This window comes from Cytobacillus sp. Bac17 (genome assembly GCF_024519925.1).
GTDB lineage: Bacteria > Bacillota > Bacilli > Bacillales > Cytobacillaceae > Cytobacillus > Cytobacillus pseudoceanisediminis.
Genome location: NZ_JALJRC010000018.1, coordinates 1 through 106,128 on the forward strand (window position 1 = coordinate 1; position 106,128 = coordinate 106,128).

Below are 106,128 nucleotides of genomic sequence, written 5' to 3' on the forward strand. Positions count from 1 at the left end.
TTCGCTCTGATTAACTACCAGTTTCCTTGAGCATTCCGCTTTTTCGTCGTTATTCGCTCTGATTAACTACCAGTTTCCTTGAGCATTCCGTTTTTCGTCGTTATTCGCTCTGATTAACTACCAGTTTCGTTGACCATCCGCTTTTTCGTCGTTATTCGCTCTGATTAACTACCAGTTCCCTTGACCATTCCGCTTTTTCGTCGTTATTCACTCTGATTAACTACCATTTTTCCTGATCCCTGGATTTTTCGTCTTTATCGCTGTGTCCATGACTGCCACTCTCCCACCTCTCCACCCCTTTTCGTCGCCTTGTCCCCACCATGGGTACCATTTCCCAGCCCACTCTCCTATTTCTAGTCGCCATCCCCTGCAAACCCCACAACGACACCTCCTCTGTCAGCCCATTTTCACCATGGACACTCACCTGCCTTATCCCATTTTGAATATAGTGTAGGAGTCTGAAGGGGGTGACTAAGATCAACAGTCTATATACTGCGAACTCCTCCGGCATGCATAGTTTAGAAGATTGGCAGCAGATTGCTTTTGATAGATTCCAGACAAAGATGACCGATAAAGAAAGGCCTTTCCCCTGCATACCAGCAACTATAGGGTTTGCCAAAAATCAGCTCCGTTATGGGTTTGCTGACGACCCAATGGATCCGGCCGCCATTCAGCAAACCGCAGTCATGCTGAGGGAATTCTCTCTACATTCAAGAGAGTTCGGAAGCTACACTTCGCTGATCATTTTTTACAAAACAAGGGATGATTTGAGTGTGGAGGAATATGAGCAGCTTTTTTGGGAGCAGCTCACAGAGTTATCTGAGATGGATAATGCTGAGTGGCCAAACGAAATCCCAAAGGACCCGCATGATCCACTTTGGGAGTTTTGCTTTAACGGAGAAAAGTATTTTGTCTATTGTGCCACCCCTGCGCATAAAAATCGGCAGAGCCGGCATTTTGATACGATGATGCTCGCCATCACACCGAGGTGGGTTTTGCAAGAGTTTATGAAAAAAGTACCTTTAGCATCACGAATTAAAAGTCAGGTCCGCAAACGGCTTCAAAAATATGACAGCATAGCGATACACCCTGATTTGAACAGTTATGGAGCCGATGATAACTTCGAATGGAAACAATATTTTCTGCGGGATGATGACACCACGATCTCTAAATGCCCCTTTCATCGTCTGCTGGGAACTTTCAAGAATAAATAAGGAGGACAGAAGCAGCTTCTGTTCTCTATTTGTTTTTTCTATCGATATAAAGAGTGCCATCCTGCTGGACTTGAGCAAAAAATACATCTTCGGCTGAGTGGATCTTCGCTTTTTGCAGTTCCCTGTAAAGCCAGTTGTTGTCTAATTTTAATTTAGAAAGATTTTTTGAATTGACCTTTCCATCTGCAATGACTTCTGTTGGTAAAGGAATGAGATCATTTTTTGGACTCATAATATTTAAATCATTTTTCGTAACAGGCTGTTGACTTTCCTTTTTCAAAACGGACAGATCTCCGTTTGTTTCCAGGATTGCGTAATCGACATCGTTAAGCGAAAATATGTCCTTTTGCCTTAATAATGCCTGCAGCTCATCCAGATCCACCCTCGATATCTTGAGTGCCCTTTCCATTATCCTGCCAGCTTTTATGACTATTAATGGTTCACCAGTTGTGACTGTCCTTCCCTGTTTCGACTTGAGGTCAAGCATGTCCATCAGTATGGTAAAAAGTGTCCAAACAACCAGTGATATAACTCCATCTTTGATGAGGGTACTCTCATTCACAGCAAGGTTACCGGCGATAGACCCGATTCCAATGGCTGAAGCCCAGTTGAAAAAGGTCATTTGTCCAATTTCCTTGCGTCCCATCAGTCTGGCTAATAAGAAAAGTACTAGAAACGAGATAGTTACACGAAGGATCGTCTCGTTTACCGTCATTAAAATTCCCCCTACACATTATGGGCCTGCGCCTTCAGAACAGCTGCCAGCTCCTTAAATCATTTTTCAGCCCGGGGATTATTTCGCTTCCCCCAATACGGATCATCAAAGCCTTTTTGCATATCTAATACCATTAATGCTGGTGCATTAGGAAATTAATTCATCACTCGTCCTCCAAAAAGGATATTTAATTTACTCTGGCGACTCCGTTTGCAAGATGCTCCCAGAGGATTGCCTCAACCTTTTTTCCTTCTTCCTCCTGGCAGTCAATAATAAGAATAACCTCTGACTTTACTCCTTTTAACAGGCGCTTATTTCTGGACCTTAGCTTTAAAAGAGTGAAATCAATCGCAAATCCAAGCAGAAAACCAGCAACAGCTCCAATTAGGCCCCAATAAATTGGACCCCATTTCAATATAAATCCTCTGCTGGCTCCAACAACCGAGAACATTACTGCCAGAATCATCCCTTTATTTATGAGAGATGTTCCATCCGATTGGTGAATGGTGTCAAACAACGCGGGATCCTCCGCCCGGTTATCCAATGGAACTGAGTATATGTCCTTTATTCCATGCTGCTCCAGCTTTTTAATTGCCAGTTCCAGATAGGATGAATGATCAAATGTTGCAAATACCTGCATTTACTTCACCTTAATGCCTTTCTTTACTATAAATGATTTGGATTGATAGAACTTTCTTAATAGCCTTTTCTGCTCTGAATCATATAATTTATTATTTTCAACCACATTCATATAGGAATCATAAATCGTAAAAAAGTAGAAAGAGGGCAAATACATTAACCACTGAGCATTCAATACCTGAGTGGATTTTTTAAGTTCACCCACCAAGAGGTAATGAAAGGCTTCGATAAAGTGAGAAAAGTGAACAAGTATGACAGTCATGACCAAAGTAAATAAAGCTGCAAATATTCGGTGAATGTACAATTGGCCAAGGCTTGGGATAGTCACTGACCACATGATGGCGGATAAAGGATTTCTCTTATCAAGATAATTTATTTCAAAAGGCTTTATCACTAAACGTTCCACAGCAGCAGCGTCCTTTTCATTAAGCAAATATATTTTATTCATATCCACGGTTGTCCGGTAACTATCCCAGATTGCGAATATATAAACAGGGATATACAGGTGCATATACCTGACATCCAATACTTCCTTTGCTTTTTCAATTTCACCAATAAAAGAGTAAACCATGGCCGAATTTAAATGGATCGATTGGTTTATGAACAATTCCCATATAACCAATGAAAACCCTCTTAAATATTTATTTAACAGGAGATGCCCGTAGCCTGGGAACATCACAGACCACATGGCTATAATATATGGATTCCGCAGATGGATTTGTGTTGTGCCAAAGATACTTAAATGGGAAAGCTTTGAAGCCTCTTTCTGTTTCCTGAATACAAGAGCCATAATTCTCCTCCCAAGACAGCGAAAATCATTATGGCTATTTTCTGCAAAAAGATTTTTTTCATACTTTATCCAATATGCTTGTTAATGCTAAATCATCACCTTGTGCCTTCACCATTCAACTGTAAACAAAAGTTGATCTTAAGTTTATTTTCCTTTTGTAAGATAGGCATTGAAATAAGTTAAGGAGGCATTCATGTGAAAAAACTGCTGCATTCGATTACAGATTGGGTTTCCACCAAACGGGGGATGTGGATTACCATTATTGCCTGGCTTGTGCTGATGATTGGCTTAAGTGCAGGTCCAAAGCTTGGCGATTATAAAACAAATAATTTCCAGTCACTTCCTGATGAGGCGAAATCCATTATTGCCGAAAATAAAACCGAGGAATATTTTCCAAACAAACAAGGAACTCCGGGCATCCTGGTTTTCCATAATGAAAATGGCGAGGTTGATATCGAAGAAGCTAAACAGATATTAGAAGGGATCACGCTTGAGGACATCGATGGAATCAAGACGATTATCGATATCAGCAAGCTTCCCCCTCAAGCCTTAGGTTCTTTCATTTCTAAAGATAAGTCCACGATGATTGTGCCGATGGAGCTTGAGAACGGGCTTGGCAATGACCAGTATGCCGAAATTAACGACCTTGCTTCTGAAGCTGGCAATAACATTGCAGAGGATCTCGAGAGTACTGCATTTTATATCACCGGACCAGCGGGTATAGCGGGAGACACGGTTAAACTTTTTGAACAGGCGGACTTTGTTCTCCTAATTGCCACCGTTCTTATCATTCTTGTTTTGCTTATAGCGATTTACCGCTCACCATTGCTTGCAGTCATGCCGCTTCTGGCAACGGCGATTGTCTACCAGGTCGTAAACCAGAGTATAGCTTTGATGGGTGCTGGCGGACTTGAGGTTAATAACCAGACAACCTCGATTATGAGTATTTTGCTGTTTGCTGCTGTCATTGATTATTCATTATTTGTATTCTCCCGTTATCGGGAGGAGCTCAACCATTACGAAAACAAATATATAGCGATGAAGCATGCGATGCGCGCAACAGGCGAGCCTGTGTTCTTTGCGGGCGGAACCGTTCTTGCTGCCATGCTGGTTCTGTTCTTCGCGGATTTCCGGGATTATCAGAACTTTGCTCCTATTTTTGGAACAGCCATGTTTTTTATCATGCTCGCGTCCGTAACGCTGGTTCCTGCTTTATTCACCCTGTTCGGGCGTAAGGCTTTTTGGCCGAAAGTTCCTCAGTACGGAACGGAAACGGAAGTTAAACATAAAGTCTGGGGACCGCTTGCCAGATTCGTAGTGAACAAGCCTGGCCTCTCAGGCGGAATGGTCGGCATTTTTATGCTCATCACAGCGCTTAATATCTTTAACCTTGATTATGAATTCGATATGGTTAAAAAATTTCCGGATGACCTGCCATCCCGTGTCGGCTATGAAATAGTAGAATCCAGATTTGACAAAGGAGAACTGGCTCCTTCGACACTTCTGGTTGTCAGTAATCAAAAATTGGATGAAACAGATGCCAGTGCGATAACTGAGAAGCTGCAGGGATTTGATGAAATTGCTTCTGTCCGCCTGTCAGCACTTTCTGAAGACGGCAAGGCAGCTAAAATGAGTGTCGCTTTATCCATTAATCCCTATTCGACTGAAGCCATAGCCTTTATGGAAAATTTGCGTGACGACACACCGGAGCTGCTGCAAGAAGCCGGTTTGGAAGCTGAATCTTACTACAGCGGGGTCACTGCGAAAATAGTGGACGAACAGGATATCAACAACGGTGATATAATAAAAATTGTTCTGCTTGAGACGGTTCTGATTCTTGCGCTGTTATTTGCGCTTACGAAATCTGTAAAGATGCCGATCTACATGATGGCAACCATTCTGCTCTCATTTGTCTCAGCTTTAGGACTGGGGATATTCCTTGTTGATGTATTATTCGGCTTTGAATCCATCAGTTCCCGTGTTCCTGTCTATTCATTCATTTTCCTTGTAGCATTGGGGATTGACTATAACATCATTCTTGTTTCAAGGTTTATCGAGGAAAGGAAGACACATAGAGTCAAGAACGCTCTTGAAATTGCCATCCGGAATACCGGAGGCGTCATTTCTTCTGCCGGCCTCATTCTGGCTGCTACATTTGCGGCCCTGATGACCATGCCGATAGCGGACTTATTCGTTTTTGGATTCATTGTTGCCATGGGAATATTGATTGATACCTTCCTTGTTAGGGGGATGCTGCTTCCAGCATTAATTCTGTTTTTTGAAAAAGACAAGGAGACTTCCCGGCAAAAAATATCGGAATAGAGAGAGGGTCCCCTCCCTATTCCTCTGTGAGGTGGCCCTGATATGAAGATACTTGTCGTAGACGATGATGTGAATATACAGAAACTCGTCACAATCCATCTAAATCGTGAAGGCTATCAAGTCCTGCGCGCAAACAATGCACAAGAAGCACTAGCACTTTTAGAAGAACAAACCGCAGATTTAGCAGTTGTCGATGTCATGATGCCTGGTATGGACGGTTTCGAACTCACCAGGCTTCTGACTAATGACTTCGGAATCCCTGTTATACTCTTAACGGCGAAGGGGCAGCTGGGTGATAAGGAACAAGGCTTCTTATCCGGATCTGAAGATTATATTGTAAAGCCGTTTGAAGTGAGGGAGCTCCTTTTCCGGGTAGCCGTGGTGTTAAGAAGGGCTGAGCGGGCAATGGAAACAGTCATCAAAGCCGGAAACCTGTTAATGGACAGAAAAAGCTTTGAAGTGGAAATCAATCAGGAGACCATCCTTTTTCCATTAAAGGAATTTGAGCTGCTGAGCTTACTTTCGGCACGAAAAAGTAAAATCACACAGCGGGCTGCATTGATCGAACAGGCTTGGGGATCGGATTACGAGGGCAGCGAACAAACTTTAAATACCCATATCAACCGAATTCGCGATCGTTTGAAAAAATATGGCGCAACCGTTGAAATCCAGACTGTTCGCGGTATCGGTTATAAGCTTGAGGAAATAAAATGAAAACCCTATACCGGAAATTCATTGTAGCCACAATTGTGATTCTAGCCATAAGCATCGTGCTTTCCTTCATTTTAACCAATTGGGTCTATATGACTTCGACAAAGGGGAAAATCGACCGACAAAATGTTGTGATTGCAGAGGAAATTGCTCATGGCCTGGAAAATATGCATTCCTCTGGTCCTGCTTATGAAACTTACTTAAATTCCATGAGCAAGCTCGGCTATCAGCTCTATATCGTGACGGAATCGGGTGAAGGGGAATTCTTCGGGCAGCCGTTTAATAAGACCGAATTGCCTGAGGAAGCTGCCAAAGTGCTGACCGATCAGGAAGTTTATCATGGGATGGATAGTTTTGCAGGCCAATTTCTGCTGATGGGGCATTTTTCAAACGATCTTGAAAATACCGTCGGTGTCCCCTTTACCATGAACGATCAGAATTACGGGCTATTCCTTCGCCCGAATAATAAGCTTCTTTTCTCGGACATTCATATGATTTTCGCATGGTTCTTTGTCGCCATTGCCGTTGTCAGCATCACCGGAGTAATTTGGTTCGCCAAGCATCTCATTAAGCCGATAACAAAACTGACGGAAGCCACCAGGGAAATCACACGGGAGAATTTTAACTTCCCGCTGAATATTGCCCGCAGGGATGAAATCGGACAGCTGGCAGAAAGCTTCAGCCGCATGCAGGAACAGCTGCAGCACAATGACGAGGCCCGCAAGTCATTCATCAACAATGTATCTCATGACTTTCAGTCCCCTCTTATGAATATTCAAGGGTATGCAGAACTTCTGCAGACACAGAAATTGTCTGCAGAAGAACACTTCGAATATGTACAGATTATCGATCAGGAGTCGAAGCGGCTCTCCAATCTGACCAAACAGCTTTTGCTTTTGACTTCTCTTGACCAGAAATCGTATCCGATGAAGCTTTCGGATGTGAAATTGGACGATCAGATCAAGGAAACCATCCGCAGACATCAATGGCGGCTGGAAGAAAAAGAGATTGAGGTTTCCTACAAGCTTGCGCCTGTCATTTTCAAGGGAGATCCGGAGCTCTTGGTGAATATCTGGGACAACCTGCTGACGAATGCGATAAAATATAACTCTCATGGCGGAAGTATTTTAATCAGCCAGTCTCAAACTGAATCATCGATTGAAGTTGTTTTTAAAGACACCGGGACCGGAATATCCGAGGATGCGATCAGCCAGATTTTCGACCGATTTTACCGGGTGGACTCAGCAAGAAAAAAAGATGGCACAGGACTCGGGCTTTCGATTGTGAAACAGATTATTGAACTGCATACTGGGGAAATCAGGGCAGTCAGCCAGGCTGGCAAAGGAACCACCTTTACCATTACATTTTTCAGGGAGAAACATCGGGAGGAATAAAAAACTATGGAACAAAAATGGAGCATCAGATTAATAAGATTTGCAGCCATCTTTGGCATTATCGGGACCTACCTTGGATCGCATATGTCCGGGCAAATGGATTATTCTTTAAGGCCTATTCATGCCCACATCCTGCTCGTAGGATGGCTTTCCGTATTTGCATGGGGAATCTTTTATAAGGTATACCGAGTAAAATATAAAAAGCTCGTTGTCATTCACAGCATACTTGGAATGGCAGGAGCACTCGGATTGACAATCGGAATGTGGATGTACACATTAAATCCTTTTAATTTAGGGGATACCTTTGTTCTGGTCTTCTTCATCGTTGGCGGAACCTTGCTGCTGCTGGCCTTTGCACTGTTTGTGGCGATTACCTTTTTGACTGAAAAAACTTCGGAACGCTGAGTTAAAAGAGCCATGCAGTCCTCTTTGGGGGCTGCATGGCTTTTTTAGTCAGCTATTCAGCTATAAAGCTATATACAGATAGAGGCTTAACTTCTGTTGATTCTGCTACCGTTTTCAGCATCGAAACCTCGGATTGCAGGAGATCTGTTAATTTCTCAGGCAAATTCTTTATCCCCTTTATTTCATCGTTAAAGTCCGTCAGCACCTTATCTATTTCCCAAAGGCCGTCCTGCAAATCAGGGGAATCTATGTTAGAATCTTTAATGATTCGCCATCCTGCTTGTTCCGCAATATCCCTCAAATCGCCAGGAGTCAGCAGGGTTCTCACATTAGAATCACTTTCTTGTTTAAAGGCTTCATATTGTGCCTGAATGAGGATCGATAATAAATGCGGATATTGTTCGATTGTGTTTATTTCGGTGTTCCATTCTGCAAAACAAAGCTGCTTTCCCCATTTTTTTACCTTTTCGAGGATCCTTAAAAGCTCGGCAGAAGATTTCGTGTACCATGAACAGTGGGAGAATACGATATAATCATAGAAGTTTTCCTGAAATTCCACAATCTCAGCTAAAATATCTAAATTAAAATCTATTTTGATCTGCTTGCCGACTTTGGATTGGTTCAGGTATTCAGCCGATTCACCGAGTGAAACCGGACTCCCGTATTCAGGTGAAGCCGAATCAATCCCATGTACAAATCCCTTTTCACCAGCATAGGCAGCCAGCACCGCGGTTGTATCTCCCTGTCCGCATCCAATTTCAAGAATTTGGCTTTCAGCTTTTATACCCCAGAAATCCACAAGCTTTATGCGATGCCTCGTCTGAACCATCTGTACTTCATATGCCATTTTGCCCGCAGCCATGCAGTCAACAATAGCCTTTATTTCATTTTCATTCATGGGTTTATTTGCTCCTTCTTTTACTTCGATGCTATGACTATTCCGCAAGAATGTGCTAAATTCCTCCTGCAGCTTAGGTTTTTGATCCGATTTCACCTATCTCTTAAAGAAAATAATAAAGGACCCTAAAGGTCCTATTTCTAACAGCATCTTCCCGTATTCCCGATCATCGATATCCCGCTTCCGTTTCCGCTTCGCTCTAAAACAAGGTCTTCGGTGTTTGGTTCAATAATAGGGTCAATTGCTACTTTGATTTCATTGATTGTGACAATAATATCATCTGCTGCCGGCTCATCCAGAGCCAGTCCTATTCTTGGCTGTCCTCAGCCATAGCCATCAAAAAAGATGCGAATGCTGCTGGCATTTTGTTCTTCCAGCATTTTTCTTAATTCATCACGCGCATTGTCTGTGATTATCATGTTTGTTCCCTCCCTTGAATGTTTTTTAGTATATTATTTACTTTCCTGTTTCGGCAAATGTTTTTATGCGGCTGCCAATTTCATCACGGACACGCTGGAAAAAAGCCCATTTTTCTGCTTCTGTTCCTTCTGCTTTTGCAGGGTCATCAAATCCCCAGTGCTCCCGCTTCACATGAGGAGGTGTCATCGGGCATTTATCAGCTGCGTCTCCGCAAAGCGTTACAACCAAATCAGCATGATTCAGAATCTCAGGATCTATGATATCAGAAGTCTGATTGGAAATATCAATTCCTGCTTCTTTCATTGCTTTTACAGCGTTAGGATTCAAACCATGTGCTTCGATCCCTGCACTATAAACCTTCCATTCATCACCTAGATGCTGCTTGGCCCATCCTTCTGCCATCTGGCTGCGGCATGAGTTGCCTGTGCATAGGAAGTAAATTGTTTTTTTAGTCATGTTGAATTTCTCCTTTTAGGTAAGTTTTTTAAAGGATCTGCAGCCAAATATATAGACCGGCTAATGTTATAAATAATGTTGGAATGGTTAATACAATCCCTGTTTTAAAATACGTTCCCCATGAGATCTTTACTCCCTTTAGGGACAATACATGAAGCCATAGCAAGGTTGCCAGGGAACCAATCGGCGTGATTTTCGGGCCTAAATCAGATCCAATCACGTTCGCATAAATAAGGGCTTCACGCATGATTCCGCTTGTATTCGTATCAGCAATGGCCAGGGCATCAATCATAACGGTTGGCATATTGTTCATGACAGATGAAAGGATGGCCGCAATGAATCCCATTCCGATCGTGGCTGCAAATAGTCCCTGGTCCGCTGTCATTTGAATTAAGTCTGCCAATACATTTGTAAGACCCGCATTTCTTAATCCGTAAACCACAACATACATGCCAATTGAAAAGAAAACGATCGCCCATGGAGCACCCTTGATGACAGTACGCGTATTCACAGCCGGGCTTCTTCGCGCCATAATCAGGAAGAAAATGGTTATAATGCCTGCAATGAATGAAACGGGGACACCAATCCATTCACTTGCAAAATAACCAATTAATAAGATGCCTAAAACAAGCCAGGACAATCGGAACATTTTGCTGTCCCGAACTGCTTCCGCCGGTTCCTTCAAATGAGATAAATCATAATTTTTTGGTATGCTTTTTCTAAAGTATAGGAATAAGACTAAAATGCTGGCTGCCAGCGAAAAGAAGTTCGGAATAATCATGCGGGACGCATATTCCACAAAGCCGATGCCAAAAAAGTCAGCTGAGACGATATTGACAAGGTTGCTGACAACCAATGGCAGGGACGTTGTATCCGCAATAAATCCGCTCGCAATGATAAACGGAAAAACCAATTTTTCTTCAAATTGAAGGTTCCGGACCATTGCGAGGACGATTGGTGTGAGAATGAGTGCCGCTCCATCATTCGCAAAGAATGCTGCGACAACCGCTCCCAAAACGGACACGTAAATGAACATCTTCACTCCGCTGCCCTTTGCCGCTCTCGCCATATGTAAAGCGGCCCATTCGAAAAACCCGATTTCATCTAAAATAAGAGATATAATGATGATGGCAATAAAAGTTAATGTCGCATTCCAGACAATTGAAGTAACATCTATAACATCATGGAAGTCAACCACACCGGCAATTAAGGCCAGGATGGCTCCACCGCATGCTGACCAGCCGATGGATAGCCCTTTTGGCTGCCAAATGACTAATATGAGGGTGACCAAGAAAATCACCGATGCTAAAATTATTTGAGTCAATGTGTTCTCCCCTCTTACTCACAGGAAATTCGCAAACCCTGTTCTTTCAATTTTTCTAATAAATAATCTTGGCTTGGAAGGTGATCGAGCACAGTCTGAACCAATGGGTAGTATTCACTATCCTGATTCAATGAATAAATAATCCACTGACCTCTTCTGGTTTCCCTTACCACTCCTGCATCTTTTAGTTTCCTGAGATGCTGGCTAATGGCCGGCTGGCTCATTTTAAAAATTTCCACAAACTCACACACACAACATTCATGGTTATTTAAAAGTTTGACCATTGTGAGCCGTGTTTTATCGCCTAATAATTTTAAAATGGATGATGCTTTGTCGATTTCAACTGTGGACACTTCCATGATCTTTTCACCCCCGCTTTGCACATATTAATATATAATGATTTACTTATATAAGTAAATGCTTTTTTTCTTATTTACAAAAACTTTACACATATAGTTTGCTTTTTTTACTTCAGCTGCATTCATTTTGGTTTGCTGGTTTTGACAAATGAGCTTATTGGAACAGAGCCGTTTTTTTGTGCGGTTGCCTTACTTAAGGCTTTTTCGAACAAGGGGATTTTACTATGAAGAAACTGACTATAGATAGCACTCCGTTCCTTCGGACAGGCGAGGAAGAAATCTGAGAGATCATGTCTGAACCTTGTCCCAACTTCGGACTGATTAACAGGAATTCCGGCTGATTTTGTCCGAACCTTATCCAACTTCGGACAGATAAACAGGAAATCCGGGAAACCCTGTCTGAACCTCTTCCCCCTCCGAACTTTTAAGAAAAAGCCAACAAAAAAACGGCTAAACCAATAGCCGCACCTTTAATTAAAGCAGTTTTTCCATAGCCATCACATCGACAAACTCTCCATCCAAAACACCCTGGTTTTGAAATATGCCTACTTCACGATACCCCATTTTCTTGTACAGTCCCTGTCCAAGTCCATTAAATGGAAAAGTAAACAAGACCAGCTTATGAAACTTGTTTTCTCTTGCTTTCATTTCGAGAGCAGAAAGCAGCTTCCCGCCTGCTCCCTTGCCCCTGAATGCTCTGGAGATATAGACTGATAGATCTGCAACTCCATCATAAGCACAGCGGCTGCTATACGGATTCAAGGAAGCCCAGCCAATCACTTGATCCCCTTCTTCAGCGGCAAGCACACTATATCGGCCTTGATGCTGTTCAAACCAGTTTGTCATATAGGAAAGATCTTTTGCCTCTGTTTCCAATGTAGCGATGCGATCTTCTATTCCCTGATTATAAATCTCCAGAATATCCTCTAAATCTGTCATTCTGGCTTCACGAATAACAGTTTCACTTATCATTTCTGGTCCCCCGCTAATAAGATTCATAGATCTCTTTTTTTATACATGTGTTTAACCTCTTTGCTAACAACATCCAAATCGCTGCTAAAATAATCAGTATGATCGAACCGCCCCAATATAAAAATGTAAAACCCGCCTCTAACTGTATTAATATGTAACTAAGCGCCGGGCCTAAAGCTGCCCCCATATCTTGAGAGATTGAGTATATCGTAAGGAAAGATACAATGTTTGCAGTCTTTGCTGTGTCCAGTGCAATCGTGTCCAGAATGGTAGATAAAATTGTAGCACCGGCCATTACTAAAAGAGTAACGGCTATCCACAGCTCTAATGGAAGTCTAATGGATACCATGCCAAAGACAACCCCTGCAAAAATCAGGGACACAATAAAAATCGGCAGCCTCCCACGCGCTCCATCAGACCAATGCCCCACTGTCCTTCCCAGAAAAGGTTCCCATGTCCACCTTACCGCTTGAATGATGCCTGATAATAATGTAACACTGACAACCACATTCCATATTGATATATTCTCTCCGTAAAAATGTTCAATCAAGGAACTAAGTGTGGATGTCACTATTCCTTGATATAACATGGCAATTAGAAAGCCTGAAACAATTATCGATGCTTTATATCCGGCCTTTCCAATGAAAGGCGTCTCTTTAGCCATTCTATCTTTCTTTTCAGGAGTTTTCACATCCTGATTTATTTTAGAAATCAGCATTAAAGGCAGCCCCAATAGGGACAAAAACCCAAATGCAATTGAAACCGTGCTCAAACCTATAACCGGAACGAACAAGCCCCCAATCAGCATTCCAACCAGGCTTCCAGTACGGTAAAGCCCGTTATATAACCCCATGGAACTTCCCCGCTTATTGTTATCCGCATATACGGCAACAGCTGATAATCCGCCTATTCGAAAAAATGACCAGGCAATCCCCCATAATGCACGGAGGATCACCCATGCCGCAAATCCTTCGAAAACACCATAACAAATCGTTGTGAATCCGCCTAACAGAACAGCAACGATCAGGCCAGCCTTTAATGAAATATGTTTATATATCCAGCCTGCAATTGGATTAAAAGGCAATCGTATGAAACGGTTTATGGATAGGAGCACACCCACTTGCCAAATTGAATCAAGGCCTGCAGTTTCCCAATAGACAGGCAAGGCAATATAAAGCATGGAATCTCCTAATAGACTTAAAGCTGTGACGACGGCGACTATTATAATAGGCTTTGAAGATAATTGATCTTTAATAGTCACCATGATTCATCCTCTCCGGAGTTTTCTTAATCATTGGGATGTTTCATTAAATCCCGATAAGCCAAAAGAAATTGTGTATACGTTTCCTGCCCCATTTCACTTTCGCGCAATCGAAACAGCCTTTCAAAGGTTCTATCTTTGGCTTCCTCAACAGAACATCCAAATGCATTCATGAGTAATTTCATATATGAAATAAAATATTCTTTTTTGAGCGATCCAGCATGATTGATGGTCATTGGCATCACCTTTATTAGGGAACTAATTCTCCCCTTTATTTAATTGCAGCAAGTAGAAGCAGGTTCATCACAGGAACTTTTTAGATTAACGCTGCAAACACCCGTTTCCGGCAAATCGAGTTCCACTTTTTCAGCAGCGGCGAAATCACCGCTTAGATAAGCTGCCACTGACCTAACCTGCTCATAGCCTGTCGCCATCAAGAAGGTTGGAGCACGGCCATAGCTTTTTGAACCCACGATATAAAAATTCTTCTCAGGCTGTCTTAACTCCTTTTCTCCATGGGGGCGAACTGTACCGCAGCTATGAATATTAGGATCAATTAATGGTGCCAAAGCTTCTACACTTTCAGTTGCAGAATCTATAGAAGTACGGAGTTCGTTTATCATTGCAAAATCCGGACGGCTTCCTGTATTGACAATCATTTCATCGATTCCTTCCAGGCTGCCCGGCTTGCCGTTTTGGCTGCCTATTAACTCGATTCCCGTTTCTGACTTTTTGACCAGCTGGATGCGAAATGGAGTAATGGCCTCCACTTGGCCGTTATCAACCAATTGGCGGATTCTGCTTCCGAGGCGGCCGCGTGCTTCAAGTGCATCTTTTTCTTCTCCTCCGTAGGAATCCTCAACCTGATTCCTTCTCATAATCCATAGAATCTCTGTTTCAGGATAGGTCTCTTTCAATTCGGCTAAATCCAGCAAGGCATTAATGGCTGAATGGCCACCCCCGACAACTGCTATCCGTTTATTCCTATAGCGCTGCTGCTCACTCCCTAATATATCGGGTATTCCATAATATATTTTCTCCTTCAGCTGCTGTTCTTCTGCCAGCCAAATTCCGCTTGACGAAGCTGGATTAGGATTTCCCCAGGTGCCTGCAGCATCTATTACTGCTTTTGATTCGTATGTTTTGTACTCTCCATTCTCCTCAGCATGGATAACAAAGGGAATATTTTCCCGGTTTGCGGTTTTCATTTTATCGGTGTCTTTTCTGCCAACTGACAAAACTTTCGTATTTAGGTGAATGAAAGGCTTTATTTCAGGTAACCTGGACAGCGGCTTGAGATAGTGTTCAACAAGCTCTTCCCCTGTAGGCAAAGCTTCCAGCTGCGGCTGTACCCAGCCATTGGCGCTTAATAACCTGGCAGCCGCTTTATCAATATTGTACCGCCATGGTGAGAATAACCGAATATGACCCCAGCTTTTAATATTGGCTCCTGCTTGCTTCCCTGACTCCAGCAAAATAAATGATTGCCCCCTGCTTGCCAGATGTGCAGCTGCTGCAAGCCCAACCGGCCCCGCGCCAATTATAGCCACAGGCAACTCTCTTCCATCATCCCTATTTAGCGACGCCTTTTCTGATACATCTTTCTTAGACGTGCAGCACCCTTTGACAACAAAAAGATCATTCTGATTCGTCATGCTCTCTCCTCTTTCTCCAAATTAGGATTGATTGCTTTTACTTGCAATATACAAGTATTATACCCAGGGGATTCACCCCTGTATTGGCTTACAGCATGCACTGGACTTTGCCATTGCATTATTTAACAAATGAATCGAGCGGATGACTGTTTCTTTTTCAAACTCATTCATTTGTGAAAAAACCTCATGTAAAAATGAATTCATCTGCTGATCTATTGAACCTGCAATATATTTGCCTTCTGCAGTCAGCGAAAGAATACTGATTCTCTTATCAGCAGGATCCGGTGTTTTCTTAACTAAGTTCATCTTGACTAAAGATTGAACCTGCCTGCTGAAAGTAGTAATATCCGTCCCTAACGTATCTGCAATCTGCTGCATGGAGGGGTTATGCTGATTGTCAATCTCATAAAGAATATGGCTTTGAATGAGGGAAATATCGCAACCGCCGACATTGCAGCAATTTTTATTGAGTAAGCCAAAACGGCGCGTCATTACTTGAAACAAACTGCGAAGATTTTCCATTATTTTCACCTCTTGGTTACAGTATAGTTCTTTTAGTTGTATTTTGCAACTAATTTCTTTTTCAAAAAAACAGACCATCACTTTTAAGGTCTGCTTCTGATATTAATAGCCTAAGGAGTTCTTAAGATGTCATCCCCAGTCCAATAACACCAACTAAGATGAATGCCAGGGATAAATATTGCTTATAACCAAATTTTTCTTTAAACCAAAACAAACCAGCCAGCGTAATGCCAATGCTCCCCACTCCTGTCCAAATAGCATAGGCCACACCGGCTGGAATCCTTTGCATGGCCATAGATAAACAGAAGAAAGAGAAAATAAAACCAACTGCCATTATAACGATCGGCCATTTCTTTCTCGTTCCATCCATGTATTTCATGGCAATTGTAGCGACCACTTCTTCTATGCCCGCCAGAATCAATAATCCCCAAGCCATTATAATTCACCTCTCACTTCAGTGTTTTCCTGTTTCGTAAAAGTCTTCATGCCAATGATCCCTGCCAATAATATCACCAGAAAAAATACTTGAGTTACCGAAAAAGGCTCCCCCATGATCACACCTAAAATATAAGTGCCTACAGTTCCAATCCCGACAAATACGGTATAAGCTGCCGCAACAGGAATTACTTTATATGAGCGAATCAATAGTATAAAGCTTGCTGCTATCAGTACAGTGGTAATCGTCCATTCCAGAAATGAATCTGCATATTTTAAACCTGAAGCCCACATCACTTCAAGGATGCCGGCTGTAAATACTAACATCCATTTCATTTGCTCTCAACTCCTTATGAATGACAGTCAGTCATTTTTCTTTAAAGAAAAATTATTGGAAGCAGTCCAATAATTTTAGTCCGTGATTAATGATTTCCTGATAAATTTAAAAAGCTCTTCCTTATAAACAGTCAGGGACTCATCCCGCTCGCCGCCAATATAATATCTTTCAGCAGCATTTTCGATAAGGTTAATGATGGTCTTTGAGGTCCACTTCACATTAATGTCTGGTAAAATTTCTTCTTTTTGAACCGCCTTGCTGATTTCAACCTCAAGCCATTCGTAATATGGCCGGTATACCTCTTCCCATTTTTCCAGGGAATGGTTGACAGCAAGCCCTGAGTATACAAGTACGATGATATCTTTATGTTCATCTGTAACCTTAAAGGTCTCATCAATGACGGCATCTAAAGTGCTCCAGAAGCTTTCTGCTCCCTGCACCTTCCTCTTCATCCGATTCAGTATTTTGGTGAGAAGTGAATTGGCGATCGCAGGAACCAAATCACTTTTTGAAGAAAAATATAAATAGAACGTTCCCTGAGCAATGCCTGCTTTCTTAACGATCTCTGATACCGAGGATTTTTCAAGGCCTTTTTCAGAAATAACCTCAATAGAAGCGTTCAGTATTCTACTGTATTTATCATCCGGCCGATCCTGCATGTATATATCCTCCTTGTTAAAGTGACTGACTGTCATTCATTATACCAATCCTTTCCCTTTCTATCAAGAATAATGAAATGTCCCTTAAAACTTGTTATTTTCCCAGAACTAATTACTTTGCGCAAAGTATATTTTCGATTATACTTAATTTGCAAACGCATTTTAAAAAGATACATCAAGGGGGAATTGTAATGGGTAAATTTGATAATAAAATTGTATTGGTTACTGGCGGAGCATCTGGAATGGGAAAATTTGATAATAAAATTGTATTGGTTACTGGCGGAGCATCTGGAATGGGAAAACGAATGACTGAGCTTTTAGTCGAAGAAGGCGCTTATGTTATTGCAGCGGACATTAATAAAGAGCTCTTGAACGCTGTCAGCCAAAATGTTTCAGTGGAAGGCAAATTGCTGAATGTCATGTCAGAGGATGATTGGAAAAAGGCAGTGGAAGAAATCGTTGCCGATCATGGAAGAATCGATGTTCTTATTAATAATGCCGGCATTTCAAGCGAGAAGCATATGGATGATGTGACCATTGAAGATTGGGATCTTATGATGCGCATAAATGGTTTCGGGCCATTTGCAGGAATGAAGCATGTATTGCCGCAGATGGTCAAACAGCAAAGCGGTGCAGTTGTGAATATTTCAAGCTACACAGCCATGGTGGGGATGGGGACAAACACGTACACTGCTTCAAAAGGTGCTGTCAGAGCCATCTCCAGAGCGGCAAGCACACAGTATGGCCGTTTCGGTATCAGGGTTAACGCCGTCTTCCCTGGCGTCATTAAAACGCCAATGACAGAAAACCTGTCAGAATCCAGTGAAGTGCTGCAAAGATTAATTCAGGCCACTCCGCTCCAAAGACTTGGTGAAGCGGATGACGTGGCACGCGCTGTATTGTTCCTTGCTTCAGATGATTCTTCATATATTACAGGAGCAGAATTAGTTATTGACGGCGGCTTTTCTGCACAATAGAAAAGCGGAAGGGTCTTTAAGCCAGACAATTAACTAACTTCAGAGCAGGTAAGCCTATCTCAAACAAAGAAACTGTCCAAGGAGACAGTTTCTTTGTTTATGTTAACTTTTGCGTTCCGCCGTCTACCATTATTGTCTGTCCGGTAATATAAGAGCTGCTTTCGCTGCTTAAGAATACAGCCGCTTCCCCAATATCCTTTTCCGGATCCCCCATGCGGCCAAGCGGAATTCCATTGAGTACCTGCTCATATTGATCAGGGAAGTTCTCGCTCCAATTTTTCACGCCTTCAGTATAAGCGATTGGTGAGATTAAATTCACATTAATCTGATCCTTAGCCCACTCATTTGCAACGGTTCGCGTCAAACCGCGAATCGCTTCTTTTGCAGATCCATAGGAAGCCTGGTTAACCTGGCCCGAAATACCGGCACCTGAAGCAAAGTTAATCACGAATCCTTTATTTTTCTTAAGCTGTTCGTATGAGGCTTGCATTAAATGGACAGTAGGGTAAAATCCTGTATTAAAAGATAATTCAAAGTCTTCCAGTGTTGTATTCACAAATGGCATCTGTCTGGAAACATGCGCGTTGTTGACAAGGATATCCAATTTTCCATACTGTGAGATAGTCTCCTGCACAAGCTCTACGGCATTTTCCTTCCGGGATATGTCTTTTTCAATAAAAAGAATCGATCCAAACTGGCGTAATTGCTTTACAGCCGCTTCTCCGGCTTCCCGGTTGATATCTGCAATCACAACGTTAGCGCCATGTTTCAGCATGGCTGTAGCTATTCCCTTGCCAATTCCGCCGGCACCGCCTGTAATTAATGCAACTTTGTCCTTTAGATTCATATGATCTCCTCCTCACCTTTATTATAAATCATTCACTACTTTGCACAAAGTAATTATTTAAAAGGAGCTGCTATTATGTCCATGCAAATCGTGATTCTCGGTCTTTTAAAAGAGAAAGAATATCATCCATATGAAATGAAAAAAGTTATTTTAGAACACAAATGGGATCAGCTATTCCCCGTTACGGACGGCAATTTATATCATGCCATCCGCAAACTCGAAAAACATAAGTGGATCCAGGCGGAAAAGCGGGAACAGGTGAATAACCGGCCAAACCGCACTGTCTATCAAATTACTGAAGAAGGAAAAAATCAGCTTTCAGAAGAGATCATTGAGGTGTTTAAAAAACGGATGCCTGAACCTCGTTCCCTTTATCCAGCCCTATTATTTATCGAATCACCCGAAGTCCCTGCAGCAGCAGAGCATATTAAATCCTGGATCTCCGATCTGAAGACAGAAAGTGAAGTGAAGCATGATTACCAAGACGTCATTCCGAACCTGATCCAGGAGCATTATAAAGGGTTAAATGAGTTTTATATGAATTGGCTTTCTAAAATTCTTGATGCATTAGAATCAGTATAAAAATAGAAGTAAGGGGTACCTCCCCTTGCTTTTTATATATCCGGCTGTTTCCTCAGATTTATCCCCATCTAATAAACTGTAAAAATATTGCCATTTTGCTTAAAAGCTATGTACTTTTAGCTCAAAAGCAATTATACTATTCTGAATATTGTCTTTTCGTTACGCGAAGGATTTTCGAAATACCTTTAAGGAGTGTCTTTAGTTGAGAAGTTCAGCAAAATTTGATTCAAAAACCTTTTTCCTGATGGCCGGCATTATTTTTGTTGCTTTTAATTTACGCCCTGCGATTACATCAGTTGGGCCATTGATCGGAGCAATCCGGGATGAAACGGGAATTTCCAATGGTGCAGCAGGCCTTCTGACTACCCTTCCGCTCGTTGCCTTCGCCCTGCTCTCTCCTTTTGTTCCGAGGATTGCCCAAAAGCTTGGAAGTGAATGGAGCATTCTATTGGGTTTGACTATTTTGGGATCCGGCATTGCTGCACGTTCTGTAGGGATGCTTCCGCCTCTGTACATAGGAACTATTTTAATAGGTTTAGGCGTAGGTCTTTGCAATGTGCTTCTTCCTGGAATGGTCAAGGAAAAGTTTCCGCAGAAGGTTGGCCTGCTTACAGGCATTTATACATTTTCAATGGGGATTTGTGCAGGGCTTGCGCCAGGATTCAGTATCCCGATTGCAGAAGATCTTGGCCTGGGATGGAGGCTTTCACTTGGTGTATGGACCATCTTAATCCTTATCGCCATTATTGTCTGGCTTCCTCAGATCAGATTGCGAAAGAAAAAAACGGAAGCACCTAAAGGTTCTGCAACAAAGGGTTCTATCTGGTCCTCACCCATCGCCTGGCAGGTCACACTGTTTATGGGATTGCAATCAATGGTCTATTTCAGCACCACCACCTGGCTCCCCGAAATTCTTCATAGCCAGGGGCGGGAAATCGCTGCTGCTGGATGGATGGTAACAGTTTTCCAGTTTTCAGGACTCCCTGTTAATTTTATTATTCCGGTTCTTGCCGATCGGCTGCCTAACCAAAAGGGGATTGCTCTTGGCATCGGCATTTTCACTTTTGCCGGCATAACGGGACTCCTGATGAATATCAATGCCATCATCTCTAACATCAGTATTGTTCTCCTCGGGATTGGTCTTGGGGCTGCAATCAGTCATTCCTTAACCCTGATCGGGCTTCGTGCTGAAAATGCCAAACAGGCAGCCAGTCTTTCAGGAATGGCACAATCGGTCGGCTACCTGCTTGCCGCGGCAGGACCGATACTCATCGGCTCACTGTATGACCTATTTCACTCCTGGACCGTTCCACTTATCTTCCTTATGGCCATTACTGCCATCTTTACTATTTCCGGAATTGGGGCAGGGCGTAATCAATTTGTTTTGCAGGATAAGCACAATAAACAGGATAAAACTGCTTCAACTATTGCATAATGCAAAAAAACAGCAGCCGGTTCACATAAGACCGGCTGCTGTTTCATTAGTATTATTTCCCCTGACTCATCAGCGCACTCAAATCAGGCTAGTCAGATTAGAAAGTTATATACAAATATAGAATTGTTAAATTTATCAATGCCACAATACGCGTTGTTGATTCCGCCCTGTCTTAAGGAATCTTAAAAAATTTTAAATTTGTTTAAAACCGTTTACCCCTCCCCTGCGTTACCTGTATTTGATAAGAAAAAATAACGGAGGGATTAAACATGAAAACAAAAATTTATTTTTGGACAATTCTTTTAGCTTGCATACTTTTTGCAGGATGCAGCTCTCAGGAAAAACCAGAAAGCACAGGTACAAAAGAACAAGCACAAGAAACAACAACAGCGGTTAACAACGAGTCAGAAAAAGATCTTGCAGAATCGGATGCGAAACTTCAACTGATGGAAAACAAAAAAATTGGTAAATATCTTACAGATGCTAAAGGTATGGCACTTTATTTCTTTGCAAAAGATCAGCCAAATACATCAAATTGCAGTGGAGATTGCCTTGAAAACTGGCCTGCTTTCTACTCTGAAGATTTTGCCGTTCCGGAAGGATTTAATAAAGAAGACTTCGGAACGATTACTCGCGCTGACACTGGTGAGAAACAAACGACCTACAAGGGCTATCCGCTTTACTACTTCGTAAAGGACGGAGCATCTGGTGATGTAAAGGGACAAGGCGTCAAAGATGTTTGGTTTATTGTTAACAGCGAAACATCATTTGCACAATAATGGATACTGCCGAAGGAACTGCCTGGTTTATCGGCAGTTCTTTTTTTCCTCCCCCATCAAATTTTCCCGTCAATCTATGTTAACATCTATACTAAATAATTTCGTTTAACAAGGGAGCGATTTCCGTCAATGAAGTCTAAGTCAGATGAAGAACTAATAGAATTAATTGTTCAAAATCATCGGCCAGCACTTGAAGAGCTATATGACCGATATGTAAAGCTTATTTATAGCTTCTCCATAAAAATAACCAAAGGCGATACGGAAAAAACGAAAGAAATTGTTCAGCAGGTGTTCCTTCGGCTTTGGACGACAAAAAGCACCTATAATGCATCCCAAGGACAGTTTGTGAACTGGCTTCTCACCATAACTCGAAACATTTCCATAGATCTCATCCGTAAAGAACAAAAATATAAAGGAACGGTCCAATTGGAGCTTGAGGACTGGCAGCAAATGCAAGGTCTACCAGCTGATGATGTACAGCAGCAAGTTACCAGAAATCAGCTAAAACAGCAGATTCAAGAAGCAAAACGACATCTCTCTGAACCTCAGCAGCGCCTGATCAACTTATTATATTGGGAAGGGTACTCCTTAAGTGAAATTGCAGAACTTGAACAAAAGCCGCTGGGTACGATTAAAAGCCGCCTGCATCAGGCCTTAAAGAAACTGCGGAATAATTTCAGCGGGAAAATAGGAGGTGTTCGGCATGGAGAATAAATGTGATAATTTATCTTTATATATTATAAATGAACTTAATAACCAAGATAAAAAACAGTTCGAAGACCATCTGCTAAAATGCGCAAAATGCCAGCAGGAACTGAAATCTATACAAGAAACATGGCAAATGCTTTCTTATGATGTAGAAGAAACAGAGGTACCGGAATCATTGAAGTCACAAGTGATGGATTTTGTCTTTGAAGAAAATAAATTTCTTAAACACGAAGAAAAAATAGAAGCCGAACCGATTAGCTTTAAAGAACGAATTTTATCAGTTACCAAAAGGCATTTCTCACCCCTATCCACTGCTGTAACAGCTATTTTAATCATTTGTTTAATTGGGTTTTATTGGAACAGCCTTCAATTGAAAGATACTATTAAGTCATTAGAGAATAAAGCTGCTGATCCGACACAAATTGTTACGACTTATTCCTTAACAGGGCAAAGCTTAGCTGCTTCTGCAACCGGCAGCGCATACCTTCTTCAGGAAGGTACGGAAACAAGTCTTGTCATTGCCTTGAATAATATGCCTATTACGAAGGGTAATGAGGTTTACCAAGTATGGCTGTTAAAAAACGGAAACCGGCAAAGTGCTGGCACTTTGATACCTGATCAAAACGGCAGCGGACTTATCACCTACCGCCTGCCTCCAGAATATTCGTTTGAAGATATTGGGATTACATTGGAACCTAATCCGTTTAACACTCAGCCGCAAGGACAAAAAGTGCTGGGGACCTAATATAATGAAATAAACCTGCCCAATAAAATTTAGGGCAGGTTTAAACTCATTATTTTTCAGCTAATTTCTCATTAAATGACTCTAATTTTTCCTTTGTTTCGGTAACCAGATCTTTCATTTTTGCTGAGTCACCCTGATCTTTCTGAGATTCACTAATTAGCGGATATAAGCTCTTTTCAATACTTTCGTAGTCTTCTGGAAAATTCTCCTCCACTTTCTTCTCAATCTCATCCCAGTTTTCCTCAAGGTCTTTGCCCTTTTTTTGTATCAGTTCCGAGTTTTCCGCCTTATTTTCCAAATCAGCTTGTAAATCATCCAGAACCGCCATTACCTCATCACTGCCATTTAAAAGCTCATCAGCCATTTGTCCGTCTGCGTTGTTTGCTTTTTCGCTGTTTGCATTTTCCTGCTTCTCATTCTCTCCATTGGAACTGCAGCCCGCTCCCAATATAATAATCACCAAAATGGATATAAATGAAAGTATTTTTTTCATTTGATCCCTCCTCGCCCATTTCATTCCCTCTTGTATTCATATCAAACTTGATAAGAGGTCACAGCCTGTTGTTTTTCGATAGAAAAATAGGCATGTTTAATAGCAGCTTACTCACTTAGTTCCATCCCCATTTTTGAAAAATCTTATGGGCTGATTCCGTTTGCAGATACTCTATGAATTTTTTAGCCTCTTTTTTATGCTGCGAAGCTTTGGCAATAGCAATAGGTGTTCCTCTGTAAATCTTTTCATCTTCCGGCATTTGGATTAATTCTGTTTCCTCTTTCAAGCGATAATGCCAGGACTCATATGTGATCCATGCATCCAGCTTTGAATTAGTCTTCCAAAGATCAATGGCTTCAGCACTGGTTTTGACTGAAATATCCATGTTTTGATTTAAACCAGCGATCAGGCCCTTTCTTCCTGCCAGGTCTTCCCAAAGACCAAGCTGGCCTGCACCGTTAACATCCACTATTTTAACTCCTGGCTTTGTTAAATCCTCTAGGGATTCTATTTTTTTGGGATTTCCTTTTCTCACCAGAATACCAGCAGCACGAGTATACAGCTCTGTTCGTGATTTTTCGTCTATCATTCTAGGGTGGTTAAAAACAAAGCTTTGCATCATATACTCTGAACCTCCGTAAATCAGGTCAGCATCCTCCTTTGCCTGCTGAATCCAATTGGATTCCGGTCCAGCCGTTACGTTCACCCTGATACCTGTTTCAGCTGAAAACTTTTCTGCAGCCTCCTTTATCGGGCAGAAAGGACCGCCTGGACCATAAACTTGAACAGCTTCAGTCTGTGCGGCTTCAACTGAAGAATTTGCCGGCTCTGCGGAATTCGAAAATGCCGTAAAACCCGCTGCACCTGCCATAACAAATAGACAAACCATCAGGAAAGAAAACTTTTTCATTCAAGAAAACCTCCATCTAATTTTTCAGGCTAAGCCTGTTATAAATGGAAACGTACTGAATGGACAAACAGTTCGCTTTACTTGGTAAAATGAGCATTAATAACTACTTTAAAAATCCTGCAACTGTTCTCCACATTATGGGTTTTGATAATCTACGAATGCTAAATCACCATTTTTCAGGTTTTACAATTCAAACCATGCCCTGGCCAATACCCTTATAGCTTCAAATAACTCTTCTTCAGATAGTAAGGCAAAACCAAGCAATACAGTGTGACCGTCATTTTCTCCAAATTGAGATACAGGATAAATTTTTATTCCTGCCTCTAAGGCTTTCCTGATCAGCTGTTGTTCATTCATTTCATTATTCGGCCGAAGTAATATGTGCAAACCTGAGTCCTGTCCGATTACTTCAGAACCTGGTGGAAAATACTTCGATATGGCAGCAATTAGGATATCTCTTTTCTTTCGATAAACGACCCTCATTTTCTGGATATGCTTATCCCAGTAGTCCTCCTGAAGAAATTTTATTAAAATCTCCTGATCTGTCCGGGAAACAGTTTGCGCATAAAAGAAATAATCTTCCTGATAAATCTTCAGCAAAGGTCTTGGAAGGACCATATAACTAATCCTTAGAGAGGGAAGCAGGGCTTTCGAGAATGTGCCCATATAAATTACTTTTTCATCCTTATCCAATCCCTGCAGGGCAGGAATCGGCTTGCCCGTGTAGCGGAATTCACTGTCATAGTCATCTTCAATGATATAACGTCCAGGTTTTTCCTTTGCCCATTTTAAAAGCTGCATCCTTCTGGCAATAGGCATAATCATTCCGCAAGGGAATTGGTGAGATGGAGTGACAAAGACGATGTTTGCTCCTGACTTTTTCAGCTTTGATAAAACAAGTCCATCTTGATCGAGAGGAATGTCCCTCACATTGTCCATTCCTTTTTCAAAGATGATGAGCTTGCGGTGATATCCCGGATTTTCAACAGCAAAAGTACTTCCATCCAGCAGCTGTAATAACGTTTTCATTAAATATTGTGTTCCAGATCCAAGAATGATTTGGCTTGGGGAACAATTTACACCCCTGGATTTATAGAGATACTTCGCGATCTGGTTCCGCAGCTCCTGCTCGCCTTGAGGATGGCCAAGCATTAGAACCTCGCCATTATCCCTTGTCAGGACTTGATTTGTTAATTTCCGGAACACAGAAAATGGGAACGTCCTGATATCCACCCCGGAATGAGTAAAATGATACATGAACTTACCCTCTATATGCTGCTTTTCTTCAGCGAGAGGCTCTTCATTTTCTGAAGCAAAATGATATTGTTCAACTTCACACACAAAATATCCTTTGCGTGCCTTCGATTCGATGTATCCTTCAGCCATAAGCTGTTCATATGCAGATTCAATTGTATTCTCACTAACCTGAAGATAACGGGCAAATTTCCTTTTGGATGGGAGCTTTGCATTTACCGCCAGATTGCCTGTCTTAATTTCGTTTTTAATATATTTATATAATTGCACATATAGTGGCTCACCGCTTGTAAAGTTTAGATTTGGCGTTAACTCGGACATTAATCTGGCCCCCTTCTATAATAAAAATCTGACCCTTCTAACAACACCAGTTATTATCTATAATACATGATAATTACATATATAGTAAGGAGACATACAACATGAGCAATTCACGCAGGCTGGGACTGGCCATGATTATAAGCGGTGCTTCTTTGTGGGGATTATCTGGTCCAATGCTCCAGTGGTTTTTTCAGGAGACCCACTTATCATCAAGCGATTATTTAGTTATCAGATTGATTGCGGCAGGCATTTTCACGCTCATTTTCTTATCATGCCGAAAAGTAAATGTATTTGCGATATGGAAACATCCCCGCCACTGGATACAGCTACTTCTTTTTGCTGTTTTGGGGATGCTTGGAGGGCAATATGCTTTTATTGAAACCATTCAGGTGAGCAATGCCGTTACAGCCACCCTGTTTCAATTTGCTGGTCCGGTGCTGATCACGATTTATGTGGCAATCGAGTCCAGAAGATGGCCATCCAAGACCCATTTGCTGGCCATTGTCACCGCTTTATCAGGAATTTTTCTGCTTATTACCAATGGATCTCTGGACCAAATTCTCTTGACAGATAAGGCTTTATGGATCGGATTTTTAACTGCGCTGGGATTTGCCTTTTATACATTGCAGCCTGTTTCCCTCATTAAGACCTGGGGAACGATGACAATCATAGGCTGGGGAATGCTGCTTGGCGGAATCGTCCTATATTTACTGATGCCATCATTCAGCTTTGCCAGCATGGCAGTTGCCCTTAATATTGGTACATTATCTATGTTAATTGCCATTATTGTGATCAGCACCCTCTCCTTTTTGTTCTATATAGGAAGTCTGAAGTATCTTTCCCCCACAGAAACCAGTCTTTTATCCAGTATTGAGCCGCTTGTGGCAGCTTTGATATCCTTCCTGTGGCTAAAAGAAACCTTCGGAAGCTATCAACTGCTCGGCGGTGTTTTCATCATTGCTGGAGTACTTTTCCTATCAATGAAAGAAAAAGAAGAGGAAGTCATGATTTTGCAGCAAAAAGGGGCTTAAGCGATACCATTTTGAATCATTAAGAAATCCAATAAGCCTTATTAAACAATCGGTGAAGCGGTTTTCCTTTCCTATGATACGGTTAAGGTATCAAATGAACGAAAGGGGAACTTTCTGTGGAAGCACAAAAAATTCAAGAATATGTAATAGAAGAACCTAAAAAAAAACAAAAGGCTATCGGGTTTGCGAAAGGATTATTGCTGACCCTCATCCTTGCGGTTCTGGCTGGCCAAATTGCCAATCTTCCCTTTTTCTCCATTCTCGGAATCATGATCCTCTCCATTCTGATGGGAGGCATTTGGGGAAATACGCTATCTGTACCTGCGGACGCTCATTCAGGTATTCAGTTTTCAAGCAAGGTACTGCTTCGTGCAGGGATTATTTTACTGGGCTTTAGGCTGAATTTGCAGGAAATTATATCAGCAGGTTTTTCAATCATGATCATCGATGTTGTGGTCATCGTCTTTACCATGAGTTTCATCCTGCTTTTGGGCAAAGCGTTCAGAATCAATAAGAAATTGTCAGCTTTGCTTGCTGCAGGTACTGCTATTTGCGGAGCGGCAGCCATTATTGCGATTGCGCCTATTGTCAAAAGTAAGGAAGAGCAAACCGCAGTTGCAGTTTCATGCATAGCGGTTTTAGGAACCATTGGGGCCATTTTGTATATTGTTTTATTTCCCTTGCTGCCTATTAGCGAGCAGGAATATGGTGTATTAGCCGGCGCAACACTGCACGAACTTGCCCATGTAGTGGCGGCAGGTGTTCCAGGCGGAGATGCCAGCAGTGACTCTGCCATACTGGTTAAACTCGGAAGAGTCTTATTGCTGATACCAGTTGCCCTTATTATCAGTTTTGTTTACAGCAGAAAAAACACCGGCAAAAGCCGGAATATAGGGAAGCTGCCAATCCCATGGTTTATTTTTGGATTTCTGCTTACCAGCCTGATCAATACTCTTTTCTCCATCCCCGGCAGCATCATCAGCATCTTCTTATTGCTTAGCACCTACCTCCTCGCAATGGGAATGGCAGGGCTTGGGCTTAATATTAAATGGAAAGACTTCGTGAAAGTAGGCTTTAAACCAGTGGCTGTTGCCATAGCAGGCTTTCTGGGTCTTCTTGCCATAACCCCTCTGCTGCTCCTGCTATATAAAATTTTTTAAATGTCCCTCTATCGATTACAATAGAGAGGGAAGTTACAGGATTGAAGGAGAATACTTATGAACCTCGACTATTTGAAAGTATTTTATGTCACCGCAAATAATAAAAGCTTTTCCCAGACTGCGAAGGATCTTCACCTCTCTCAATCAAGTGTCAGCCTTCAAATCAAACAACTCGAAGAACAGTGGGATTGTCAGCTCTTTGAACGGACAACCAAAAAAATCTCGCTGACTCCTGCAGGCGAAATCCTTTATCATAAAGTCAAAAAGCTGATAGCTTTAATGAATGAAACTGAAAATGAACTTGAAGAACTAAAGGGAAGTGTACATGGGGACTTAAAGGTCGGAGCCAGCTTAACCATCGGGGAGCATGTCCTCCCCTTTTTATTAGCCGATTTTTCGAGTCTTTATCCAAAAGTCAGCTTGCATTTAAATGTATACAACTCCAGGCATATCGTTGAGAAGCTGTTAAATCATGAAATCAATTTAGGATTCATTGAATCCATGCTCTCCTACCCAGCCTTAAAACAAGTTCCATTTGCCAAAGATGAGTTGATTATCATAGCCTCTCCTGAAAATAAATTCATAAAGACGGACAATTTAACCATCGAGGAGCTGCTCTCAGTTCCTATTATTATCCGTGAAAAAGGATCAGGAACAAGGCAAGTGATGGAGGATTCCTTTAGAAGATGCCATGTAGATGCATCCAAATTGAATGTCATTATGGAACTGAAACACACCGAAGCCATAAAATCCTGTGTAGAAGCAGGATTAGGAATTTCCATCATCTCAAAATCTGCTGTAAAAAAAGAACTTCGGCTCGGTACTTTAAAGCAATTAAATATAGACGGAATTACAATGCAGCGGGACTTTTACATGATCTATCATGAGGAAGCCCTGAAACATACCAGCAGGAAGCTGATGGAATTTATATCATCAAGACAATAAAGACATTGGCAGGATTATAGTAGAGCTGCAGGCTGGGTAGGTAAGTTTTTGTGATTAAACTTTATAAATAACAATTTGCCCCAATCACATAATGATTGGGGCTATACTTATTCCTGTATGAACTTGCCCTTTCTTCGGACACAAACAGATTATTTCTCGTTCTTCCTGTCTGAACTCGCCCCGTCTTCGGACACAAACAGGTTATTTCTCGTTCTCCCTGTCTGAACCTGCCCCGTCTTCGGACACAAACAGGCTATTTCCGGTTCTCCTTGTCTGAACCTGCCTCTTCTTCGGACAAAAGCAGTCTATTTCTCGTTCTTCCTGTCTGAACCTGCCCCGTCTTCGGACACAAACAGGCTATTTCTCGTTCTTCCTGTCTGAACCTGCCCCGTTTTCGGACACAAGCAGTCTATATCCGGTCTCTCCTGTCTTAATCCGCCCGTCTTCGCACTAGAATTGGAAAGCCAGCTCTATTTTTGCCCAAAGCTTCATCCCCCGTTAATTAACAGACTAATTTACGCAGTTTAATAGATTTATCAGCGGCTGACCCCTTAAGCACTTAAGCATCTATTTTGATACTAACCTGGGTATCAGTGTCAGTCTTATCCTCCTTCCCAATTGTCTCTGTACTCCCTAAAATATAATAATCAAGTGTACTTTTAGGTATTTGATTATATTCTTTCCTTTTATATAGATAGAAAGCTAATCCTAATACTGTCCAAACCAGTAAGGCGATCAGTGAAGGTGCTCCAAGTGCTGATGGAGACCCAGGAATGAGCAGCAATCCAAGAAATGAAAGACCGCTTAGTGCACCTATCAGAGCAACCAGTTTTTTGCCGGGTGAGACCATTTTTCCATCGGCTGCTTCTGTCCAGCTGAATAGCTTATAGGCTGTGAAACAAGTATAAAAGTAGGCAATGGTTACTCCTGTTGCTGACATGTCAACAATCCATAATAGGACGGGACGCCCAAACCATGGGGCAAACAGACACACGGCACATGTGAACAGAACTCCTGCATATGGGGTGCCATGCTTCGGATGAAGCCTGGAAAATACTTTAGGAACTACTTTAGCTCTCCCCATCGCAAACAATAAACGGCTGGAAGATACATAGAATCCGTTAAGCCCTGTGAATACACCCATACAAAGGGAGATTGCGAGCAGAAGCACTCCGAAGGCACCTAAAGTATCAGAGATGACATCACCTGTCCCCCAAATCGGCTTTCCGGCAACAAGGTTTTGCCATGGCATTGCCACTGCTGTTGCAATAATCATAAAGGAGTATAAGATACAGGCTACAATTAACGAATATATGATAAGCATGAATGCCTTCTTAGGAGGAAAATTAAACTCTTCAGCCGCCTGCGGAATGTTATCAAAACCAACGTATGCCCATGGAGCAATAGCGATGATTGCGATGATTCCAGTTAGGGCAGGAATCTCGGGCTTAAAAAAAGGCTGAAGATTTGACAGATCTGAAGATTGACTTAATAACATACTTAAGGTAAGCAGAAACACACCGGCAACAAGGATAATACAGAATATATATTGGAGTTTACCAGATATGGAAGCACCCTTTATATTAAAATAGGCAAAGATCAGGAGTGCTGCTGTCGCTATTGCTACTTCACCCAGATAAACCTGCCAGCCGCCTATTTCATATAACAAACCGATATTTGTAAGCGAGGGAAGCATAAACTTTCCGAGCAAGGCCAACGCAGATGCATTCAGGGCAACAATACAAATATAGCCAAGAGTCAGAAACCATCCGCAAATAAAAGCATGATTCCTCCCAAACCCGATATATGCATAAGCAAATTCTCCGCCGGAAACAGGATATTTTTCAATTAAAACCCCATAACTGACAGCAATCACCATCATTAATAAAGCACCAATGGTTAACCCGATTACCGCACCGATCGGCCCTGCTTTCCCCATCCATTCAGTTGGCAGAATAAATGCTCCCCATCCAATGGCAGAACCAAGCGCGATAGCCCACACCCATTGCGGCTTAAACGTTTTTTCCAGCTGTACCCTTTCTTCCATGTTTTCCCCTCCATTATTAAGGCTTCTCTCAAATCTATTAAGGACTGCTTAATCTTGTTGAGCTAATGCCTCATCCTTAAACGGAGCAAAAGCTGACCCCCGGCTTTTGCTTCAGTATTAAGGAGTTTTTCAATAGTGGTTATCTATGAATGAATATAAGCTTTTTCTGTATTCTCCCACACAACCTTACCGGAAATAATCGTCGCCAAGATAGGAATATCTTTTAATTCCATTGCTGGACAAGTTAGAGGATCGGCCTCCAGGACAACAAAATCTCCTCTTTTTCCTTCTTCAATGGTGCCAGCAGAATCTTCTTCAAAGTTCAGAGCTGCCCCGTAAGATGTCATCGCTTTTAAAGCTTCCAGAACATCAATTTTTTGATCATCTCCAAGCACTTCACCTTCTAAAGTGATGCGGTTCACAGCCGCCCATATGGAAAACAGGGGCGAAATTGGGGTAATAGGACAATCAGAATGCAGTGTGAACAGCAAATTGCGGTCAACCGCATCAGCCAAAGGATTAATTCTAGCCGCTCTCTTTTCACCCAGGAATATTCTGCGGTGCCGATCTCCCCAATAGTAAACATGATTGATGAAAAACGAAGCTGCTACACCTAATCTTTGCATGGCATCAAGGTCTTCACTTCCGGCAGTCTGTACATGTTCAATCCGATGCCTGTGGTCTTCCATCGGACTTTTTGACAAAACATAATCGAAAGCCTCAAGGATAGATCCGATTGCCCGATCTCCATTTCCATGAATCGCAATCCTAAATCCTCTCTTATGGAGATCCAGCATTTCTTCTGCAAATTTGTTTTGATCATGCAGCAGCTCACCATATACAGATTCATCACAATGATAGGGTTTGCGGAGTGCACCTGTAAGTCCCTGGATGGATCCATCCTGAAATAATTTGGCACTATCCAGTGAAGCTCTGTTTTTAGTGCGTCTTTTTAATTCAAGATCCAGCTGATCTGCAGTATAACCGGAAAAAGCACTTCCCTCTCTTAAAAGATGATGCAAGATCATTAGCCGCATATTCATCGGATTCTTTCCTGAATTAATGGCCGCTATATGCGCATTTAATTCCTCTATTCCTCTGTCAAGGCCCACACCGGCATCTGTACATGTGGTGATCCCCTGAGACAGGTACACCTTCGCCGCATTCCCAATATTTTTGATTTGTTCATCACTTGACGGAGAAGGCAGGACTGGAAAAATAAATTCCAGGGCAGGTATTTCATGAATGACACCATCCAGCCTTCCATTATCATCCCGTGTAAAGTACCCGCCATGCGGATTCGATGTGCTTTCGTCGATTCCAGCCAATTCAAGAGCTTTGGAATTGGCAGCACCAAAGTGCCCTGAAATATGCCGGATAAAAACGGGATTGTCCGGAGCTGCCTGATCTAAATCAGACCTGTTCGGATGTCTCTTGTCCTCCAAGAGGGTATCATCATAACCCCACCCCATGATCCATGCCCCAGGTTTCGCTTTACCGGCTCTTGCTGCTATTCCTCCCTTTATATCACCAATGTTTTTATTCCGTGGGGATCTGCAATCAACATAATTCAGCATTTGACCGTACATTAATAAATGACTATGAGTGTCTATAAAACCAGGAAGCAGCGCAGCCCCTTTTAAATCCAGGATCTCAATATCAGGACCGTCTGGAACTTCCGTACGCTCGGGCTCGGTTTTATTCCAAATTTTTTCGATGATGCCATTTCTGACAAGCAGTGATTTTGCCTTAGTATTATGTGGATCAAGCGTGATGATATTTGCATTTTTTATGATAAGGATACTCACCCTTATCCCTCCTTATTTAGACAGCTTTGTTTTCTGCTGAATCGATAGCGTCTATCTTTCTATTTGCTGAAGGAAGGTCTTCCCAGTAAACAGCTATTACATTTTCTGATGATGAATGTTTTGTCCAGAGACTAATTATGACAAGCGAACAAAAAGAGATGATAAAGCCAGGTATGGTCTGATCTATTCCTGTATGGAGAAGAGGCCATAGAATGGTCGTGAAACAAGCAAGAAGCATGCTGGAAATGACAGCGGTGTTGGTTGTCCTTTTCCAAAACATAATAGCCAGAAACGGAAACACCAGAGTGGTTGCTGACAGCCTGAGTGCCCATTGATACATACTGACTATATCTGTTAATGCAAAGGCAACTGCCAGTGATAATACCGATATAATCACTACACTCAAGCGGGAAACAAACATCATTTGCTTTTCTGTTGCATTGGGATTTAATAGCCGGTGATACAAATCCTGAGTAATATTAGAGCTTCCCTGTAAAATGAAGGAGTCTGCACCTGTCATAAGTGCTGATAGGAGTCCGATCAGAATAATGCCGCCAATATACGGAGGAAGCATTTCCACGGTTACATAGGAGAAAATTAAATCTGGGTGAATATCGGCTGGCACAAATTGCCTTGCCATAATTCCTATACTATAAGGAAGCACAGAAATACATAAAGTAATGGCATAACCGGTTAAGCCTGCTTTAATGGCGATATCTTCTGTCTTAGAAGCAAAGATACGCTGCCATGTAGATTGCCAGACCAAGTAGAACGGAGCCACAGAAAGAGCAAAAAGCAGTACATCCCCAAGGCCATTCGCACCAAGCGGAGTCAAAAAATCTCTCGGCGTGTTACTGAGAATGTGTTCCATTCCTCCGCCAAATTGCAAGGCGGCATATGCAAGCATAACAATCCCTGCAATCAGAATTACGCTTTGAATGGCATCCGTTACAATTGTCGCTACTAAGCCGCCCAAAATCGTAAAGCCGAGAATCAAAATAAAAGACAGCACAATTCCAGTTTTCACATTCATATTAAAAGCAATGCTGAATACGGTACTCATCCCTACAATCTGCAGGGCAGTAGTGGGTACTGAGTAAATGAAAGCAGATAACACTGATGGAATGATACCGGTTTTTGATCCAAATCTTTCACTAAATAGGTCCGCCAGTGTATATAATCTCTGTCTTCTTAATGGACGGCTAAAGAAGAAGATCAAGAGCATACTGACAAGCATGGCTGGTAAAGCAAATTTAAAAAATCCCGATACGCCCATTGTGAATCCCATTCCAATCCAGCCAATAAAAACAGCAGCGCCGCAATTCGTGCTGATGATTGTGCCGACAATATTCCAAAAACCCATATTCCAGCCTGCAATTAAATAACTGTCTGAGGTTTTTATTTTTGTAAAATAATAGATTCCAATTGCAAACATGAATATGAAATACGCCAAAATGTATCCAAAATACCAGCCCATCGACTGCCCCCTTTATTTTTTCTTAATATTCTGTAAATTATTGACAGTAATATCTTTTATTTGGATTCCACTATATTGGTCACTTCCCTATGATTATAGGTCAGATTTAGGATTTATCGGTCATTTTTTATTTTAATCGGCCATCTTTTCTAATATATCGGTCAGTCCGCGTCATAGGAACTTTCTAACATCAGCATAATAACGATCTCTTCAAACTCGTAAGCTTTCCTTTAAAAAGGAGCTTAATCAAAAATCTATTAAGCTCCTTCCATTTTACCTACCAGTTTTTATGATCCAGGTGAGCATATTTCGGCAGAAGGCGAGTCGGCATCTTTAACGCATCTTTGCGGAATGGAGGTGCCAATTGCGTGCCATCCACCTGAATATCAATGACTGTCGGTTTATTGGATTTTATAGCCTGGAGAATGGCTGGCCCTACATCCTCAGGTTTATCTACACTAATTCCTTGTGCCCCCATGGACCTTGCTACCTCTGCAAAGTCGGGATTCTGGATATCTGCTCCTACAAAGCGATTATTATAGAAATCTACTTGGTTCTTCTTTTCTGCACACCAGGCATTGTTATTAAAAACACATGCCACTACTGGAATGTTTTCCTCTACAGCCGTACTTACTTCATGCAGGCTCATTCCCCATGCGCCATCCCCTACGATGGCCACTACAGGGCTATTCGGATTTGCAAGCTTAGCGCCTAATGCTGAAGGATAGGCAAAGCCTGTATTCCCAAATGTTAAGGCTGCCACATGCTGGCGGCCGGAATTGAATTTTAAATAGGCATTTGCGGTAGAAGATACATTCCCGATATCTGTAGTAACAATCGCGTTTTCCGGAAGGACCTTAGTAAGCTCCAGGAGCGCCCTGCGCGGATTGATTGGATTTCCTTCCACCATGGCCAGATCCACAAGTTCTTTTTCCCATTGCTCTTTTTCATTTGTGACTCTTGCCATTCTTTCAGAATTGAATTGCTTACTTGGTACTTTTTCTTTTAGCCGTTTTGCGATTTCAACAGAAGCTGCTTTTGCATCTCCAATGATCCCAATTTCTACTGGATGGGTCCTGGCGATATTGCGTGGATTGATATCAATTTGGATAATCTTTGCGTTTTTCGGAAAATAATCAATGTCATAGCATGGCAATGTTCCAAATACAGATAATCTAGTACCGATAGCCAGCACCACATCTGCATCCTTTAATGTGTTCATAGCTGCTTTTGACCCCATATATCCAATAGGTCCTACCGCTAAAGGTTCATTTGCCGGGAAAGCATCATTATGCATATATGAAACAGCTACAGGAATCGTTAAGTGATCGGCAATTTCCTTCACTGCCTCTATTCCATCTGAATCCACTACTCCCCTGCCGGAAATGATGACTGGGTTCTTGGCAGAAGCAATCAAATCCACAGCCTGATCAATCTGCTCTAATGATCCGCAGCCCCTATTATCAACACGATATTGATGCGGTTCAAGAATGACATCTTCTACTTCCCCATAAAAATAGTCCCGCGGAATATCAAAGAGCACTGGACCTCTCTCTGCGTAAGCGATTCTAAAGGCAGTCCTCAGGCAATCTGCCACACGCCCCGGATGTGTGACCCGAACGGTTTCCTTTGTAATTGCTTTAAAAACTGAAACCTGATCACACTCCTGGAAACCGTCCCATCCGACTGTAGGTGTTCCCGCTGATGGAGAAATAACGACCATAGGGGTGTGTGCCTGATTCGCAGCGGCAACAGATGTTACCATATTGGTGATTCCTGGCCCATTTTGGCCAATCACTACTCCTGCAATTCCGCTAACTCGAGTATAGGCATCTTCCATGTGGGCAGCGCTTTGCTCATGCCGCACACCGATGAAGCGGATCCCGGCAGTTGGAAGCAAGTCTAATAGATCCATAAATGCCGATCCCAAAATCCCGGAAATATGTGTGACACCTTCCTTGACCAAAGTTTCTACAATAGCCTCACTTGGTGTCATTTTCACCTTTTTTGTTTTGATTTCTGCTAATTCTTTTTCTGCTTTTGCCATTACGAGCACTCCCTTTCCGGTTTTAAAAGTTCCATATATTTAAATGGATAGAAGCCCTGTAAAAAAGAGCTCTCATCCAGATACAACTTTTTGTCTAAATCTCCTTAAATGCACTTTCGACCGTCCTGACAACGAATTTTAAATCTTCTTCTGTAGATGAAAGTGGCGGAGCTATAATAAGGACATTATTGAAACCAGGCACTGTATCCCCATTTCTGCCAATGATCAGGCCTTTTTCTTTACATAGTGCAATGACCTTTGCCATTAATTGATCTGATGCCGGCTGCTTTGTTTCCTTATTTTCAACCATTTCAATTCCATACAAGAAACCGGCGCTTCTGACTTCGCCTACATTTTTATGAGTCTGCAAATCTTTTAAGCTGCCTAAAATGCTTTCACCCAGAATCTCTACCCTGCTGACAATATTCTCTCTTTCGATTATTTCGATATTTTTCAATGCAACCGCACAGCTTGCCGGATGTCCGCCATATGTTGAGACATGGCGGAAATGGTTATCTGTACCTTGCTCTTTAAATTTCTCATAAATTCTGGAATGCACTGCCGTAGCACCAAGCGGGAGATAGCCGCTTGTCAACCCTTTTGCCATCGTTACGATATCAGGCTGAACCCCCGCCGAATGCATAAATCCAAACATTTTACCCGTTCGCCCGAATCCGGATACAACCTCATCCATTATCAGGAGGACATCATGTTTTTTGCAGATTTGTGCCACTCTCTGCAGATATTCAGGAGATGGGATAATAACTCCCCCGCCTGAAATGAATGGCTCCATTATGACCGCAGCAACGGTTTCGGACCCTTCCCATTGGATGACCTGGTCAATCATATCAGCTGCGACTTTATCGCAATCCTTCACATCTTCGCCAAATGGACAGCGATAGCTGTAAGGAGGCGGAACATGCAGGAATCCCGGCATGCCAGGATCGTATTTCACTCTCCTGTTGGCCTGTGCAGTAGCACTTAATGCACCTAAAGTTGAACCATGATAGGCACGGTAGCGCGAAATAAATTTATATTTACCCGGATGGCCATTCTGATTATGGTATTGCCTCGCTATTTTGAATGCGGTTTCATTTGCTTCGGAACCGCTATTTGAGAAAAATGTTTTATAGGAATCCCCCAGCAATTCACTAATTTTGGCAGATAACTTAATGGCTGGCGCATGACTTAATGTGAGAGGGAAATACGACAGCTGCATCATTTGCTCTGCTGCGGCCTCTGCAATTTCTTTCCGTCCGTGTCCCAGATTCAGACACCAAAGACCGGAAACACCATCCAAATATCGATTGCCATCCATATCAGTAAACCATGAGCCTTCACCTGATTTGGCTATCATCGGACTGCTTCCTTCTGTATGCCGGCTCATCGCATGCCATAAGTGTTCCTGATCCTGATCAGTTAACTTTTTGTTATCATTCAGTTCTACTGTAGACATATTGCTTGCCTCCTTCTATTTAGTAAAGATTCAGGTATGCATTGTGTCTCTTCTAATGGGGAATCATGTTGCGGCTGGAATTTTGTTTATTAACTCATGGGTGGATGTATAAGGGTAGTTATGCGCCTCTGCAACTCTCTGATGAGTGACCTTTCCATTCATGGTATTGACCCCTTTTTCAAGAAAAGGATACTTAACAATAGAATTTTCAATCCCTGTATTAGCGAGCATTAAGGCATATGGTGCTGTAGTATTAGCGAGGGCATAAGTGGAAGTTCTTGCTACAGCGCCCGGAATGTTTGGAACCGCATAATGCAAAACACCATGCTTTACATATGTTGGAGAATCGTGTGAGGTAATATGATCGATGGTTTCAATTGAACCGCCCTGATCAATGGCAACATCAATAATGACCGAATTCTTTTCCATTTGCCTAACCATTTCTTCGGTTACTAACTGAGGTGCTTTTGCACCGGGGATGAGAACAGCCCCTATCACTAAATCGGCATGTTTTACTTCCTGGGCGATATTGAACGGATTTGACATGACCGTCCTTACCCTGCCGGAAAAAAGATCGTCCAGCTGGCGGAGTCTTTCAGCACTTATGTCAATGATGCTAACTTCTGCACCGAGGCCAACTGCCATTTTTGCGGCATTCGTCCCAACCACTCCACCGCCGATAATCACCACTTTTCCTGGCTTCACACCGGGAACTCCGCCTAAAAGGACTCCTTTCCCGCCATGAATCTTTTCAAGAAATTGGGCTCCAAGCTGGACAGACATCCTGCCCGCAACTTCGCTCATAGGAGTAAGGAGAGGCAATGATCTGTTATCCAGCTGAATGGTTTCATAAGCAACCGAGGTAACTTCTTTTTCGAGCAAAGCCTTTGTCAATTCAGGTTCGGCAGCCAGATGCAAATAGGTAAAGAGAATCAATCCTTTTCGAAAATATTGGTATTCATCAGGCTGCGGCTCCTTCACCTTCATGACCATATCCGCAGACCAGGCCTCTTCTGCACTTGAAACAACTGCTGCACCTGCTTTTTCATATTCCTGGTCAGAGATCCCGCATCCTGCACCTGCACCTTTCTCAATCAGTACTGTATGGCCGGCATCTGCAAACGCAGAAACACTTGCCGGTACAACAGAAACCCGGTTTTCATTATTCTTTACTTACTTTGGCACACCTATAATCATGTCATCACTCCATCCTGCAATTTAAAAATAGTACCCATCACATCATGACGTCATGTCGTCCGTACCAGTTGTTGTATGACTAGCCTCAGTTGTAATTAAAACACAACCATTATTTCTTTTCAATATTTTCTAAAAAATTTATATTATCGGAATTATCAATAGGTATCATTGGAAAATTGCATAACACTGTATTTAACTAGAATTCTTTGATAGTTTTATTCTAAATGAGTACATATCCGAACGAAAATAAGCAGAATAGTATTCTATTAAGTTTCCATTAATGTCTGATAATAACCGTTCAATGTGAAGCACACTTAAGGAACATGGAACACCAAGCAAATCGGCTTCTTCTTTAGATAAATAAGTGCTTGTAATTATCTGTTCGGCTTCTGCAAACTTTAAGTTCAGACTCTGCTCAAGCAGATCATACAGTGTTCCCTTTTCAATATCATATTGGGCGAGGCTTTTACCAATTTCAATAGGGTAATACTGACTTTCAAGGGCCAATGGCTTATCGTTAGCATAGCGAATTCGCTTTATAAAGTATGCCTCTGTAAGTCCGCTGGCTTCCACAATTTCTTTTGCCGGAACAACGATGCCATTATCCAATAATTTTGCATCCGGCTTCATACCCATTTTTTTTATCACTTCTGTTGTACTGGTAATATTCCCAAGCCACTCCTCAATCGGTTTTTTTGATATAAAAGTGCCTTTTCCGTGGACTTTCTTTAGCACACCTTCGTTTACTAAATGGGAAACCGCTTCTCTCACAGTGCTTCTGCTCACTTTATAGGTATCCATCAACTCTCTTTCACTTGGTATTTTTTCATTGAAAGAACGATTGTCTATTAACTCCTGCAGCTCATTCTTTAGCTGTATGTGAAGCGGAATAGGACTATTGGAATCTAACTCTGTCATAATGTATGCCTCCTTATTATTTTTCTGTAAAATGTATAATTAATTATATAGATTACCTGAATGAATATCCATCCTTTTACAGCAGATGCTGATGCGCGAATTTGAAAATTTTGCTATTGCCAGGCTGTAAAGTCAGCAGATTATTTGGATAACCAACGAAAAAATGATATTAATTTAATTAGAGTCAATTAATTGAAAAAGGATGATTAATAATGGATCACTTCATGAAACGGGCTATAGAACTGGCCATTAATAATGTAAAAGACGGCGGCCAGCCCTTCGGTGCAGTTCTGGTGAAAGAACAGGACATCATTGCTGAAGGAGTGAATGAATTGCATAAAAAGCATGATGTCAGCGGTCATGCGGAACTGCTTGCTATCCGGCGGGCACAGGAGCAGTTTCAAACGAATGATTTAGCCGGCTTTACGATGTATGCAAGCGGGGAACCTTGCCCGTTGTGTTTAACTGCCATGTATTTCGCTGGCATCGATAAGGTATACTATTGCCAATCAGTAGACGACGCTTTTCATGCAGGCTTAGGCAAGTCTAAAATGATTTATGAGGATTTGAAAAACGCAAGAGATGACAGGGAACTCAAATTGGTGCAAATGCCATTGCAGGAGGATCAAGACAATCCAATGAAGCTTTGGAAAGAGAACGTTTAACAACTAGCCTCCCATCTCTAAGCAGATGGGAGGCTAGTTGCTTTTCACCCTTTGATATTATCACTCATTCTTTTTACAAACATCGTTAAAAAATAGGCTGTATAAGCAATAGCGATATCAATCAGAAAAATATAAAATTGATTCATTCCTTTGTTAAAATGGACCATACCAGCCCATTCTTCGACCGTGGCAAAAACAAAGGCAAAAACCGCACTTGCTAAAATGGTGTAAAGAAGAAAGCTTTTATTGCGGTTCGTGCAGTACTGATAGATCAGAAGGAAACCGACCGGCAAAGCAGAGGCTGTCATATTCATGGCATAGGGAAACATGGGCAATATAAAATAGGTGTGGACAAAATAACTGTACCTCTCCAAAAAGCTATCGGCGTACGTCCATAGAATGTGCACGGTATACCCAAAAAAGAAAATCTCAAATATCCTGGTCCGGTCTACTGATAGATATACAATAACAAGAGGCAGCACCATTAGTGCCAAAACCGCCCAAAACTGCCAGGTTCCAAGACCTGAATATTCTCTCCAGTATGAAGAAATGAGGACATTCATCTTTTCGCTTCGTGAATATATTTGCTCCCAATATTCGCTATAACTCATACAATCACCTCCCAAAATGCATCATCAGCCTAAAAGAATTATGCATAATCATAATTTTCTACCCGTGCATCAATCAGCATTTTTCTAAAGGCATCTCCTTTTTGAACCCCTGCTATCTTCTGACCATATTCAAGGAAAGACATAAGCTCGTTTTCGGATAAATGACTCAAATTCAGAGGAAATTGTTCCATCTCTTTTACCTCATCCATAATCTGATCCAATACTTCCTTTCCGCTTTTAGAAGTAGCGACAAATTTATAGCGGAGCTGCTCTTTATTGGCCGTGATTTCGACCAGCCCTTTTTCCTTTAACGGCTTTAAAAGCCTGGTTACAGTCGATGGATGCCAGCATCCCAGAACACTTATTTGGGTCGGGGTTATTTTTTGATTATGAGTGCCAAGCAGAAACAGAATATGCTGCTGTGCAGGCGTCAGTTTAAACTTCTTTTCAAGCTCCGCCCACTTCTTTTCCATGCAGAAGTACAGTGCCCTTATGACAAGCAATGTCTGCTGTTTCAATAGAATGTTCACCCTATTCCCCCTCACTTGCAGATACAATTGTATTTACAAGTATTGTTTGAGAGAGGGTTTATTTTATGCAAAAAAAATAGAGGTTCAATTTCCTGCCTCTATTTTCGTCCTATTCTTTTTTTCACAGAGTTTCTGATTGACTCTATCATCTCCTCAGACAAATTCGCGGGAAGCGATGAGCCATCATTAAATACCCAGGCGTTGATCACCTCAAGATCTGCTTTTTTAAATGTTATGCTAAAAGTATTATTTTCCTGGAGAAATTCTGTTGTGACATATTCTTCTCCATCAAATTCATCATCAATAATCATGCTGGTAATTTCGTATGGATTCACAGGAAATCTCCTTCAGCTTTTTTACGACTTAGGATGCACCTGGCCCATCAAATTATTCGAAAATGTTTAAGTCTTCATTATAATGGTATCTATGGTTTTATAAGCAACAAAAAATGTTGCAAGGGAGTATGCGGCTTCAGTAATGCCGAATAAAAATACAGAACTTCCAAAGATAAAGGTATTCATTATAAGAATGCATTGTCCGATGGTTAAGGGCAAACGTTCGCTGAATAAAATCGCCAAAACTTCTGTTCCATCCAGGCAGGCTCCAAACCGGATAATGAGGCCCACTCCCATTCCGAGCAAGAGGCCTCCCAGAATTATGATCAGCAGCGGATGGTTAGTCACTTCCTCAAATGGGGCCAATATGTATGTCTCCCCTGCCAGCACTGAACTGGCAAACAGGCTTAACACCAAAAATCTTCCCCCTAAAAAGAAAAAGCCTGCCACTAAAAATGGGAGATTCATCAGCAGGATCAAGGCACCCACCTCTACACGAAAGACATGTGAAAGGATGATGCTCAATCCAACAATTCCTCCATCAATAACATAATTTTTCACAAGGAATAATTGCAGGGAAACAGCCACAAGTGTTGCTCCGAGTATGATAATCAGTCCATTTTTAAAGGTGGAAAAATTGCCCTTTCGTCTTTGGCTTAAATAGTATTGAACCCTATTTCTATACACTGGCCATCTCCTTTTGTTCAGACTGGCTTATGTATTGAAATATATTCCGGAAAATCAATAAAATGCAGAAGCCTCCTTTCTATTTTAATAGTTTACCAGTAAAAAAAAGATAGAATTCCTTCATATCAGAGTGTAAAATAAATTCAGCCAGTTGAAAAACTGCTGCAGACATCCATTTATTTAGGAGGAAGGAACGCACAAATAGGAATACTTCAAGCAGCCCCTTAATATATCGAATTTTCAGAAAACTAAATAAAAAGAGGTTGATGTACATGGCAATGGATGCATCTAATAAAGAACTAACGATTTTTGATCATGTTGGAAATAAAATAATTACAGAAGATCGGGAAATTCATATAATTGCCAAATTAGCAGAACCATTGATCGTGATTCTGGGAAATGTGCTGAGCGATGAAGAATGTGACCAGCTGATTCAGCAATCAAAAGATCGCATGAAGCGTTCAAAAGTTGCCAACTCCCTTGAAGTTGATGAACTGCGAACCAGCAGCAGCACTTTTTTCCATGAAGGGGAAAATGAAATTGTCGCCAGAATCGAAAAAAGAATATCTCAAATCATGAACATTCCAGTTGAGCATGGTGAAGGGCTGCAGATCCTTAACTATAAAATAGGCCAGGAATATAAAGCTCATTTTGACTTCTTCTCTTCGACCAGCAGAGCAGCAAGCAATCCTAGAATCAGCACGCTTGTCATGTACCTGAATGATGTGGAACAGGGCGGGGAAACGTATTTTCCCAAGCTTAACTTCTCCGTTTCTCCACAAAAAGGCATGGCTGTTTATTTTGAATACTTTTATAATGATCAGAACTTAAACGACCTGACACTTCATGGAGGAGCACCTGTTGTCATGGGTGATAAATGGGCTGCTACGCAATGGATGAGGAGAAAAAAATTATAGATAGCAAAACACTTGGGAAAAATTTTCTCCAAGTGTTTTTTAACATACAACAATTTGTAATTGTCCAGCTTCAGCACCTGCCCCCCCGAGGTCTCAAAACGGGGGCGGGCAAGGCGCTTTCGCTTTTCTTAGAACCACAGTCTCTTATGATAGTCATAATCAGAGGTATCGTAACTCTCTTCCCCTTCTGGATTAGGGGCACACTTTTCACAAGGTTCTTCCTGCTGGCCATGTTCACATTTTTCCATTAAAAGTTCCATTTGAACGCATCCCCCTTTCCTATCTGTTATTTCAATTATATTGAAAGCGTTTACAGCTGTCTTGTACAATTTGTTGGAAAATCGTTAAAAAGTGCCTATCCAATGGCACATTTTAACGTCAAAAACAGACATTCCTGTCGCATTTTAGCTTTTGCCTCCCCTAATAGCTGCGGGGCAAATCGGTTACTTCACGTGCAACCCTTATTCCTGATTGAATTGCCCCTTCAATCCATCCCGGGGCTAGGGACGTGTGATCCCCGGCGAAATGGACTCTTCCCTCCGGAACAGGAATAAATGGGAATAGCTCAGTTTCCTGGTTCGGTTTGAACATGGAGAAGGCTCCGCCAGAAAACGGATATTGTGACCAGCTATGGGAGGCGCCTGTTAAGAAATACTCGTAAACCTGATTGCCATGAACGACAGCCAAGTTGTCAAGGGCATTCCGAATCCGATCTCCTTCTTTAAGGTTATCCCAGGATAAAGTATCATCTTCCCATGTATAGCTTGCCATAATGATGCCGGAACCTGAAGATCCAATCAGATGGCTCGGATAGGCAGCGAACCGAATGGGCAGATCTGTCATCAGCTTTCCTCCCTGCAAACCTTCGCGTTCCCAAAAACGCTGTTTAAACTGCAGCCCAATTTTCGTGGAGGAAACATAATGCAGTTCCCTGATGGCTTTCCATTTATTAGGGGAAAATGATTGCCGGGGAACGATTTCAACGAAGGACAGCAAGGAGAAAGGTATAGTTAAGATGGCAAGATCACCACTGACCGTCAAAGGTTTTTGACTCAAGGTATGTCTGGCATGGATTGTAACCTGCTGAGGATCCTGTTCTATTTTTGTCATTTGGTAACCGAAATAAAGGTCTTCTTTTAACTGGGGCAAAAATGCATTTGGAAGCTTGTCATTCCCTCCTTCTACTTCATAAAAATGAATGTCCGGGCTAAATAAAGGAAGCAGTTCCCGCAGAATCGCAGGAAACGACAACTCCGGGAAGCCTTCCAGACCAAGCAAAACTTTAATGCTTTCAAGGGCACCAGGTGATAAACTCGGTCCAACCGGGTTGTATCTGAGAAAGAAGCTCATCGGATACCGGTCAAATTCCCTTACTATAATATTCCAATTTTGAGCAGGGTTTTGATTAATAAAATCTGCTACTGGCTTAATGGCCATCGTAAGCAGCTCCTCCGCCGTCTTCCCCTTTTCATGCGGAGCAACAGGATAACGCAGGATATCAGGGTTTTGCTGATATATGGTGCGATTTATTTTAATGCCATTGGCAAAGATAAGATCCTGGGGAGTTGTGTTCCGGAATTCATTTACCTTTAAGCGGAATTTTTTTATATATTCCAAAACTAAAGGGTGGGTATGAGGAATGCGCATGGCTCCCACATCCAGATACATGCCGTCCATAAAAGGCTCTCTCATTGTAAATATTCTGCCGCCAACCCTTTGTGTTGCCTCTAAAACCGTCACATCATGCCCTGCTGCCTTCAGCAGGGAAGCGGCAACAAGACCTGACATACCGGCTCCGACAACGATTATTTTTTTTTGGACCTTAGAAATGCCGAGACCGTTTCTGATGATGGATAGCATTTCTTCTATATTTACCTGTGGATCCCGATAAAAGACCATACCTATTCTCCTCCTGGGGATCTGCCAAAAAGTTATTACTTTATCATACTGCCGGACAACTTCAGATTATGATTCTTTTATGAATTTGGCAGCTATGCATGAATCACGACACGGCCAAAACCAGTTGGCTTATATGATGCAAAAAAAGGCACCAAATCATCATGATTTGATGCCTCACCATTTATAAATATGATTACCCTTTAGAATGCTGCAGTCCACCCGCCATCAGCAACAATCACGGATCCATTAACAAAGCTGGAATCATCAGATGCCAGGAATAATGCGACCTGTGCAATTTCCTCCGGCTTTCCGACTCTTGGCATTACACCCTGAACAGCTTTTGTACGGCCAAATCCAAATTCGTTCAGGTTTTTCATTGAAGCAGCGATGTTTGTTTCCACTCCGCCTGGTGCAATGGCGTTACAGCGGATGCCGCTGTTTGCGTACATATAGGCAGTGTTTTTCGTAAGCCCTATAACTGCATGCTTTGAAGCCCCATAAGCAGCTCCCGCATGGGCACCATTCAATCCGCCTGTAGAAGCAGTATTGATGATTACCCCTTTCCCTTTTTCTAAAAAGAGCGGGATGGCTTTTCGCATGGCGCGCATGACGCCCTTCGTATTGATATCAAATATTAAATCCCATCGTTCGTCCTGGATGTCTCCAACGGGTTCAAATCCGTCCATAATCCCTGCGTTATTCACCAGGATATCCAGCGTTCCAAATTCATGTACTGCTGCATCTATCATTCCTTCAATATCTGCTTGTTTTGAAACATTAACCTGAACAGCTTTGGCTTTTCCGCCATTCTCAGTAATTCCCTTTGCCACAGCCTCTGCCCCTTCCAGGTTCAGGTCAGCTGCAATGACACTTGCACCTTCCCTTGCGTACAACTCCGCAATCGCTTTTCCCATTCCTGATGCTGCACCTGTTACAATCGCTACTTTATCCTGAAGCTTCATAAAGACTTCCTCCGTTCGGTTGAATGTTTTAGTGAACACTTGTTGATTATCTCTTACACCTTTATAATATGGTAATAAAACCTTCCATTCAATCAGCAAATGAACGGCAATTTGTCTACTATTGAACACATTCATTGTATTTTGATCATTTTTTCATCCAATTTCTACAATGGAGGCCATTTATGTCCAATAAGCAAAATCTCCCTATTGACCGAAGAATAACTAAATCTAAACAAGCCTTAATGGATGCCCTATTATCCTTAATGCAGACGAAAGAATTCAAGAAAATAACTGTAACAGATATCGTGAAGACAGCCAATCTCAACAGGGGGACCTTTTATAAGCACTATGAATACAAAGAAGATCTCCTTGATGAAATTGTCGATGATGTTATAGCAGACCTAATCTCTTCCTATCGCGAACCATATAAGGACACAGAAACCTTCGAGTTAAAGACCCTTACCTCTTCTGCCATTAAAATCTTTGAACATGTCAGTCATAAAAAAGAATTCTATTCCCTAATGGTAAAATCCAATGCATTATCTGGATTGCAGAGCAAATTGTGCGATGTACTGAAAGAGGTAACTTTGAGAGACCTTAAAGGTGTACAGTTTAACCCCAAAATTAATCGTGAACTGCAGGCAAGCTTCTATGTACATGCCATGCTGGGAATGATTACGGAATGGATAAATCATGGGTTTGAATATGACTCAAATTATATGTCGGAACAGCTGCTGGAAATCTTACAGAGCAGACAAGGTGATAAGGTGTTCAAATTAACTTAATTGAAACAATTATCACTTACTTACATTAAACCATGGTAAATCGCGTTAAATACCATAAAAAAGCAAACACATTTTTTTATCCCACCCCCAAAATTATAGAACCACAACCTAAATTTTTGTTGATGGTCATTTTTTGTCGAAAAATTGACCCATTGGATGTTTGGAGCATACACTCCAAAAGCTATTAAATTATTATAGATAATTCGACATTACTTTTGGGGGGAATGAATGTGGATCGTTTTTTCAGGTGGATTGTCAGATCTTTGTTTGCACCTGTCTCCGGAAATGCAGGAGCGATTGCAAGCACTCTAGGGTTTTTTCTGGCATTTTTACCTTTGGAAAGTTTTAGTATTCCATTATTGTTTGTTTGTTCACTGCTGCTGCGCCTAAATATTATTGCCTTATTCCTGGGCACTCTGATTACTGTTTTTATACCCTACATACACGAGCTGCCTTTCATGGATTTTGGCCCATTTGAAGAGTACTGGTTCATTTCATCACTTAAAACCAAAATAGTAACCTCGGAATCAATTGCATCAGGAGTCTTCGGAGGCTTGGTTGGACTAGTCTGCTATTTTTTCTTCCACTGGTTTTATAACCTGGGTCTGAAAAAAAACGAGGGAAAGCAGGAATATATATTTCTTGATCCTGCTAAAATGCGATGGTCCCTGATTAAGCGAATGAGCGCTGGCTTCATCCTATTAATTGCTGTTATATCGACATTTTTCATACAGAGTTTAAATACAGCTCCAAAGCTTCCTGAACTGCATCTAGATCAAAGCGTATCAAGTTCCGGGATCAATCCGATAAATAAGCCCTTCAATGAAGAAGAATTGGCATCACAGATTCAAAAGACAACTTCTTCAGCGGCTATTTCAGAAAAGCCAAAGATGGCACAAATTGCACGAAAGCAAGAAGTGTATGGATTCTATGTCAATTGGGACAAGAATAGTAAAACATCCTTCAAGAAAAATAAAGAGTCCATAACCACTCTAGTCCCTGAGTGGATGCAGGTTACTCCAGATCTAAAGCTCAAGTCTTCAATTGACCGGTCCATAGTAAAAGAAGCAAATAAACATGAAATTAAGATTCTGCCATTAGTGAATAATTTTATAGACAACAAATGGGATTCAGATGTTCTTCACCGGTTATTCACTGCCCCAGGTGCTGACGATCTCTTTATTAAAGAAATGCTTTCTTATGTGATAACAAATGGCTTTGATGGTATAAATATAGACTTTGAAGCAATTAAACCAGCCGACAGGGATCATTTTACTCAGTTCATGAGTAAAGTTTATAAAGCCTTCCACAAAGAAGGCTTTATGGTGACATTGGATGTTCCGCCCAATGACGAAAGCTACGATTATACTTCTTTAGCAAAATACGCTGACCGAGTGATTGTCATGCTCTATGACCAGCATTATTCCATGAGCACACCAGGCCCTGTCGCTCAAACCGATTGGGTTAAGGAGAACTTGAATCAAGCTGATATTCCATCCGGAAAATTGGTAGCAGGCTTAGGAACATACGGTTACGACTGGGAAGAAGGTTCGGATAAGCCCGCAGCTGACATGACTTTTGGAGATATCATGAAGCTGGGCAGCGAGGCGAACCTTAATATTAATTGGAGTATGAATGCTGGAAACCCCTACTTACGCTATAAAGAAGATGGAAAAAATCATACTGTCTGGTTTTTGGATGCTGCTACTTTTTATAACCAGATGAACCTTGCGATTAATGGCGGCTCTACCGGAATAGCAATATGGCGGCTCGGTTCTGAGGATCCCTCTATCTGGAGTTTTATTAACAAGCCTAAGGAAATCATTAATCCATCTCAAATGCTAAGTGCCTTTGAAAGTCATTCCTCAGCACTTCATACAGGTAACGGAGAGATATTGAAAATCGCTTCACAAGCTGAAAAAGGAAAAAGAACCTTTGAGATGGATTCCAATGGAATGATAAAAAAGGAAAGCTATGTTAAATATCCAAAGCCTTTTGAAGTAATCCGCCATGGAAACTCCAGCAAAAAAGAAATCGTCCTTACTTTTGATGACGGTCCTGATCCAGCCTACACACCAAAAATATTGGATATATTGAAGAGGTATGAGGTAAAAGGCACCTTTTTTATTGTTGGAGAAAATGCATTGATGCATCCCCAGCTGGTTAACAGAATTTATGATGAGGGACATGAAATCGGAAATCATACCTTTACACACCCTGATATTACATCCATCACACCATCTCGTTTACGAATGGAATTGAATGCAACACAGCGCTTAATTCAAGGCATAACAGGTCATTCTATGACTCTTTTTCGCCCTCCATACATAGCAGATACGGAACTGGGCACAAGAAACGAACAGCTTCCTATTATGGAAGCTCAGAATCTGGGCTATACCATGGTCGGCCAATCCATTGACTCGGGTGATTGGCAAGGATCTTCAGCAGATGACCTTGTAAATCGAACATTGGATCAGCTGGCCGAAGGTAACGTCATTTTGCTTCATGATGCTGGCGGTGACCGCTCCAAAACAGTGGAAGCCCTTCCGGTAATTATTGAAACTCTTAAAAATAGAGGCTACACATTTACGACAACTGCCGGTTTAATTGGGAAAAGAGATACCGAAATCATGCCTTTTGCTGATCAGGAAAACCCTTATTCTGTTTATGATATGGCGGTATTTAAGGTCATTAAAAGCTGGAACACTGGACTTAGCTTTTTGTTTTACTCAGCCATCCTCTTAGGTGTTTTGCGCATTCTATTTCTTGTTTTCCTATCCTGGAAACAGGTCAAAAGGTATAAAGAGACCCGGATTGACCCTGGCTTTACTCCTTATGTCAGTGTTGTAATTGCAGCTTATAATGAAGAAAAAGTAATTTGCAAAACTGTAGATTCTATTTTATCCAGTGACTATCCGGATTTAGAGATACTGATAATCGACGATGGCTCAAAGGATCATACTGCTCGTGCAGTTGAAGAAACTTTTGCGGACACTCCTTGCGTCCGGTTAATTAAAAAACCCAATGGCGGAAAATCCTCGGCTGTAAACCTTGGATTTAAGGAAGCTAAGGGGGAAATAGTAATTGCATTAGATGCCGATACACTCATTGCTGAAAACGCCATCTCTTTACTTGTTAGCCATTTTAAAGATAATCAAGTGGCTGCTGTTTCAGGTAATGTAAAGGTTGGGAATAAGGGGAATCTCCTGACGAATTGGCAGCATATTGAATATGTGACAGGCTTTAATTTGGAAAGAAGAGCCTTTGCGGCTCTTAATTGCATTACCGTAGTACCAGGTGCCATCGGTGCATGGAAAAAGTCTGCGGTTGAAGAGGCTGGTTACTTTAGAGAGGATACCCTTGCAGAAGATACGGATATCACACTTGCACTATTGCGCAAAGGTAAGAAAATTGAGTTCGAAGAAAAGGCTTATGCTTATACAGAGGTGCCTGAAGATATTAAAAGCCTGGCAAAGCAGCGCTACCGATGGGTATATGGCACTCTCCAATGCCTTTGGAAACATCGCGCGGCATTATTTAACAAAAAACATCATTCATTAGGATATGTAGCCTTGCCTAACATGTGGCTTTTTCAATATGTTTATCAAACCATTTCTCCTATTGCAGATATATTGTTCATCTTTGCCCTTTTCAGCCCAAACCCTGAAAAAGCAGCCATTGGATTTGTCCTATTCTACTTGATGGATTTCTTCGCCTCCCTTTATGCGTTCAGGCTGGAGAAAGAAAGCCCTAAACCACTAGTCTCATTGTTTCTGCAGCGAATTTTATATAAACAGCTGATGACTTATGTTGTGGTAAAATCGATCTTCTCCGCTATAAAAGGAGTAGCCGTTGGCTGGAATAAACTTAAACGAAAAGGCAATGTAACTCAGGATAATTCCATTATGAATATTAAATGAATTCAAGAGCCTTTCCCATTTGGGGAAGGCCTTTTTGCTGTATAATCTAATACCTATAAAGGAAAAAGGACCACCGTCTCCTGATGATCCTTCCTGAGGTTTAATGATTTTTCCCATTGTTTTCTTTGTCTTCTTTTCCTTTGCTAACCCGATTACTCTCAGCTTTTTCTTTTGCGGCTTGGGAAACCTGCTGGCCATGGTTAAGTGTTTTTGCAGCAGGATTTATTATGCTTCCTCCTCCCGTGCCAGAGGCAGGTGTGTTTGGATCTTGTGTGCTGGTCTCAGGTTTTGATGCTTCAGTTGTTGTCTTGCTTCCCGCAGGTGCAGAGGCAGGCTCCGGTGCCGAAGGTTTTTCGTTTGAGACAGATACAGCTTTTGAAACAGGATTTACAGCAGGTTTCCGATTGGATTTTTCGGTATTCGTATGAACAGCAACAATCATCTTATCGCTATTCTTTTCCTTTTTTAATGATTCTTCAAAATCAGGAGCATCTTCTGTAACCGTTTTTTGTTTCGCATTCTCTTGCACAGCCAGTATGTTTGCTTCTGACTTTTCATCAATTTGTCTGTTTACTTCAGATTTTTGTTGAATACCTGATAAAACAGAAGAGTGTTCCTCTGAAAAAAGTTTAGTAGCTTTCAGCATGCCATTGGCAACAGAAAACGTTATAGCCCCTGCAAATACCATGGCAAGGGCCCCCTTAGCTGGTGATTTCATATTTTTCCCCTCGAGACTTTTGATTGATTATATTCAAAGAATACGAAGGAGATTCTTTATATTATGGGGGTTTAATAATACTTTTTATTATTTGCTTACTCCTGCAAAACTAACATTCCATAAGTTTTTAAGAGCTGTTAGAGCTACTGCTGGAAATTTTAAGACCGACAGACTGATACTATATTTATATTAAGAAACTAGGCTTTTTCTGTCCGGATAGTTACCTGCAAAAGAAAAGAACCATCTGAATATCAGGGTGGTTCTTACTGTCTATGCCTGAAACTCCTTATTATCAATTTTAATTATAGCAGAATTAGAACCGGCGGCAATTTTTTTCGTTTCGTTCACCAGCTCCAGAATATTTCCGCTGCATTTCTGTGCTCCTTTAATAACCAGTGGAGTCCCTAATCTGTCCAGTCCTAAGCCTTTGGATATGAATCCACCTATAGTCAGAGAAAGCGGTACTGCAGGTGAAGTATCAGAGAGGACGATTTTATCATTAATTCCTTTATGACTATTTAATAAATGGCAAAAATGATGCAGTGTTTCAACTGCCAGCTTAGAAGATCTTCTTCCAAGGGTGTACACCGGATTTCCTTCCTCATCTTCACCATGAAAAATAAATTTTCCTGCATCTTTCTTTGTCAATTTATTAAAATACGGCAGCTCACTTATTTCTTCTTTTTCGAGTTTGCGGTGACGAATGATTTTTAGATGGTATGCCGCTGCCAGAGATGTTGTATGAGTTCCCCCAAAATCATGGTAGATATAAATCACCTGCTTCATCTCCCTATTCATTAGACTTCCTGAACACCAGGATTATTTATTAGCTCCTCTGAAATATCATTTTCCTGGACTTAATTCATATTTTACTCCATAAAGATTTTTTCATTAGTTCATGTGTAAATTTCTCATAATAACACCTGCACATTTAACTTTCTAAACAAGTAAAGACTGCCCTCAGGCAGCCCGCTTAAATATTCTATAGTTTTTCTCCGTTTGACTCGATCACATCTTTATACCAATAAAAAGACTTCTTCTTTTTCCGTTCCAATGTTCCACTGCCATCATCATGCTTGTCCACATAAATATAGCCATAGCGTTTTGAAAATTCGCCTGTTGACATGCTGACCATATCGATGCAGCCCCAGCTTGTATAGCCCATTAGCTCGACGCCATCCTCTATAGCTTCACCCATTGCTTTTATATGCTCGCGAAGATAGTCAATCCGATAGTCGTCATGGATGCTGCCGTCCTCTTCTTCCTTGTCATAGGCCCCAAGTCCGTTTTCTACGACAAATAGCGGTTTCTGATAGCGATCATATAACTTGTTCAAGCTGATCCTCAAACCTTCAGGGTCGATTTCCCAGCCCCAGTCACTTGTTTCAAGAAAGGGATTTCTAACCCCGCCAATGATGTTCCCTTCCGATGAGTCTGCATCTGATTTAACCTTCTTTTCGGTGCGGGACATATAATAGCTGAAGCCAATATAATCAACAGTGCCGTCCTTCAACAAATCCAGGTCGCCTTCCTGTATGTCCAGGCTGATATGATGTTCCTTAAAGTACCTTTTAATAAAAGCCGGATATTCCCCGCGAACCTGTACATCACCACAAAAGTAATTGAAAAGCTGCTCTTCCTGCAGGGCATACATGACATTTTCCGGGTTGCTGTCATAAGCATACACAGGCGCAAATAGAAGCATGCAGCCAATTTTTGACTCAGGAATGAGCTCATGACATGCCTTAACCGCGATTGCGCTTGCGACCAATTGATGGTGATAGGCCTGGAAGGTCGGCTGGTATTTATCTTCTTCAGTTTGATAGGAAAAGCCGAGCCCATTAATCGGCATGACCAATCCGCTATTGATTTCATTAAAAGTCATCCAGTACTTTACTTTATCTTTATACCGGCCCAAAATCGCTTTAGCATACCTCTCAAAGAAACTGACAACTTTGCGGTTTCTCCACCCACCATACTCTTTTACTAAATGAACAGGCATTTCATAATGGGAAATCGTTACAACCGGCTCAATTCCATATTTCTGCAATTTATCAAAAACACGATCATAAAAAGCAAGTCCTTCTTCATTTGGCTCCGACTCATCACCATTAGGAAAAATGCGGGTCCAGGCTATCGACAATCGGAATGCCTTGAAGCCCATTTCGGCAAATAAGGCAATATCTTCTTCATATCGATGATAGAAATCGATTGCTTCATGATTGGGATAAAAAAAAAGATCCTCATGAATTTCGAAGTCAAACCCAGGCTTCATTAAGATATTGTATCTTTCTTTTCCTCCGGGAAGGACATCCGCAATATTCAAGCCTTTATTCCCTTCCTTATATCCGCCTTCAATTTGGTTCGCTGCAGTGGCGCCGCCCCACAAAAAACCTTTAGGAAAATCGTATTTTTTCATTTCATTACCTCCAATACCTGCTATTTTTTAATATTTGTTTAAATGGAGTTTTTATGTTACCCGAAAAGGGATATAGAAGAAGCTTAAAGCGAGTCGAAGGGTATGTAAATAAATAGAGTTAATTAAGTCTTGTTTAACGGCATTTTGATATTTGTTACATAAAAGTAACGTATTGTTTCTCCTTGTGATAAAATAAGCCTATCTATTTTTTCAACGGAGGATTACTGAATCATGTTTTCAAATGAAATCATCGCATCTTTCAATGATTTAGAAACATCCATATATCATTACATCTGTCAAAACAAAGAAAAGATTCCTTATATGCGGATTCGTGAACTTGCAGATGAAACCCATGTTTCGACGGCCACCATCCTGCGGTTCTGCAGGAAGCTGAATTGTGAGGGTTTCACTGAATTTAAGATAAAGTTTAAATTATATTTGCAGGAAAATAAAAAGACCTCTATAAAAGGTTCCAAGCAATCCATCGTCGAGTTTTTCGAGCGAACGCTAAGAGGTGATTTAGACGAAAAAATCATCGAGGCAGCAGAACTTATAAATACGGCAGATAACATTATATTTATAGGGATCGGAAGCTCAGGCATACTGGCTGAATACGGAGCCAGATATTTCTCGAGTCTTGGCAAGTTTTCACTGTATATCAAGGATCCCCATTTTCCGATCCATTCCAGCATCCGCAGCAGCAGTGTCACGATTGCCTTATCTGTCTCAGGGGAAACTCCTTTTACAGTCACCCATCTTAACCAGCTGAAGCAGGAAGGCAGTAAAATCATCAGCATCACAAACAGCCGGCTTTCAACAATTGCGAAAGTTTCAGATTTGAATATCGCCTATTATGTGACAGAGGAAACGTTTGAGCAGTCCAATATTACGACTCAAGTTCCAGTTGTGTACATTTTGGAAGCTGTCGCCAGGGAAATACACAGGCTGAACCCTTAAATTAAAGGAGTTTTCCCGTGTATGGAGAATTGGTAAAATAATCACAATGAAAGCGGTGAGTATATGAAATCAATTGCTTCCCCGATTGCAGGCAAAGTGAACAATGTTTTTATTCATGTCAGCGACCTGGAAAAGTCGGCTGAATGGTATAGCACACTGCTTGGATTGCCTTTTCATAAGGGTTCAGTAGAATCCCCGGTATACAACATTCCTGTCACCTCTGAAACCGGTCTTACACTGGATGACCACACCTTTGATCCAGCCTTTACCTTAAATCCTTCCGGTCACGTTTTATTTAATTTCTTCGTCCAGGATATTGATGAGGCATACACGTTTGTTAAAGATCAGGGAATCACCATTGTAAAGGAAATTGAGCGTATTGGAGATTTTGCCTATTTCAACTTTCAGGACTTGGATGGAAATGTATTGATGATTTGCAATTGTTAATGATTAAATCTGTGGCTATTCCGCCATGGATTTTTTTATTTACAGCATTCTCCGCTGGACATCCCCCTGCACCTGGCGTATACTAGCCATATTTATGTAAAAGATTAACAGCTTCATAGAAAGAAAGGTGTTTAACATGATTCACAACCCTACTGGAAAAGAGAGGCTTGCGCTGGCATTTCTCCTCAGCATGCTTGGAATATTGGGGCCATTTAATATTGATATGTATTTGCCAGGCTTCCCAGAAATCGCTGATGATTTCAGTGCCCGGGCTTCACTTGTTCAGATGAGTTTAACAGCCTGCTTGATTGGACTTGCGGCTGGACAGGTTATTGTCGGACCGCTCAGTGATTCCCATGGAAGAAGAAAGCCTCTTCTTATCGGGATCTCTCTCTTTGCCGTATCTTCCCTTTTATGCGCCATTTCACCAAATATCGGAGCCTTTATTGCAGCCCGATTTCTGCAGGGATTAACCGCCTCTGCTGGAATAGTCCTATCCCGGGCAGTTGTCCGTGATGTGTTCAGCGGTAAAGAGCTCACGAAGTTTTTTGCCTTGCTTATGGTCATTAATGCAACAGCTCCGATGATCGCACCAATGACAGGCGGTGCCCTGCTTCTGATTCCTTTCGCAAGCTGGGAAACCATATTTTATTTTCTAAGCTTTTTGGGATTATTTATTACCATTGTGATCTATTTCCGATTAAAAGAAACCCTTCCTCCAGAAAAAAGGGTCCCAAGCTCCATTGGAAATTCCGTTAAAAGCATGGGGGGCCTTTTCAGGGACCGTTCCTTCATCGGGTATGCCCTTATCGTAGGATTTATACATGGTGGAAGCTTTGCTTATGTTTCGGGGACACCTTTTGTCTATCAGGGGATTTATGGTGTATCGCCTCAGGTGTTCAGCATCCTGTTTGGCATTAATGGATTGGCCATCATTACGGGGAGTTTTCTAATTGGCCGCCTGGCAGGTGTCATTCCGGAAAGAAGCCTGCTCCGGACAGCCGTCTGCCTTGCCGTCAGTGCCACTTCGTTACTTTTAATCATGACCATCATTAAAGGTCCACTATTCATGCTTGTCATTCCGATCTTTATCTATATGACTTCAATGGGAATGATCATTACCAGCTCGTTTACATTGGCCATGAAAAATCAGGGGCATCGTGCCGGCAGTGCCAGCGCCGTTATTGGAATGCTTCCTTTAGTGCTGGGTTCTGCTGTTTCCCCTTTGGTGAGCATTGATGAAACCACTGCGGTACCAATGGGTGCCATATTGTTTATTACATCATTCATCGGCTTTGTTTTCTTCTTCACTTTAACGAAAGAAAAAACAAAAAGAAGCAGACAGAACCTGAAGCTGCATGCGGAGGGATAATTCCCTCCGGCTCCCATGCCGCCTATTAAACTTTAATTTTTTACTTCCTCGATAATCGAATGACCTTCCGTCCCTTCATCATCCTGCCACTGCCATTTTTCATATAGCCTGATGCGGCCGTCTTGCAGCTTTTCAGGTTTTGAATGACATTTTCCTCCGCGTATTTCATATTTGTTATTCACATGGTTATATCTAAATTCTAAACTGCCATCTTCATTTACAATTCCAATAAGTGTCCCCTGAATAATCTCTCCCCCGCCATAAACAGCAGATATAATGTTTCCCTCCTGTTTATACTGAAAAAAGGTTTTTGATGATACTTCACCATTCTCAGTATTTTGAACAGAAACAAAGGTACGGCCATTGTAGTTCATAAAAATAATCCTCCCAGCAGATTGGTTTTTTCACTCAAACTCAATATGTATTCCTAACTCCAGCCCTTCTACAAATCCCCTTTTAAAATAGAGTACATATACAAATCATCAAATTTTCCATTTGTATATTCATAGTGCCTCAGCAAACCTTCTCTCGTGAATCCCTGCCTTTCAACCAGCTTCTGGGATGAGAGATTTTTAGGTTCTATCAGGGCTTCAATCCTTTCAAGCTCAAGGTGTTCAAATCCGAATTTTAAAACTCTCTCAAGAGCTTCATTGGCAATCCCTTTTCCCCAATGCTCTCTGCTTAATTCATAACCGACTTCACTTCGGAAATGTCTGGGATTCCTGTTTAGGAAACCGCAGCTCCCTATGACCTTCCCGGAATCCTTTAGGGTTATGCCCCAGCGCATTCCAGTGCGATTTTTGTAAATGGATTTATACCACTTTATTTCATCCAGCACCTCTTCGACAGATTCACAGGCCGAGATTCCCATATGCTTTACAACCAGTTGATCTGACAGGTATACAAACATATCTTTTGCATCTTCTTCAGTTGCTTCTCTTAAAATTAATCTTTCTGTTTCAAGGATCGGAAATACTGTTTCCAACGGATTGCCTCCTTTGCATTATATCTTCCTTCAACTATACCAAAATGCTGTAAAAAAATCCTATCATATGGAAATTACTTCAAACCCAGCTTTATCCATGTTAAACTCTATTATTAGTAAAACTTAAATAAAGAGGAGAATTTATGTGAAACGTTATGCGTTATGGCTGCTGTTTGCCGCATTGATTCTTTCAGCATGCAGCAATGACAAAGAGAAAGCGGAAGCGGAAGCTGATTCATCAGGTAAAGAAGAACAAAAACAAGAAGACAAGAAAGAAAAAAAGCAGGAAAGCATTTTAGCAGAATCTGAGAATATTAATTTGGAGGTTTCAGAAGAAAGCCTGCTGAAATTGACCCCTGGAACACTAATGGAAGGGCTCACATACGAGAAGGACATTGAGGCCATTGAATTCAATGTGCCTGAAACTGATCCTGAGCTTATAAGCAAGATGACCCCCAAACTTGAGGAGCTGACGAAAGAAGCCAAAGATACAGACTCGATTAAAAAAGGGCTTCTTTCCCTGTTGGCGAGTCCGAATTATAAAAACATCATTGAAAAGTCCAATTCCTACAAACCAGATTTTGAAGAGCCTTACCTGCCGGATCCCACTAAATCAGAACCTGGGGAAGAAAAAAAGGCATCAGAACAGGCTATTATTCTTCTTGATGCCAGTTCAAGCATGCTGCTGCAGGCAGGCGGCAAAATGAAAATGGATATTGCTAAAAGTGCCGTAAAGAGTTTCGCCCAGACAATTGGCCAAAGCAGCGAAGTTTCCCTAGTTGTATATGGCCATAAAGGCTCTGAAGCGGACGCTGATAAAGAAATTTCCTGCTCAGGAGTAGAGGAAGTCTACCCGATGGGGAAATATTCCAAGAAAGAGTTCCACGAAGCGGTGGATTCATTTGAAAGCAAAGGCTGGACACCTCTTGCCGGTGCCATTCAAAAGGCTGCAGAAATGAGCAGCGGTTATGATGGATCCACAACGATCTACATTGTCAGTGACGGTGCCGAAACATGTGATGGCGACCCCGTCTCGGCCAGTAAAAACCTTGTAAAAAACAACAGCAGCAATAGTGTGAATATCATAGGGTTTGGTGTAGATGGAAAAGCCGAGAACCAATTAAAAGCAGTAGCCGAAGCCGGCAATGGGGAATATTTAAAAGCGGATAACCCGGATGAATTGAAAAACACGATCCAATACGAGTGGCTTCCTTCTGCCGGCGACCTGGCTTGGGCATTTACACTGTCGCCAAGCCCATGGGAAATGATGGATGAGTATGAACTCGGAGAAATTTATCCCCGCCAATTATTTACGATCGGCAGGCGTGAAGCACATCGAATCCTTGATGCTGTTACAGTCATGGGAGACAATGGCTGGATCACTGATGAGCAGCGATCAGAGCTGCGTGATTGGGGCTATGAACGAAGCGAGCAAATGAAGGACCTCTATTTAGAACTCTATGAAAAAAACCGAAATACAGCTGAGGCGGAAAGTGATGAGATCAAGCTGAGAGTCGACGAATGGGTTGAAAAAATGAAGGCTCTAAAAAAAGAGCGCGGTGACATCTGGTAAAAGAACTTATGAAATGAAGATTGCTCAGGGCGAAATGCTCTGAGCATTTTTTTATAAAATTATAAAACTCTCAATATTGCAAAATTTGTCCAATTATGTGATAAAATGTAATGGTAAAAATTAACTCATCCGAGGAGGTCATTGCTTTGTTCAGTGCAGGTGTTTTAGGAATCGGTGTAAACATTCCAGAAAATATTATAACAAATGAGATGATTGCCAGACGTTTCGGTATTACACAAGAAGAAATATGCAGAAAAACGGGCATACTGGAAAGACGCTACGAATCTCCAGACTCATCACTTACAGATATGTGCGAAATTGCTGGAAAACGTGCGATAGAAGACGCAGGGGTCAACCCGAAGGATATTGACATGGTCATTATTGGAACAAACACACATGACACCCACATTACGGCTGCGCTGGTTCAGGATAGAATCGGTGCTGCACATTGTGCAGGGCTGGACCTTCATTCAGGCTGTTCCAGCTTTATCACTGCCCTGGCAACCGGGGCCCAATTTGTTCAGACAGGATTGTATAAAAACGTATTAGTCATTGCTGTCGACAAATGCTCCTCCCTCTTGAATCCGATGGATAAAAAGACGGCGCTGCTGTTTTCAGATGGAGCTGCTGCTGTTGTCTTAGGGCAGGTGGATAAAAGCAATGGTATTCTCGGCATCCATATGCAAATGGATGGAAGCGGGGGAAAATATCTTCATCTTGATGAAAACAAGCACATCAAGATGGACGGAAGAGCCGTTTTTGAATTTGCAGTAGACAGATTTCCCAAAGCGGTTCATAAAGTTTTGGAACTCTCTGGCCTGAGCCTGCAAGAAGTGGATTTCATCATCCCTCACCAATCCAACTTGCGTATCATTGAAGCAGGTACAGCACGCCTCGGCTTTCCTATGGAAAAAGTTCATACCAAAACCATACAATATTACGGAAACTCTTCTGCACCTACGATAGCTATTGGGCTTCATGAAGAAGTGAAGGAAGGCAAAATAAAAGACGGGGATGTAGTTGTACTGGCTGGATATGGTGCAGGTCTCGGCTGGGGAGCCATTGTCATGCGCTGGGGTCAAACATCGAGAGTACTAATTTAAGGCCGCCTATACGGGGCTTTTTTATTATGTTACAGCACAATAAAGTGGAGGAATTAATCCTCTTTGGATGCATAACTGTGCATTAAAGTAAAATGCCTGTTCAGCTCGCTTTCATTAATGGAAATCCTGACCGCTAAGTCTTTTGTCCGCAAAACATACTCTTTAATGCCAATAAATTCAGATTCAGCAATCAGGTAAAAGTGCGTTCCCTTCTTTAATCCTTTAAAATGGTTCTTTAATTTATATTTTTTCATGATCTTATCTTGGTGCTCCTATAGCTTTTCAGATTAATTGAGATTGAATCTCTAGAATAGTTATTATACACCTTAGAATTTTAATTTTCCTGGTAAGCATTTTTCATAATTTAAAAAGACTTTTTAAAATTTTGAACTTATAAATTTTCTCGGCTTCTTCACGTACCCTTCAATGATAATACCGCAGCTGGTGCAAATAAGATATTCAATATCAGAACCGATGCTCATCTTGTTGACAGGGAACATAACTCCATAACCCGAATGGTTCCCTTTCCCCAATTCACTAGATCCGCACTTAGGACATTTTTTTTCTCCCATTCTGCTACTGATAATATTAAATACGAGCAGAAGCCGGAAAAGGTTTCATGAAAAACAGAAAATGCGGCCATCCCTGATGTGGCCGCCTTCATTTGTCTATTCTCCTGCTGAAAGCTGTTCTTTGGATTTGAGCACCTGGATATAAACTCCTGTCAGTGTTTGAGTCAGCAGAAAGATAGGAAAAGAGTGCGCGATCCGATACTCTTTCTGCAGGGTAATGATACCTGCAGCAGTTAACACCCATTGAAAGAAAACACCTGATAACGCCCATACCAAAACATATATAATGAATGTTTTTTTGCCGATCTTCATTTTTTCATAAAAATAAAAAAAGAAGTAGCCGAATGGCGCGAATAATAAATAATAAAGAACATCTGTCACTTCATAATTATTTAAATCGTTTATCTTATAAAAATCAGTCCTGCCTCCGCCTATTGTGAAATCATATAGAATGCCAATGGACATTCCCCAAAGCAGGCTCAGGATTCTGATTTGTTTGGCCAGCTTATCCGGCCTTCTTATAAGTAAAAAATATACAAGATAGGCAGCAGCAGCAGTTAATAAGAGAAAGAGCTCATTGCCGCCGAAATCCTCCCATAATTTCATGCTTCGTTCACCCCTTTAGTTTTAAGCTGTCCAAAATACTTCAGCAGGGATTGAACCACTAAATGCAGGAGGAATAAATATATTATTTCATAACCGATATTCCACTTTCTATAATCCACAATGTCAAAATAAAGGGCAATCACCACTGCCAAAACAAGGAACAACACTGACAGGATGGTTTTAAAAATTTTTGAACCAAAGGAAGGCGCTGTCCTGAATAAATTCAGTGTGATAGCAACTGTGAGCGGAAGGGTTATACTTCTATGTATTAAGAACGCGGAATTATCTAAGATCTGCTGGGAAATCTTCGCCATATTCAACTCTTCATACACAATCCATGTAAAATTAATATTGATGACTAACGCCACCAAATAGACGAAGGTATTTTCAATAAATGTCAGATTTTTATTCATCGATGTAAACAGCATTAGCATCAGCCAGGCTAGAAAAACTATAAGTACAAATCCCATGTAACATCAGTCCCATACTTTTTTGTTAGTATTGGCTTGGAAATTGACAATTATTCTGATGGTTGTTTTGTAGTTCGACCCGTTCTATGGATTTCTCTCTCCCACTGATTTCTTCTTCCCCTGTCCGAAGATGAGCCTTCTTCGGACTCACTCCCAGGGATTTCTTCTTCATCTGTCTGAAGATGTGCTATGTTCGGACTCACTCCCTCGGATTTCTTCTCCTTCTGTCTGAAGATGAGCCTTGTTCGGACTCATTCCCACGGGTTTTTTCTTCTCCTGTCCGAAGATGAGCCTTGTTCGGACTCATTCCATGGATTTCATCTCCTTCTGTCTGAAGATGTGCTATGTTCGGACTCGTTCCCTCGGATTACATCTTCTCCTGTCCGAAGATAAGCATTGTTCAGACTCATTTCATAAGATTTCTCTTTCAGCTGTCAGAATGGACACCCTCTGATATCTTTAAATTGCAAAAACAAATAAATAAAAAAACGGCTGAGCGCAGCCGCTTCAAACAACTTAATGCTATACGGTTTGCCGTTCGATCAGCTTCACCGATATCTCCTGATGTGTGTGCTTTTTACCATCAATCGCTTGAAGAAGCAGCTGCCTTCCCATTTGAACCAGCGGAATTTCAAGTGTTGTAATGTGCATGATTTTGGCTATTGGCTGGTTATCAAATCCCATGATTGCCAGATCATCCGGAATATGGATGCCGTTTTCCCTGCAGGAAGTTACTATTCCGGCAGCAGCAAAATCATTTGTTACCAGCAGAGCAGATGGGGGATTATCCATGTTCGATAATCGCTGGACCACTTCTTCGCCATGCTCAAAATGCAGACATTCATAGAAGATAAATTCTTCCTTATATGGTTCGTCAATTCGTTTTAAAAAATCAGCATAAGCCTTTCCGCGCTGCCTGCTGTTGGCACCAGTCTTTCTTCCAATGCAATACCCGATTTTCTGATGCCCTTTGTTATGCAGATACTCTAAAGCATTAGAGAAACTCATGTAATGGTCGATAAAAGTAGATGATACATTACGATTCCTCGCATCTTCACAGAGAACAATGGGGCCATACTCGGTAAACTGATTGATGACATCCCATTCGCAGATTCTGGAACAGATGATTAAAGAGTCGATTTGTTTATGCTGAAGCATTTTTAGAGCTTCAATCTCCCTGTCTTCCTCGTAATTTGTTTGAAAAAGAACTAATTTATAGTTGTTTTTCATGGCCTCATTTGCAATCCCTTCTACCAGCTGGCCGAAATAAGGATGATTGGTAAAAGGAACTACGACCCCTATAAGAAGTGTTTCCCCTTTACTTAAATGGACTGCATTAATATTTCGCTGATAATTGAATTCCTCCATCACCCGCAAGACAGCTTCCCTTTTATCCTCACTTACATAAGGATGATTATTCAGCACTCTGGATACGGTCGTAACTGAAACTCCTGCCTTTTTAGCGATGTCTTTTATATTTGCCATAAAACCACCTAATTTTTTTTCATTTTTTCTTGCTATGAAATGCGTTTCATAATTTAAGCTTTTTTTAACAACTCAAGGAGGTATCCTAAATGTTCATTCTATCTGGAATATTATATCTGGTTCTATTATGCAGCTCGATTCTTGCCTTGTCATCTATCCCTATTTCTCTCTATCCGAAAAAGAAAGCTGCAAACAAAGACATTTATGTAAAAGATTATTACAGCCTTCTCTTTGATGTCTATGGCGATGAATCATCACATAAGTAGTTGGCAGGAGCTCTCCATTTTCCTGCTGTACATATTTCTTTTAAAAATAACAGCCTCCCTTTTGATAAAATTTCCGTGTATAGTAACATGTATCCAAAACCGAAAGGAAGGCATGGCATGTTTTTAAAAATAACAAAAGAGCAGCAGCAAAAGATGATCGAGGATATCCAGATTTTTTTCTCTGAAGAAAGAGATGAGGAAATATCTGAGTTCGGTGCAGAAAGGGTGCTGGATTTTGTTAAAGAGTCATTGGCCCCGCATTTTTACAATGCAGCAATTTCAGATGTTAAGCATGTAGTGGAGCAGCAATATGCTTCAATGGAGGATGAAATCCTGACTCTCGAGCGCCCTATAAAGTAATTGTTTGTTGAAGTTTCACTTTACAGCAGTCTAACGGGCATAAGACTCCCTCACTCAAAGGTTCAACTGAGGATGTACGGGAGTCCAGCTGCCCATACGGTCCGATTGGTTCAGCTAACAATCAAACTTAAACATAGGATTTCTTCAACCTATTTTTTATCATTTAATACATCATTCACAAACATGGCAGAGTTTCCGCTCGAATCAAAAAAGATTGTCCACAGCAGAATAAACGGTAAAGCAGCGACCCATACTGCAAATTTAAACATTTTCTTCAATATTATCCCCATCCTTCCTCATCCATTTTTTTACATTATACCAAGATTCCACCTAATTTTCTAATAATTCCAGTTCTTCGAAATGATGGCGTTACCAGTGTAAATAAACTTTAATACTATGTTATCTGCTTGTTATTTTTCTGAAAGTGTTCAGTGATATGATGTTTTTGAATGCTAAATAGATTTTATAGAGAGTGAGCATGAAGCATGAACATTACTGATGCTGTGGCACAATTACATAAAGCTGGAATAAAGGCGAATGGGGCCGACATTGAGCGCTGGATTGAAGAAGGAAAAATGAAAGCGGATCGAAGCCCCAGGAGGCAAATCAGCTACACAATTAAGACGAAGGATCTCAATGATTTCATCATCAAAAAATATGAAGAGCTTTATCAGCAAAAACTAGAAGGGATCCTCGTGCAAGTTAAAGACCTTAAAGGACAAATAGAGATCCTGAATACTAGAGTCCAAATAGAGGAATCCAAAGTTAGATCATTGAAGAGAATGATACAAGCCCAAAATATGATCGCTGATGAAGAAATCAAGCCTGGAAGGCTCCTGGGGCTGAAGCCTGATGAGGATGTGCAATTGATCCGTAAAGAATTCAAGAAACTGCTAAAAGCCCTCCATCCAGACCGAGGCGGTGATGAAAGGCTTTTTAAGGTATTTAATGAACATTATAAAAACATCATCTAAAATGCTAACCGTTTGATATGGAATATACATACATCTTATTTCCCGCTCTGAGAAATGTTTTTTCCTTTTTCATGCCAGCTTTTTCCGCAACACGGATAGAAGCAAAATTTTTCACATTTATAATGGAAACCAGCTTTTTATATTTTAAGCTTTTAAACCCATATTCCTTACAGGCTAATGCCGCTTCCGCCGCATAGCCTTTTCCCCATTCACGCCTGGCAAACAAATAGCCAATCTCCATTTCTGTAACGCCGCCTGTATCCTGGGGGGTAATTCCGCACTGCCCCAAAAACCTGCCGGATGTTTTTTCTTCCGCAACCCAAAGGCCCACACCATGCGTCCGATAATTATGCAAGGTCCAGCTGATCCATTCTTCGGCCTGTTCTCTTGTTTTTGTTGAGCGATAAAATCTCATGGCCACCGGGTCAGAGAAAATTTCCATTAAATGAGACAGATCGCTATTAATCTGTCTGTTTTGATAATAGGAGCAGTCACCCTTTATTCCCCTTTCGCTGCACTAAAGACCGTTTCTTTCCTTTCTAGCAGGCATTAACATTTCAAACTCAAATAAATAGTTCAGGAGCTGGTCAAATTCGTCCCTCTGAAAAACTAATTCCTTATCATTAAATACATAAACAGCAGCATCTGTGATTGCCTCTCCATTTTTTAATGTTAGTGTCTCTTGAATCTCTATATTTTCCACCAGCTTGAAGTCTTCCTTATTTGGAGATTTAAACTGCTCAGTAAAGGCAGATGGTCCAATAGCAAGAATAGAAACCTTTTCAGCATCCTTCGCTAGCCATTTAGCAGCGGAAAAGACCGTGTCAGGAGCTTTTATCACATTGATGTTTTCGATTGCTCGATAGTAAGGGATGTCCTTATTTAGCTGAATCACCTCTAAAGAGATTTTCTGTCCAACTTTAACCTCTTCCATATCTGCAGCAGTAAAAATTTTATCATCCACTTGGATTACTCCTAAATTTCGATCCAGCTTTGTGACTTTTCCCTCTATTGTGCTTTTTTTAGAATACGTATTTTCTTTCATATATTTCAATAACTCTTCTAGAGAAGCTGCGCGAAATACTTCCTTCTTATGATCAAATAAAATATAACTTGGCTCTTCCTTTACTTGTAATTCAGGATAAATATCATTTACATCCTTTAGACCTAATGAATTGCTTGTTTCGAAAAGAAAGTGCAATGGTTCCGAATAGAGTTCATCAATTACATTTTTATCAGTATCTCCAACAATCAGAAGTGAATGATACCCTTTATTCCTTGCCAGATAGTTCTTTTCCGGACTAACCTCTTTAATGTTAACAGGTATGATATATTCAGCCCGCTTGCCATCCTTCCAGTAGGCTTTTATAGAATATATTTCTTTGCGGGATTCGTTTCTTAATAGTGTAAAATTACTATAAAGAGTTTGATAAGGCTCTACTTGAATCCCGCCATTATAGTAATTTCCTCTAGCAATGAAGATGGGCTGCTGATCTTTAGGAAATTCTATGTTAAGATTCTCGCGAAATTCAGCATGCTGATATTCAATCAATTTGGTAAGATCTTTTATCTCCTTCTCAATTTTTCCTGCGTTCCATGTATAAGTGCTTAAGATTGGATGTAACTCCTGCTCCCCTAATAGTACAGTGGGCATTGGCGGTTTTTCTTCCTTGTATACCTTTTGCTTATCTATATAGAACATCGCTAAGAGGATCGAAATAATCGTTATTCCCCACATGATCTTTTTATTCAGCCTCAAACGTTCAGATGACTCCCTTTTTTCTTCTAGTTCCATATGAGCACCCCTCTCTGATGAATGCTGGCACTTAGTAATTTGATAAAAAACCCCTTATCCCGCCAACAAAGCTGAAAAAAGCCGTCAAGATGACAGCTTGTTATTTCGTACATTCATAAACAGGAAAAGATTGTCCATCTCCGTACCCATCTCTAACTTCATGAACGGCGATTTGCCTAAACCCGTTATCTTTGAGTACTCTATTGAATTCACCTGGATCATAGAGCCGTATAGGAAAATCCATCAATTCTGTTCTTTCTGCGGTTCCCTCTCCAACAGCATCATACTTCAGCTGGATATGCAGGATTTTCGTTTCATCATCATAAGCTATTTTTCTATTTTCAATAATGGTCTGCCCCTCTAATTCCTTCCTGTTCGTTTCTGTCCATTCTGCAGCTTCTTCTACTTCATTATCTTTTTCTACAATGGTAAGAAGCATTTTACCGCCTTCATTTAGGGCATTCTTTAAATTTTGAAGACTTATATTTACCAGAGAGTCAGGCAAAAGTGAAAAAGAACCATACGGGATCATAATTAAATCGTATTTGTTAGTACTTTTAAACTCTTCTATCTTTTCCTGAAAAACATTAGGATTTAAGTTTAATTTCTCAGCTTTTTCCTTACAGACTTTCAGCATGTCTTGTGAAACATCAAAACCATCAGTCTCGATGCCATGCTGAATAAAAGGTATGAGCATTCTTCCATTTCCGCACATCGGCTCCAATACTTTCATCTTCCTGTCTTTTACATATGACAGATAAAAGCTCAACTCTGGACCCTCTGCCATTGATTTATCACTTTCATACATCTTTGTGCAGAGTTCCCCGTAGTAGGCAATCATTCATCTTCCCCCTCCTGCTTTTTATATCCTATCCCTTTCTGGACCGCCCATATGTGGTGACTGTGAACCAGCAATTCTGCTATTCTTTCAGTTTCAATCCACTTTATTGCATGGTCTTCTTCAGTCGGCTCTTGTATTTTATCCGCCAGATCAGCCAGATAAAAATACCCGTCACTTAGCATTGGCCTTTTCTTGGTCTGCGGCAAATAGCTCTTTGCATTACCGATAAAGAATAAATTTGAAATCTCATAGCCGGTCTCCTCCTGTACTTCCCTTTTCAGACATTCGATTTTCCCTTCACCTTTTTCTATTCCTCCGCCTGGGAGAAAGTAATGGCCAGACTGAGTTTGCACAGTTAATACTTTTTCATTTTCCGGGTTGAATATGACAGCGTAAGCACCCTTGCGTATTTTATAATCAAGTCCTTTTTTTTGATTCCCGAATATATTGCTCATTCTCTTACCTTCTTTGTATAATGTGCTTTTAAATTCAGTCTTGCTTTCAAATTTGACCAATCATGTATTCCACATTCTTATGTGATTATCCTTTATAAAGAATGCCAAATCAGCAAATTAAAGATCTGAAGTTTCGTATTGCGAATTAAATTCAAAATCTTTAAAATAAAACAGAAAACATCTTTGAAAACTAGGGAGACACGCATGAACCGTAAAATTTTTCTGTATGTAAAAGCTTTTTCCGATTTGGGTACGTTCATGGACCTGATTGCCATTAATGTGCTCATGTATGCGGCCACCGGAAGCTCTGCCTGGCTTGCAGCGACAATGGCCATCAGGACACTTGGCGGCGTTTTATCAAGTCTTTTCTCAGGGGTTCTGGCCGATCGCTTTGACCGCCGAAAAATTATGATTTGGACAGATGTATTCCGGGCAGTCATCATTTTAGGCTTAATACCTTTTCCAAATCCAATCATGATTCTCATTGTCTGCTTCTTTATCGGATTGACATCAAGCTTTTTTGCAGTTAGCTACAGCGCAGAAATCCCTCAGATTTTTGGCGAGGATAAGGTACTTGAGACGAATGCGTTAATTTCCCGATTAACATCTGTCAGTCTGGTGTTTGGTTTTATCGGGGCTGGAGTCATAACTGATTTCCTCGGATACCAGATAACTTTAATCATTGATGCCGCCACATACGTCATTTCAGCACTCGTTTTATTAAAAATGAAATGGCAAACGTCGGAATCGGCTGTGAATAAAAAAATCAGCAGCGGCCTTAAAGAAAAACTGGCCAGCATTGGCAGGGATTTGAAAGAAGTTTATTCGTTTATATTACTTAAACCGATGCTGCTTCTGGTGAATATTGTCATATTGTCTTCCTCTCAGGCGCATTTGCAGGAGCTTCACATAACTTAGGGATTCCGCTGCTCGCTGAAAACATCGACAGCAGCAAACAAAGTTTCTATTACGGGTTGATTTGGGGCGTTTGGGGGATTGGTTCCGTACTGGCAACCATGATTCTGCCAAAGCTGAAAAGCCTGCAGGGGAGCCGTTTATATTATGCTTGTTTTTTTACAGCGATGCTTATGTCAGCAGGATTTATCACCTTCCTCTCAAATAGCAGCTTATGGATTATCCTGCCGTTTGCCTTTTTAACCGGTATTTTTGATGCCTGCTTTACTACTCTGCATGCGACAATCCTGCAAAAGACAGATAATCATATTAGAGGGAGAATTTTTGGAGTAGGCATGCTCTTAAAATCTCTAGGTTTTGCCCTCGGATTCGCTGTCGCTCCTGTTTTATTGGAGTCTTTATCATTATCTAAGATGGTATGGATATTCCATGGGTCCCTGATTACCACAGTCATTCTGGTGATTTTCTTTTCGAGAAAGCCGGTAAAGGCTGAACAGATGGGTCAAAATGTTTAAGAAGGAGAATTTGAGAACGGGCCTTCCCCTTAATCCTGGGGAATGGCCCATTTTATGAGGATGTAATCTGTCCTCCATTAACATGAAGGGTTTGCCCGGTTACAAATCTTGAATCATCTGATGCAAGGTATACAAAAGTTGGCGCAAGCTCAAATGGCTGTCCCTGCCGGTCCATCGGGTTGCCGGCTAATGTGACCTCGTCCGCGGAGAAACTGGACGGAATAAGCGGTGTCCAGAAACGGCCTGGAGCCACCGCGTTTACGCGAATCCCCTTTGCTGCCAAATTATTGGCAAGTGCCCTGGTAAAGCCAACATTAGCTGCTTTTGTCGCGGAATAGTCGATTAATTGCTCATTCCCATAGTATGCGACTACTGATGATGTATTTATAATTGAACTTCCGGCTTTTAAGTATCTGAGAGCTGCCCGCGTTGTGTAAAAATGAGAATACACATTCACTTTAAAGGTATCATCGAATTGCTCATCCGTAATATCGAGCAGGCTTAATTGCTGGAACTGAATTCCGACATGATTGCAAAGGATATCCAGTTGCCCGAAGGTTTGAATTGTTTTTTCCACAATGTCGGCGCAATGCTCTTTTTCCCTCACATCTCCCGGAAGCAATAAGCAGCTTTGCCCGATTTCTTCGATTCTTGATTTAGTCCGATTCGCATCCTCATGTTCATCCAAATACGAAATTGCTACATTTGCCCCTTCTTTTGCAAAAGCTATTGCCGCCGCAGCACCAATGCCGCTATCTCCTCCCGTGATGAGCGCCACTTTTCCCGCAAGTTTGCCTGTACCAATATAATTGGGATTCTCAATGATTGGTCTCGGAACCATTAGTCCTTCTGTCCCCGGCTGCCGAAATTGCCGCTGCTCCGGTACTGTAATCGCCACTTCTTCATAACGGGTTATTTTCCCATAATTAGGGTGCATGGGATATTCTTTTTTCCGATCAGGCATAGAAACCCTCCTAATATTCCACTCCTGACTAAAATATGCGGAAAATGCCCAATTTGTTCTCCCGATATACGGGAATTTGCATCAAACCGTGCAGAAGTGCATAAAGTGAATGGAGAGATGCCGAGGAGGAGAAGGATATGGAGCCGTTTTATTACTCACCGGAAGTAAAATTTTTATTAGTCAGCCAGTCAGATGAAAAAGTGAAGATTATGTATAATTCAAATGCTCAGAGTCTGCGATTGCCAGTGATAGGGATGAGGCCTCCTTTCCATTGTCAACCCACATATAAGCAATACTACCCTGTCATTTAAAATAAAAAGGTATAAAAAATAGCCTTGATGATTCGGTGCGAAGAGGTTCATGGAAGCCACCGCCAGACAAACTAATTCACCATTCCAGTCATATAGATCCGGTGCCTTCTTGTCTATGCCCCTACCCCTGAGGATGGATAGAACTATAAAAACCCCATTACATGCGGCATACACTCTTCCAAAAAATGGGAAGGCCAGGAATCGCCTTATGATGCCAAAGATGAACCCGCTTTGCCGATTCACCAGGAATAAGCTTACTTCCCATATCCATTCCCAAATTAAATAGCCTCCCCCCATTTCGGCTAAACCAGCCCGTACATATTTTCATTCCCGGAAACATTTATTGCTTCCAGTTTACATGTACTTAATCAAAAAGATAAACCTCATCCCCTGCCGAAATTTCACCTGTCTTCCTGACTGAGGAATACACACCGAAGTGATTATCCCTTTCACTGATAACCTTTTTATGCAAACAACTGGGATCCCTCTTTCCGCTCTCTGGATCTACTGTAATAATCATACACCGTTCGCAATGCCGCTTAACTTGAATCTCAACGCTGCCAATCTTCATTGTCTTCCCAAACCAGCTTTCCTCAATAAAAGGTTCATCTCTTAATAGGGAAATGACTAAATTCGGGCGAAACCGCTGGAAGTCCAGCTTATCCTTGCCCCACAGCTCCTTCATTCTTTGCAAAGACGCGTCTGTCACTAATAGAATATTTTCTTCTTCAATTGCCCCTTCAGGTACATGGGCAGGACTATATTTCACTGGAGTGATTTTTCTGGAAGAATGCTCTTCCATTTCTTTTAGCAATTCTTTATTATCCCAGGGAATCCGTCTGCCGTCCGGAGTAGTAATTCTTACTGGAGGAAACATGTTCTCATTTTCCTCTCCCATAAACCCTGCTTTATACATGACCATTTCCGGAAACTGAGTAATCGTCAAATACTTCCCCGGCCTTGATTCATCCAGGTAGGCATGGCTGCGATCCCCATACAGGCCATAATTCATTACTTTTGTTTTTTCCACACTTTCCCCGTAAAAGCTTTTCACCGGATAGCGGACAATCTCTTTAACATGTCCTATTAGCACCTTCCACTCCACTCCCTTCAGCCAACAGAAAAACCCATGACAGCGTGTTGGGCTGTCATGGATATCATTTACTGCGGCCGTTTTGTTTGCCGCTTTGCTTTCTCATCCTTGTCCGATTGAATAATCTTTTCACGGACGTCAGGAGGTATGGACGCAGATGTTCTTTTTGGCTCAGATTTCATCTTTAACACTCCCTTTTTATTTAACGACTTTATAGCGCTTGTGGCTGATCACCGTTTTTATGGGCTCATCCTTTTTCGGATTAATTCCAAGCTCAACAATGACTGAGTTATCCCGTACCACGATTACCCTGCCTTTTTTTCCTTTTTCAGAACCGCTTAAAATGCTGATCGTATCGCCGACATCCGCTTTTTTTCCTTTGCTTACCTTCTCTGTTTCTTCAGTCATCGCCATTCTCCTTTAAAAACTTTTATTTTTTAGCTGGTTTTCGCTATGTCGCTAGTATTGCCGTTTCGCCCTTCCGTAAAACCCAATTCATGTTCAAATGGATTTACTCTCTCTTTGTTCCTGTTATCTTTTTAACATGAAGGTCCTTCAATATATTCAAGCCTGCCCTGATGATCATCATAATGCTTCCTGCAAGGAAAAACGATATCGAAACCGCCTGGCTGATATCTGTTAAAAATAATATACTTCCGATAAAATATAAAACACCCAGAAGCAGATCATTAATAAATGATACTACCCTATATCGCTTTTCAATGATCATTTCGTAGGCACCTATCTCAATATGCACATCTTCCTGCTGTTCCTTTACAATATTTCTAATCTTCATGAATAACACCTCTGTTTTGTCTTTTCCACATAAGGTGTCAAACATTCATGATATAGGTGTTGTTTTCTGGAAAATTTCAAGAAAAATGATCAAGCACCAATGAAGCCAGCAAACCGATAGCTGCAATGAATCCGGTCATCGGACCACTGTCCTCAAAGGCTTCAGGCATCATCGTGGAAGCAACCATGGCAATAATTGCACCACCGGCAAATCCTGCAATTCCTGATATGACCTCTATTGAAGCTCCATCCAAAAATATGTATCCAGCCATCGAAGCAATTCCCGCAATGACAAATACCGAACTCCAAAGGAGGATCATTTTCTTTTTTGAATAGCCGCTCTTTCATTCCCGAGGTACTGGAAAGGCCTTCTGGAAAGTTGCTGATAAAAATGGCTGTCACCAATAGAAAACTCACCTTACCTCCATCAAGCAGACTTGTCCCGATCATGATTGATTCTGGTATGGCATCCATGATGGTCCCCGCAAAAAGGACTATTCCGCTGCTGGCTGCTGCTTTATGGCCGGATCTTTTCCGGTTCTTAGCTCCCCTGTTTGAAATCATGATATCAAACAGGGTAAAGACAATGGCTCCAGCCACAAATCCAATGCCTGTCGGCAGTAAGCCGCCGTTATGGACTGACTCCCCAAGAAGCTCATATGAAGCAGCACCAATCAGGACACCTGTTCCAAATGCCATAATGTAACCAATCATTTTGTTTTGGATGGGCAAATACATGGCTGCCAATGCGCCTAAAAGGACAGCTGATCCAGAGACCCCTCCCCATAGTGCAGCATTCCACATCATGATCACCCCTTCCATTTTCTCTTGTTTCTTTAGTTATTTCCTTTTGATCCTTCCTAAAAACCGCTATTCAGAATAAGATTAAAAAAGCAGAACCTCGAAGGTTCTGCTTATAATCTCTATCTAATGGTTTTTAATGCACCGCTCCAGGATATCACCTGGTCAATCATTGCGTTCACATTATCGAGATGAAGATCTTGAGGTTTAAATACTGTGCCATTTTCAAAATCAGTAAATAATGACAATGTTGGATGCACGCGCACATCAGCTATCATCAATTCACCCATGATTCCGCGCAGATGTTCAGCAGCTCTCGCACCGCCGGTTGAGCCATAGCTTACAATCCCTGCAGCTTTATTGTTCCAAGGTTCACGAGCTAGATCAAGTGCATTCTTTAATGCCCCTGTAATACTGTGGTTGTATTCTTGAACGATGAATATAAATCCATCCAGACTGTTAAGCTTCTCATTCCATGCAGCAATTCCCGGTGAATCCGCTTCACCTAAGAATGGCAATTTGAAATCAGCGATATCTATAATCTCATAATTGGCATCCCCGCGTTTATCGGCAATTTCTTTAACCCATGATCCGACCTGAGGGCTAACTCTCCCCTGACGTGTGCTTCCTAAGATAATCCCAATGTTTAATTTCTCGTTCATTTTTTGTTCCTCCTTAGATTTTCTTCCAAATAATTGATTTAAAAAACCCATTACTCACACCACCTGATGACAATTTAAAATCCTAAAACAATTCGATTCCCCGAAGGGTCTTCGGTAATCACCTGATTATTTTCAACTGCTGCAGCCGCACCTATCTTTTTCAAATTTCCCACGGCCTGATCCCTGGCTGCTTCATTTTCAAAAATGAGTTTGAAGGATTGAAGCCCGACACTATTCGATGAAGGCTGCGGGGCTCCTACTCCATTCCATGTATTCAAACCAATATGGTGGTGATATTTTCCGCTCGAAATGAAAAGTGCCTGTTTGCCATATCGGCAGACTGCTTCAAATCCCAGCCCCTCTGTGTAAAACGTTTCGGTATTCGCCAGTTCAGCCACATGCAAATGGATATGCCCCATGACCGTACCGCCGGGCAGTCCTCTCCAGGACTGCTGCTGCCCAATTGACAGCAGATCAGGGAAGTCCAGGGGATCAACAGTCATATTTACTTCCCCGTTTTTCCATGTCCATTCGGAAGGGTTACGGTCAGTATAGATTTCTATCCCATTGCCATCAGGATCCGAGAGGTAGAGCGCTTCGCTGACCAGATGGTCGGAAGATCCAAATTCTAGCCCAATCTCGACGAAATGACGCACAATCTTAGCCAAATCAGAACGCTTAGGGAGGAGCAGGGCGAAATGATACAAACCTGTTGTTCTTCCCAATGCAGGTTCAACATTTTCCGGCTGTTCGATGGTCAGTAAGGTACTATTGCCATCTGCAGTAAGCTGGGCAGTTCTGTCAGTCTTTGTTAACACTTTAAAGCCAATTGCTTCTTGATAGAAGGCCAGTGACCGTTCCAGATCCTGTACTTTCAGATTGACTTGAGCTACAAAGGTAATCGGTTTTTGATGAAAGTTCATGTAAATTTCTCCTCTCATTAGTTTGCCTTTGATTGTGTTAATTTGCTCCCAAGAGACAGTGGTGATTCCTTTGCTAATACAAAATAGATCGATGCAGCAAGCAAGATTAAATCTAATTCATATCCTGCCATTTGGCCGTTCCCAAGCAGGCCAGCGGGCAGCTTAGCTGTAAAGATAGCTCCCAGCATGATGAAAGCAAATAGTACAGAAACCATTTTTGTACCAATGCCCAAAATAAGCGCTATGCCTCCTGCCAGCTCGATTACAGCAACGGCATAAGCCATAAAACCAGGAATACCGATACTATCGAAGAAACCGGCAGTATTGCTTATTCCTCCCTGAAATTTTGAAAATCCATGAATAAAGAAAATAAATCCTAAAATCACACGCAGAATGAAATGGCCTAATTCGTTTTTGTTCATGTTTTCCTCCTTGAATCATATGTTAGTTACTTACTTTATGTAAGTTAGTATAATATTGATATTTATTTTCGTCAAGTAATCATTTTATAAAAAGTGATTTAATTATTTCTAGTTTATGACTATAATAAGAAACAAGGAGTGATTATTATGGAAAAGTCGCTAATTTGTCCAAGATTTGAAAAAGCCATTGGCATATTGAGCCAGCGCTGGACCGGATTGATCATTTATCAATTGCTTAACGGGCCGCAGCGGTTCTGCAGTATAGAATCCTCTATCGGGATAAGCGGCAAAGTTCTTTCAGACCGGTTAAAGGACCTGGAGAATGAGGGAGTCGTAAAACGCGAGGTATACCCTGAAACTCCTGTTAGAATTGAATATTCCCTGACAGAAAAAGGCCTGGCCATGGAGCCGCTGATGAAGGAAATAGAAAAATGGTCGCAGAACTGGTTATAGGCTTAATTTATATATGAATATCAAAAAAGAGTCTTCCCTATTTGGAAGACTCTTTTTTGTGTTATCTCTTTGATCGTGTTTATTCCTATTTTGACTGGCGAGCGAGTTCCGACTCATCCTCTCAGAATCTTTCTTCTTCTGTCCGAAGGTGGGCCGTGTTCGGACTCAACTCCTCGGAATTATCCTTATCCTGTCCGAAGGGGGCCGTGTTCGGACTCATTCCCTCGGGTTCTTGCTTCTTCTGTCCGAAGGTGCCTCGACTTCGGACTCAATTCCTCGGATTCTTGCTTAATTCTGTCCGAAGGTGCTCCGACTTCGGACTCATGCTCTCGGATTCGTCCTTCTCCTGTCCTAATAAGTAAATAGCCAATTTACTTTCCTTTTATCTCTGAAATATACTGTTTTACGACTTCATATACGTAATCCTGGTTTGCAGCAGCAGTGTTGGGGTCGTATTGGCCTCCGTTTGTTTTGTTATTAGAAAGAATACGAATTCCCAGGAATGGAACATCGTATGCTCCGGCAATCTGCGCTGCTGCTGCGCCTTCCATTTCTTCAACCGATGTTCCGTAGTTTTCATGAAACCATTTGATGCGGTCAACTTCATTATTCCATAGGTCCGCTGAACCGATTGTCCCCTCGACTACTTTGCCCTTCTTGTGCTTATCTTTTACTGCTTTGGCAGCAGCAAGAAGGTCTTCATTTCCCTCATAATAACGAATCTTTTCTGCATCAGGGTCTTCACCGGCACTTCCCTCAGAAGCCATCAGGTCCATCGGGATCCAATTGGTTGGTTCAATCCCTTCCCCTTCTTCCAAATGACCAGTCTTCAATGATCCGATATTGACTGTTCTTTCTCCTAAAACGATATCATACACATTCAGGCTTGGGTCATGGCCGCCTGAAGTCCCCTGATTGATGATTGCGGCTGGATCATACTTTTCGATGGCGATTGCTGTGGCAGCCGCCGTATTTTCCATGCCTTTTCCGGTTTTAGCAACGATGACTGGGTACTTGTCCAGCTTTCCTTTATAAAAAACAAAGTTCCCTGATTTTTCTACTTTAACTTTATCTAATCGTTCAGCAAACTTTTCGGCCTCGATCGGCATTGGCCCTTGGATAAGAATTGGCTTTTGGGCACCTTCAGCCTCGGTTTCTAATTTTGCAGCCGAAGAGCATCCTGCAAGCATTGCTGCAGACAGTGCTGCAATCGCAGCGAGTGAAGCTAATTTCTTTTTCATTGTACGTTCTCCCCTTTTCTTGTTGTCTGATACACCCGAAGTTCTAACCATAGAAAAAGGCCTGTAAAAGCAGAATGATATCTACCTTCCAGACCATAGAGTTAAAGCAGCTGACATAAAGAATGCAGCCTTTTCTATACTTTAACCCGTAGTCCGGTTCTTTCATTGGGAACCAGGTAGAAACACTCAGACCATATTACCGAGCATATACGAGTGATGAAATTTGTAAGATTACAATGACAATATAACAAATAGCACGTGGGTTTTCAACTAAAATACGAACATTTAGTTCATATTAACTATTTAATATTCGTAATCCCACTATATTCATCCATAAAAAAACCTCCAGTATTAAACTGGAGGCTGTGATCATTATGCTGCTTTTTTTGCTTCAGCCGAAGGTGATTGGCTGTCATTCTTTATGGCAGAAGCAACGAGACCGATCAGACCGCCCGCGATAGCAGGGACAATCCAGCCTAACCCAACATCATATAAAGGAAGGATCGCACCGAATAGGTCATTGATTGGCGCAAACGAAATGCCTGCTGCATTCAAACCATCAAACAAACTTACCACAAATGTGAAAAGCATGCTTCCCTGATAAACTTCTTTCTTGCCTTTAAAGATTGGGTGCAGGAAAGTAAGAGCCATCAGTGCAATAGCCAATGGATAGATTCCCACCAAGACAGGCACGGAAATGGCGATAAGCTGGCTTAAGCCAAAGTTGGCAAAAACTGCGCTGAATAAAGATAAAACAATCACGAACATTTTGTAAGAAACTCTTGGCATCAGTTTATTGAAGTATGAAGAACAAGCTGTAATTAAACCGATGCTGGTTGTCAAACATGCTCCAAAAACAATGACACTTAATAGCAGCGCACCAAATGAGCCAAAGTAATGGGAAGATGCACCAGATAGAACCGCACCGCCATTATCCAATGTTCCTAGACCGCTGACACTTGAAGCCCCAATAAAGGAAAGCGATGTATAAATGACTGCTAATAGACCAGAAGCAATCACACCTGCTTTCGCAATGGATAACATGATATCCTTTTTAGTTACTGCGCCTTTTTCCTTCACAGCATTTACAACGATAATACCGAATACAAATGCTGCCAGTGCATCCATTGTCAGGTAGCCTTCCTGGAACCCTTTAAAGAACGCACCATTTATATAAGCTTCAGTCGGAGCCTGGAATGCACCCATTGGATTGAAAAATGCAGCACCGATTAAAACTGCGATTACAATTAGAAGAATTGGTGTTAAATATTTCCCCACGATATCAACAATCTTTGAAGAATTTAAAGAGAAAAATGCGGTAATTCCAAAGAAAATAACTGAACATACGATTAAGCCGATTGAACCGCTTCCTTCGGATAGATATGGCTTAATTCCAATTTCGTAAGACACTGTAGCTGTTCTCGGAATGGCAAAAAGCGGACCAATTGATAAGTACAGGGCCACTGTGAAGGCTAGTCCGAACAATGGATTGACGCGGCTCGCCAGTGATTGCAGATCACTTTTTCCCGAGAAGCCCAATGCCAGTATACCAAGAAGAGGCAAACCTACACCTGTGATTATGAAGCCAGCGTTCGCTGACCATACATTCGTTCCTGCCGATTGGCCAAGCATCGCAGGGAAAATTAAGTTTCCTGCCCCAAAAAACAAGGCAAAGAGCATAAAACCAACTGTTACAATATATGAGAGTGGTATTTTGCTTGTCATTTCAATTCCTCCTATTAATCTGTCTGTCTTAAAAGATTTACTTTTTTTGTTAAATTTAAATTTTCCGAAAAATTATTGCGCTGTAACATTATTATTTTTGTACGCTAGTAATATATTGCATAACTCAAGATAACATATCCAAAATACTTATGCAATATATCGCACAAAACTTTTTGTCGAATCATGCGATATATTGAATTTTTCAAGATACTTCTATATACTAAATTTATAATCTATTGGAAATAACTATAATTTCACAGATAAATTGCATGAAATGAAAAGGTGGTTACAGCTATGCCGATACCCTCCAATTATTCATCACCTACCCGTGTGTCAGCCAAGGATCGCGCCTTCTCCCAAATCCAGGAGTGGATCATTGACGGCACACTCCAGCCGAAAGAAAAATTGAATGATGCCGATCTAGCAAAAGCATTAGGCGTCAGCCGAACTCCCATCAGGGAAGCTCTTCAGCTGCTGAATGTTCAGGGGTTCGTCGAAATGTTTCCCGGAGTTGGAACGCAGGTCACTTCAGTTAATCCTGAGGATATTAGTAAAATCCTGCCCCCTTTAGGCGTATTGCAGGCACTTGCTGCAGAATTGGCTGCTCCTGTTATCAGCCAGGAAACGATTAATATACTCAGGGATATTAATCATAAATTCGCTAAAGCTCTAATTGCAGGAGATACCTTCACAGCTTTGAAGCAGGACGAGAAGTTTCATAATATTATTATAGATCTTGCTCAGAATCCTTATATCTCGAATACAGCTTCCATGCTTCAGGCTCATGTCATGCGGCTTTACTACAATAAAACAATTATTTTGAAAGAACGTTCAATAGAAGAACATGAAGATATATTAAAAGCTTTTGAACAAAAAGACAGAGAAAAAGCCGGACACATTGCACGCGTCAACTGGCTTCGGGCAATTGATGAGTACTACTCCGAGGAAAAATGATCAAACTGAAAAAAGCAGCCTTCATCGGCTGCTTTTTCTTTTTTTCTAGCTTTTATAGATAATTTCATCGATAATCCCGTATTCCTTTGCTTCTTCGGCAGTCATGAAATAATCGCGGTCCGTGTCCCGTGCTACTTTTTCTATAGGCTGGCCAGTTCGTTCAGCAATAATTCCATTAATATGCTCCCTAAGCTTTATGATCCGTTTTGCAGATATCTCGATTTCGGTCGCCTGGCCTCTTGCTCCGCCAAGAGGCTGATGAATCATGATTTCACTGTTCGGAAGGCTGTAGCGTTTTCCTTTTTTTCCTGCCAGAAGAAGCATCGCACCAAATGATGCGGCCATTCCTGTACAAATCGTTCTCACATCAGGCTTTATATATTGAATCGTGTCAAAGATGGCAAACCCTGCGGTTGTCGAACCGCCTGGACTATTAATATAAAGGGAGATATCCTTTTCAGGAGATTCAGCTGCAAGAAATAGCAGCTGGGCAATCACACTATTGGCAACCACATCATTAATCTCTTCTCCTATCATTATAATCCTGTCTTTCAACAGCCGTGAATAAATATCATAAGAACGTTCTCCCTTGCTGGACTGCTCAATGACATATGGTATTGCTGTCACCTGTATCCCTCCTGTTCATTGCGGATCTATGCCGCCATACAGAGAGTATTAGAAGAAGATGGAACAGGCAGTACAGGCTTCTGGGCATGACTTTCAAGGGATCGCAGAAAAGGTATGGTTTTTATCAGGATGGACGGGTCTTCCGCTGCCACTGATTGCTGCAGCAGCTGAAATAACTTTTCTTCTTCCTCATTTGCAAAAGAATCCTCAGCCTCATCTTCCACTGGGTGCTGAAGCTGCTTCCGTGCACGGTTCAGCGAGGACTTCACTGCAAACTCAGTGGTCCGAAGTATATCAGCAATCTCTTTTGTTTGATATTGAAACCCTTCCTTCAGCGTGAAAACAACAGCCTGCTTTAATGTCAGCCTATTGAGGAGATGGGTGATTGCTTCTGTGCCATCAGGGCTGAACTCCTTCATTTCCCGTTCCGGCGCCTCTTGAAGCTTTTCCCGCTTTCTGTTTCTAAGAGTGTCAATCCAGCAATTATAGACAATCTTCTTTAAAAGAGCCTGATTAATTTTCTCAGGCGAATAGCTTCTATAAGCGCGGATGATTGCCTCATGGGCCAGATCGTCCCCGTCCCAGCGGTTCTGTGCAAGAAACCGGCTATAACGCTGCAGTGAAGGATAGATATCTGCAATACAGCTTTCCTTCTGCTTTATGGAATCCCTTGATTCAGCCTGAACTTTCCCTTGCTTCATAAACCTGTTCACTCCTTTAATACATCTCTGCTTCTATAACGGAATAAGAGAACAAAAAGATACGGGTGATTAATATTTTTTATCAGTTTATTCTAAGGATAGCTGATTTTATACTTGTCATATACCTTTTTTGATTTCATTCCTTCGTGCAGTTAAAAAAAGCCCCAATCCCTGCGGAATTGAGGCTGTATTTTTATATAATTCGTGACTTGATAATGCCTTCAATTTGATTAATCTGTTCAAGCAGTCCAGGGATGACATCACCATTAACTTTATTATCGATATCGATCATGGTATACGCATATTCACCGCGGCTGCGGTTCACCATGTCCGCAATATTCAGCTGGTAGCTTGAAATAGCAAGTGTGATTTGGCCGACCATATTAGGAATGTTTTTATGAAAAGCAGTGACACGCCGCTTGCCTGTGTAAGGAAGAGCAGCATTTGGGAAGTTAACTGAGTTTTTGACATTGCCTGTTTCAAGGAAGTGCTTCACCTGTCGTGCTGCCATGACAGCGCAGTTTTCCTCAGATTCTTTTGTTGAAGCGCCAAGGTGCGGAATTGCCACTGCGTTTTTCATTTTCAGGATATTTTCATTTGGGAAATCTGTAATATACTTGCCCACTTTTCCGCTTTCAAGGGCGGCTGCCATATCTGATTCATTCACAAGCTCCCCGCGTGAGAAATTCAGAATATGAACACCATTCTTCATCATGCTGAATGTATCTTCATTGAACATTTCCCTTGTATCATCGGTTAATGGAACATGTACAGTGATATAGTCAGATTCTGCAAACACCTGCTCAATGGTCATGGCGCGCTGAACATTGCGGGATAAGTTCCAGGCAGTGTCAACCGAAATGAATGGGTCAAAGCCTACGACATCCATATCAAGTTCAAGTGCATCATTGGCCACAAGGGCCCCGATTGCCCCCAATCCGATCACACCGAGAGTTTTCCCCTTAATTTCTTTTCCGACAAATTGCTTTTTCCCTGATTCTACAAGCTTAGGAATTTGGTCTCCTTCATCTTTCAGCGTTTTGGTCCAGGAGATGCCGGCAAAGAGATTGCGGGATGAAGCCATTAAGGAAGTAAGCACCATTTCTTTTACTGCATTCGCATTGGCACCAGGTGTATTAAAAACAACAATGCCCTGTTCAGTGCATTTCTCAACCGGGATATTATTCACACCCGCGCCTGCACGGGCAATTGCTTTTAATCGATCGCCCAATTCCATTGAATGCATATTAAAGCTCCGAAGGACAATCGCATCCGGATTGCCGCTTTCATTATCGATTGTAAATTGATCCTTGTTAAACACCTCAAGACCGCTTGGCGCAATCGCATTCAGCGTTTTAATCGTCTTCACTCTGTCTAAAGTCATGGTACTCACTGGATTCTCCCCTTTTCAACTAACTTTGTCAGATTTTAAAACAGAAAGAGGCAAGGGTAGAATCCCTTACCTCTGCCCAGGCGAACGGCTTCGACACTATGTGCTCCCTCGCGGTGATCCGCGTCTCGCCAGTTACACATAGCCTTTTCGGTTTTTTAAATCTTATCAAAGTCTTCTGAAAACTTCAACCATTTAAAGCGCTTACATTATTAAAATTATTTTTTATTTTTCTACAGTATATTTTTCTTATTTTGTACACTATGCTTTTCGAAGTTAGTTATTAGGATAACATTTTCATTTCTGCAATGTGCGCAAATAATTTCTGTTATCCAGTCATAAAAACAGCTTATAACATTTTATCTGTAAATAAAATTTGACTATCCGAAAGAAAATGTAAAAAACTGCTTCCCTGCACCTCTCTCCTTTTATCAGATTTTGCGAAGTTCTTTAACTTCCGCTTCTGCTGCACATTCATAAACACCAGAGTATTCCACAAGTCCGATCTCGCAATTTTTGCCGATTTTTACATTTTTCCCTCTTACGACAAGAGCTGCTGTGCCTTCGAGTTCGATGTCATCGCCTTCTATTAAATCCGCCTCCAGTTTCAAGGGAAAGATGGATTTGATTAATTTTAATAGGGTTTCTCTATGCTGTGTCACTTTAATTTTTCTGCCGCCGATTTCTTTCGCTTTACTGTCTCCAAAAAGCTTAATATCGATCGTTTCTGCGTTCAGTAAACCATCTACTGAAAATGTCCCTTCAGCACGGAAGACCTCCGCTTCACAGTCCCCTTCAATAGTTACTTTCCCATTCACAACGATTACTTCGCATTTTACAGAGCCTCCGATAGTGGATCTTCCGGCGACTTCAAGGTTTTGACAGCTGACAGCTTCAGAAATGTCGGCAGAGCCATTGATAACAAAGGATTCAGCTTTAACAGCTCCATGGATCTTTGCAGCACCACTGATCTTTCCCTTTTCAGTTTTTACGTTTCCATGGATAGTGGCCGTACCGTTACAATGGAATCTCTTGCACTCAATATCACTGTTTACCGTTCCCTTGCCATTTAATCCAACCTTTTCAAATGAACCTCCATTAGACGATCCCACTCCATTAATTATTAAGTTCCCTAGTGTTTTCATATTCACAGCAAAATTCCCCCTATACCAATTTGGATTTTAATTCCTCTGCACAATGTTCTAACGATAAAGTGGCGGCCACTTTTGTTCCTTTTTCAAGCAGGACTTGTTCCCCGTTTACCGAAATCAGGCAGCTGGACATTCCAAGTTTGCGAATAAAGCAGATAACAGCTTTTGGCTGCTGCAGGATACTTTGATGATCACTCAATAACTGAAGAAGCATTTTCCCTTCCTCGATATGGATATCTCCGGATTCAAGCAGGATGGAAAGGATATAAAGCTTCAAAATCTCATGGTAATTGAATTCGTTAAGCTCTTCCTGTGTCTCGAGAAAGATATTCATAACCGGTTCAGAAGCTATCCCTTTAGCAATCAGGCTTTCCTTTGTCAGCTTCAGATTTGAAGCATTCAATGAAAACAAATCTGCCAGCTCATCCAGTGAAAGGCTATCCTTCATCTTTTGTATTTTATCGACCCGCTCCAGAATTTTCTCCTTTGGGAAAAATGTCTCCTGCCCTGTAAAAGTTGATTTTCTGACAAACCAATCCTCCGGTATCAGGCTTTTCCTTTTCCACCGATAAAGCTGCCCATAAGAAATTCCAGTTAAATCAAGGACTTCTTTTTTTGAAATTAATTCATCGCTCAATTCCAGGTCTCCTTTCCGATGGTATGATTGTAACATAACACTGTTACGTTAAGAATATTGTATTATTCATTTTTTCCCGAGGTTTTTCGACAAAATCCCGATTTTACACCATGAAATCAATCCAGGATGAACTCCCCTTTATAAAACAGTGTTCTATTTAAACAAAAAGACCTGGCTCTCTATAGAACCAGGCTTCTCTTCATTCGTATATTTTTAAAAGGTTATACTGCTTTCCAATATACTGATAATTTTGCCTGCGGTACATTTCCTTTGGAGTATCTTCACCATCTGCAACAAGGATGATGGTTTTATCCTTAAACTGATCCATTACCGATTTCTGCAGGCGCCTGCCGATGCCCTTTTTCTGAAAATCCTCATGGACCATCAATCCATCAATTTCAGCTGTGTATTCCTTGATAATTACATCTACTGATCCGGCAGCTTTCCCTTTATAATATGCAATGAACTGCTTAATCCTTTCATCGTTAAAATTCCTTAAATGCTGATCTTTCTTTTTCTCGGCATAATTAATCCCGTAAACCGAATCCTGCTCATGCTGAAATTCCAGATAATCATTCCATGTTTCATCCGTAACATTTTCGACTGTAATTTCTTCCTTTTCCTGAACTTCAGGAAAATCAGCTGGATGAATCGCAAATAGCTCTAAATAACCAACCGTAAAATCATCATCCTTCTCAAAGCTGGCCAGAAGTTCTCCGGTAAGCTCCTCGTCATCAGGAAAATAAAATCTTACATGCTTTTGGCCATATTTTTGATGAAAAGTTCTTAAATATTGATGTGCCTCCTCAAACTCTTGAACAGAAGGCATTCTTTTAAAAGCAATAAAGTTGCTGTCATACTGAAGGAGCATGTCAGGGTTATGGTTGTGAATAAAAAGTTCATTTTCCAGTACTGTGTGTCCCGGTTTATGGATATTATTAAAAGTGATTTTTTCCATCGGCTTCTCCTAATATAGCAAACACTTTAGTTTTGCAAAAATTTATATTCTTTATCTGTAATAAGCACATCATGGCAGCGTATTAATTATTCTTTAATTCAAAGGGTACTGCTGTTATCATAAGCACATAGAAAATTCCGGCCATGTTGAGAAATAACCTTGGAAACCTTCTTTTCATACTCTTCCACTTATCAAATTGGAGGAAACTACGGTCATTTTCCGCTTTTGGCACCTGCAGATATATAAGAGACTGCATTTTGAAGATAGCAGTCTCTTTCATCGAATGGATAAAGGATACGGCCGCCGTCTGACCTTTTAAGATCATCTATTATAGCAATTAACCATATTCATTAAAATTACCTCTAATAAATCAGAGATGTTTGAATTATTCTCCGCCGTCATATCATGTATTTTGGGAAATCCTTTTTCTAATCTTTATCAAATATTTCATCAAGTTTGTCTGCATAAAAAGTAATTGCTTTTTTATATTGCAAAACTTCCGGGTCATCAGAAGTTTCGGCCACACACTTTAGGAGCATCTCCATTGCCTCGCTGTGCTGGCCTAAATTATGGAGCGTCATGGAATAAAACACCTGGATTGCACGATTAGCCGGAAACTGGGAGATTCCTTTCTCGAACACCATCTTTGATTTTTCATATTCCCCAAGAGTCCGGTATGTGCTCCCAAGACCCAAAATGGCACCTGGCAGATCAGATTCAGGCAGCCCAAGTTCGATCGCTTTTTCATAATGAGAAACAGCTTTCGATTCCTCCCCTAGAACGTCAAAACTCCAGGCACAATGATAATGAATCACTGGGTTTAAGGGATACTCTTCAGCCAATTTCACAAGCAGAAGGCTGGAATCTTTGTATTTACCGAGATTGCGAAGTACAATCGCTTTTTCTAAGTCCGTGCTCATATGTACCTCCGATCACCGCTTTCTTTCTATTATATCTAAAAATTGCAAATAATGGGTATGGTAAAGCTTTAACTTTTCTGCAAAAATTGAATTATGTCTCGCTGCACTATTCTTTCACTTCAACCGAAGCTATTTCATCAAACATGACCTTCTCAAGAAACCCATCTTCCAATTCCAGATAAATTTTTCTGCCGATGCCGTCCAGCCTGTTTACCCTCCCTGTATATTCGTGGAATAATCCCTCCCGCCAGACTTTTACTATTAGAAAGAAGGCATATTCCATTGCATAGTGAATTTTGTTTTCATAGTCCTCCAATTCATATTCATCTATAAGCGGCTTGTCTTGTGCCATTTGTTCAGTTTCCAATTTTCTTAGCATCGCCCGGTGTTCCGGCATGAAGTGGGCTGGCTGCCATTTTATTTTCCCTCTGTCTTTTAGCGGCATAGTAAATCCCTCCATCCTCTATTATAGAACATTTGTTCTGTTTTTAAACCTGTAAAGCACAAAATCTCAAGCTGGTTCATTTGGATAATAAAAGTACGAGTGGTAAAATAATCTTTAACTCTCTGAAAAGATTGGTGAAACAATGAAGCAGTTTCCTATAAAACACCGGTGGCTCGGACGTTTGCTGGCATCCGATCCCGGGCTTATCCGATTTCAAAAAGCAGGACGGGCCACTTTAAGTTTAATGGCTTCAGTCTTTACGACTTTGTTCATCATGCAATTGGCTGGTGCTGATGCTGATGCCGCTCTCACTCCGGCGATAGTGTCCGGAATGGCAGGCATGCTTGGCATCATGATTGTCATGGATGACTCCAAAAAAGGTAAAATGCTCACAACTGGCCTGCTTGGACTTTCAGCCATGGCAGGGGTATCGATCGGTTCCCTATTGGCGGAAAGCACGGTCTTTATCGATATTGCAATGGTTCTGTTAATCTTCTTAAGCTTTTATTTGACCCGCTTTGGAGTGCGGTATTTTTCTCTATGCATGATTGCATTCATGACACTTTATTTCGCGTCTATTTTAAAACTATCAGGCAGTCAGCTTCCATCCTTCTACTTCGGCATTTGGATTGGGATCGCGTATGCTTTCCTGTTCAATTTCATCCTTTTTCAGGACACCGCGAAAAACCTGAAAAGAAGCATTCGCTCCTTTCATTTCCAAAGTAATTTTACGTTCAATCTCTTAATTGAGGGGATGCAAGCCAAGGAAATGACTCCTCAGCAGCGGGAGGAATTGGGAAGAAACGTGCTGAAGCTCAGGGATTATGCTGTCATGGTTTCGGAGTATATAAATGATGAAGATGTTCAAAAATTATGGCCTGGGCTGACCTCTACTCAGCTAAGGTTATATATTTTTGATGCAGGTATGCTGATTGAAACACTGACAGACTCAATTAGAAGCTTAAAAAAAGCAAATGCCCTTGAAATTGATGAGCTGAGAAAACTCCTGGTTTGGGTAACCCGTTCTCTTCGCGATGCTGAAGTTCTTGCCCAACAATATGAAGAACAAAATCTGCGTGAAGCAGAGCTTGCTGTACAGGCCCTCCGCCTGCTTATTATTGATTTGTTCAGCCGGGAAGACAAACCTGCAGGATGGCTGTTTCTGATCAGGCGGATCGAGTCCATTGCGAACCATGTCATCGAGGGCGGCATAACCATACAGCAGGCACTTCATAAAATGAAAGACAATGAGATTAAATTATCTGAAGAGGCAGCTGAAGGCGAAAGTGAAGATGAACCATCTGAAGAAGATAAGGGCATCAAACCTTCCACCAAAAAAGCTTTTCAGGCATTGACTGCTGCAATCATTTCCATCATTGCCGGCCAGATTCTTTCGCCTGACCAGCCTTATTGGGTTCTTTTAACAGCTTTTATTGTTTTGCTCGGTACCGAATCGATCGGGCGCATTTATACGAAAGGTTTTCAGCGGTCGGTTGGAACAATTATTGGAGCAGTAATTGGATTTACACTTGCAAGAGTGGTCAGCGGCCATTCCGTCCTTGAAATAACGCTGATTTTTGCAGCGGTTTTTTTCGCCTTTTATTTGTTTGAGGTCTCCTATACGTTAATGAGCATGTTTATAACGATGCTGGTTGCTTTTATGTATGACCTTTTACTTGGAGGAATTACATTTTCCCTTATCAGTGCAAGGGTAATCGATACAATTGCCGGTGCCGGCATTGCATTCGGAGTTTCCTTATTTATTTTCCCAAAGAAAACGAAGGAAAAAGTGGCGGATACCTTAAATGACTACTTACAAGAACTGAAACCGTATGTCACTGAGTATGTGAGAAGCTTCCGGGAAGATGTGAACGTTAAGGAGCTTTCAGGCAAAGGCTTCTTATTGGATCAAAAACTTAAAACCATAAACGTTGAAGCACAATCTCTGATAAAAAAACCCGGATCCCCGCGCCATGCTGACGTTAACAGATGGATTACACTATTTTCAGCCATCAACTATTATGCAAGACACCTTGTGGCTTCCTCCTACCGAAAAGGATTCGACTATCCCGATGAGCTGGTCGATGTTTTCATAAGGATTGAAGAAAAGCTTGAATTAAATATTGAGACATTAATGGATTTGATTAAAGATAGCGGAGACGGCATGCTTGTGTATAGTCTTGAAAATGAAAGGGAACAAATTGAACGATTGGCACCAGCAAGGCAGCAATCCCAGCGTGATTTGATTCATCACCTTTATTTCGTCTGGAGAATCAATAAAGCGATTATGGAATTGGCAGAAGATCTTGGTGCAGGGAAGGAGCAATAATCCTCCTTCTCTTTTATATGAATTGGGAGATGCTATTTCAGGATCAATACTAGATTAATTTGCACATTCACATTCTCAATGTACATCAAAAAAAAGAGTATGAAAAAAGGAATCGGATTGCTCCGATTCCTTTTATTTCTTTACTTCTTCTTTCAATTTTATCAATAATTCATCCGAATTCTCCGCTGCAATCAGCTTCCCGTCCACCAGGGCATAAGGTGATTGCCTGCATTCTTTGCATCTGCTCTGGCATTCGTATTCTTTATAGTTAATATTCTTCTGGCTCAGAAATTGATTAAATGCAGCCAAACTCTCTTCTTTTAAAAATTCATCCAGATTCCGCTGACAAAATTCAATCGAAGCCGTTTTTTGCTTTGAGAATAGTTTGTTGATGAGTTTCACCTGATCAAACTTCCTTCTGATTATTCTTTAAAAACTCTAATGGCAATATATATTGCTTTCCCTAATCCATTTGGTAGCAGCCCATTTTTCTCCCTTTCTTACAGGCACACTGCTATGGACTGACAATCGGTCCAGCTGACCCTGAGCATTGCCATAATGGAAGTAAATGGCCGCTCCCTTTTTGGGAACAAATGAAAGTCCAGCTTTAGAAAAGACCGTTTCACCGCCATCCTCCACATCATTCAAATAGATGAGGAACGTTCCAACCCTCTGTCCGCCTTTGCTGGCATCCGCCATGTGGGGGGGAAAGAAATCAAAGTGAGGCTTATATTCTTCACCCAATCCATAGTTTAAGATCTGAAGGCCTTCACCATTTTCTGCAGGATAACCGGTCAATTCAGCAATCCTCGTTTCGATTCTTTCGACCAGTTCATTTTCTTTAAGCCGGAAAGCCATGCTCTTGCTTGTCCTTCCTGAACCCGCCCGTTCTTCTCCAGAACCCCTATCCACCACCAGGGATGGCTGCAGCCGGCTCCTTGAAAGACTGATAAGCTCATCACATTCTTCTGAGCTGAGCACCTGATCCAAATGGAGCACAAATGGCTTTTCATTTCTGGAAAGCACTATTACGTCCTTATCACTCGTATGAAGGATATTCCCCTTCCTGCCTATTTCGGGGACTTCATAAGTATATCGAATCTGCTGCCCTTCTGTCGTCTTAATTGCTTCATTTCCAACAATTTTAAATAAAGTCTCATATGCAAACCGGTTATCGAAACCCTTCTTAATCAAAGCGTTCGCAAGCGCAATCGGACTCACATCACTTTTTAGCGCACCCACAATCCAATCCTTTAGTTCATCTGATATCTGCATAATCTTCGTCATCATCTTCCCCCTGTATGACTCAATGAAAACATCCGTTAGCCAGATATAGAAATATATGTATTTTATTATACTATTATTAATGAATGAACTGAATCGATTTACCTGGTAACTCAGATAGTTCAAATTTGCATATAAACTGATTCTCTTTAGAGTGCCGTTTTAAATTCTTATAGATTCATGGCAACAGTTTTCTCGGCGCTGCTCCCATTTTCGGCTTCATGACTGCCTCATGGCGACCGTTTTCTTACCGCTGCTCTCTTTTTCGGCTTCATGACTGCCTCATGGCGATCGTTTTCTTCTCGCTCCACGACTTTTCGGCTTCATGAAGCTTTCATGGCGACTGTTTTCTTCTCGCTTCACGACTTTTCGGCTTCATGGAGCCTTCATGGCGACTGTTTCTCAGCGCTGTTCTCATTTTGGGCTTCAGGACCTTCACAAAAAAAACAGGATAGAGCATCCCACTCCATCCTGCACCGCTAATTACCCTCCATATTTCTTCTCATTTTCATTAAAACATCGTCAACAATTCTCAGCTCTTCCTTCGTAATACCCGATGTGACGATCGAGTGAAACTCCTCTGTGATGGGATATACATGTTCACTGAGATTTTTGCCGTTTTCGGTTAGATAAACATTCAGAGATCTGCTGTCCTCTTTATTCATGCTTTTTTTGATAAAGCCTTTCTTTTCAAGACTGCTCAGCATTCTGGCAATGTTAGATTTATCTTTATCCAGCCGCCTGGCGATTTCATTTTGGCTTAATCCGTCTTCTTCCCAGAGAAGCATTAGAATCAGGTTCTGCTCCGGGGCAATATTTAAGTGGGCTAATTTAGTCTTAATATAGCTTGTTAAGGTCAGGTCTATTTGATGGATCTTAATGCTTATATAGTCATTAAATCTGGTTTTCATTTAAAATCCCCTATCCTATTTATGGTGGAAAATTTTATTGAAACTAAATTATTCTGTCCTATACACCAGATAACTTTCCTTCACTTATCCAATCATGATTTTCTCTTCTGCAAATTTATATTTGGCCTTTCCTTTTCTTCGGGCAAGTGCAAAAGCGATTGTGATTGGCCCTACTCTTCCTGCAAACATCATAAATGCAATTACCCCTTTTCCTGTTGCACTTAATTCAGGTGTGAGCCCCATCGACATGCCTACCGTGCCAAAAGCGGATATCACCTCGAATAAAAGGACGTTCAATGGAGCATTTTCTGTTATGGATAAAATAAATAAGATAAAGAAGATGAATCCTATTGAATAGACGGTTATTGTAAAAGCTCTGACAATAAGATCCTTTGGAATTCGCCTTCCCATCAGGCTCACTTCATCTTCTTCCTTTATCAGCGCTCTGACTGCAAGAAAAATCAAGACAAAGGTAGTGACTTTAATGCCGCCGGCGGTACCTCCTGATCCCCCTCCAATGAACATGAGCAGCATTGTTACCAGCTGCGAACCTAAAGTTAATTCGCCAGTATTCAAAGAATTAAATCCAGCCGTTCTCGGGACCACACCATGAAAAAAAGCCCCCAATAGTTTATCTTTTAAAGGCAAATTGGCAAGTGTCCCAGGATTATCATATTCAAGCGCAAAGATAAATACTGTTCCGAGAATGTTAAGAATCAGCGTCATCAGGAGGACCAATTTTGTATGCAAAGAGAGCTTTTTCAAACTCTTGTTTCTTTTTACATCAAGTACAACGATATAGCCGATACCTCCGATTATTAACAGGAAGCTGAGTGTCATGATGACAGTAAAATCACCAGCATATTCAGTAACGCTCCTGAATTGGCCCATTATATCGAATCCGGCATTATTAAAGGCAGAAACCGAATGGAAAATGCCATAATACAATGAGCGGGGAAAGCCAAAATCGGACGACCAGCGAATAGCCAATATCAATGCACCGATCATTTCAGCGATTAATGTAAAGCCGACAACGAATTTAACCAGCCTGACCATCCCTTCAATCGAAAGCTGATTTAAAGATTCCTGGATCATCAGCCTTCCTTTCAAACCAATGTTCTTTCCAAGCATGATAGCTATGAGAACCCCAAATGTCATAAATCCAAGGCCGCCAATCTGTATGAGGACCATCAGTACAATCTGGCCAAAAACAGTAAATGTGGTTTGGGTATCCACTACCACGAGACCTGTTACACATACAGCAGAAGTCGCCTCAAAAAGTGCATCGATAAACGATAAATGATGTCTGTCTTTCGTAGCAAAAGGCAGCATCAGCAGCAGTGTGCCTACACCAATTAAGATTAAGAAACCGACCGAAAGCATTTGTGCCGGATTCATTTTTATCCAGTTATAGGATCGTCCCATTCTCCTCATTCTTTTATGCTCCTTATACAATATAAGGCTAACCCCTTATTGGTATTTTTTTATCGGCAAGGCTTATACTCCATGCCTCTCAAATCTGCCAATCCCTTTATTGTGTCCCATTACAATCAGGACGTCGCCCTTTAAAATAACCTCTTCAGCTGATGGAGTAACGATTATTTCCTTCCCGCGCTGAATCCCCACGATATTACAGCCATACTTTGCCCTAATATTCAATTCAGAAAGGGATTTTCCGGCAATTTTATCTGTAGCCACAATCTCAACCATACTGTAATCTTCAGACAGCTCAATATAATCAATCATTTTTTCCGAAACAATATGGTGGGCAATCCGCTTAGCCATATCCCGCTCCGGGTGGATAACACGATCAACGCCAATTTTTTCGAGCACCCTGGCATGATACTCATTATGTGCCTTTGCCCACACCTTTGGAATCCCCATTTCTTTTAATAACAAGGATGTCAATATACTGGACTCAATGTTTTCACCAAATGAAACAAATGCATGATCGATATTTTTTATCCCTGATTGCTTTATGGCAGCTTCATCAATGCCATTGATTTGAACTGCATATGTCACAAACTGTGCGTATTGATTTACTTTCTCCTGGTCTACATCAATTGCGAGCACTTCCACTCCCAATTCATGAAATTCCTTTACGAGACTTCCGCCAAAGCGGCCTAAACCAAATACTGCATACTGTTTTTTCATTGAAGAAATTCCCTTCTTTTTGAAAATGAACACAAAAAAACCACTCTTAAAAAAAGAATGGCCAATGGTTTCCATCAACCCTTCCCTCGATTCGGCTTACGGAGTTAGCTGTCGGATTAGGGATTGAGAGTATCCCTTCTTAGCCTTAATATGCTAAGATTCACCCCAAGATAAACCAGGTTTATCAAAATTGGTTCCCCCGCTCATAATGATTCAGCAAAAAGGTTACTATGAAATTAATAAATATAAATTACTCCCATGGAAATCTCTTGTCAATCTTTTTTTCAAAGTAAGTAAAATAAAAAGCACTTCCCAGTAACGGAAAGTGCTTTCCTGAAGATTATTCCCAAATTGCTGATGCCCACTCGGGATGATCTATAAATGGATTGCGGTTATGCTGGTAATCAGAATAGATGATTTCGTTTCTTCTCCGCTCGTTATCGTCTACCGGATCTTCCTTATGCCACTCAAGCAGGACAGACATTTTGCCATGATAAGGAGCAGAGCCATTATTGACCTGATTGTTTAGCTCCAGATCCACTTCTCCGCTGTCTCCTTCATAACGGACAGCCATATAAAAAAGCATCCTCGCAACATCGCCTTTTACTGTATCCCTGGGTTCCCAGGAATCTGAATCATAGTAGTTTCCCAGTGCCTCTGAATGCTGGGTGCCCCCATCGTCAAAGTCAAGATTCCCTCTCGAGCTATTTACTGAAGCATCTGTTGGCCGCAAATGATGCAAGTCTGTTCCCGGACCCATAGCTGTTCCAAAGTCCCCGTGAGATTTAGCCCAAACATGCTCCCTGTTCCAATCATTGACGCCAGAACCATTGGTGAATTTCCCCTGAGAGCGGCCAGTATACAAAAGAATGACGTTATTGGGATTGGCAGGATCTTCATCTGTCTCACGCAGTGCTTCCCATACATTCGAATAGGAAATTTCCGTGTGATCATCAATGATAGTGTGGAGGGCTGTTTTTAAAGCCTCCCCTGTTTTTCCGTTTGCAGCATCATAATATCCTCCTGGTTCAGGGCCGGGAATGACTGTTCCATCACCAGCTTGTTCGAAGGCCGTCCCATCTTTTAGCCCGGGATGAGAGAAATAGGCGGTAAGTGTTCCGGTTACCTTAATTTTTTCTCCAATCAAGGATGGATTGGATTTTAAGCCGAAAGCAGAGCGAAACGTGGAAGGAATTTGAACATAAAGCATCTTAGCTGTGCTGGTCTCTGATGGACTATCCGCCAGGGCCAAAGCATAGTCATTAGGAAACTGGCTTGAAATAACCGTATTTGCCGCAGTCGGCTGTCCAACCACATAGCCTTGAACAGTTTTGGAAGAGTTGTTTTGAGTATTGATTCCCTGTGAAACGGAATAAGGTGATGTCCAGGAGCCATCCCCGGCAGCTGCCCTAGTTATAGAATTTTGAATGGGCTGCATCACGATCAGAATGACAGTAACCAGAATAAAAGTTAACAGCAGGCCTTTTTTCTTACGATTCAGCATTCATTCGCCTCCATATTTTTTTGAATGGACTTAAATAATCAGAAAAGTCACAATTCCACACAAGTATAAATGAACACCTTCGGCCATATCATGAGGTTTTGGTCCCAAAAGTTTACTTTTCACACAGAATTTACAAACTTAACTTTGATGCAATTTTTTTAAAGTGCTTACTTTTTTAAAATGCCCAGATACTCAATCCAAGGACCAACATCAGTTCTGTATCTATTTGCCAATACTCGAGAAATCTGTGAAATATGCGTAAGGTCATGCACAGCCCAAGTGGAAATCAATTCCCTGACTCTGACTGGTCCAAATGCTGGATGAAGCCCTGTCTTTTCGAAATGAATTTCCAGATCAGTTATACCCCTAAGCATGGCCAAATTTTTCATTCTAAGGGTCTTAAAGACTTCAAGCTTTTCTTCAAGTGATAGACTCTCTGACACATTTAAATGAGCAAAGCGGTCAAATGGGGGGAAGGGCTTGCTTTCCCCTTCCTGCAGAATAAATTTCAGCCGTGGAATCCAATTTTTCTCCTCGCCATCAATCAAATGATCAACCACTTCGGCAGCATTCCACGTGCCTTCCCCTTCATTGCCATTAAGCCATTCCGAAGATAGACCGCTTAGTAATGCATCCAGCGTATGGGGTGTACGTTCAAGAATCTCAATAGCTTCTCTTAAATTAAAATTCATATAACCGCTCCTTTATAAACAGACCCGATTAGATACAAAAAATAAGCACCTGTACATAGCTCATCTAAAAGTCCTTTTCAATTTCTTTCATTACAGTAAATGGCCCATATGATTTATTTGATGGCACCACAAGGGTTATCCCGCTTTCAGGGTAATAGGCAGAATGAAAGCTGACTCCCGGGTCATAGCCCATGAGGTGATATTTGAAGATGGCTTCGTTTTTCTTTTTGATCCATAATCCGTAGCCGTAATACTCATTCTCATCTGCTTTGGCATGCGGGGACATCAGCTTTTCAGTATACTCCCCGCTCATGAGCTTATCATTACACAATGCTTCCCAAAATAAGATGATATCCTGAGCAGTAACATAGGCTCCTCCGTCAGAACCGCCTCTGATGGGCAATGAATAAATATTGGTTCTCCATGTCCCATCTTCTTCATTATCTATATAACCAATTGCTGTATTTTCAGGAAGATTGTCAAATCGGAAAAAGCCTGAATCCTTCATTCCACATGGTTCAAAAATTTGGGAATGAATATAATCCTGGAAACTCAGTCCTGTCTTCTTCTCTATAATTAAACCCAAAAGTATATATCCGGCATTATTATAATGAAATTTCTCCCCGGGCTTAAACATCATCTTTTTATTCTGGAACATAGGAAGAAAATCTCTCAGATGATTTAATAGATACATTGGCCTTTCTTTCCACAGCTCCTCAAAATCATCCATAATTGACTCATCAAAATAGTCGGGCACTCCGGATGTATGGGTTAACAGGTGATGAATGGTAATTGTCTCATCAAATAAGGGAAAAACATCCTTCAATACATCATTAAGTCTTGTTTCGAATGATATGAATCCATTCTCGGCCAATTGACAAATGCTAACCGCCGTAAAAATCTTACACCCGGAGGCGATGCCAAACCTGGTACCTGGGTTATTTTGGGTTTTGTTTGCTCGATCAGCATCCCCCTCTGCTAATTGAAGGATCAATTCCTCCTTTTCTTTAACAAGTACGACACCGGAAAAACCAACATTTTTAATTACAGACCTTAACCTTTTATCATAATCCCTAAATAACATGAGTATTCCCCTTTAAGTAATATTCCATTGACCTAAAGCAATGCGGGACAGTAATAGCAGACTCTATAAAACATATAACGGATTTAAAGAGGATGATTCCTCCAAATGAAAGAGTCGCTTAATCTTTTAGTATTTTATAAATATTTTTCAAAAGCAGTAATAGTCAGTGATTCATTTATTTCCATTTTCTTCAGCTCTTTAAAACCATTCTTTAAATAAAAAGTGACAGCAGGGGTATTCTTAGAGCCTGTTGTGACAATCATTTTTTCATTCATCGGCCTCAGTTCAATGAAGTTCAGCAGCTTTTGTGCAATTCCCTTTCTAAAATGTTCAGGATGCACAATCAGTCTATGAATATCTAAAACATTATTTTCCTCTTTAAAAGAAATCACACCGCATAATTTTTCACCTATAAAATACCCAAGGAAGGTTTCTCCGGTTATTCGCAAGTCATCAGCCGTATCCTTCAAAGGCGGTAAATCAGGACATCCAATGATTTCAGCCTCAATTTTATACGCAGGAAGCTGGACACTTAGAACTTGCACAGCAGCTTTTCGATCTTTAATATCAATTTCCCTAATCATTATGGTCCCTCTTTTTATATTAGTTTTAAGATAAACTTCTCTATCAAGGATAAATTCCCTCTTTTTTGGACGAATGAAGACCTTCCAATTTAAAATTTAACTAGGGGTGAATAGGATGAATTTAAAATATGAAGTGATAACAGAAGAGAAAATCAGACTTTGCCGGGATTTATGCAATAAGCTGATGGCTTTTCAGAAATCTAAGGCACATATAACACCTGAGCGTTTTGACAGCATGAATTTTGAAACTAGAATGATTCCATCCGTAAAATCATCTTTACATAATTATATAGAGATCGTTAAGGACGATGAAGAAATCGCGGGCTATGTCTATTCCAATGTTTCTCCTAAGGAAGCCTGCTCCAATGATTTCGCCATTTTTTTTGATCTGACTTCAGTCGGGAAAAGGCATGTTGGCTGCTTATCTCAATTCTTTATAAAAATGCTACAGACAATATGGAATTGGATCAGTTCTTTTTAACATGCCGATGGAATGGTTAATCCAATTTAAAGATGTGGAAGATTATTTTATCTATGTATCAAATAGGAATACAGAGGCTCTTGAATTTTATACTCTCAAAGGGGTTACTGTTAGTCATGAGATTCTCGACGGCTTTATTACAGTTTTGCGCAGATAAGAAAGGCCATTCCCACTGGAGCTGACAACAGGAAAAAACTTTCCCAGTAATCAATAAGCTGCCGGACCAATAGGATAAATGCAGAAGCGACATTAATCCAGCGGATATCTTAGCTGGATTTTTTCAGGCATATTTTCATCAGCAATATCCCCAAAGCCAATATACTCATAATCCTAAAAAATAATGGTGGACATTGTCATAAATCTTGTTATAATTCTAAAAGAAATTACTTTGAAAAGGGTGCTTTATGGGAAATACATGCAGATATGTTGTAAGTGCCACTGGGAAAAACGGCGAGACTTATTATACGCAATGCAAGGACAAAGAAGAGTTAAAAGAGTGGCTGGCCGAACATGAAGACAAGCTGAATAAGAAGGAACTAAAAGTGAAAGACAAAAAAAGACATCCTCTTTTAAGCTGGCTTAACTTCTAATCTTATTGCTAAAAACCAAATTGACCTTTCCTATTAAATTACTATTTGAATGATAGTAACCTTAGTAAACCTAGATAAGAAAATCGTATGATTTACAACTTTTATGATTATTGTTAATATATTAAAAAAACATTAATAATTTTCGCTTAATCTTAATTGAGCGGGGGAACCAACTGTACTTTTTTAATAAAAGCACCTGGGGTGAATCCTTTTATAGGTAGGGTACTCTCAAGACCCGAACCCGACAGCTAACCTCGTAAGCGTGTTGAGAGGGAACACTGCATAAATGCACAGTGGTTATTACCTCTGTGTTTTTTTGTTGCCTTTTTTAGTTAGGTTTATGTTTTTTGGGGGTAATATAGGAAAGGCAAAATATTTTTTGTGCGAGATTTACATTTTTTTACATCATTTATTTCATTGGAGGAACGTGTATGAAATTATCTACTAAAATTATTCTTGCTTTGATCGCCGGGGGAATCACAGGGCTGTTGATTAATTTATTTGCACCTGGCATTTTCCCCGAGCTTGACAAGTTTTTGTTTACTCCGCTGGGAAAAATCTTTTTAAATCTCATCAATATGCTGGTTGTTCCGATCGTCTTCTTTTCCATCACCCTTGGAACAGCAGGCCTCGGTGATCCTAAGAAGTTGGGAAGAATTGGGATTAAGACAATCTCCTACTTCCTGGTTACCACCAGCATTGCAATCGTCATAGGTCTTGCTTTGGCAGCTGTTTTCCAGCCAGGAAACGTTGGTGAATTCGACGTAACAAACGTGGAGTACGAATCGAAGGAAGCTCCTCCTGTCTCAGAGACACTATTAAATATTATTCCAACCAATCCGGTAAAAGCCTTCACGGAAGGCAATATGCTTCAGATTATCACTTTTTCTATTTTTGTCGGATTTGCATTAACCATGCTCGGCAATAAAACAAAAGGCATATTAAACCTTATTGAACAAGGCAATGACATGATGATGTACCTTGTTAACCTGGTTATGAGGTTCGCTCCTTATGGAACGTTTGGACTTATCGTTTCTGCTGTAGGAAGTCAGGGTCTAAGTGCCATTAAAGCTATGGGACTTTATATGATCGTAGTTCTTCTTGCGTTATTTATACATGCGATTTTAACCTATGGAGGTTCTATTGCTTTACTTGCAAAGAAAAACCCGCTATGGTTCTTTAAAGGCTTTGCGCCGGCCATGGGGGTTGCTTTCAGTACATCAAGCAGTAATGCGACTCTGCCGATTTCCATGAATACGGCCCAAAAAAATCTGAAAGTTCCTGAATCAATCAGCAGCTTTGTTCAGCCTCTCGGTGCAACCATCAACATGGATGGAACAGCCATCATGCAGGGAGTTGCAACTATTTTCATTGCCCAGGTATATAATGTTGATTTAACATTGACACAGCTAATCACGGTTGTCCTTACTGCCGTTCTTGCCAGCGTTGGTACAGCTGGTGTGCCTGGTGTCGGTTTGATTATGCTAGCGATGGTTCTTAACTCTGTCAATCTTCCTGTTGAAGGTATCGCATTAATCATTGGGATTGACCGTCTGCTTGATATGACGCGAACAGCAGTTAATATTACAGGTGATGCTGCCTGTGCAGTAATTGTAGCGGAAACGGAAGCAAAGAAAGAGGCCGTTAAAGCCTGAATGCAAAATAGCACCGGTTATCCGGTGTTATTTTTTTGTGGAAATCTCTTCCTCCCTGCTTGTTTCATTATTCAAATTCATTGATTTTCTATTATTTTTTAGTATAATTAGATTCATAACCATCACGTAACAGTTTGGAGGAATCCTCATGGGGCTGAGAAGTTAAGAATAGGAGAATTGGCTGAAAAAGCAAAGGTTACTAAGAGAACGATTGATTACTATACTTCACTCGGACTGCTAAAAGCAGAACGTTCCCCTTCAAATTATCGCTATTATGATTATTCCGCCATCGAACGTATTGCTTTTATCGAAAAATGTAAAGCGGATGGTTTGTCGCTGGAGGAAATAAAGAAAAAAGTTATCGGCCGATTTTCTGAAGAGGTAGATGTTCTTGAACTAAGGCTCAAAATTCAGGATCTGGAGGAAGATGTGACAAAAGCACTTTCACAGCTTAAAAAATCTGATCCCGAAAAATACGAATATGTCAAAAAGAATATTTCACATGAAAGCTTATCATTAATTCAAACATTGCTTTTATTGCTCAACTGATATCCTGTCCCAAAACGTTTTTTTGGGTTTTTGGAGCATTATGGATATCTATTTGGGCACAATTTAAGTAGTGAACTTTATAAGGATTATTACCATTTTAGGAGGTGTATGTCTTACTTTAGTAAGACTGCTCGTTGACAACCATAAATTTATTACTGATTGCACTATTAATAGCATTAACCGCATTCTTCGTAGCAACTGAGTTTGCGATTGTAAAAGTACGTGTTTCCCGAATTGATCAGCTGATTGCTGAGGGTAATAAAAGGGCTATTGCAGCTAAGAGAGTCGTCACTCACCTTGATGAGTATTTATCAGCCTGTCAATTGGGAATAACCATTACCGCATTAGGGCTGGGCTGGCTTGGTGAGCCTACTGTCGAAAAGTTATTGCACCCGGTATTTGAAAGATTTGAGATTGCCGAATCGCTTACCCATATTTTATCCTTCGGCATTGCCTTTGCTTTAGTCACCTTCCTGCATGTGGTTGTAGGTGAGCTTGCACCAAAAACCGTTGCCATCCAAAAAGCTGAGGCAGTTACAATGGCGTTCGCAGCGCCGATTATTTGGTTCTACCGCTTGATGTTCCCTTTCATTTGGTTCTTAAACGGATCTGCTCGGGTACTGGTTGGCATATTTGGTTTAAAACCGGCTTCTGAGCATGAGATCGCCCATTCCGAAGAAGAACTGCGAATACTTTTATCCGAGAGTTATAAAAGCGGTGAGATCAATAAAAATGAGTTAAAGTACGTGAACAATATCTTTGAATTTGATGAAAGAATTGCAAAAGAAATCATGGTTCCGCGTACTGAAATGATTACGATTGCTTCTGATGACACAATAGAAGATATTATGCAAACAATCCAGAGAGAGAATTACACACGATATCCAGTGGAAGATGGGGATAAAGACAATATCCGAGGGTTTATTAATGTAAAAGAATTTCTGACGGCCAGTCTTACAAACAGGATCACCCCGGAGAATCTTGAGCTTGACTCGTTTATTAACCCGGTTATCCATGTAATTGAAAGCATTCCGATTCATGACCTGCTAGTCAAAATGCAAAAAGAACGCATCCATATTGCCATTTTAATGGATGAATATGGCGGAACTTCCGGATTGGTGACTGTCGAAGACATTCTTGAAGAAATTGTCGGAGAAATCCGTGATGAATTTGATGAAGATGAGGTTCCTGAAATTAGAAAGCTTAACGATAACCACTATATTCTGGATTCCAAGCTTCTTATAGACGATGTCAATAATCTGCTTGGCACAGATTTTGAGCATGAAGACGTTGATACAATCGGCGGCTGGTTCCTGACACAGCATATGGAAGCAGAGATAGGAACAGAGATTGAAGCAGATGGATTTACATTTAAAGTCCACGAAAAAGATGGGCACCAGCTGCATTATCTGGAAGTTTTTAAAAGCAAGCCCCAATTAAGCTAGGAAAAACGGCGGCTCCGGTTACGGCAGCTGCCGTTTCTTTTTTGCCTGTCTATATAAATACTTGATTGTTTTCCTATTACCCGTTAGACTGACTTATGTACGTTTTATATCTTTTAATTTCGTGAATTGTCCAGCGCAAGCAGCATGCCCCCTCGAGGTCACAAGCCAATCCTCCCCAAAAGGCAAAGCGAACGCCTTTCCGTGAGGCTCGTCTTGTGCTTGAGGCCCACAGGATGTGGGTCATGCAGACGTTGCCACAGGACGTGGCGTTCTTAGTCTGCGTTCATTCGTGGGCAAGGCGCTAGCGCTTTTCTTATTAATCAACAGGATGTGTGGCTATGTCAGAAATTATCATCAGCTTTATTGATTTCTTAAAACAGTTTTCTTACTTTGGTATTTTGCTTTCATTATGCTTTGAATTTATCCCGGCAGAAGTGGTTCTTCCTTTGGCGGGCTTTTGGGTCTTCCAGGGAGACTTTAATTATTATTTAGTCGTATTAGCAGGTACAGTGGGAGGAACGATTGGACCGCTGACTTTATATGCATTGGGCAGATATGGCGGCCGTCCAATGGTTTTAAAATACGGAAAATATTTCTTGGTTTCTCAAAAACAGATTGATGCTTCGGACAAGTTTTTTGAAAAATATGGCGCAGGGGTAGCTTTCTTCGCCCGATTTATGCCAGTTGTCCGTACTGCGATTTCCATTCCATGCGGGATGGCCAAAATGAATGTGTGGAAGTTCTCTATCTATACATTCCTCGCAATGCTGCCGATTACCGCATTCTATGTTTATTTAGGATATAAACTGGGCCCTCACTACAAAGAAGCAGAGGAAATTTTTAATAGCTATGCCCTGCCTCTAGCCCTGATCATCATTGCAGCAGTCATTATAGTGTTCACTTACAAATATGTAAACAAGCGCAAAAAAAGCCAAAGTATATAAATTTAAATGGAAACGGCACTGGATGGACAGTGCCGTTTCTATTTATGTTTTATACAAAAAACTTTGAAGCCCAGGCTATGTAATATGCACCGGGTATAAACATGATTTGTGCAAGGACTGTTCCAATCAATCTGGAGGTAACCATCATAATCGAAATTCCTTTTAAATTCGAATACTTGGCCTTCCCGTGCACCACATTATCTGACATAACAGAAATTTTCGGGTCCACAAAAATGGATAGAAGAATCGTTGCCACACCGTTTATGAGTCCGGATGCCATTACAGCAGTATTTGAGCTAGCCGTTGTAAGCAGGGAAGCATATAAGGCTGCCAGTACTCCAATTGTATATATGGCTGTTACAAACATATTGAATAAAAATAGCCGTTTTGGAATTTCACTAAGTTTAAGCCCATTTAAATAGGAGATTCTCGGAATTTTAAAATGTTTAACCATTCTCTTTGCCGATTTCCAATTAAACCCGATTTTCAGTAATGAAGGAACCGACCCTTCCTCATCGGCAAGACGGATAATCGCTCTTGAGAAAATGGCTATGAATGTTGGGAGCAATAGAATTCCAATTATGGTTCCTATTGTGGATGCCCCTATTAACACCCTGAATTGGCTTTCCACATAAACGAGAAAGTTTTGTTCAGGCGCTGTATCAATAATACTGCCAAGCAAAGGCTGCTGCCCCATGTTTGCCATTCGTGAAACAATGACAATGGTACTGAACAAAGAAAGCCCTGATGCTATCAGCTTGACCCTGGCACCCGATAATCGGACTGCATAAGCCAGTGTTTCAATACTATGTATAAGGATAATAAATAAAGAAGTAAACACGATTTTCCCCGTCATAAGATCCAAAAAGAACACTTCTTTCGATTTTTCCTTATTATACCATTAGTCTAATTATGTTTGAAGCGTGATGAAAAAAGCTTTGGGTGATTAACATATAAAGGGAAATTAAAATGTTGCCTGCCGCCAGCGATATTCTTAGTTTACTCAATGATTTCCCTCCTCAATTGCAAATAATGCACTGCCTATCCTATTTTCCGGCATCGTGCTTGTCGAGCATTTCCTTAAGAAATTCATCGGATTTCCCTCTCGGAATACTGAGACTTTCCCACTCTTCGTTTTTTAATAGCTTGCCGATATAAACAATCTGTCCAACATGGTAAGAATAATGGGCCATCTGCCTTTCTATTGCATCCATAACTAGATGGCTCTCGCCTCGAATAGTGATATTTTTAAGCAGATCCTCCTCTTTTAAACTATCTAAAGCGGAAAACAGTACCTTCCACCCTTTTTCCCAAATCAATAATAGTTCATCCTTTGTGGCTGTGGCTGTTGAAAACTCCTCATCCCTGTTTCGATAAGGCTTTTCTCCATCTGATGTCAAAAAATTGGTCCACCGTGAAACCATATTGCCGCTCATATGCCTGATAATTACCGCTGTACTATTGGACTCTTCATTGCAAGCCCAATTCAATTCCTCATTGGAAAGCCGCTGAATGGTTATATCCGCTAATTCCTTCACTGCCTGGAATCTTTTCTTTACGATCATTAGATAATTTGCACCTATACTCATAATATGGCCTCCTTTTTAACTTCAGTAAGATTGGGACTCATTAGGACCTATACCTGTGAAATCGTTTTTTGAAGAGACGCAGGATTAACTACCATTTCCTTCTACCCTTGTCTTTTTCGTCATTATTCTTCTTGATTAACTACATTTTCCTTCGACACTCGGATTTTCGCCGTTATTCTTCTTATTACCTCCCATTTTCCTTCGGCCCTCGTCGTTTTGGGCATTATTCATCTCGACTAACTACCATTTTCCTTCTACCCTTGTCTTTTTCGTCGTTATTATTCTTAATTAACCCCCATTTTCCTCCGACCTTCGTCTTTTTCGTCGTTATTCCTCTCGATTAACTACCATTTTCCTCCGACCTTCGTCTTTTTCGTCGTTATTCCTCTCGATTAA

The 106,128-nt window shown here is 41.2% G+C and carries 116 protein-coding genes, 3 pseudogenes and 4 riboswitches; of the genes and pseudogenes, 38 read left to right on the top strand and 81 right to left on the bottom strand.

The window, feature by feature from the left end:
* Nucleotides 1-220: 220 nt before the first annotated feature.
* Entirely contained in the window at nt 221-364 is a 144-nt protein-coding gene (locus NR125_RS18785; RefSeq protein ID WP_256815903.1) for a hypothetical protein, read from the bottom strand.
* A gap of 112 nt (nt 365-476) precedes the next feature.
* Between NR125_RS18785 and NR125_RS18790 the strand changes: the two genes are divergently transcribed.
* On the top strand, nt 477-1,214 hold the full coding sequence (locus NR125_RS18790; protein WP_372675470.1) for a YqcI/YcgG family protein: 738 nt from the start codon (nt 477-479) through the stop codon (nt 1,212-1,214).
* Between the two features lie 25 nt (nt 1,215-1,239).
* On the opposite strand, the gene NR125_RS18795 is transcribed toward NR125_RS18790, so the two are convergent.
* The 3 genes from NR125_RS18795 to NR125_RS18805 all read right to left on the bottom strand — a co-directional run bounded on the left by NR125_RS18795 (nt 1,240) and on the right by NR125_RS18805 (nt 3,358).
* On the bottom strand, nt 1,240-1,929 hold the full coding sequence (locus NR125_RS18795; protein WP_192908847.1) for a YetF domain-containing protein: 690 nt from the start codon (nt 1,927-1,929) through the stop codon (nt 1,240-1,242).
* A gap of 187 nt (nt 1,930-2,116) precedes the next feature.
* Complete coding sequence (locus NR125_RS18800; protein ID WP_009333766.1) at nt 2,117-2,569, bottom strand: hypothetical protein; 453 nt, start codon at nt 2,567-2,569, stop codon at nt 2,117-2,119.
* The gene (locus NR125_RS18805; RefSeq protein ID WP_009333765.1) at nt 2,570-3,358 is read right to left on the bottom strand and encodes a hypothetical protein; all 789 of its coding nucleotides are present in this window, start codon (nt 3,356-3,358) and stop codon (nt 2,570-2,572) included.
* Between the two features lie 195 nt (nt 3,359-3,553).
* On the opposite strand from NR125_RS18805, the gene NR125_RS18810 reads away from it, so the two are divergent.
* From NR125_RS18810 to NR125_RS18825, 4 genes are read left to right on the top strand one after another with little or no spacing between them, the layout of a single operon-like run.
* Nucleotides 3,554-5,680, top strand: a complete 2,127-nt coding sequence (locus NR125_RS18810) for an MMPL family transporter (protein ID WP_256815904.1) — start codon at nt 3,554-3,556, stop codon at nt 5,678-5,680.
* 42 nt (nt 5,681-5,722) lie between these two features.
* Complete coding sequence (locus NR125_RS18815) at nt 5,723-6,394, top strand: response regulator transcription factor (RefSeq protein ID WP_009333763.1); 672 nt, start codon at nt 5,723-5,725, stop codon at nt 6,392-6,394.
* Nucleotides 6,391-7,785, top strand: coding sequence for a sensor histidine kinase (locus tag NR125_RS18820; RefSeq protein WP_192908849.1), 1,395 nt, complete (start codon nt 6,391-6,393; stop codon nt 7,783-7,785). The genes NR125_RS18815 and NR125_RS18820 overlap by 4 nt, the downstream gene beginning before the upstream one ends.
* A gap of 6 nt (nt 7,786-7,791) precedes the next feature.
* Entirely contained in the window at nt 7,792-8,190 is a 399-nt protein-coding gene (locus NR125_RS18825; RefSeq protein WP_192908850.1) for a hypothetical protein, read from the top strand.
* A gap of 52 nt (nt 8,191-8,242) precedes the next feature.
* On the opposite strand, the gene NR125_RS18830 is transcribed toward NR125_RS18825, so the two are convergent.
* The 12 genes from NR125_RS18830 to NR125_RS18885 form a co-directional block, all read right to left on the bottom strand.
* Nucleotides 8,243-9,136, bottom strand: coding sequence for a class I SAM-dependent methyltransferase (locus tag NR125_RS18830; protein WP_256815906.1), 894 nt, complete (start codon nt 9,134-9,136; stop codon nt 8,243-8,245).
* Nucleotides 9,137-9,544: 408 nt separating this feature from the next.
* Nucleotides 9,545-9,964, bottom strand: coding sequence for an arsenate reductase (thioredoxin) (gene arsC, locus NR125_RS18835; RefSeq protein WP_009333759.1), 420 nt, complete (start codon nt 9,962-9,964; stop codon nt 9,545-9,547).
* A gap of 28 nt (nt 9,965-9,992) precedes the next feature.
* Nucleotides 9,993-11,288, bottom strand: a complete 1,296-nt coding sequence (locus NR125_RS18840) for an arsenic transporter (protein WP_254179008.1) — start codon at nt 11,286-11,288, stop codon at nt 9,993-9,995.
* A gap of 14 nt (nt 11,289-11,302) precedes the next feature.
* Nucleotides 11,303-11,647 carry an ArsR/SmtB family transcription factor gene (locus NR125_RS18845; protein ID WP_009333757.1) on the bottom strand — a complete coding sequence of 115 codons (345 nt, stop codon included), beginning with the start codon at nt 11,645-11,647 and terminating at the stop codon, nt 11,303-11,305.
* Between the two features lie 474 nt (nt 11,648-12,121).
* A complete protein-coding gene (locus NR125_RS18850; RefSeq protein WP_256815909.1) occupies nt 12,122-12,619 on the bottom strand; it encodes an arsinothricin resistance N-acetyltransferase ArsN1 family A in 498 nt (165 codons plus the stop codon).
* Nucleotides 12,620-12,632: 13 nt separating this feature from the next.
* Nucleotides 12,633-13,883: an MFS transporter gene (locus NR125_RS18855; RefSeq protein ID WP_009333755.1), complete on the bottom strand. Its 1,251-nt coding sequence runs from the start codon at nt 13,881-13,883 to the stop codon at nt 12,633-12,635.
* 23 nt (nt 13,884-13,906) lie between these two features.
* A complete protein-coding gene (locus NR125_RS18860) occupies nt 13,907-14,116 on the bottom strand; it encodes a hypothetical protein (RefSeq protein WP_034296789.1) in 210 nt (69 codons plus the stop codon).
* Between the two features lie 39 nt (nt 14,117-14,155).
* The gene (locus NR125_RS18865; protein WP_256815910.1) at nt 14,156-15,535 is read right to left on the bottom strand and encodes an FAD-dependent oxidoreductase; all 1,380 of its coding nucleotides are present in this window, start codon (nt 15,533-15,535) and stop codon (nt 14,156-14,158) included.
* 72 nt (nt 15,536-15,607) lie between these two features.
* Entirely contained in the window at nt 15,608-16,057 is a 450-nt protein-coding gene (locus NR125_RS18870; RefSeq protein WP_009333752.1) for a MarR family winged helix-turn-helix transcriptional regulator, read from the bottom strand.
* Between the two features lie 121 nt (nt 16,058-16,178).
* Nucleotides 16,179-16,493: a DMT family transporter gene (locus tag NR125_RS18875; RefSeq protein WP_009333751.1), complete on the bottom strand. Its 315-nt coding sequence runs from the start codon at nt 16,491-16,493 to the stop codon at nt 16,179-16,181.
* A complete protein-coding gene (locus NR125_RS18880; protein ID WP_009333750.1) occupies nt 16,493-16,828 on the bottom strand; it encodes a DMT family transporter in 336 nt (111 codons plus the stop codon). Before NR125_RS18880 ends, NR125_RS18875 begins: the two co-directional genes overlap by 1 nt.
* Before the next feature lie 75 nt (nt 16,829-16,903).
* Nucleotides 16,904-17,488, bottom strand: coding sequence for a TetR/AcrR family transcriptional regulator (locus NR125_RS18885; RefSeq protein ID WP_256815911.1), 585 nt, complete (start codon nt 17,486-17,488; stop codon nt 16,904-16,906).
* Between the two features lie 242 nt (nt 17,489-17,730).
* On the opposite strand from NR125_RS18885, the gene NR125_RS18890 reads away from it, so the two are divergent.
* Nucleotides 17,731-18,465 carry an SDR family NAD(P)-dependent oxidoreductase gene (locus NR125_RS18890; protein ID WP_009333748.1) on the top strand — a complete coding sequence of 245 codons (735 nt, stop codon included), beginning with the start codon at nt 17,731-17,733 and terminating at the stop codon, nt 18,463-18,465.
* Nucleotides 18,466-18,562: 97 nt separating this feature from the next.
* On the opposite strand, the gene NR125_RS18895 is transcribed toward NR125_RS18890, so the two are convergent.
* Entirely contained in the window at nt 18,563-19,312 is a 750-nt protein-coding gene (locus NR125_RS18895; protein WP_009333747.1) for an SDR family NAD(P)-dependent oxidoreductase, read from the bottom strand.
* 75 nt (nt 19,313-19,387) lie between these two features.
* On the opposite strand from NR125_RS18895, the gene NR125_RS18900 reads away from it, so the two are divergent.
* The 5 genes from NR125_RS18900 to NR125_RS18920 all read left to right on the top strand — a co-directional run bounded on the left by NR125_RS18900 (nt 19,388) and on the right by NR125_RS18920 (nt 23,561).
* Nucleotides 19,388-19,894 carry a PadR family transcriptional regulator gene (locus tag NR125_RS18900; RefSeq protein WP_019382358.1) on the top strand — a complete coding sequence of 169 codons (507 nt, stop codon included), beginning with the start codon at nt 19,388-19,390 and terminating at the stop codon, nt 19,892-19,894.
* 244 nt (nt 19,895-20,138) lie between these two features.
* Nucleotides 20,139-21,329, top strand: coding sequence for a CynX/NimT family MFS transporter (locus tag NR125_RS18905; protein ID WP_009333745.1), 1,191 nt, complete (start codon nt 20,139-20,141; stop codon nt 21,327-21,329).
* Nucleotides 21,330-21,598: 269 nt separating this feature from the next.
* Nucleotides 21,599-22,108, top strand: a complete 510-nt coding sequence (locus tag NR125_RS18910; protein WP_009333744.1) for a COG4315 family predicted lipoprotein — start codon at nt 21,599-21,601, stop codon at nt 22,106-22,108.
* A 129-nt stretch (nt 22,109-22,237) separates the two neighbouring features.
* Entirely contained in the window at nt 22,238-22,822 is a 585-nt protein-coding gene (locus tag NR125_RS18915; protein ID WP_009333743.1) for an RNA polymerase sigma factor, read from the top strand.
* Nucleotides 22,812-23,561, top strand: a complete 750-nt coding sequence (locus NR125_RS18920) for an anti-sigma factor (protein ID WP_009333742.1) — start codon at nt 22,812-22,814, stop codon at nt 23,559-23,561. The genes NR125_RS18915 and NR125_RS18920 overlap by 11 nt, the downstream gene beginning before the upstream one ends.
* A 49-nt stretch (nt 23,562-23,610) precedes the next feature.
* Here NR125_RS18920 and NR125_RS18925 read toward each other — a convergent pair whose 3' ends face one another.
* The 3 genes from NR125_RS18925 to pdxR form a co-directional block, all read right to left on the bottom strand.
* Nucleotides 23,611-24,054 carry an outer membrane protein assembly factor BamD gene (locus NR125_RS18925; protein ID WP_009333741.1) on the bottom strand — a complete coding sequence of 148 codons (444 nt, stop codon included), beginning with the start codon at nt 24,052-24,054 and terminating at the stop codon, nt 23,611-23,613.
* A gap of 115 nt (nt 24,055-24,169) precedes the next feature.
* Nucleotides 24,170-24,964: an extracellular solute-binding protein gene (locus tag NR125_RS18930; protein WP_034296785.1), complete on the bottom strand. Its 795-nt coding sequence runs from the start codon at nt 24,962-24,964 to the stop codon at nt 24,170-24,172.
* Nucleotides 24,965-25,147: 183 nt separating this feature from the next.
* On the bottom strand, nt 25,148-26,539 hold the full coding sequence (pdxR, locus tag NR125_RS18935) for a MocR-like pyridoxine biosynthesis transcription factor PdxR (protein ID WP_009333739.1): 1,392 nt from the start codon (nt 26,537-26,539) through the stop codon (nt 25,148-25,150).
* A gap of 101 nt (nt 26,540-26,640) precedes the next feature.
* Between pdxR and NR125_RS18940 the strand changes: the two genes are divergently transcribed.
* From NR125_RS18940 to NR125_RS18950, 3 genes are all read left to right on the top strand, one after another.
* Nucleotides 26,641-27,570: a DMT family transporter gene (locus NR125_RS18940; protein WP_009333738.1), complete on the top strand. Its 930-nt coding sequence runs from the start codon at nt 26,641-26,643 to the stop codon at nt 27,568-27,570.
* 116 nt (nt 27,571-27,686) lie between these two features.
* Nucleotides 27,687-28,730: a YeiH family protein gene (locus NR125_RS18945; protein WP_019382364.1), complete on the top strand. Its 1,044-nt coding sequence runs from the start codon at nt 27,687-27,689 to the stop codon at nt 28,728-28,730.
* Nucleotides 28,731-28,787: 57 nt separating this feature from the next.
* Nucleotides 28,788-29,675 (top strand): selenium metabolism-associated LysR family transcriptional regulator, encoded by an 888-nt coding sequence (locus tag NR125_RS18950; RefSeq protein WP_252245131.1) that lies wholly within the window; start codon nt 28,788-28,790, stop codon nt 29,673-29,675.
* Between the two features lie 559 nt (nt 29,676-30,234).
* Here NR125_RS18950 and NR125_RS18955 read toward each other — a convergent pair.
* From NR125_RS18955 to NR125_RS18985, 7 genes and pseudogenes are all read right to left on the bottom strand, one after another.
* A complete protein-coding gene (locus tag NR125_RS18955) occupies nt 30,235-31,722 on the bottom strand; it encodes an APC family permease (protein WP_009333735.1) in 1,488 nt (495 codons plus the stop codon).
* Nucleotides 31,723-31,865: 143 nt separating this feature from the next.
* Nucleotides 31,866-33,530, bottom strand: a complete 1,665-nt coding sequence (locus NR125_RS18960) for an amidohydrolase (protein WP_071155665.1) — start codon at nt 33,528-33,530, stop codon at nt 31,866-31,868.
* Between the two features lie 16 nt (nt 33,531-33,546).
* A complete protein-coding gene (locus tag NR125_RS18965) occupies nt 33,547-35,007 on the bottom strand; it encodes a sodium:solute symporter family protein (RefSeq protein ID WP_019382714.1) in 1,461 nt (486 codons plus the stop codon).
* A 277-nt stretch (nt 35,008-35,284) separates the two neighbouring features.
* Nucleotides 35,285-37,054 carry a sulfoacetaldehyde acetyltransferase gene (gene xsc, locus NR125_RS18970; RefSeq protein ID WP_009333732.1) on the bottom strand — a complete coding sequence of 590 codons (1,770 nt, stop codon included), beginning with the start codon at nt 37,052-37,054 and terminating at the stop codon, nt 35,285-35,287.
* Between the two features lie 94 nt (nt 37,055-37,148).
* Complete coding sequence (locus NR125_RS18975; protein ID WP_009333731.1) at nt 37,149-38,510, bottom strand: aspartate aminotransferase family protein; 1,362 nt, start codon at nt 38,508-38,510, stop codon at nt 37,149-37,151.
* Between the two features lie 63 nt (nt 38,511-38,573).
* Nucleotides 38,574-39,707 (bottom strand): annotated as a pseudogene (gene ald / locus NR125_RS18980) (alanine dehydrogenase).
* Nucleotides 39,708-39,899: 192 nt separating this feature from the next.
* Complete coding sequence (locus NR125_RS18985; protein ID WP_009333729.1) at nt 39,900-40,625, bottom strand: GntR family transcriptional regulator; 726 nt, start codon at nt 40,623-40,625, stop codon at nt 39,900-39,902.
* Nucleotides 40,626-40,837: 212 nt separating this feature from the next.
* Here NR125_RS18985 and NR125_RS18990 point away from each other — a divergent pair, with 212 nt between their 5' ends.
* Nucleotides 40,838-41,290, top strand: a complete 453-nt coding sequence (locus NR125_RS18990) for a nucleoside deaminase (RefSeq protein ID WP_009333728.1) — start codon at nt 40,838-40,840, stop codon at nt 41,288-41,290.
* 44 nt (nt 41,291-41,334) lie between these two features.
* Here the strand turns inward: NR125_RS18990 and NR125_RS18995 are convergent, their stop codons facing one another.
* The 4 genes from NR125_RS18995 to NR125_RS19010 form a co-directional block, all read right to left on the bottom strand.
* A complete protein-coding gene (locus tag NR125_RS18995; RefSeq protein WP_009333727.1) occupies nt 41,335-41,901 on the bottom strand; it encodes a hypothetical protein in 567 nt (188 codons plus the stop codon).
* A 38-nt stretch (nt 41,902-41,939) separates the two neighbouring features.
* Nucleotides 41,940-42,431 (bottom strand): MarR family winged helix-turn-helix transcriptional regulator, encoded by a 492-nt coding sequence (locus NR125_RS19000; protein WP_256815913.1) that lies wholly within the window; start codon nt 42,429-42,431, stop codon nt 41,940-41,942.
* Between the two features lie 98 nt (nt 42,432-42,529).
* Nucleotides 42,530-42,766: a hypothetical protein gene (locus tag NR125_RS19005; protein WP_009333725.1), complete on the bottom strand. Its 237-nt coding sequence runs from the start codon at nt 42,764-42,766 to the stop codon at nt 42,530-42,532.
* Between the two features lie 66 nt (nt 42,767-42,832).
* Nucleotides 42,833-43,453 (bottom strand): YitT family protein, encoded by a 621-nt coding sequence (locus NR125_RS19010; RefSeq protein ID WP_251156123.1) that lies wholly within the window; start codon nt 43,451-43,453, stop codon nt 42,833-42,835.
* Nucleotides 43,454-43,725: 272 nt separating this feature from the next.
* On the opposite strand from NR125_RS19010, the gene NR125_RS19015 reads away from it, so the two are divergent.
* A complete protein-coding gene (locus tag NR125_RS19015; RefSeq protein WP_256815914.1) occupies nt 43,726-44,370 on the top strand; it encodes a 2OG-Fe(II) oxygenase in 645 nt (214 codons plus the stop codon).
* A 128-nt stretch (nt 44,371-44,498) separates the two neighbouring features.
* On the opposite strand, the gene NR125_RS19020 is transcribed toward NR125_RS19015, so the two are convergent.
* From NR125_RS19020 to NR125_RS19030, 3 genes are all read right to left on the bottom strand, one after another.
* Entirely contained in the window at nt 44,499-44,630 is a 132-nt protein-coding gene (locus NR125_RS19020) for a hypothetical protein (protein WP_256815916.1), read from the bottom strand.
* Between the two features lie 160 nt (nt 44,631-44,790).
* Nucleotides 44,791-46,269: a flavin monoamine oxidase family protein gene (locus tag NR125_RS19025; protein ID WP_217025545.1), complete on the bottom strand. Its 1,479-nt coding sequence runs from the start codon at nt 46,267-46,269 to the stop codon at nt 44,791-44,793.
* 200 nt (nt 46,270-46,469) lie between these two features.
* Nucleotides 46,470-47,231, bottom strand: coding sequence for an SDR family oxidoreductase (locus tag NR125_RS19030; RefSeq protein WP_009333717.1), 762 nt, complete (start codon nt 47,229-47,231; stop codon nt 46,470-46,472).
* A 182-nt stretch (nt 47,232-47,413) separates the two neighbouring features.
* Here NR125_RS19030 and NR125_RS19035 point away from each other — a divergent pair, with 182 nt between their 5' ends.
* Nucleotides 47,414-48,016 carry a TetR/AcrR family transcriptional regulator gene (locus NR125_RS19035; protein ID WP_009333715.1) on the top strand — a complete coding sequence of 201 codons (603 nt, stop codon included), beginning with the start codon at nt 47,414-47,416 and terminating at the stop codon, nt 48,014-48,016.
* 230 nt (nt 48,017-48,246) lie between these two features.
* Nucleotides 48,247-51,936, top strand: coding sequence for a polysaccharide deacetylase family protein (locus tag NR125_RS19040; RefSeq protein ID WP_192908862.1), 3,690 nt, complete (start codon nt 48,247-48,249; stop codon nt 51,934-51,936).
* A gap of 100 nt (nt 51,937-52,036) precedes the next feature.
* Here the strand turns inward: NR125_RS19040 and NR125_RS19045 are convergent, their stop codons facing one another.
* From NR125_RS19045 to NR125_RS19055, 3 genes are all read right to left on the bottom strand, one after another.
* On the bottom strand, nt 52,037-52,654 hold the full coding sequence (locus NR125_RS19045; RefSeq protein WP_009333712.1) for a hypothetical protein: 618 nt from the start codon (nt 52,652-52,654) through the stop codon (nt 52,037-52,039).
* A 270-nt stretch (nt 52,655-52,924) separates the two neighbouring features.
* Nucleotides 52,925-53,431 (bottom strand): DUF3189 family protein, encoded by a 507-nt coding sequence (locus tag NR125_RS19050; protein ID WP_026041781.1) that lies wholly within the window; start codon nt 53,429-53,431, stop codon nt 52,925-52,927.
* 205 nt (nt 53,432-53,636) lie between these two features.
* The gene (locus tag NR125_RS19055; RefSeq protein WP_009333710.1) at nt 53,637-55,073 is read right to left on the bottom strand and encodes a glycoside hydrolase family 1 protein; all 1,437 of its coding nucleotides are present in this window, start codon (nt 55,071-55,073) and stop codon (nt 53,637-53,639) included.
* Nucleotides 55,074-55,304: 231 nt separating this feature from the next.
* Here NR125_RS19055 and NR125_RS19060 point away from each other — a divergent pair, with 231 nt between their 5' ends.
* From NR125_RS19060 to NR125_RS19070, 3 genes are all read left to right on the top strand, one after another.
* Nucleotides 55,305-56,030 (top strand): MurR/RpiR family transcriptional regulator, encoded by a 726-nt coding sequence (locus NR125_RS19060; RefSeq protein ID WP_009333709.1) that lies wholly within the window; start codon nt 55,305-55,307, stop codon nt 56,028-56,030.
* A 63-nt stretch (nt 56,031-56,093) separates the two neighbouring features.
* On the top strand, nt 56,094-56,477 hold the full coding sequence (locus NR125_RS19065; RefSeq protein WP_009333708.1) for a VOC family protein: 384 nt from the start codon (nt 56,094-56,096) through the stop codon (nt 56,475-56,477).
* A 136-nt stretch (nt 56,478-56,613) separates the two neighbouring features.
* Nucleotides 56,614-57,849, top strand: coding sequence for a Bcr/CflA family efflux MFS transporter (locus tag NR125_RS19070; protein ID WP_034296780.1), 1,236 nt, complete (start codon nt 56,614-56,616; stop codon nt 57,847-57,849).
* A 32-nt stretch (nt 57,850-57,881) separates the two neighbouring features.
* Here NR125_RS19070 and NR125_RS19075 read toward each other — a convergent pair whose 3' ends face one another.
* Nucleotides 57,882-58,223, bottom strand: a complete 342-nt coding sequence (locus NR125_RS19075; protein ID WP_009333706.1) for an avidin-fold protein — start codon at nt 58,221-58,223, stop codon at nt 57,882-57,884.
* Between the two features lie 68 nt (nt 58,224-58,291).
* A complete protein-coding gene (locus NR125_RS19080) occupies nt 58,292-58,834 on the bottom strand; it encodes a GNAT family N-acetyltransferase (protein WP_009333705.1) in 543 nt (180 codons plus the stop codon).
* Between the two features lie 145 nt (nt 58,835-58,979).
* Here NR125_RS19080 and NR125_RS19085 point away from each other — a divergent pair, with 145 nt between their 5' ends.
* Nucleotides 58,980-60,407, top strand: a complete 1,428-nt coding sequence (locus tag NR125_RS19085; protein ID WP_019382703.1) for a vWA domain-containing protein — start codon at nt 58,980-58,982, stop codon at nt 60,405-60,407.
* A 110-nt stretch (nt 60,408-60,517) separates the two neighbouring features.
* Nucleotides 60,518-61,510, top strand: a complete 993-nt coding sequence (locus NR125_RS19090) for a 3-oxoacyl-ACP synthase III family protein (RefSeq protein ID WP_064328219.1) — start codon at nt 60,518-60,520, stop codon at nt 61,508-61,510.
* A gap of 53 nt (nt 61,511-61,563) precedes the next feature.
* Here NR125_RS19090 and NR125_RS19095 read toward each other — a convergent pair whose 3' ends face one another.
* The 6 genes from NR125_RS19095 to NR125_RS19125 form a co-directional block, all read right to left on the bottom strand.
* Nucleotides 61,564-61,764, bottom strand: coding sequence for a hypothetical protein (locus tag NR125_RS19095; protein WP_009333702.1), 201 nt, complete (start codon nt 61,762-61,764; stop codon nt 61,564-61,566).
* A 224-nt stretch (nt 61,765-61,988) separates the two neighbouring features.
* The gene (locus NR125_RS19105) at nt 61,989-62,174 is read right to left on the bottom strand and encodes a hypothetical protein (protein WP_019382702.1); all 186 of its coding nucleotides are present in this window, start codon (nt 62,172-62,174) and stop codon (nt 61,989-61,991) included.
* Between the two features lie 4 nt (nt 62,175-62,178).
* Nucleotides 62,179-62,688, bottom strand: coding sequence for a hypothetical protein (locus NR125_RS19110; RefSeq protein ID WP_009333701.1), 510 nt, complete (start codon nt 62,686-62,688; stop codon nt 62,179-62,181).
* Nucleotides 62,685-63,158 carry a hypothetical protein gene (locus tag NR125_RS19115; protein WP_009333700.1) on the bottom strand — a complete coding sequence of 158 codons (474 nt, stop codon included), beginning with the start codon at nt 63,156-63,158 and terminating at the stop codon, nt 62,685-62,687. The genes NR125_RS19110 and NR125_RS19115 overlap by 4 nt, the downstream gene beginning before the upstream one ends.
* 50 nt (nt 63,159-63,208) lie before the next feature.
* The gene (locus NR125_RS19120) at nt 63,209-63,361 is read right to left on the bottom strand and encodes a hypothetical protein (RefSeq protein ID WP_251156130.1); all 153 of its coding nucleotides are present in this window, start codon (nt 63,359-63,361) and stop codon (nt 63,209-63,211) included.
* A gap of 319 nt (nt 63,362-63,680) precedes the next feature.
* Complete coding sequence (locus NR125_RS19125) at nt 63,681-64,643, bottom strand: LacI family DNA-binding transcriptional regulator (RefSeq protein WP_009333699.1); 963 nt, start codon at nt 64,641-64,643, stop codon at nt 63,681-63,683.
* An 89-nt stretch (nt 64,644-64,732) separates the two neighbouring features.
* Here NR125_RS19125 and NR125_RS19130 point away from each other — a divergent pair, with 89 nt between their 5' ends.
* Both NR125_RS19130 and NR125_RS19135 read left to right on the top strand, forming a co-directional pair.
* Complete coding sequence (locus NR125_RS19130) at nt 64,733-64,909, top strand: hypothetical protein (RefSeq protein WP_157380214.1); 177 nt, start codon at nt 64,733-64,735, stop codon at nt 64,907-64,909.
* Nucleotides 64,910-65,026: 117 nt separating this feature from the next.
* Nucleotides 65,027-65,269, top strand: a complete 243-nt coding sequence (locus NR125_RS19135) for a DUF2164 domain-containing protein (RefSeq protein WP_019382696.1) — start codon at nt 65,027-65,029, stop codon at nt 65,267-65,269.
* Between the two features lie 149 nt (nt 65,270-65,418).
* Here NR125_RS19135 and NR125_RS19140 read toward each other — a convergent pair whose 3' ends face one another.
* Nucleotides 65,419-65,547 carry a hypothetical protein gene (locus NR125_RS19140; RefSeq protein WP_256815919.1) on the bottom strand — a complete coding sequence of 43 codons (129 nt, stop codon included), beginning with the start codon at nt 65,545-65,547 and terminating at the stop codon, nt 65,419-65,421.
* 207 nt (nt 65,548-65,754) lie between these two features.
* Between NR125_RS19140 and NR125_RS19145 the strand changes: the two genes are divergently transcribed.
* On the top strand, nt 65,755-66,243 hold the full coding sequence (locus tag NR125_RS19145; protein WP_071155695.1) for a J domain-containing protein: 489 nt from the start codon (nt 65,755-65,757) through the stop codon (nt 66,241-66,243).
* Nucleotides 66,244-66,247: 4 nt separating this feature from the next.
* On the opposite strand, the gene NR125_RS19150 is transcribed toward NR125_RS19145, so the two are convergent.
* From NR125_RS19150 to NR125_RS19165, 4 genes are all read right to left on the bottom strand, one after another.
* Nucleotides 66,248-66,709, bottom strand: coding sequence for a GNAT family N-acetyltransferase (locus tag NR125_RS19150; RefSeq protein WP_372675472.1), 462 nt, complete (start codon nt 66,707-66,709; stop codon nt 66,248-66,250).
* A 51-nt stretch (nt 66,710-66,760) separates the two neighbouring features.
* Complete coding sequence (locus NR125_RS19155; protein ID WP_256815920.1) at nt 66,761-68,038, bottom strand: hypothetical protein; 1,278 nt, start codon at nt 68,036-68,038, stop codon at nt 66,761-66,763.
* A gap of 100 nt (nt 68,039-68,138) precedes the next feature.
* A complete protein-coding gene (locus tag NR125_RS19160; protein WP_256815921.1) occupies nt 68,139-68,879 on the bottom strand; it encodes a class I SAM-dependent methyltransferase in 741 nt (246 codons plus the stop codon).
* Nucleotides 68,876-69,334 carry an NUDIX hydrolase gene (locus tag NR125_RS19165; protein ID WP_256815922.1) on the bottom strand — a complete coding sequence of 153 codons (459 nt, stop codon included), beginning with the start codon at nt 69,332-69,334 and terminating at the stop codon, nt 68,876-68,878. The genes NR125_RS19160 and NR125_RS19165 overlap by 4 nt, the downstream gene beginning before the upstream one ends.
* 204 nt (nt 69,335-69,538) lie before the next feature.
* Between NR125_RS19165 and NR125_RS19170 the strand changes: the two genes are divergently transcribed.
* Complete coding sequence (locus NR125_RS19170; protein ID WP_256815923.1) at nt 69,539-70,252, top strand: MFS transporter; 714 nt, start codon at nt 69,539-69,541, stop codon at nt 70,250-70,252.
* A 23-nt stretch (nt 70,253-70,275) separates the two neighbouring features.
* Nucleotides 70,276-70,764, top strand: a complete 489-nt coding sequence (locus NR125_RS19175) for an MFS transporter (RefSeq protein ID WP_256815925.1) — start codon at nt 70,276-70,278, stop codon at nt 70,762-70,764.
* A 52-nt stretch (nt 70,765-70,816) separates the two neighbouring features.
* Here the strand turns inward: NR125_RS19175 and NR125_RS19180 are convergent, their stop codons facing one another.
* The 9 genes and pseudogenes from NR125_RS19180 to NR125_RS19220 all read right to left on the bottom strand — a co-directional run bounded on the left by NR125_RS19180 (nt 70,817) and on the right by NR125_RS19220 (nt 76,735).
* On the bottom strand, nt 70,817-71,728 hold the full coding sequence (locus NR125_RS19180; RefSeq protein ID WP_009333691.1) for an SDR family oxidoreductase: 912 nt from the start codon (nt 71,726-71,728) through the stop codon (nt 70,817-70,819).
* A gap of 218 nt (nt 71,729-71,946) precedes the next feature.
* Nucleotides 71,947-72,348, bottom strand: a pseudogene (locus tag NR125_RS19185) (YnfA family protein); the annotation flags it as partial.
* Between the two features lie 55 nt (nt 72,349-72,403).
* Complete coding sequence (locus tag NR125_RS19190; RefSeq protein ID WP_256815924.1) at nt 72,404-73,132, bottom strand: MOSC domain-containing protein; 729 nt, start codon at nt 73,130-73,132, stop codon at nt 72,404-72,406.
* Nucleotides 73,133-73,330: 198 nt separating this feature from the next.
* Complete coding sequence (locus NR125_RS19195) at nt 73,331-73,540, bottom strand: DUF2187 family protein (RefSeq protein ID WP_009333687.1); 210 nt, start codon at nt 73,538-73,540, stop codon at nt 73,331-73,333.
* A 103-nt stretch (nt 73,541-73,643) separates the two neighbouring features.
* On the bottom strand, nt 73,644-73,928 hold the full coding sequence (locus NR125_RS19200) for a YrhK family protein (protein ID WP_009333686.1): 285 nt from the start codon (nt 73,926-73,928) through the stop codon (nt 73,644-73,646).
* Between the two features lie 76 nt (nt 73,929-74,004).
* A pseudogene (locus NR125_RS19205) lies at nt 74,005-74,731 on the bottom strand (ZIP family metal transporter).
* A gap of 119 nt (nt 74,732-74,850) precedes the next feature.
* Nucleotides 74,851-75,441 carry an NADPH-dependent FMN reductase gene (locus NR125_RS19210; RefSeq protein WP_071155708.1) on the bottom strand — a complete coding sequence of 197 codons (591 nt, stop codon included), beginning with the start codon at nt 75,439-75,441 and terminating at the stop codon, nt 74,851-74,853.
* A gap of 23 nt (nt 75,442-75,464) precedes the next feature.
* Nucleotides 75,465-76,313: a VOC family protein gene (locus NR125_RS19215; protein ID WP_009333683.1), complete on the bottom strand. Its 849-nt coding sequence runs from the start codon at nt 76,311-76,313 to the stop codon at nt 75,465-75,467.
* Nucleotides 76,314-76,330: 17 nt separating this feature from the next.
* Nucleotides 76,331-76,735: a DoxX family protein gene (locus tag NR125_RS19220; protein WP_009333682.1), complete on the bottom strand. Its 405-nt coding sequence runs from the start codon at nt 76,733-76,735 to the stop codon at nt 76,331-76,333.
* Between the two features lie 147 nt (nt 76,736-76,882).
* Here NR125_RS19220 and NR125_RS19225 point away from each other — a divergent pair, with 147 nt between their 5' ends.
* Nucleotides 76,883-77,188 carry a winged helix-turn-helix transcriptional regulator gene (locus NR125_RS19225; RefSeq protein ID WP_019382679.1) on the top strand — a complete coding sequence of 102 codons (306 nt, stop codon included), beginning with the start codon at nt 76,883-76,885 and terminating at the stop codon, nt 77,186-77,188.
* A gap of 371 nt (nt 77,189-77,559) precedes the next feature.
* Here NR125_RS19225 and NR125_RS19230 read toward each other — a convergent pair whose 3' ends face one another.
* Nucleotides 77,560-78,429 (bottom strand): 5'-methylthioadenosine/S-adenosylhomocysteine nucleosidase, encoded by an 870-nt coding sequence (locus tag NR125_RS19230; RefSeq protein WP_009333680.1) that lies wholly within the window; start codon nt 78,427-78,429, stop codon nt 77,560-77,562.
* Nucleotides 78,430-78,558: 129 nt separating this feature from the next.
* Nucleotides 78,559-78,662: riboswitch (purine riboswitch) on the bottom strand.
* 139 nt (nt 78,663-78,801) lie between these two features.
* Nucleotides 78,802-80,154, bottom strand: coding sequence for a branched-chain amino acid transport system II carrier protein (brnQ, locus tag NR125_RS19235; protein ID WP_009333679.1), 1,353 nt, complete (start codon nt 80,152-80,154; stop codon nt 78,802-78,804).
* Nucleotides 80,155-80,448: 294 nt separating this feature from the next.
* Between brnQ and NR125_RS19240 the strand changes: the two genes are divergently transcribed.
* Nucleotides 80,449-81,108, top strand: a complete 660-nt coding sequence (locus NR125_RS19240) for a GntR family transcriptional regulator (RefSeq protein ID WP_009333678.1) — start codon at nt 80,449-80,451, stop codon at nt 81,106-81,108.
* Between the two features lie 45 nt (nt 81,109-81,153).
* On the opposite strand, the gene clpP is transcribed toward NR125_RS19240, so the two are convergent.
* The 9 genes from clpP to NR125_RS19285 all read right to left on the bottom strand — a co-directional run bounded on the left by clpP (nt 81,154) and on the right by NR125_RS19285 (nt 87,937).
* Entirely contained in the window at nt 81,154-81,735 is a 582-nt protein-coding gene (gene clpP, locus NR125_RS19245) for an ATP-dependent Clp endopeptidase proteolytic subunit ClpP (RefSeq protein WP_071155714.1), read from the bottom strand.
* 26 nt (nt 81,736-81,761) lie between these two features.
* The gene (locus tag NR125_RS19250) at nt 81,762-82,436 is read right to left on the bottom strand and encodes a sigma-70 family RNA polymerase sigma factor (protein WP_071155715.1); all 675 of its coding nucleotides are present in this window, start codon (nt 82,434-82,436) and stop codon (nt 81,762-81,764) included.
* Nucleotides 82,437-82,629: 193 nt separating this feature from the next.
* Nucleotides 82,630-83,829 (bottom strand): phosphoglycerate dehydrogenase, encoded by a 1,200-nt coding sequence (locus NR125_RS19255; protein WP_192908866.1) that lies wholly within the window; start codon nt 83,827-83,829, stop codon nt 82,630-82,632.
* Between the two features lie 67 nt (nt 83,830-83,896).
* Nucleotides 83,897-83,975: riboswitch (ZMP/ZTP riboswitch) on the bottom strand.
* A 282-nt stretch (nt 83,976-84,257) separates the two neighbouring features.
* The gene (locus NR125_RS19260; protein ID WP_026041778.1) at nt 84,258-84,971 is read right to left on the bottom strand and encodes a polymer-forming cytoskeletal protein; all 714 of its coding nucleotides are present in this window, start codon (nt 84,969-84,971) and stop codon (nt 84,258-84,260) included.
* A 19-nt stretch (nt 84,972-84,990) separates the two neighbouring features.
* Nucleotides 84,991-85,614: a YhbD family protein gene (locus NR125_RS19265; protein WP_009333673.1), complete on the bottom strand. Its 624-nt coding sequence runs from the start codon at nt 85,612-85,614 to the stop codon at nt 84,991-84,993.
* A 199-nt stretch (nt 85,615-85,813) separates the two neighbouring features.
* A complete protein-coding gene (locus tag NR125_RS19270) occupies nt 85,814-86,572 on the bottom strand; it encodes a GNAT family N-acetyltransferase (protein WP_071155717.1) in 759 nt (252 codons plus the stop codon).
* Between the two features lie 82 nt (nt 86,573-86,654).
* The gene (locus tag NR125_RS19275) at nt 86,655-86,897 is read right to left on the bottom strand and encodes a hypothetical protein (protein WP_019382673.1); all 243 of its coding nucleotides are present in this window, start codon (nt 86,895-86,897) and stop codon (nt 86,655-86,657) included.
* A gap of 103 nt (nt 86,898-87,000) precedes the next feature.
* Complete coding sequence (locus NR125_RS19280) at nt 87,001-87,492, bottom strand: tetratricopeptide repeat protein (RefSeq protein WP_019382672.1); 492 nt, start codon at nt 87,490-87,492, stop codon at nt 87,001-87,003.
* Nucleotides 87,493-87,598: 106 nt separating this feature from the next.
* A complete protein-coding gene (locus NR125_RS19285; RefSeq protein WP_019382671.1) occupies nt 87,599-87,937 on the bottom strand; it encodes a YolD-like family protein in 339 nt (112 codons plus the stop codon).
* Nucleotides 87,938-88,079: 142 nt separating this feature from the next.
* On the opposite strand from NR125_RS19285, the gene NR125_RS19290 reads away from it, so the two are divergent.
* Nucleotides 88,080-90,266 carry an FUSC family protein gene (locus tag NR125_RS19290; protein ID WP_051005571.1) on the top strand — a complete coding sequence of 729 codons (2,187 nt, stop codon included), beginning with the start codon at nt 88,080-88,082 and terminating at the stop codon, nt 90,264-90,266.
* 132 nt (nt 90,267-90,398) lie between these two features.
* On the opposite strand, the gene NR125_RS19295 is transcribed toward NR125_RS19290, so the two are convergent.
* The 9 genes from NR125_RS19295 to NR125_RS19340 form a co-directional block, all read right to left on the bottom strand.
* A complete protein-coding gene (locus NR125_RS19295) occupies nt 90,399-90,668 on the bottom strand; it encodes a DUF1450 domain-containing protein (RefSeq protein ID WP_009333667.1) in 270 nt (89 codons plus the stop codon).
* 36 nt (nt 90,669-90,704) lie between these two features.
* Entirely contained in the window at nt 90,705-91,553 is an 849-nt protein-coding gene (locus NR125_RS19300) for a 2-oxoglutarate-dependent dioxygenase (RefSeq protein WP_019382669.1), read from the bottom strand.
* A 476-nt stretch (nt 91,554-92,029) separates the two neighbouring features.
* On the bottom strand, nt 92,030-92,461 hold the full coding sequence (locus NR125_RS19305; RefSeq protein WP_009333665.1) for a MarR family winged helix-turn-helix transcriptional regulator: 432 nt from the start codon (nt 92,459-92,461) through the stop codon (nt 92,030-92,032).
* Nucleotides 92,462-92,545: 84 nt separating this feature from the next.
* Nucleotides 92,546-93,916 (bottom strand): TrkH family potassium uptake protein, encoded by a 1,371-nt coding sequence (locus NR125_RS19310; RefSeq protein WP_226280747.1) that lies wholly within the window; start codon nt 93,914-93,916, stop codon nt 92,546-92,548.
* A gap of 42 nt (nt 93,917-93,958) precedes the next feature.
* Entirely contained in the window at nt 93,959-94,615 is a 657-nt protein-coding gene (locus tag NR125_RS19315) for a potassium channel family protein (RefSeq protein WP_026041776.1), read from the bottom strand.
* 78 nt (nt 94,616-94,693) lie between these two features.
* A riboswitch (cyclic di-AMP (ydaO/yuaA leader) is annotated at nt 94,694-94,844 on the bottom strand.
* Nucleotides 94,845-94,955: 111 nt separating this feature from the next.
* Nucleotides 94,956-96,119, bottom strand: coding sequence for an endonuclease (locus NR125_RS29955; protein WP_019382665.1), 1,164 nt, complete (start codon nt 96,117-96,119; stop codon nt 94,956-94,958).
* Nucleotides 96,120-96,286: 167 nt separating this feature from the next.
* Complete coding sequence (locus tag NR125_RS19330; RefSeq protein ID WP_019382664.1) at nt 96,287-96,811, bottom strand: DinB family protein; 525 nt, start codon at nt 96,809-96,811, stop codon at nt 96,287-96,289.
* A gap of 64 nt (nt 96,812-96,875) precedes the next feature.
* The gene (locus NR125_RS19335; protein WP_192908868.1) at nt 96,876-97,895 is read right to left on the bottom strand and encodes a serine hydrolase domain-containing protein; all 1,020 of its coding nucleotides are present in this window, start codon (nt 97,893-97,895) and stop codon (nt 96,876-96,878) included.
* Nucleotides 97,896-98,029: 134 nt separating this feature from the next.
* The gene (locus NR125_RS19340; RefSeq protein WP_009333659.1) at nt 98,030-98,479 is read right to left on the bottom strand and encodes a GNAT family N-acetyltransferase; all 450 of its coding nucleotides are present in this window, start codon (nt 98,477-98,479) and stop codon (nt 98,030-98,032) included.
* Between the two features lie 115 nt (nt 98,480-98,594).
* Between NR125_RS19340 and NR125_RS19345 the strand changes: the two genes are divergently transcribed.
* From NR125_RS19345 to NR125_RS19375, 7 genes are all read left to right on the top strand, one after another.
* Nucleotides 98,595-98,960 (top strand): hypothetical protein, encoded by a 366-nt coding sequence (locus NR125_RS19345; protein ID WP_226280748.1) that lies wholly within the window; start codon nt 98,595-98,597, stop codon nt 98,958-98,960.
* Between the two features lie 7 nt (nt 98,961-98,967).
* Nucleotides 98,968-99,117, top strand: a complete 150-nt coding sequence (locus NR125_RS19350; protein WP_236887901.1) for a hypothetical protein — start codon at nt 98,968-98,970, stop codon at nt 99,115-99,117.
* A gap of 247 nt (nt 99,118-99,364) precedes the next feature.
* On the top strand, nt 99,365-99,550 hold the full coding sequence (locus NR125_RS19355) for a hypothetical protein (protein WP_009333656.1): 186 nt from the start codon (nt 99,365-99,367) through the stop codon (nt 99,548-99,550).
* A gap of 133 nt (nt 99,551-99,683) precedes the next feature.
* Nucleotides 99,684-99,829: riboswitch (cyclic di-AMP (ydaO/yuaA leader) on the top strand.
* A 152-nt stretch (nt 99,830-99,981) separates the two neighbouring features.
* Complete coding sequence (locus NR125_RS19360) at nt 99,982-101,205, top strand: dicarboxylate/amino acid:cation symporter (RefSeq protein ID WP_019382662.1); 1,224 nt, start codon at nt 99,982-99,984, stop codon at nt 101,203-101,205.
* Between the two features lie 177 nt (nt 101,206-101,382).
* Nucleotides 101,383-101,754 (top strand): MerR family transcriptional regulator, encoded by a 372-nt coding sequence (locus NR125_RS19365; RefSeq protein WP_009333654.1) that lies wholly within the window; start codon nt 101,383-101,385, stop codon nt 101,752-101,754.
* Between the two features lie 134 nt (nt 101,755-101,888).
* Nucleotides 101,889-103,199 carry a hemolysin family protein gene (locus NR125_RS19370; protein WP_217032130.1) on the top strand — a complete coding sequence of 437 codons (1,311 nt, stop codon included), beginning with the start codon at nt 101,889-101,891 and terminating at the stop codon, nt 103,197-103,199.
* A 338-nt stretch (nt 103,200-103,537) separates the two neighbouring features.
* Entirely contained in the window at nt 103,538-104,143 is a 606-nt protein-coding gene (locus NR125_RS19375; RefSeq protein ID WP_009333652.1) for a DedA family protein, read from the top strand.
* Nucleotides 104,144-104,192: 49 nt separating this feature from the next.
* On the opposite strand, the gene NR125_RS19380 is transcribed toward NR125_RS19375, so the two are convergent.
* Nucleotides 104,193-105,008, bottom strand: a complete 816-nt coding sequence (locus NR125_RS19380) for a lipid II flippase Amj family protein (protein WP_034296771.1) — start codon at nt 105,006-105,008, stop codon at nt 104,193-104,195.
* A gap of 181 nt (nt 105,009-105,189) precedes the next feature.
* Nucleotides 105,190-105,732, bottom strand: coding sequence for a DUF1572 family protein (locus NR125_RS19385; RefSeq protein WP_009333649.1), 543 nt, complete (start codon nt 105,730-105,732; stop codon nt 105,190-105,192).
* Nucleotides 105,733-106,128 lie beyond the last annotated feature (396 nt).

Bases quoted from the DNA above. Each gene is read 5' to 3' on its own strand.
- NR125_RS19215 (WP_009333683.1), bottom strand. From the start codon at position 76,313: ATGAACTTTCATCAAAAACCGATTACCTTTGTAGCTCAAGTCAATCTG.
- NR125_RS19090 (WP_064328219.1), top strand. From the start codon at position 60,518: ATGGTAAAAATTAACTCATCCGAGGAGGTCATTGCTTTGTTCAGTGCA.
- NR125_RS18855 (WP_009333755.1), bottom strand. From the start codon at position 13,883: ATGGTGACTATTAAAGATCAATTATCTTCAAAGCCTATTATAATAGTC.
- NR125_RS19315 (WP_026041776.1), bottom strand. From the start codon at position 94,615: ATGAAAAAACAGTATGCAGTATTTGGTTTAGGCCGCTTTGGCGGAAGT.
- NR125_RS18815 (WP_009333763.1), top strand. From the start codon at position 5,723: ATGAAGATACTTGTCGTAGACGATGATGTGAATATACAGAAACTCGTC.
- NR125_RS19260 (WP_026041778.1), bottom strand. From the start codon at position 84,971: ATGAAAACACTAGGGAACTTAATAATTAATGGAGTGGGATCGTCTAAT.
- NR125_RS18900 (WP_019382358.1), top strand. From the start codon at position 19,388: ATGTCCATGCAAATCGTGATTCTCGGTCTTTTAAAAGAGAAAGAATAT.
- brnQ (WP_009333679.1), bottom strand. From the start codon at position 80,154: ATGACAAGCAAAATACCACTCTCATATATTGTAACAGTTGGTTTTATG.
- NR125_RS18805 (WP_009333765.1), bottom strand. From the start codon at position 3,358: ATGGCTCTTGTATTCAGGAAACAGAAAGAGGCTTCAAAGCTTTCCCAT.
- NR125_RS19355 (WP_009333656.1), top strand. From the start codon at position 99,365: ATGGGAAATACATGCAGATATGTTGTAAGTGCCACTGGGAAAAACGGC.
- NR125_RS19195 (WP_009333687.1), bottom strand. From the start codon at position 73,540: ATGACTGAAGAAACAGAGAAGGTAAGCAAAGGAAAAAAAGCGGATGTC.
- NR125_RS19095 (WP_009333702.1), bottom strand. From the start codon at position 61,764: ATGAAAAAATATAAATTAAAGAACCATTTTAAAGGATTAAAGAAGGGA.
- NR125_RS18825 (WP_192908850.1), top strand. From the start codon at position 7,792: ATGGAACAAAAATGGAGCATCAGATTAATAAGATTTGCAGCCATCTTT.
- NR125_RS19345 (WP_226280748.1), top strand. From the start codon at position 98,595: ATGAATTTAAAATATGAAGTGATAACAGAAGAGAAAATCAGACTTTGC.
- NR125_RS19170 (WP_256815923.1), top strand. From the start codon at position 69,539: ATGAACCGTAAAATTTTTCTGTATGTAAAAGCTTTTTCCGATTTGGGT.
- NR125_RS19200 (WP_009333686.1), bottom strand. From the start codon at position 73,928: ATGAAGATTAGAAATATTGTAAAGGAACAGCAGGAAGATGTGCATATT.
- NR125_RS19360 (WP_019382662.1), top strand. From the start codon at position 99,982: ATGAAATTATCTACTAAAATTATTCTTGCTTTGATCGCCGGGGGAATC.
- NR125_RS19300 (WP_019382669.1), bottom strand. From the start codon at position 91,553: ATGACGAAGATTATGCAGATATCAGATGAACTAAAGGATTGGATTGTG.
- NR125_RS18865 (WP_256815910.1), bottom strand. From the start codon at position 15,535: ATGACGAATCAGAATGATCTTTTTGTTGTCAAAGGGTGCTGCACGTCT.
- NR125_RS18915 (WP_009333743.1), top strand. From the start codon at position 22,238: ATGAAGTCTAAGTCAGATGAAGAACTAATAGAATTAATTGTTCAAAAT.
- NR125_RS18880 (WP_009333750.1), bottom strand. From the start codon at position 16,828: ATGAAATGGATGTTAGTATTTACAGCCGGCATCCTTGAAGTGATGTGG.
- NR125_RS18850 (WP_256815909.1), bottom strand. From the start codon at position 12,619: ATGATAAGTGAAACTGTTATTCGTGAAGCCAGAATGACAGATTTAGAG.
- NR125_RS18920 (WP_009333742.1), top strand. From the start codon at position 22,812: ATGGAGAATAAATGTGATAATTTATCTTTATATATTATAAATGAACTT.
- NR125_RS19340 (WP_009333659.1), bottom strand. From the start codon at position 98,479: ATGATTAGGGAAATTGATATTAAAGATCGAAAAGCTGCTGTGCAAGTT.
- NR125_RS18985 (WP_009333729.1), bottom strand. From the start codon at position 40,625: ATGACAGAGTTAGATTCCAATAGTCCTATTCCGCTTCACATACAGCTA.
- NR125_RS19285 (WP_019382671.1), bottom strand. From the start codon at position 87,937: ATGCCGCTAAAAGACAGAGGGAAAATAAAATGGCAGCCAGCCCACTTC.
- NR125_RS18820 (WP_192908849.1), top strand. From the start codon at position 6,391: ATGAAAACCCTATACCGGAAATTCATTGTAGCCACAATTGTGATTCTA.
- NR125_RS18890 (WP_009333748.1), top strand. From the start codon at position 17,731: ATGGGAAAATTTGATAATAAAATTGTATTGGTTACTGGCGGAGCATCT.
- NR125_RS18870 (WP_009333752.1), bottom strand. From the start codon at position 16,057: ATGGAAAATCTTCGCAGTTTGTTTCAAGTAATGACGCGCCGTTTTGGC.
- NR125_RS19035 (WP_009333715.1), top strand. From the start codon at position 47,414: ATGTCCAATAAGCAAAATCTCCCTATTGACCGAAGAATAACTAAATCT.
- NR125_RS19115 (WP_009333700.1), bottom strand. From the start codon at position 63,158: ATGGGATTTGTACTTATAGTTTTTCTAGCCTGGCTGATGCTAATGCTG.
- NR125_RS19130 (WP_157380214.1), top strand. From the start codon at position 64,733: ATGTTCATTCTATCTGGAATATTATATCTGGTTCTATTATGCAGCTCG.
- NR125_RS19060 (WP_009333709.1), top strand. From the start codon at position 55,305: ATGTTTTCAAATGAAATCATCGCATCTTTCAATGATTTAGAAACATCC.
- NR125_RS18885 (WP_256815911.1), bottom strand. From the start codon at position 17,488: ATGCAGGATCGGCCGGATGATAAATACAGTAGAATACTGAACGCTTCT.
- NR125_RS19335 (WP_192908868.1), bottom strand. From the start codon at position 97,895: ATGTTATTTAGGGATTATGATAAAAGGTTAAGGTCTGTAATTAAAAAT.
- NR125_RS18795 (WP_192908847.1), bottom strand. From the start codon at position 1,929: ATGACGGTAAACGAGACGATCCTTCGTGTAACTATCTCGTTTCTAGTA.
- NR125_RS19135 (WP_019382696.1), top strand. From the start codon at position 65,027: ATGTTTTTAAAAATAACAAAAGAGCAGCAGCAAAAGATGATCGAGGAT.
- NR125_RS18785 (WP_256815903.1), bottom strand. From the start codon at position 364: ATGGCGACTAGAAATAGGAGAGTGGGCTGGGAAATGGTACCCATGGTG.
- NR125_RS18895 (WP_009333747.1), bottom strand. From the start codon at position 19,312: ATGAATCTAAAGGACAAAGTTGCATTAATTACAGGCGGTGCCGGCGGA.
- NR125_RS18990 (WP_009333728.1), top strand. From the start codon at position 40,838: ATGGATCACTTCATGAAACGGGCTATAGAACTGGCCATTAATAATGTA.
- NR125_RS18965 (WP_019382714.1), bottom strand. From the start codon at position 35,007: ATGGGCTGGTATTTTGGATACATTTTGGCGTATTTCATATTCATGTTT.
- NR125_RS18925 (WP_009333741.1), bottom strand. From the start codon at position 24,054: ATGAAAAAAATACTTTCATTTATATCCATTTTGGTGATTATTATATTG.
- NR125_RS19070 (WP_034296780.1), top strand. From the start codon at position 56,614: ATGATTCACAACCCTACTGGAAAAGAGAGGCTTGCGCTGGCATTTCTC.
- NR125_RS19045 (WP_009333712.1), bottom strand. From the start codon at position 52,654: ATGAAATCACCAGCTAAGGGGGCCCTTGCCATGGTATTTGCAGGGGCT.
- xsc (WP_009333732.1), bottom strand. From the start codon at position 37,054: ATGGCAAAAGCAGAAAAAGAATTAGCAGAAATCAAAACAAAAAAGGTG.
- NR125_RS18930 (WP_034296785.1), bottom strand. From the start codon at position 24,964: ATGAAAAAGTTTTCTTTCCTGATGGTTTGTCTATTTGTTATGGCAGGT.
- NR125_RS19075 (WP_009333706.1), bottom strand. From the start codon at position 58,223: ATGAACTACAATGGCCGTACCTTTGTTTCTGTTCAAAATACTGAGAAT.
- NR125_RS18955 (WP_009333735.1), bottom strand. From the start codon at position 31,722: ATGGAAGAAAGGGTACAGCTGGAAAAAACGTTTAAGCCGCAATGGGTG.
- NR125_RS19065 (WP_009333708.1), top strand. From the start codon at position 56,094: ATGAAATCAATTGCTTCCCCGATTGCAGGCAAAGTGAACAATGTTTTT.
- NR125_RS19350 (WP_236887901.1), top strand. From the start codon at position 98,968: ATGGAATGGTTAATCCAATTTAAAGATGTGGAAGATTATTTTATCTAT.
- NR125_RS19375 (WP_009333652.1), top strand. From the start codon at position 103,538: ATGTCAGAAATTATCATCAGCTTTATTGATTTCTTAAAACAGTTTTCT.
- NR125_RS18860 (WP_034296789.1), bottom strand. From the start codon at position 14,116: ATGACCATCAATCATGCTGGATCGCTCAAAAAAGAATATTTTATTTCA.
- NR125_RS19055 (WP_009333710.1), bottom strand. From the start codon at position 55,073: ATGAAAAAATACGATTTTCCTAAAGGTTTTTTGTGGGGCGGCGCCACT.
- NR125_RS19230 (WP_009333680.1), bottom strand. From the start codon at position 78,429: ATGAAAAAGAAATTAGCTTCACTCGCTGCGATTGCAGCACTGTCTGCA.
- NR125_RS18995 (WP_009333727.1), bottom strand. From the start codon at position 41,901: ATGAGTTATAGCGAATATTGGGAGCAAATATATTCACGAAGCGAAAAG.
- pdxR (WP_009333739.1), bottom strand. From the start codon at position 26,539: ATGTCCGAGTTAACGCCAAATCTAAACTTTACAAGCGGTGAGCCACTA.
- NR125_RS19210 (WP_071155708.1), bottom strand. From the start codon at position 75,441: ATGGGTTTTTTAAATCAATTATTTGGAAGAAAATCTAAGGAGGAACAA.
- NR125_RS19305 (WP_009333665.1), bottom strand. From the start codon at position 92,461: ATGAAAACCAGATTTAATGACTATATAAGCATTAAGATCCATCAAATA.
- NR125_RS18940 (WP_009333738.1), top strand. From the start codon at position 26,641: ATGAGCAATTCACGCAGGCTGGGACTGGCCATGATTATAAGCGGTGCT.
- NR125_RS18950 (WP_252245131.1), top strand. From the start codon at position 28,788: ATGAACCTCGACTATTTGAAAGTATTTTATGTCACCGCAAATAATAAA.
- NR125_RS19280 (WP_019382672.1), bottom strand. From the start codon at position 87,492: ATGAGCACGGACTTAGAAAAAGCGATTGTACTTCGCAATCTCGGTAAA.
- NR125_RS19165 (WP_256815922.1), bottom strand. From the start codon at position 69,334: ATGAGCAATATATTCGGGAATCAAAAAAAAGGACTTGATTATAAAATA.
- NR125_RS19015 (WP_256815914.1), top strand. From the start codon at position 43,726: ATGGCAATGGATGCATCTAATAAAGAACTAACGATTTTTGATCATGTT.
- NR125_RS18975 (WP_009333731.1), bottom strand. From the start codon at position 38,510: ATGTCTACAGTAGAACTGAATGATAACAAAAAGTTAACTGATCAGGAT.
- NR125_RS19155 (WP_256815920.1), bottom strand. From the start codon at position 68,038: ATGGAACTAGAAGAAAAAAGGGAGTCATCTGAACGTTTGAGGCTGAAT.
- NR125_RS18800 (WP_009333766.1), bottom strand. From the start codon at position 2,569: ATGCAGGTATTTGCAACATTTGATCATTCATCCTATCTGGAACTGGCA.
- NR125_RS19290 (WP_051005571.1), top strand. From the start codon at position 88,080: ATGAAGCAGTTTCCTATAAAACACCGGTGGCTCGGACGTTTGCTGGCA.
- NR125_RS19220 (WP_009333682.1), bottom strand. From the start codon at position 76,735: ATGAACAAAAACGAATTAGGCCATTTCATTCTGCGTGTGATTTTAGGA.
- NR125_RS18910 (WP_009333744.1), top strand. From the start codon at position 21,599: ATGAAAACAAAAATTTATTTTTGGACAATTCTTTTAGCTTGCATACTT.
- NR125_RS19145 (WP_071155695.1), top strand. From the start codon at position 65,755: ATGAACATTACTGATGCTGTGGCACAATTACATAAAGCTGGAATAAAG.
- arsC (WP_009333759.1), bottom strand. From the start codon at position 9,964: ATGACTAAAAAAACAATTTACTTCCTATGCACAGGCAACTCATGCCGC.
- NR125_RS19385 (WP_009333649.1), bottom strand. From the start codon at position 105,732: ATGAGTATAGGTGCAAATTATCTAATGATCGTAAAGAAAAGATTCCAG.
- NR125_RS19105 (WP_019382702.1), bottom strand. From the start codon at position 62,174: ATGAAGGCGGCCACATCAGGGATGGCCGCATTTTCTGTTTTTCATGAA.
- NR125_RS19125 (WP_009333699.1), bottom strand. From the start codon at position 64,643: ATGGCAAATATAAAAGACATCGCTAAAAAGGCAGGAGTTTCAGTTACG.
- NR125_RS18875 (WP_009333751.1), bottom strand. From the start codon at position 16,493: ATGGCTTGGGGATTATTGATTCTGGCGGGCATAGAAGAAGTGGTCGCT.
- NR125_RS19240 (WP_009333678.1), top strand. From the start codon at position 80,449: ATGCCGATACCCTCCAATTATTCATCACCTACCCGTGTGTCAGCCAAG.
- NR125_RS29955 (WP_019382665.1), bottom strand. From the start codon at position 96,119: ATGCTGAATCGTAAGAAAAAAGGCCTGCTGTTAACTTTTATTCTGGTT.
- NR125_RS19180 (WP_009333691.1), bottom strand. From the start codon at position 71,728: ATGCCTGATCGGAAAAAAGAATATCCCATGCACCCTAATTATGGGAAA.
- NR125_RS19025 (WP_217025545.1), bottom strand. From the start codon at position 46,269: ATGGTCTTTTATCGGGATCCACAGGTAAATATAGAAGAAATGCTATCC.
- NR125_RS19225 (WP_019382679.1), top strand. From the start codon at position 76,883: ATGGAAAAGTCGCTAATTTGTCCAAGATTTGAAAAAGCCATTGGCATA.
- NR125_RS19160 (WP_256815921.1), bottom strand. From the start codon at position 68,879: ATGATTGCCTACTACGGGGAACTCTGCACAAAGATGTATGAAAGTGAT.
- NR125_RS19270 (WP_071155717.1), bottom strand. From the start codon at position 86,572: ATGGAAAAAATCACTTTTAATAATATCCATAAACCGGGACACACAGTA.
- NR125_RS19250 (WP_071155715.1), bottom strand. From the start codon at position 82,436: ATGAAGCAAGGGAAAGTTCAGGCTGAATCAAGGGATTCCATAAAGCAG.
- NR125_RS19110 (WP_009333701.1), bottom strand. From the start codon at position 62,688: ATGAAATTATGGGAGGATTTCGGCGGCAATGAGCTCTTTCTCTTATTA.
- NR125_RS19275 (WP_019382673.1), bottom strand. From the start codon at position 86,897: ATGATCTTAAAAGGTCAGACGGCGGCCGTATCCTTTATCCATTCGATG.
- NR125_RS19330 (WP_019382664.1), bottom strand. From the start codon at position 96,811: ATGAATTTTAATTTAAGAGAAGCTATTGAGATTCTTGAACGTACACCC.
- NR125_RS18905 (WP_009333745.1), top strand. From the start codon at position 20,139: ATGGCCGGCATTATTTTTGTTGCTTTTAATTTACGCCCTGCGATTACA.
- NR125_RS19020 (WP_256815916.1), bottom strand. From the start codon at position 44,630: ATGGAACTTTTAATGGAAAAATGTGAACATGGCCAGCAGGAAGAACCT.
- NR125_RS19030 (WP_009333717.1), bottom strand. From the start codon at position 47,231: ATGAAGCTTCAGGATAAAGTAGCGATTGTAACAGGTGCAGCATCAGGA.
- NR125_RS18845 (WP_009333757.1), bottom strand. From the start codon at position 11,647: ATGGAAGTGTCCACAGTTGAAATCGACAAAGCATCATCCATTTTAAAA.